The organism is Aeromonas sp. PI_26 (assembly GCF_027854445.1).
Classification (GTDB): Bacteria; Pseudomonadota; Gammaproteobacteria; order Enterobacterales; family Aeromonadaceae; genus Aeromonas; species Aeromonas veronii.
This window is the reverse complement of the sequence record NZ_JAJNOE010000019.1, coordinates 1-84,494: the sequence shown is the minus strand read 5'-3', so window position 1 is coordinate 84,494 and position 84,494 is coordinate 1. Positions and strand designations below refer to the sequence as shown.

Annotated in this window: 76 protein-coding genes and 1 tRNA gene; 44 read left to right on the top strand and 33 right to left on the bottom strand. The window is 58.2% G+C overall.

From position 1 onward, the window contains the following. From LRL22_RS17860 to LRL22_RS17850, 3 genes are all read right to left on the bottom strand, one after another. Nucleotides 1–2,004, bottom strand: a 2,004-nt coding sequence (locus LRL22_RS17860) for an inverse autotransporter beta domain-containing protein (protein ID WP_270906000.1), incomplete at its 3' end; no start/stop codon positions are given. A gap of 599 nt (nt 2,005–2,603) precedes the next feature. After that, the gene (locus LRL22_RS17855) at nt 2,604–3,563 is read right to left on the bottom strand and encodes an adhesion domain-containing protein (RefSeq protein WP_270905999.1); all 960 of its coding nucleotides are present in this window, start codon (nt 3,561–3,563) and stop codon (nt 2,604–2,606) included. A 173-nt stretch (nt 3,564–3,736) separates the two neighbouring features. Continuing rightward, nucleotides 3,737–4,819 (bottom strand): hypothetical protein, encoded by a 1,083-nt coding sequence (locus LRL22_RS17850; RefSeq protein WP_270905998.1) that lies wholly within the window; start codon nt 4,817–4,819, stop codon nt 3,737–3,739. 583 nt (nt 4,820–5,402) lie between these two features. Between LRL22_RS17850 and LRL22_RS17845 the strand changes: the two genes are divergently transcribed. Continuing rightward, nucleotides 5,403–5,702 (top strand): CHASE3 domain-containing protein, encoded by a 300-nt coding sequence (locus tag LRL22_RS17845; RefSeq protein ID WP_270905997.1) that lies wholly within the window; start codon nt 5,403–5,405, stop codon nt 5,700–5,702. A gap of 136 nt (nt 5,703–5,838) precedes the next feature. Here the strand turns inward: LRL22_RS17845 and LRL22_RS17840 are convergent, their stop codons facing one another. Continuing rightward, nucleotides 5,839–6,582, bottom strand: coding sequence for a hypothetical protein (locus tag LRL22_RS17840; protein WP_270905996.1), 744 nt, complete (start codon nt 6,580–6,582; stop codon nt 5,839–5,841). A gap of 361 nt (nt 6,583–6,943) precedes the next feature. Here LRL22_RS17840 and LRL22_RS17835 point away from each other — a divergent pair, with 361 nt between their 5' ends. From LRL22_RS17835 to gdhA, 4 genes are all read left to right on the top strand, one after another. Next, on the top strand, nt 6,944–7,636 hold the full coding sequence (locus LRL22_RS17835; protein ID WP_270905995.1) for an outer membrane protein: 693 nt from the start codon (nt 6,944–6,946) through the stop codon (nt 7,634–7,636). Between the two features lie 68 nt (nt 7,637–7,704). After that, nucleotides 7,705–8,148 carry a hydroxyisourate hydrolase gene (uraH, locus tag LRL22_RS17830; protein ID WP_270905994.1) on the top strand — a complete coding sequence of 148 codons (444 nt, stop codon included), beginning with the start codon at nt 7,705–7,707 and terminating at the stop codon, nt 8,146–8,148. A gap of 2 nt (nt 8,149–8,150) precedes the next feature. Further along, nucleotides 8,151–8,885, top strand: a complete 735-nt coding sequence (locus LRL22_RS17825; RefSeq protein WP_270905993.1) for an ankyrin repeat domain-containing protein — start codon at nt 8,151–8,153, stop codon at nt 8,883–8,885. A 230-nt stretch (nt 8,886–9,115) separates the two neighbouring features. Further along, entirely contained in the window at nt 9,116–10,447 is a 1,332-nt protein-coding gene (gdhA, locus tag LRL22_RS17820; protein WP_270905992.1) for an NADP-specific glutamate dehydrogenase, read from the top strand. Nucleotides 10,448–10,599: 152 nt separating this feature from the next. Here gdhA and LRL22_RS17815 read toward each other — a convergent pair whose 3' ends face one another. Next, complete coding sequence (locus LRL22_RS17815) at nt 10,600–12,615, bottom strand: reprolysin-like metallopeptidase (RefSeq protein ID WP_270905991.1); 2,016 nt, start codon at nt 12,613–12,615, stop codon at nt 10,600–10,602. A 386-nt stretch (nt 12,616–13,001) separates the two neighbouring features. Between LRL22_RS17815 and LRL22_RS17810 the strand changes: the two genes are divergently transcribed. Further along, on the top strand, nt 13,002–13,919 hold the full coding sequence (locus LRL22_RS17810) for an IS5 family transposase (RefSeq protein WP_270905990.1): 918 nt from the start codon (nt 13,002–13,004) through the stop codon (nt 13,917–13,919). A 313-nt stretch (nt 13,920–14,232) separates the two neighbouring features. On the opposite strand, the gene ltaE is transcribed toward LRL22_RS17810, so the two are convergent. The 3 genes from ltaE to LRL22_RS17795 all read right to left on the bottom strand — a co-directional run bounded on the left by ltaE (nt 14,233) and on the right by LRL22_RS17795 (nt 16,561). After that, the gene (gene ltaE, locus LRL22_RS17805) at nt 14,233–15,252 is read right to left on the bottom strand and encodes a low-specificity L-threonine aldolase (protein ID WP_270905989.1); all 1,020 of its coding nucleotides are present in this window, start codon (nt 15,250–15,252) and stop codon (nt 14,233–14,235) included. A 112-nt stretch (nt 15,253–15,364) separates the two neighbouring features. After that, nucleotides 15,365–16,066, bottom strand: coding sequence for a short-chain dehydrogenase (locus tag LRL22_RS17800; RefSeq protein WP_270905988.1), 702 nt, complete (start codon nt 16,064–16,066; stop codon nt 15,365–15,367). An 87-nt stretch (nt 16,067–16,153) separates the two neighbouring features. Then, nucleotides 16,154–16,561 (bottom strand): helix-turn-helix domain-containing protein, encoded by a 408-nt coding sequence (locus LRL22_RS17795; protein ID WP_005351138.1) that lies wholly within the window; start codon nt 16,559–16,561, stop codon nt 16,154–16,156. A 147-nt stretch (nt 16,562–16,708) separates the two neighbouring features. Here LRL22_RS17795 and LRL22_RS17790 point away from each other — a divergent pair, with 147 nt between their 5' ends. After that, nucleotides 16,709–17,608, top strand: a complete 900-nt coding sequence (locus LRL22_RS17790) for an aldo/keto reductase (RefSeq protein ID WP_270905987.1) — start codon at nt 16,709–16,711, stop codon at nt 17,606–17,608. A gap of 71 nt (nt 17,609–17,679) precedes the next feature. Here the strand turns inward: LRL22_RS17790 and LRL22_RS17785 are convergent, their stop codons facing one another. Together LRL22_RS17785 and LRL22_RS17780 are read right to left on the bottom strand one after the other, a co-directional pair. Beyond that, nucleotides 17,680–17,961 carry an RNA recognition motif domain-containing protein gene (locus LRL22_RS17785; protein ID WP_005337180.1) on the bottom strand — a complete coding sequence of 94 codons (282 nt, stop codon included), beginning with the start codon at nt 17,959–17,961 and terminating at the stop codon, nt 17,680–17,682. 216 nt (nt 17,962–18,177) lie between these two features. Beyond that, nucleotides 18,178–18,720: a hypothetical protein gene (locus LRL22_RS17780; RefSeq protein ID WP_270905986.1), complete on the bottom strand. Its 543-nt coding sequence runs from the start codon at nt 18,718–18,720 to the stop codon at nt 18,178–18,180. 106 nt (nt 18,721–18,826) lie between these two features. On the opposite strand from LRL22_RS17780, the gene LRL22_RS17775 reads away from it, so the two are divergent. From LRL22_RS17775 to LRL22_RS17615, 33 genes are all read left to right on the top strand, one after another. Then, complete coding sequence (locus tag LRL22_RS17775) at nt 18,827–19,597, top strand: amino acid ABC transporter ATP-binding protein (protein ID WP_270905985.1); 771 nt, start codon at nt 18,827–18,829, stop codon at nt 19,595–19,597. Further along, a complete protein-coding gene (locus LRL22_RS17770) occupies nt 19,590–20,387 on the top strand; it encodes an amino acid ABC transporter permease (RefSeq protein ID WP_270905984.1) in 798 nt (265 codons plus the stop codon). The genes LRL22_RS17775 and LRL22_RS17770 overlap by 8 nt, the downstream gene beginning before the upstream one ends. Before the next feature lie 2 nt (nt 20,388–20,389). After that, entirely contained in the window at nt 20,390–21,211 is an 822-nt protein-coding gene (locus LRL22_RS17765) for a transporter substrate-binding domain-containing protein (protein ID WP_270905983.1), read from the top strand. Then, entirely contained in the window at nt 21,211–22,116 is a 906-nt protein-coding gene (locus tag LRL22_RS17760; RefSeq protein WP_100646116.1) for an amino acid ABC transporter permease, read from the top strand. The genes LRL22_RS17765 and LRL22_RS17760 overlap by 1 nt, the downstream gene beginning before the upstream one ends. Next, on the top strand, nt 22,110–22,847 hold the full coding sequence (gene mepA / locus LRL22_RS17755) for a penicillin-insensitive murein endopeptidase (RefSeq protein ID WP_005359850.1): 738 nt from the start codon (nt 22,110–22,112) through the stop codon (nt 22,845–22,847). The genes LRL22_RS17760 and mepA overlap by 7 nt, the downstream gene beginning before the upstream one ends. Before the next feature lie 85 nt (nt 22,848–22,932). After that, complete coding sequence (locus LRL22_RS17750; protein WP_005346564.1) at nt 22,933–23,523, top strand: LemA family protein; 591 nt, start codon at nt 22,933–22,935, stop codon at nt 23,521–23,523. Then, a complete protein-coding gene (locus tag LRL22_RS17745; RefSeq protein WP_005346567.1) occupies nt 23,520–24,245 on the top strand; it encodes a TPM domain-containing protein in 726 nt (241 codons plus the stop codon). The genes LRL22_RS17750 and LRL22_RS17745 overlap by 4 nt, the downstream gene beginning before the upstream one ends. 20 nt (nt 24,246–24,265) lie before the next feature. Next, a complete protein-coding gene (locus LRL22_RS17740; RefSeq protein WP_005337196.1) occupies nt 24,266–24,883 on the top strand; it encodes a TPM domain-containing protein in 618 nt (205 codons plus the stop codon). 145 nt (nt 24,884–25,028) lie between these two features. After that, a tRNA-Ser gene (locus LRL22_RS17735) sits at nt 25,029–25,116 on the top strand. A 382-nt stretch (nt 25,117–25,498) separates the two neighbouring features. Continuing rightward, a complete protein-coding gene (locus LRL22_RS17730; protein WP_005351127.1) occupies nt 25,499–26,257 on the top strand; it encodes a flagellar motor protein in 759 nt (252 codons plus the stop codon). Next, nucleotides 26,235–27,110, top strand: coding sequence for a flagellar motor protein MotB (locus tag LRL22_RS17725; RefSeq protein WP_270905982.1), 876 nt, complete (start codon nt 26,235–26,237; stop codon nt 27,108–27,110). The genes LRL22_RS17730 and LRL22_RS17725 overlap by 23 nt, the downstream gene beginning before the upstream one ends. A 163-nt stretch (nt 27,111–27,273) precedes the next feature. Then, a complete protein-coding gene (locus LRL22_RS17720) occupies nt 27,274–29,412 on the top strand; it encodes a TonB-dependent hemoglobin/transferrin/lactoferrin family receptor (protein ID WP_270905981.1) in 2,139 nt (712 codons plus the stop codon). Beyond that, a complete protein-coding gene (locus LRL22_RS17715; protein WP_270905980.1) occupies nt 29,412–31,418 on the top strand; it encodes a prolyl oligopeptidase family serine peptidase in 2,007 nt (668 codons plus the stop codon). The genes LRL22_RS17720 and LRL22_RS17715 overlap by 1 nt, the downstream gene beginning before the upstream one ends. Beyond that, the gene (locus LRL22_RS17710) at nt 31,415–33,862 is read left to right on the top strand and encodes a proprotein convertase P-domain-containing protein (protein ID WP_270905979.1); all 2,448 of its coding nucleotides are present in this window, start codon (nt 31,415–31,417) and stop codon (nt 33,860–33,862) included. The genes LRL22_RS17715 and LRL22_RS17710 overlap by 4 nt, the downstream gene beginning before the upstream one ends. A 59-nt stretch (nt 33,863–33,921) precedes the next feature. Then, on the top strand, nt 33,922–35,361 hold the full coding sequence (locus LRL22_RS17705) for an Lcl C-terminal domain-containing protein (RefSeq protein WP_270905978.1): 1,440 nt from the start codon (nt 33,922–33,924) through the stop codon (nt 35,359–35,361). Between the two features lie 13 nt (nt 35,362–35,374). After that, the gene (locus LRL22_RS17700) at nt 35,375–35,944 is read left to right on the top strand and encodes an Lcl C-terminal domain-containing protein (RefSeq protein WP_005351118.1); all 570 of its coding nucleotides are present in this window, start codon (nt 35,375–35,377) and stop codon (nt 35,942–35,944) included. Nucleotides 35,945–35,985: 41 nt separating this feature from the next. Further along, on the top strand, nt 35,986–36,222 hold the full coding sequence (locus LRL22_RS17695; protein ID WP_139401886.1) for a hypothetical protein: 237 nt from the start codon (nt 35,986–35,988) through the stop codon (nt 36,220–36,222). A 100-nt stretch (nt 36,223–36,322) separates the two neighbouring features. Next, nucleotides 36,323–36,727, top strand: a complete 405-nt coding sequence (locus LRL22_RS17690; protein ID WP_005344919.1) for an NADH-quinone oxidoreductase subunit A — start codon at nt 36,323–36,325, stop codon at nt 36,725–36,727. Between the two features lie 29 nt (nt 36,728–36,756). Further along, a complete protein-coding gene (locus tag LRL22_RS17685) occupies nt 36,757–37,431 on the top strand; it encodes a NuoB/complex I 20 kDa subunit family protein (protein ID WP_005344917.1) in 675 nt (224 codons plus the stop codon). A gap of 2 nt (nt 37,432–37,433) precedes the next feature. Further along, complete coding sequence (nuoC, locus tag LRL22_RS17680; protein WP_201941804.1) at nt 37,434–39,239, top strand: NADH-quinone oxidoreductase subunit C/D; 1,806 nt, start codon at nt 37,434–37,436, stop codon at nt 39,237–39,239. Nucleotides 39,240–39,319: 80 nt separating this feature from the next. Continuing rightward, a complete protein-coding gene (nuoE, locus tag LRL22_RS17675) occupies nt 39,320–39,862 on the top strand; it encodes an NADH-quinone oxidoreductase subunit NuoE (RefSeq protein WP_005344912.1) in 543 nt (180 codons plus the stop codon). After that, nucleotides 39,859–41,244 carry an NADH-quinone oxidoreductase subunit NuoF gene (gene nuoF, locus LRL22_RS17670; RefSeq protein ID WP_270905977.1) on the top strand — a complete coding sequence of 462 codons (1,386 nt, stop codon included), beginning with the start codon at nt 39,859–39,861 and terminating at the stop codon, nt 41,242–41,244. The genes nuoE and nuoF overlap by 4 nt, the downstream gene beginning before the upstream one ends. A gap of 41 nt (nt 41,245–41,285) precedes the next feature. Further along, nucleotides 41,286–44,042, top strand: a complete 2,757-nt coding sequence (nuoG, locus tag LRL22_RS17665; RefSeq protein WP_270905976.1) for an NADH-quinone oxidoreductase subunit NuoG — start codon at nt 41,286–41,288, stop codon at nt 44,040–44,042. Beyond that, entirely contained in the window at nt 44,039–45,007 is a 969-nt protein-coding gene (gene nuoH / locus LRL22_RS17660; RefSeq protein ID WP_005337244.1) for an NADH-quinone oxidoreductase subunit NuoH, read from the top strand. Before nuoG ends, nuoH begins: the two co-directional genes overlap by 4 nt. A 10-nt stretch (nt 45,008–45,017) precedes the next feature. Next, the gene (nuoI, locus tag LRL22_RS17655; RefSeq protein WP_005337245.1) at nt 45,018–45,560 is read left to right on the top strand and encodes an NADH-quinone oxidoreductase subunit NuoI; all 543 of its coding nucleotides are present in this window, start codon (nt 45,018–45,020) and stop codon (nt 45,558–45,560) included. Nucleotides 45,561–45,570: 10 nt separating this feature from the next. Further along, complete coding sequence (gene nuoJ / locus LRL22_RS17650; protein WP_005359828.1) at nt 45,571–46,122, top strand: NADH-quinone oxidoreductase subunit J; 552 nt, start codon at nt 45,571–45,573, stop codon at nt 46,120–46,122. Next, complete coding sequence (gene nuoK / locus LRL22_RS17645; protein WP_005337247.1) at nt 46,119–46,427, top strand: NADH-quinone oxidoreductase subunit NuoK; 309 nt, start codon at nt 46,119–46,121, stop codon at nt 46,425–46,427. The genes nuoJ and nuoK overlap by 4 nt, the downstream gene beginning before the upstream one ends. Further along, nucleotides 46,424–48,271 carry an NADH-quinone oxidoreductase subunit L gene (gene nuoL / locus LRL22_RS17640; RefSeq protein WP_270905975.1) on the top strand — a complete coding sequence of 616 codons (1,848 nt, stop codon included), beginning with the start codon at nt 46,424–46,426 and terminating at the stop codon, nt 48,269–48,271. Before nuoK ends, nuoL begins: the two co-directional genes overlap by 4 nt. 98 nt (nt 48,272–48,369) lie before the next feature. Further along, on the top strand, nt 48,370–49,914 hold the full coding sequence (gene nuoM, locus LRL22_RS17635) for an NADH-quinone oxidoreductase subunit M (RefSeq protein WP_201990241.1): 1,545 nt from the start codon (nt 48,370–48,372) through the stop codon (nt 49,912–49,914). Beyond that, entirely contained in the window at nt 49,911–51,374 is a 1,464-nt protein-coding gene (nuoN, locus tag LRL22_RS17630; RefSeq protein WP_257690537.1) for an NADH-quinone oxidoreductase subunit NuoN, read from the top strand. The genes nuoM and nuoN overlap by 4 nt, the downstream gene beginning before the upstream one ends. A gap of 191 nt (nt 51,375–51,565) precedes the next feature. Continuing rightward, nucleotides 51,566–52,696, top strand: coding sequence for an FIST signal transduction protein (locus LRL22_RS17625; protein ID WP_257690536.1), 1,131 nt, complete (start codon nt 51,566–51,568; stop codon nt 52,694–52,696). Next, nucleotides 52,693–54,126, top strand: a complete 1,434-nt coding sequence (locus LRL22_RS17620) for an HD domain-containing phosphohydrolase (protein ID WP_270905974.1) — start codon at nt 52,693–52,695, stop codon at nt 54,124–54,126. Before LRL22_RS17625 ends, LRL22_RS17620 begins: the two co-directional genes overlap by 4 nt. Before the next feature lie 16 nt (nt 54,127–54,142). After that, nucleotides 54,143–55,669, top strand: coding sequence for an HD domain-containing phosphohydrolase (locus tag LRL22_RS17615; protein WP_270905973.1), 1,527 nt, complete (start codon nt 54,143–54,145; stop codon nt 55,667–55,669). 59 nt (nt 55,670–55,728) lie between these two features. Here the strand turns inward: LRL22_RS17615 and purL are convergent, their stop codons facing one another. Next, a complete protein-coding gene (purL, locus tag LRL22_RS17610) occupies nt 55,729–59,652 on the bottom strand; it encodes a phosphoribosylformylglycinamidine synthase (RefSeq protein WP_270905972.1) in 3,924 nt (1,307 codons plus the stop codon). A 149-nt stretch (nt 59,653–59,801) separates the two neighbouring features. On the opposite strand from purL, the gene mltF reads away from it, so the two are divergent. Continuing rightward, nucleotides 59,802–61,286 (top strand): membrane-bound lytic murein transglycosylase MltF, encoded by a 1,485-nt coding sequence (gene mltF / locus LRL22_RS17605; protein WP_270905971.1) that lies wholly within the window; start codon nt 59,802–59,804, stop codon nt 61,284–61,286. Nucleotides 61,287–61,659: 373 nt separating this feature from the next. Here the strand turns inward: mltF and LRL22_RS17600 are convergent, their stop codons facing one another. The 20 genes from LRL22_RS17600 to trmJ all read right to left on the bottom strand — a co-directional run bounded on the left by LRL22_RS17600 (nt 61,660) and on the right by trmJ (nt 80,642). Continuing rightward, nucleotides 61,660–61,884: a zinc ribbon domain-containing protein gene (locus LRL22_RS17600; RefSeq protein ID WP_005333789.1), complete on the bottom strand. Its 225-nt coding sequence runs from the start codon at nt 61,882–61,884 to the stop codon at nt 61,660–61,662. Between the two features lie 124 nt (nt 61,885–62,008). Next, entirely contained in the window at nt 62,009–63,505 is a 1,497-nt protein-coding gene (gene der, locus LRL22_RS17595; RefSeq protein ID WP_005333794.1) for a ribosome biogenesis GTPase Der, read from the bottom strand. Between the two features lie 74 nt (nt 63,506–63,579). Further along, nucleotides 63,580–64,764 (bottom strand): outer membrane protein assembly factor BamB, encoded by a 1,185-nt coding sequence (gene bamB / locus LRL22_RS17590; protein WP_005333796.1) that lies wholly within the window; start codon nt 64,762–64,764, stop codon nt 63,580–63,582. Then, nucleotides 64,757–65,407: a YfgM family protein gene (locus LRL22_RS17585; RefSeq protein WP_270905970.1), complete on the bottom strand. Its 651-nt coding sequence runs from the start codon at nt 65,405–65,407 to the stop codon at nt 64,757–64,759. The genes bamB and LRL22_RS17585 overlap by 8 nt, the downstream gene beginning before the upstream one ends. A gap of 3 nt (nt 65,408–65,410) precedes the next feature. Beyond that, entirely contained in the window at nt 65,411–66,688 is a 1,278-nt protein-coding gene (hisS, locus tag LRL22_RS17580; protein WP_005351051.1) for a histidine--tRNA ligase, read from the bottom strand. A 138-nt stretch (nt 66,689–66,826) separates the two neighbouring features. After that, nucleotides 66,827–67,942: a flavodoxin-dependent (E)-4-hydroxy-3-methylbut-2-enyl-diphosphate synthase gene (gene ispG, locus LRL22_RS17575; protein WP_270905969.1), complete on the bottom strand. Its 1,116-nt coding sequence runs from the start codon at nt 67,940–67,942 to the stop codon at nt 66,827–66,829. A 10-nt stretch (nt 67,943–67,952) separates the two neighbouring features. Beyond that, nucleotides 67,953–68,921, bottom strand: a complete 969-nt coding sequence (gene rodZ, locus LRL22_RS17570; RefSeq protein ID WP_270905968.1) for a cytoskeleton protein RodZ — start codon at nt 68,919–68,921, stop codon at nt 67,953–67,955. After that, nucleotides 68,911–69,702, bottom strand: a complete 792-nt coding sequence (gene tapF, locus LRL22_RS17565) for a PilW family type IVa pilus biogenesis/stability lipoprotein TapF (RefSeq protein ID WP_270905967.1) — start codon at nt 69,700–69,702, stop codon at nt 68,911–68,913. The genes rodZ and tapF overlap by 11 nt, the downstream gene beginning before the upstream one ends. 11 nt (nt 69,703–69,713) lie before the next feature. Further along, entirely contained in the window at nt 69,714–70,817 is a 1,104-nt protein-coding gene (locus LRL22_RS17560; RefSeq protein WP_005344856.1) for a bifunctional tRNA (adenosine(37)-C2)-methyltransferase TrmG/ribosomal RNA large subunit methyltransferase RlmN, read from the bottom strand. Between the two features lie 167 nt (nt 70,818–70,984). Then, complete coding sequence (gene ndk / locus LRL22_RS17555) at nt 70,985–71,413, bottom strand: nucleoside-diphosphate kinase (RefSeq protein ID WP_005333805.1); 429 nt, start codon at nt 71,411–71,413, stop codon at nt 70,985–70,987. A 267-nt stretch (nt 71,414–71,680) separates the two neighbouring features. Continuing rightward, a complete protein-coding gene (gene pepB, locus LRL22_RS17550) occupies nt 71,681–72,964 on the bottom strand; it encodes an aminopeptidase PepB (RefSeq protein WP_270905966.1) in 1,284 nt (427 codons plus the stop codon). Continuing rightward, nucleotides 72,961–74,265: an aminopeptidase PepB gene (gene pepB / locus LRL22_RS17545; protein ID WP_270905965.1), complete on the bottom strand. Its 1,305-nt coding sequence runs from the start codon at nt 74,263–74,265 to the stop codon at nt 72,961–72,963. The genes pepB (LRL22_RS17550) and pepB (LRL22_RS17545) overlap by 4 nt, the downstream gene beginning before the upstream one ends. 173 nt (nt 74,266–74,438) lie before the next feature. Continuing rightward, entirely contained in the window at nt 74,439–74,777 is a 339-nt protein-coding gene (gene fdx / locus LRL22_RS17540; RefSeq protein WP_005333808.1) for an ISC system 2Fe-2S type ferredoxin, read from the bottom strand. 1 nt (nt 74,778) lies between these two features. After that, a complete protein-coding gene (hscA, locus tag LRL22_RS17535) occupies nt 74,779–76,626 on the bottom strand; it encodes a Fe-S protein assembly chaperone HscA (RefSeq protein ID WP_270905964.1) in 1,848 nt (615 codons plus the stop codon). Nucleotides 76,627–76,654: 28 nt separating this feature from the next. After that, nucleotides 76,655–77,173 carry a co-chaperone HscB gene (hscB, locus tag LRL22_RS17530; RefSeq protein ID WP_270905963.1) on the bottom strand — a complete coding sequence of 173 codons (519 nt, stop codon included), beginning with the start codon at nt 77,171–77,173 and terminating at the stop codon, nt 76,655–76,657. Between the two features lie 118 nt (nt 77,174–77,291). Continuing rightward, nucleotides 77,292–77,615, bottom strand: a complete 324-nt coding sequence (iscA, locus tag LRL22_RS17525) for an iron-sulfur cluster assembly protein IscA (RefSeq protein WP_005333812.1) — start codon at nt 77,613–77,615, stop codon at nt 77,292–77,294. A gap of 15 nt (nt 77,616–77,630) precedes the next feature. Then, nucleotides 77,631–78,014 (bottom strand): Fe-S cluster assembly scaffold IscU, encoded by a 384-nt coding sequence (gene iscU, locus LRL22_RS17520; RefSeq protein WP_005333813.1) that lies wholly within the window; start codon nt 78,012–78,014, stop codon nt 77,631–77,633. A 41-nt stretch (nt 78,015–78,055) separates the two neighbouring features. Further along, nucleotides 78,056–79,270 carry an IscS subfamily cysteine desulfurase gene (locus LRL22_RS17515; protein ID WP_270905962.1) on the bottom strand — a complete coding sequence of 405 codons (1,215 nt, stop codon included), beginning with the start codon at nt 79,268–79,270 and terminating at the stop codon, nt 78,056–78,058. A 53-nt stretch (nt 79,271–79,323) separates the two neighbouring features. Then, a complete protein-coding gene (gene iscR, locus LRL22_RS17510) occupies nt 79,324–79,827 on the bottom strand; it encodes a Fe-S cluster assembly transcriptional regulator IscR (RefSeq protein ID WP_026035025.1) in 504 nt (167 codons plus the stop codon). 92 nt (nt 79,828–79,919) lie between these two features. Further along, a complete protein-coding gene (trmJ, locus tag LRL22_RS17505) occupies nt 79,920–80,642 on the bottom strand; it encodes a tRNA (cytosine(32)/uridine(32)-2'-O)-methyltransferase TrmJ (protein ID WP_270905961.1) in 723 nt (240 codons plus the stop codon). A 187-nt stretch (nt 80,643–80,829) separates the two neighbouring features. Here trmJ and LRL22_RS17500 point away from each other — a divergent pair, with 187 nt between their 5' ends. Beyond that, on the top strand, nt 80,830–81,246 hold the full coding sequence (locus LRL22_RS17500) for a hypothetical protein (protein ID WP_193859431.1): 417 nt from the start codon (nt 80,830–80,832) through the stop codon (nt 81,244–81,246). On the opposite strand, the gene ubiT is transcribed toward LRL22_RS17500, so the two are convergent. After that, on the bottom strand, nt 81,199–81,732 hold the full coding sequence (gene ubiT, locus LRL22_RS17495; protein WP_042080117.1) for a ubiquinone anaerobic biosynthesis accessory factor UbiT: 534 nt from the start codon (nt 81,730–81,732) through the stop codon (nt 81,199–81,201). The genes LRL22_RS17500 and ubiT overlap by 48 nt on opposite strands. 189 nt (nt 81,733–81,921) lie before the next feature. Here ubiT and ubiU point away from each other — a divergent pair, with 189 nt between their 5' ends. Both ubiU and LRL22_RS17485 read left to right on the top strand, forming a co-directional pair. After that, nucleotides 81,922–82,917, top strand: a complete 996-nt coding sequence (ubiU, locus tag LRL22_RS17490; protein WP_042080116.1) for a ubiquinone anaerobic biosynthesis protein UbiU — start codon at nt 81,922–81,924, stop codon at nt 82,915–82,917. An 11-nt stretch (nt 82,918–82,928) separates the two neighbouring features. Then, nucleotides 82,929–83,801 (top strand): U32 family peptidase, encoded by an 873-nt coding sequence (locus tag LRL22_RS17485; protein WP_270905960.1) that lies wholly within the window; start codon nt 82,929–82,931, stop codon nt 83,799–83,801. Between the two features lie 62 nt (nt 83,802–83,863). Here LRL22_RS17485 and LRL22_RS17480 read toward each other — a convergent pair. Continuing rightward, nucleotides 83,864–84,494: IS3 family transposase (locus LRL22_RS17480; RefSeq protein ID WP_270905959.1), on the bottom strand; the 631-nt coding region annotated here is incomplete at its 5' end.

The window sequence follows — 84,494 nt, the reverse complement described above, 5'->3', positions numbered from 1 at the left end:
ACCATTGCTCAGGCCGTCACCATCGCGGTCCCCGTTCGGATCAGCCACCGGGTCGTTCGGGTCAAGCGGGTTAGAGCCGTTGTCTACTTCGGTCTTGTCGTCAATGCCGTCACCGTCGGTGTCTTTGTTGTCCGGATCGGTACCGAGCTGGTTCTCCTGGCCGTTGGTCAGGCCGTCGCCATCGCGGTCCCCGTTCGGATCAGCCACCGGGTCGTTCGGGTCAAGCGGATTGCTGCCGTTGTCCACTTCGGTCTTGTCGTCAATGCCGTCACCGTCGGTATCTTTGTTGTCCGGATCGGTACCAAGCTGGTTCTCCTGGCCGTTGGTCAGGCCGTCACCATCGCGGTCCGCGTTCGGATCATCAACCTCAGGTCTGGTACGGCTTTGCAGTACCTCGAGGGTGCTGTAAGCGCTGACCTCGTTCCCCTTGATGTCACGTACAATGACTGTGATGCCGTAGATATTGCTGCCTTCTGCTTCAAATGCGGGCAGCTCGGGCAAGCGCAGAGTAGTCAGATTTGCACCGCTCAACTGCGCAGCCGGGATAGCAAGCTTGTCAAACAAGGGGCTCTGCCAAACAATCTCGGCAATAGGATGTTTGCTACGCACTTCCTGCAGTGAAATATCAAACGGGCTGTTTTCGAACGCACTGAGCAACTGTGGTAAACCAACAGACATCAGTTGTGCCTTGGTGTATTCGAGAACAATCTGGTTGTTGCGTTCGACCAGGTCATAGCGCATGCCCTGCATGGACTTGTTGACCTTGCTGCCATCCAACATGTTGTGGAGTGACTCGCCCAGACGCCATTCAAGATTTAACCCAACCTGGCTGTTGCTCTGGCCACCGGATGCTTCAGTGTGCTTGGCATCAAATTTGACCAACGGAACCGGCTGATAACCGACACCCAAGGTAATGGCATGGGGATCTTTCTCCAGCTTCTGGGAGCCCAGAATGTCCACGTTGTCACCAAAATATTTCTCTGCGGTAACAGAGCCAGACAGTGCCGGATGCGACGGCAGATAGGCCTGAATGTTGACATCAATACCGCTGGCCGCACGGGACAGGTGATCTTCGATCTTGTCGCTATCTTTCCAGGAACTCAGCGGTATATAACCGTTGGCAGACATTTTGAGATTGTCACGCCATGCTTCTGCACCAATACCGGCGCGGGAAGCACTCTCGGTGAAATCCTGGTCATAAAAGGCGTTGTAACCGAGCATCCAATCTTTGGTGAAATGGCGCTGGCCGATACCAATGTTGGCGGTGACATTGTCATTGCTGGATTTTCTGACCCCACCTTGCACAAATGGCATGCGCGACTCGCTCTCTGCGAATGGCATCAGCACATCAAGTGATGACTCGGCAATATTCATGTCATCGTCGAGAGCAATTTTGGCTCTGGCGGTCCCCTTGCCTACCAATTCCTGAGCATACTGGTTAGCTTCGGCCTCAAAACCTGAGACAGCTTGACGCTTCCAGTACTGTGCTTCTTCTTTGGCGCCATAGGATGAACCTGCAACAACAGATGCATTGTCAGCATTGCCATAAGTCTGGCGTGCAACTTTGGCTGCCAAGGTCTCGTCAACTTCGACCCCGTCATTGGTTGCAAACTGAGTAGCAATACGCGCAGCATTCTCCGCGGCGTAATCACCTACGGATTTGGCTTTTTCATTGCTTGCCGTCAGATTCAGCGGATTGTTGCCGCCCAGTTCAGGGAGAACTCCTGCTGCTGGAACCACAATTTTCTGGCCAACTTCGAGGGGATGAGTCGCCAGTCGACTCTCATTCATGGCAAGCAAAATATGAACAGGTACACCATGAGCTTTGGCGATGCCGCTCAGGCTGTCACCCACTTTAACGGTGTAGATATTCTCTGAAGGTTTTTGTTGACGCTTTTGGGTTTCAGTTACCGAGCCAGCCGCGTATGCAACGGGCAACACGGCATTGTGGCCGATAAAGAGGTAAGTCCATACCAGCTGATATACGCGACTTTTTTTAAACATATTGAAAAGCTCACTTCGGTTATTACAAGTTATGACTGGTTTTGCGCGTAAAGCACAAGGACCAGCCAACTCCGCATATAATATCTAACTGGCACGACCTGTTATGTAGGACACTCCGGCATGACTCGTAGGAATCGACCTACCCTTACATGTAAGTAAATTGCAAAAATCATTTTCAATCAGGGTGTTAATAGCAAGGAAAACCTTTTCCATGACAATATTCAGATAAAAAAAAAGGAAATGCGCAAATTCCTACGGGAATTCTTTTACAACCTATGTGATCATCCCCCCGTGCAACCACGACCCGTACTTCGAAAACTGGTTACACATTGCATAGAGTCAGACTTCCGACTTTAACAAGCCTGAACGTTTTGCCGCCAGTAGGCGGCTTTTTTATACATAGCATCTTGATTATTATTTATATGAGCTGCTAGTATTCACCGGTCTGCTCTGTTGAAACAGCATAAACCCATCTTTTAATTTATTGCCAGACACAAGCACTCAAGTAGCATTTCGCTACTCATTTTTATGCTGCTATCAAATAGTGTGGACAAATAAAAAAGACCGCTTCAAGCGGTCTTTTTTTATTCATATCGTCATTAACTAACACAGAGATAATATTCATTGTTTACCGAGTAGGTTCCATTGGAATTTCCATTATCCAATCTGAAAGCCCAGTGTATGCTACCTGCGGTGTGAACGTCTGATGTCCAAAATGCATAGATATTTGTTGGCCAGCCGATCACGGAAGAAATTTTGTTGGCTGGGTAGGCATTATAGAGAAGCTGATACTCAGCCCTTGTCGGCAATCTCATGCTAAGCTGCTGGCACTTTGTTGTAGCACCACTCTGGGAAGCCAGTTCGCCCGATACTGCAGAACGGTAAAAAGTAAGCGCCCCCACTTTCACTTTTAGATGGGCAACTTTCCATACTGCTGATACCCTCTTTTTCCCCAGATTTGCCAACCCACTCTGAGCCATCGGCTCAACCTCTACGGCCAGCTCTTTATTGAGATCGGTCTCTTTCACCATGTACTCACGTGCCGTTTCACCGGCGATAGCAACGCCGTTGACGTACCATTGATATCGACTGGCTCCCTCAAGGTCCCCATCCAGATCTTCATATTGGTAACTTGCTGAGACCGCCGTTCCTGGCCCGGCCAACTGGCCACGGTTGACCTGGATATTGGTGACTTTCGGTATACGACCAGTAGCCTGTTCCGTCCAGTCACTACTCCCCTGAGTGGCTTGCGGGTAGCCCCGCGGAGTAAGCGCGCGAGCAGCTATGTAATAGCCTGTTGACTCTGACATCAATTGCGCATCGATGTATGAACAAGATCCCTGACCAGACGGTTCAGAACACCAGCGCGTCTGGTAAGTGATCTCGTCTCCATCCGGATCAATGGAGCTGTCAACCCGCTCCACTCTCAGGTACTGATCTTGTGTCATGGTTTTGAATGTCATGGTGGGTGCCGTCGGAGCCCCACGCCCGAAAATAGCGGTTGTTGGATCACTCACTTTGGCAATTGCTGAGTGACCAGCTAGCAGAAGCAATGCCATGCCCCCCATCTTTGACAAACACAGGGCCTGGTGTAAACGCAATGGTAAAATCATGGTTCTTCCCTTGATTAAAACGTCGCAATATGAATTTATTGCCACCTCGTTTGTGGACAAAAAAAAAGAGGCCCGGTATAGACCGGGCCTCCTTGCCACTCTTGGGATATGTCGTACTATTACTTGCCGTTGGCATCCACACGGAACTTGTAACCCTGATCCGCCCCCGTGGTGGTGTAGGTGGCACTGGTTGCGCCAGCAACATCAACCCAATCTTCCGTACCATCCAGCGCACGTTGCCATTGGTAGGTGGCATCAGCACGGTCAAGCTTCTCGCCCGCACCATCATCCAGCGTCACAGCGGAGTGCAGAGTGGTTCCGACTACCGGATTGCCTGCAATTGCAACACCTGCTTCATCGACTACCTTGACGTCAGTTGCGGCTTCAACCACGTTGTCAACTGTGATGGTGATAGTGATGGTGTCTTGTGCCCCGGTCGCCGGGTCAGTGACCGTTACCTCAACCACATAGGTGCCATTGCCATCGCTATCAAGCGGGTTTTCTGCATCTTGCGGTTTCAAGGTCAGCACACCGTTGTCGTCAATGGTGAACTGGCTACTGTCATCACCACCCAGGCTCCACTCCAGATCACCACCACTGTTGTTGTTGGTAACGGATGAACCGATATCTACCTTGATCTCCTGGTTTTCTGGGCCACTGCCGTTGCCATCCCCGTCAAGGCCAATTGAGCCCGGGATGCCAGGATTCTCAACAATGGGGCCTTCACCACCGATCTCCAGTTCACCGGCAGCAATAGTGATCTCATTCGAGAGACTGTCTGCTGAGTAACGGGTTGCCATCGGGAAGCTTCGCTCGTCGGCAACGGCACGCAGCTTAAGGGTCAGCTTTTTGCCAGCATCAGCAGGTTGCGGGGTATAGGCGGGAATGGCATCGATGCTACCTGCTAGCTGCTCGGCACCGACATCAACACCATCCAGTTGCCAAACGTAGTACCAGTCGGTCAGTGCGTCACCATCTGCATCGGCAGTACCCGGTACCGTTGGTAGAGTGACCGGCACACCAACCACCCCCAGCCCTGTGATTTCCGGTACGGCAACGACGGTGATTTGACGGCCATGAATGGGGCCTGCGTTGTTGGTTGAGACTAAAGCACTTGCGCCGTTACTGACAAGCGTTGCCAGCAAAACGGCAGCCAAGGTGGTACGACGAATATGATGAGAAGGGGTTGCAAACTTTTTCATGAATAGAGACCTTGTCGGTTACATACGCAGCCCAATAAGCAACTGCACGTTGTTAACAATCGCGAGGAGACTATCCCTGGTTCACTGCCCCGAAGGTGGGCTTGATACCGCTTGCACTTTTAAGCCTATCGGATGAGGCAAAGGACAAACAACTCTGTATCCGGCTGGGCAACATTTCATATTGACCAACGCATTAAGACCGGCAACTCGATTTTGGATTTTTATCTTTTCAACGAGCCCGCTGAATCGATGAGCAAATATTAGCCACCAACACACTTCGACTCAGTAGGACATTTCAACTTGAAATGTAGGAAAATACCCATTCCTCAGAGAGCACTCAGATGCTCACATTAATTCTATTCTTATAAATTTATGTCGGTTAATTAACACGGCCATCCGTACTGAGAAAGAAATATCTTAGGAAAACCTTTACAGCACAATCTTAAATATATTATTGCGGCCACAATAATTTCCACGTTATTTAAACTCAATAGCGTTACTGCTCATTGAAGAGATTTTGCGCGCACTCGATTAACATTACATCGATTTATCATACTGTTGATCCAAAAAATCATGATTCGATATGAACAATACACACAACAACCTGTGGGGATATATGAATATAAGAGGTGTTATGCTGACAAAAATGACAATTGGACAAAAGCTATTAGTTGCGTTTTCTGCTCTTACATTAGTGATGCTGAGTTTTGCATGGTTTGCCACCGCACAACTTTCCAACCTTTATCACACCACCAGCAAGATCACCAATGAGATAATTCCCTCCATCCGGGCATCTAGCCAGATGCATGTTACCTTGTTGGATGCGGGTCGCGCGGAGCTAAACATGATCATCGATAAGATGGGGAATGTAGTGTTCAACTAAATCCGGACACTTGGTTAGGCCAAACCTCGGCTTTTGCTGGCGGTATCCCGTAATTGTGTTGATGTGGACGCCGGTAATTGTGTTGTTCTATCAAGTAACATTCGATCAAATATGGATGAGTCACTACTGCTGGCCCCTAAAAAAACAGCTGCTGCCGACTATCAGCAATCGGCATAGCAGTGACAACCAATACTGAAGTTCCGCTGTTGGGTATGGCTGCAGATGCAGAAACAGGAGTCACTTCAAGGACAAGGTATTTGCCTATATCATCCAGGGTGGGAATGTAGTTGATACCTCCGGCAATTAGCACTTTGTTGAAACTCCCAGCCTGATCATCAGCCCGATACCACAAGTAATAGTGTTCACCTGCAGGATCTCCGTCAACATCTTCATAGATAAAATGGCCCGTCAACATCTGACCCACAATGCCATTACCAATAATCTGCACATCCCTTGCAACAGGAGGTGTTCCAATCATATGTGCGACAACCTCTTGACTCCATGTGCTCTGTCCCTGCTTGTCTTGTGGATATCCACTAGGTGTGATCGCTCTGGCGACGACGTATCTGTTACCCGGTGTAGTGAACATTTGTTTTTGCCCTTCTACACAGGTTCCCTCCCCCCCAGGCTGAGTGCACCATCGAAACTGGTATTGAATAGGATCACCGTCGGGATCACTGGAGTGGGCATTGGCAGTCAATAATTGCCCCAATCGAAAGCTTGGGACAGAAAGCACAGGTTGCACAGGTCCCCCCTTACCGTGAACCGGCAACGTATGCTCACTCTCCATCGCAATCACAGGAAATATACCAATCATCAGCCATCGTACAAGACAAGCTATTCGAAATATTAACAACGTCATCATTTCAATCCATTTCATGATAATCATCTCCACTCTGCTACTTATGCATCACATTAAACTTGCAGTTAATATCCGTTTTTATCTCTGAGCTCAACAGCCCAGCTGGGGCTCGTGCGAGCCTCACAAAGATACAGATTAACGGAGCAATTTAAAGTCAGAAAATGCTGACTTTCGATACAGCTTAGGTCTGGTCAATCACACCAACGCACGCCATTCGGAAATATCTTACGCACAGAACAAAAATCATTCATCTTCGGTTCACTTGCGAACCGGAGATAATATATTTAGTTTTTTGTCGATTAAATAACTCGCACAGTTCCCGCTGTTCAAATAAAACAGCATTATCATTCATGGCAAGTATTACCATAAGGAAGATACAATGAAGAAGTTGCATGGGCTTTATATTTTAGTGACTGCGGCGTTGTTTCAACAAACAGCGCAAGCTGAAGGATATTATATTTCAGGAAAGTTTATAGAGAGTACTCAGTACGCCAGTAGTATGGATACCACACTTCGTGTTGGTATTGACCCTCGTAACGCGAGTTACACTGAAGTTGTGAGCAAAGATGATGATAATCGTGGCTCAGTGGCATTAGGCTATCAGTTTGATAAATATTGGCAAATAGAGTTGGAATATAATCCAAAGACTGATTCACATTATATCACAAGTATTGACGGTGGTTCTTTTAGCGGTTCCAGAAATAATTATCAAATAAGCACTGAACGACTGATGATCAATGCATACCATGAAGTACCTTTTTACGATTCATTGTCTGTATATGGTCAAGCAGGTCTAGGCTTGTCAAAGATAGATGTAACGGGTTGGCAAGGTAATGAAAGCAGACGTTTTGATAGCAATGAACAGAGCAACCTTGCCTATTCTATTGGTGCTGGCTTGCGTGCAAACATTAATTCATCATTTATCTCTGATCTTGGATACCGCTATATCGGTCTAGGAAAGGTTGAAAGCGGATTTAACCGTTTTGATAATGCTCGCCATCAGAGTGATGAGCAATTAAAAGCTGAACTATCATTACAAGAAATTTACCTTGGCCTAACCTATCTATTCTGATTAACCCACTTCAAAAACAGCAGGTTGACATCAACCTGCTCCTTAACAACATCAATGAGCAATAGATTATGATTAAAAAAATTGCGCTTAGTGTTTTATTACCATTGTCAATATCGCCTCCTGCATACTCTGCTACAAGTCCAGTCACGACCGACATCAATGCGGAAAATGGTTATCTTAGTACCCATGTTCTGGACACCTCCCTTGGCAAAGGAGCTGATGGAGTAGAAGTAAAACTGTTTAGATATGGCAGCAAGCAGTGGCAGCTAATCGACACCCAGCGTACAGATGAAAATGGCAGGATCAAACGATTTACCAATGTTGAGTTAGGGAGCAACGATGCTTTTGGTAAGTACAAGCTTGAGTTTTCAACAGAAAAATACTACCAATTGCAGAAAAAAAAGAGCTTCTATCCCATAGTGAATATTGAGTTTTATGTGGATGATAACACAAATTATCATGTCCCAATTACATTGACCCAATATGGTTACGCCACATATAGAGGAAGTTAATTATGTACATCCGTAGAGCAAAAAAAATCTTTATCACCACCATATTCACATTAGCATTGTCAGGTTCCGTATTAGCAGCCAGTGACTTCCAACCAGTAAAACCCACATCACTATCTGACTATCGGTTAAGTTACGAAGAGATGCATTCCATCGCCAATAGTCACGTATTACCACATCGAATATTTTATTATCCATCCGTGGGTCCACACGCCAAGTGGTTTGATGCCATAAAAAAAGGGAACTTGGCTCAAGTGAAAGAAATGGTAGAGTCAGGACAACCACTTGAAGCTAAAGATAATTTAAGCGGTCGCGGGCAGACAGCCCTTGGATGGGCGGCCTTTATCGGCTACGAAGATATAGTCAACTATCTTATCGATAAAGGTGCAGACTTATACGCGACAGATGATGCTGACGTTAAAAATGTGCTCAAATCAGCAGCACTAGGGAAAAGCGCTGATGTCGCGAAGACAATATATAGCAAACTGAAAGGGAAAGTAGATATCAACGATCAGAGTGCAGATAAAGAAGCAGAAAGCTTGTTGATGATAGCCGCCAGCAACAATAGAATTGAGATGGTTAACTATCTGCTATCCATTGGTGCCAAAGTAGATCTTGTCAGCGAACCATTGCAGCAAAACGCACTTACTTATGCATGCTCACGTGGTCATCAAGATATAGTTGACATCTTGATTAAACATGGTGCAGTGAATTTCAAGACAGGAAAGAAAGCATGCTAATATAATTTTATAAAGGTTGCATTATTTGCAACCTTTATATTTTTATCTATATACTAATAACTTCATGATATAGTTTCACAGCACCGCTTCTATGTGCTTCAGCAACTATACGCCTTCAAATATGCAACATATCAGAATTTTCTCTCTTGTGATCAATAGTAAACCACGTAATATTTTAACCTCATATAAAACAAACTGTGGCTAGAGTTTTTTAATACAAGGATGTACTAATGAGTTATGATCATTTTTTTGACCATTTTTGCCAACGTTATACACATCAGCCCGAGTATTTGCAAGCTGTCAGTGAATTGCTTCATTCCATTTGGCCCTTTTACTCATCTCATCCAAAATACCAACAGCAGAGTTTACTTGAGCGGATATTGGAACCAGAGCGCCTAATCCGCTTTCGCGTTTGTTGGGTAGATGATAAGGGGATGGTACAAGTCAATAGAGCATTTCGCATTCAACACAGCTCAGCTATCGGTCCTTATAAGGGAGGTATGAGATTTCATCCAAGTGTCAACGCCTCTATTTTGAAGTTTCTAGCCTTTGAGCAGACTTTCAAGAATGCACTGACCTCTTTGCCAATGGGGGGAGGCAAAGGCGGCTCTGATTTCGATCCAAAGGGAAAAAGTGAAGGAGAAATCATGCGCTTTTGTCAAGCGTTGATGCTCGAGCTTTATCGCCATGTAGGCCCTGATACCGATGTGCCTGCTGGCGACATTGGTGTAGGAGCTCGGGAAGTCGCCTATATGGCAGGAATGATGAAAAAGCTGACCAATAGAAATGACTGTGTGTTTACAGGAAAAAGTGTCTCCTTTGGGGGCAGCCAGCTTCGGCCTGAAGCAACCGGATATGGTTTGCTATATTTTGTGTCTGCCATGCTAGCCCAGTCAAATCAACACATTGCAGGTAAGCACATTTCTATATCTGGCTCAGGCAATGTTGCTCAGTTTGCGATAGAGAAAGCAATAGCACTAGGGGGCAAGGTGATCACCGCATCCGATTCCTCTGGTTGCATTTACGATCCCTTAGGCTTTACAGCAGAAAAACTCCAATCGCTGCAAGCAATCAAAACCAATGGTGGACAAATTAAAGAATATGCAGATAGGGTTGGTGTCCAATTCCATGAAAAGCGCTCCCCTTGGTTTGTACCTACTGACATAGCTCTCCCCTGCGCGACGCAAAATGAATTGAGAAGCGGAGATGCAAAACTGCTCATCACGAATGGCGTCCAACTTGTTGCAGAGGGAGCTAACATGCCTTGTACTGCGGAGGCAATTTCGCTTTTTCATGAGACAGGTGTCTCGTTTGCACCTGGTAAAGCCGCGAATGCCGGAGGTGTAGCTACTTCAGGTTTAGAAATGAGTCAAAATGCTCAGCGATTATCTTGGTCTAGAGAAATAGTTGATGAACATTTGCAGCAGATCATGATATCTATACACTCCCTCTGTATCGAGTACGGCCGTGATAACAAGGGATGGATAAACTATGAAAGAGGCGCCAATATTGCAAGTTTTGTCCGAATAGCTGACGCAATTTTGGAACAAGGTATCTTGTAATTCAAAAACAAGGATGCGAAGAAGACCTCTTCGCATCCTACATGCTGGGGAATCTCGTAAAAAACAAACTCAAAAGGCATTGGTAACGTTTGAGAGTATTACTTTCCCCTATAACACAATCATATATACAATCAAAATTATATTCCCATTTATTACTCCATCAGTCTGCGAAGCAACACCCCCGCTAATATTGAAATTAAAGCTATCCAGTCTAGTGAACCACCGCCTCCCCCGTTACTTTTATCCTCATTAGCATTAACAATGGAGCTTTCATTATTATCTGTGGTTATTTGTGCAGTCTTGCTTACGGTCAACGCTGAACTCATGGCAAAAAATATATTATCAGCACAAGAAATTTTTATTCTTGCAGCTTCACCTATATCGACAGGAATAAATATACTTGCGGCCCCATTATTGGGTTGCTTCGGCGCTATTGACCTCCAACTGCCCCCCTCATCTGAACTCAGGGAGATATTAACCATACTGCAACTAATAGGAGGTCGGTCTGTGCTACCCACCTCCCAGTTAACTATATTTTTTTGTCCAGCTGTGATGTGATTGCCTGGCATCGGATAGATTGAGAAACGGGCATCACTCAGGATTTTGACTTTCATATCGTCGCTGGCTACGCCACCTCTGTTATCTCGTGCCGTAAGACGAAAATTCAACTCTCGCGTCAACTCAGGCCACGCTTCCCCCTTCGCCAGTACACCTGTAACCAGGGATTTCATGGAAGGGAAAGTGCGTTCTGGACTCTTGATTGGCTGCATAAAACGGAACAGGGGTCGAAAGCCATCATCAACCATTGAAGCCGCATTCATAGAGGGCTCACCAAGATCAATCTGCTCCCATGAGTAACTCAATTCATCGCCATCGGGATCACTACCTGCGCCGGTCAACGTGAATGGGGTCATAGCGGGTATCACAATGTCATTTCCGGCATTAACAACTGGTTCCTCATTCATCGACTCAATAACAGTGCCAATATCAGAATGCAAAGACAAGTGTGCTTTTATCTGTTCAATTGATTTGCTGTGAAAATAGGGATCACTGTGTGATTGAATACTCTCTTCACCACATAAGCCAGCATACGCCATTATAGAACTGCCACTTCCTGGTTCCCAAGCTTGCTTAGGATTACGGTTGCCACCTCCACAACTACCACTTGTTCCATTAAAAGTATGATCCGCACCAAATTGATGGCCGAGCTCGTGGGCGACGTAATCAACAAAGAATCCGTCCCCAGTAGGATTCCATGAGCCCGTCATACCCATTGATCGACTCGCGGTGCCAAGGGATCTCAGAACGGCAACACCGCCTCCACTAGTCGTCAACACATGGCCTACGTCGAAATTTCCAACAAGGTTATTATTCTTGGCTAATGATTGAACCGATGCATTGGTTTTCATATCCAATGTGCTATTAGTGAATGGATCTGTCTGTGGGTCCGTAAATATCAAATTGTCGTTACCACTTGCTAATTTAAGCTCAACACCAAGATCTCTGCGATAAATCTGATTGAGTCGATTGAGCAATGTCATCACTGCATTAAGTGCTTTTTCTTTTGTCCCCCCATGAAACCTAGTGTATTCACCGGTAGTCGAAATGGCGATTGTATACGCTTTGACGATGCTTTTTCCCTTATGATCAGGCTCTTCTATATCTTGCTCAGAATGTCTGCCCACAATAGGATTAAGAAAAATCTGCTCGTCTTTCTTCTCTAAATTACTACGAGAATCATTTTGATAGTAAGAGGCATAGCGACCATCTCCCAAAGTATCCAGATACACAGAACGACCGTTATATACGAATACACCATAAAATCCATTAGGCCCTATATCAAATCGCCCCTGTGCTGTCGGGTTATCTACTTGGTGACCTTGAAAAGTTAATAATTGAGGGTATTGGCGTGCCAAGTCATCAGGTAGAAGCGAGTAAGGCGTAAGCACATACATGATGGTTCCCCCCTCAGGCAGAGGCAATTCGATCTGCGACATTCCGGCATACAGCTGTTGAAGATAGCCTTCATCAGCACTTAGCAGATGATATGCCTTGGCTCGAACTTCTCCTTTTGCTTGGTCAGACCCCTTTTCCGCCAGTGTAACCCATGGGGCCGCATTCAATACGCCGCTTACGAACAGACCTGCTACTAAACATACCCCTTTCATAATACATGTCATCTTAGATAGCCTCACTTGTGACTGATGGCTACTTTATCGATATGGTAGGAATAAACTTTACATACAGTAGGAATGATCCTACTGAGATAATCATTTTGTTATTAGCGGAAGTCTAAAAATTGCCCCTGCAACTATTGACGTACCCTGGTTACATTGACAGGGGCATTGTTGCCTAAATCGATGCAGTTTGAAGGGAACTTACTGAGGACTCGGAGATCTGATCACCACCATCCTCTTCAAGTTTGCATCATGGGCACGTCGCTTCACCCCATCACCAACTGGCCTAGGCGTTGTTTCCCAAATCGATGCCGCTTGAATGGAACTAACTGAGGACTTGGTGATCTGATCACCACTATCCTCTTCAAGTCTGCATCATGGGCATATCGCTTCATCCCATCACCAACTGGCCTCAATACAACAAGTCTTTGATTAACCGTGGTTCACTCACCTTCTGGGTTGATACCGAGGCCATGAACAACTGGTTTCACCACGACCATCACGGACGGCGGGGCCGCAGCCAGCTCTACACCGACCAGACCATTTGTACCTTCCTGATGCTCAAGGGGATTTTCAACCTCACTCTGCGAGCCACTCAGGGACTACTCGATTCTCTGTTCGAGTTGATGAATATGCCGTTGTGCGCACCTGACTACAGTTGTGTCAGCAAGCGCGCTCGCACAGTGAAAGTGGCCTATCGACAACCCGCCAAGGGGCGTATCACCGACCTGGTTATCGACTCGACCGGCCTGAAGGTATTTGGTGAAGGCGAGTGGAAGGTCAGAAAACACGGCGCCGAGAAACGGCGAGTGTGGCGCAAGTTGCATCTGGCGGTAGACCCGGTGACCCACGATATCGTGGCGGCGGAAGTCTCACTGGAAAATGTCCATGATGCCGAGGTGTTGCCCACCTCGCTCAACCCTCTGCGGCGTAAGCTGGGACATGTTTATGCGGATGGTGCCTATGACAGCAAAGCCAGCCATCAGCTTATCTCGCGCAAAGGGGCGACAGCCTGTATCCCGCCTCGTAAGAGCGCGGGGTTATGGAAAAAGGGGCATCCAAGAGATGAGGCCGTGCTGGTGATGCGCAAGAAAGGGCTGGCGCACTGGAAGAAGATATCGGGGTATCACCGTCGCTCGCTGGCAGAGACGGCGATGTATCGGTTCAAGCAGTTGATGACGGGCAAAATCAGTCTGCGGACCTACAACGGTCAGGTAGGAAAAGTGATGGCGTATGTTGGTGCAATCAACAAACTGAACACCCTTGGTCTGCCTGTCAGAAAGCCCCGAGTGTAACGGTCACTTGGGGCTGTGGCGGTTGTGACCTGATGGCTGATTTGGGAAACAACGCCTCCTGTGACTGGTCATCTGATTTTTCACTGACACATTAACGCGTCCTAACGTGTACACAGATATGTACCAAACTGGTCTGAAACGGACTGAATCAAGATCGGACAAAGTGAGACAATCTGAGATAACACTCCATATAACGACTTGTTTTTCAAGCATATAGACACAATTCAGAACCACGAAATGAACCAGCAGACAAATCCTACCTTCTATTTCCGTATAAACAGGTCTCGGTATAACCTCTACCTGACCAGCCGTCTCAACGCGCTCCGAGATACTCGGTGAAGGCGTCGATCACCTCTTCAATATCGTCATCGTTGATTTGCAGATGGGTCACCAGCCGCAGCTCGCCGTAACCGGAGAAGAGGATCCCCCGCTCCTTCATAAAAGCGAGCAGAGGGGCCGATTCCCCCTCACGCAGCCGCAGGAACACCATGTTGCTCTGCACCAGCGAGAGGTCGAGCTCGATGCCCGGCAGTGCAGCCAACCCTTCGGCCAGCCGTTTGGCACGGCGGTGATCATCGGCCAGACGGGTCACATGCTGCTCGAGGGCAAACAGACCGGCTTGCGCCAGAATCCCCGCCTGACGCATGCCACCTCCCAGCATCTTGCGCAGGCGGCGCGCACGGGCGATGAAATCGTGGCTGCCTACCAGCAGCGAGCCCACCGGTGCGCCCAACCCCTTGGAGAGACAAATCGAGATACTGTCAAACGGTGCAGCGATCACCGCGGCCGCTGTCTCGCTGGCCACGGCGGCGTTAAAAAGCCGGGCGCCATCGAGATGGAGCTTCAAGCCACGTTCAGCAACAAATGCCCCCATCTCCTGCAGATAGGAGAGCGGCAGCACCTTGCCGTTGTGGGTGTTCTCAAGGCAGATCAGGCGAGTCTGGACGAAGTGGGCATCATCAGGGGCCAGCGCGGCCTTGATATCATCGAATGCCATTGTGCCATCGCGCTGCATCGGCAAGGGTTGCAGGGCCACGGAGCCCAGCACGGCACTCCCCTGCGCTTCATAGCGATAGATGTGAGCGGCGTTGCCGAGGATGGCCCCCTCACCGCGCTGACAGTGGCTCATCACCGCCAACAGATTGGACATAGTGCCGGACGGCACAAACAGCGCCGCCTGTTTGCCCAGCAATCTGGCCCCAAAGGCCTCCAGCGCGTTGACGCCCGGATCTTCACCATAGACATCGTCACCGACTTCGGCGTGGAGCATGGCTTGACGCATGGCGTCAGTAGGCTGGGTGACGGTGTCACTTCGTAAATCGATATAGCGCATGAGATCCCTCCTGAAACAGGAGAGTGACGTTAGCCATGCGCCCCTCGCTTGGCAAGGGGCGCATGAGCAGAATGTGAAGCTAATAGACGTCCATAGAACCCGCAGGCGGGTTTTACCAAGGCATCGGCTGACCGTTGAGATCCAGTAGCTGACCCGATTGGGTCAACGATAACCCCTTGATGAGATTGAGCAGTTTCACCGCCACCTCGGCAGGCTCCTGCAATTGCTCCGCAGGCAACTCGCTCAGAAAGGGGGTGTTCATCGGGGAGTCCATCAAGCCGGGCGCCACCGCCACCACCCCTGCTTGCGGGAAACGCTGCGCCCACTCAAGGGCCAGAGTTTTCACCCCCATGTCGAGGGCAGCCTTGCTCATCCGGTAGCTGTAACGTCCCCCCTCCAGATTGGAGGTGATGGAGCCCGCCAGATCGGAGATGGCACAGAGCCACAGCGGATGGTCACTGCCCATCAACCGACTGAAACGGGCAGCCAGCGCCAGTGTTGGCCAGGCATTGGCCAGCAGGCTGTCGCACAGCCACTTGGGGTGCACCTCTTCGACCCGTCGCTCCGGCATAAAGCTGACATCGTGCAACAGGCCGATGGTGTTGATCACCACAGTGGGGAGCGGATCGGTGTCGTAGAGGGTAAACAGGGCGTCGAACGAGATGGCATCCACCTCTTGCAGCGGGAAGAAGGCCCCCATCTCGATCCCTTTTGGATAGGTGCGCCCGGCCAGAAGGAAGGATTCCCCCCTTGCCATCAGCTCTCTTGCCAGCGCCGAGCCCAGCGCACCGCTTCCGAGGATCAAGTAGCTCATCGCCCATTCCATGGAGAGTTATCTTGCTTAGAGCGTATCAGAATAATCAACCGGCCGTGACACGACCAAAGGGTAATATGCCCCTCATCACGCTTCCCCCAGATGGCGACCAAACTCCCGCGCCAGCGCCAAGTCGAGAAAACCGTCTGCTTTCTTGTGGGTGCGTAAAAACTGGTAATAGGCGAGCAGGGTGACCAGTGCCTCCTCATCGGGCAGCCCCACCCCGGGTTGCTGCTCGCCCAGCAGTAGCTGCGCCGCTGCCAGCGCCTCCCTGTCTACCACTTCCGCCTGACGGTAGAGATAACCGCAGCCGGTTGCCAGCCACTCCAGTGAGCAGTTGGCCCCCATGGCGATCTGGTTGGCCCGCGCCAGGCCAGGCTCGGCTCCCTTCAAATATTTGCGGATCAGCGCTTCACTGAGCCCCACCTTGCGGGCAAAAGCGCTCACGCTCATCTCCCCGATCAGGCTCTGCAAGCGCTCGGCAAATCCTTCCATCCAACTCTCTCCCCTACTCTGCGGTCAGAACCAAAGTTCGAATCATGCCACTGCCCATTATTGCTTTGCCAGCCACATGAGGCCAAGATGCCCGCAGTCATCTATGTTGCACATCGTTTTCGCATCGTGTTTTTCAAGGAGTCAACCATGTCTGTATCCCGTGTCGCCCTGCATCCGCAAGGCCCCACCTTCTCTCGCTTCATCATGGGTTACTGGCGCCTGATGGAGTGGCAGCTCTCTCCGGCCGCTCTGCTCGATCTGATGAAATATCATCTGGATCTGGGGGTCACCACCATCGATCACGCCGATATCTATGGTGGCTACCAGTGCGAAGAGGCCTTTGGTCATGCCCTACGCCTCGAGCCTTCCCTGCGCAGCCGGATGGAGATTGTCAGCAAGTGCGGCATCGCCCTCACCGCCAAACCGGAGCATGCCCTCAACCACTACAACACCGGCAAGGACCATATCATCGCCAGCGCCGAGGCCTCGCTGCGCAAGCTCGGCACCGACCATCTGGACCTGCTTCTGATCCACCGCCCGGATCCCCTGATGAACGCAGATGAAGTGGCCGACGCCTTTATCACCCTGAAACAGGCGGGCAAGATCAAGCACGCCGGGGTATCCAACTTCACCGCCCGTCAGTTCGAGCTACTGCAATCGCGCCTCCCCTTCCCGCTGGTCACCAACCAGCTGGAGATCTCGCCGCTTCATCAGGAAGGGACCCTCGATGGTACCCTGGATCAGTGCCAGCAGCTTGGCATCAAGCCGATGGCCTGGTCATGTCTCGGCGGCGGCCGACTGTTCAGCGATGACGCCTATGCCCCGCTGCGTGCCGAACTGGAGCAGATCCGTCAGGAAGTGGGCGCCCAGACTATCGAGCAGGTGGTCTACGCCTGGGTAATGATGCTGCCAAGCCAGCCGCTGCCATTGATTGGCTCCGGCAAGCGGGAGCGGATTGCTGCCGCCGTAGCCGCCGAATCTGTCGAGCTGAACCGCCAGCAGTGGTTCCGCATCCGCAAGGCGGCGCTCGGTTACGACGTCCCCTGATAACAGCAAAACGTCCAGAAACAAAAACGGCATGGGGGAAACCCATGCCGTTTTTTTATTGCCGAGGCACCTTAGCGGTGGCGCTGTTGCGGGCGACCACGGGGAGCATCTGTCTTCGGTTTGGCCTGGTTGACGGTGATGGTACGGCCACCGACTTCTGTGCCATGCAGACCAGCGATGGCCTTTTCGGCATCACCATTGACCGGCATTTCAATAAAACCAAACCCCTTTGACTGGCCGGTATCGCGGTCGATGATGATATCAACCTTGTCGACCTGTCCAAACTGGCTGAACAGGGTTTTCAGTTCGTCGGCCGTCATCCGGTACGACAGATTTCCTACGTAAATCTTCATGCCATCCACTCTCGATTCAAGGTGCCTTCTCTATGCAATTCCCAGCATAACGGTAAGGGCACAACCCCTATGCCGGACCTGCCATGGCTTCATGCCGTGGCCTTCTCCACACTGTCGTCAAGTGATTGATCTCTTGGGTTAACAGTGCAGACAAGATCAATTCGAGTCACTGGCAGTATCTGAGCTTTGCCGGGAATTGTCGAGAAAATAGTCGACTCAGGCCGATTGCAGATCTGACAACCGTTGCGCCAGCATCCGGCGACCGTGCCAGGCCCGTTTAAAGCCGAAGCGATAGACAGACGGGCTCACCAGATGCAGCTCCCCCGCCTTGAGATCCAGCAAGGCCATGGCCGCCGCCAGCTCCTCTTCACTCAGTTGCAGATCGAGGCTGAAGTCGAGCCACTGGCCGTCGTGGCCCACTCGCCGCTCCCGTTCAAGCGCCACCAGCTGGTTGCGGGGCAGCGCCAGCGCCTCATCCTTGTTGCCATTGAGCAGATAGATATGCTGTTCGTCCCACCCCAGCTCCGCCAGGCGCCAAGGCTGCCAGCTGCGGGGCAGCGACACCATGATCCCGGTGATGCCACCAAAGACCACGCCCACCCAGTTGAGCAGCGCCATGGCGCCCCAACCATCCCACAAGGAGGCCGCCACCACGCTCCAACTCACCAGCAACAGCAGAAAAATGACGCAGCGATAGCGCACCGCTGGCGGCATCAACAGCTGCACCTGCGAACCGGCAAGCAAGGATGTAATACGCATGAAAAGCTCCTGTCATCACGAAATGGCGCCATTGTGAATAGCCATCAGGATGCTGACAAGGGGGTTTTCTTTGTCATCCCCCTATAAAATCAATACCATGGCGTAAATGATTCTCAGTGGAACCCGCTTCTTGACCAGCTCGCAACCCTGTGTGCGCTTTTGTGGCGTCGACAAATTCTATGGCGACTTTCAGGCTCTTCATCACATCGATCTCACCATTGAACGGGGAGAGAAGTGGGTTATCTGTGGCCCGTCAGGCTCGGGAAAATCGACCCTGATCCGCACCATCAACGGGCTGGAGGGGATCGACGACGGCCAGCTGTTCCTGTTTGGCGAGCCGGTGACCCCTTCCTACCTGCGCCGCCTGCAAGGTCGGGTTGGCATGGTGTTTCAGCAGTTCAACCTCTTCCCCCATATGACGGTGCTGGAAAACCTGATGGTGGCACCGGTGCATACCCTGGGGTTGCGCCCTCAGGAGGCCAAAGCCCGGGCGCTCGGGCTGCTCGAGCGGGTGCGCATTCAGGCACAGGCCGACAAGTACCCTCACCAGCTCTCCGGCGGCCAGCAGCAGCGGGTCGCCATCGCCCGCTCCCTCTGCATGCAACCCGAGCTGATGCTGTTTGACGAGCCCACCTCCGCCCTCGACCCCGAGATGATCCGCGAAGTGCTCGATGTGATCCGCGAGCTGGCTGACGAGGGGATGACCCTGATCTGCGTCACCCACGAGATGGGCTTTGCCCGTCAGGTGGCGGATCGGGCGCTCTTTATGGACGAGGGGAAAATCATAGAGTCGGCCCCGCCCGCCCAGCTGTTCAACGCCCCTCGTCACCCGCGTACCCGGGCCTTCCTCGAACAGGTGCTCAGCTATCATGGCTAGGCTCAATCGCCCCCGCCTGCTCGGCTGGCTGTCAGGCACTGTGATGCTCTCTGCGCTACTGGGCTGGGCGCTCTATAGCGGCGCTCGCCAGATGGGCTATGAGTGGCAGTGGCCGCGGGTGTTGCCCTTTCTCGGCGAGTGGGACGAGGGAACCTTTTATGCCGGCCCCTTGCTAAACGGCCTGCTGGTCACTTTGCAGGTGGCACTGCTCAGTCTGTTGGGCACGATGGCGGTCGGTGTGTGCGTGGTTAGCCTGCGGCTGCTCCCCTCCCGGCTCGGCCCCTGGCTCGCCATCGCCTATCTGGCGCTGGTGCGCACCACGCCCCAGCTGGTGCAGCTCTATATTCTCTATTTCTTGCTGGGCCCCATGCTGGGATTGGCCCCTCTTGCCTGCGCCGTGTTGAGTCTCTCCCTCTATCAGGGGGCCTTCACCGCCGAAGTACTGCGTGCAGGTGTACAGGCCATTCCCAAAGGACAATGGGAGGCGGCCCACTCTCTTGGCTTGTCACGGTCCATCACCCTGCGCAAGGTGATCCTGCCCCAGCTGGTGCGCATCACCTTGCCGCCGCTGACCAACGAGCTGGTCTCCCTTATCAAACATTCGGCGCTGGTGAGTGTGATCGCTATCTTCGATCTGACCAACGAAGGGCGTACTCTGGTTGCCGATACGTTTCTGACCTTTGAGGTGTGGTTTACCGTAGCTGCCCTCTATTTGCTGTTAACCCTGACGCTGTCAGCCTGTTCGCGGGCGCTGGCCCGTCACCTGAATCCGGATCAACAAGGACGCTAACCATGAATCTGTCATTCAAGACCACCCTGTCGGGCGCAACCCTGCTACTGACAAGCCTGCTCATTCCGGCACTGGCACAAACTGCCCCCTCCGACACCCAGGCGCAGATCGATCAGAGCGGTACCCTGCGGGTCGGCATGTCCACCTTCGCCCCCTGGGCGATGCGCGACAAGCAGGGGGCCCTGATCGGTTTCGAGATTGACGTGGCCCGTCGCCTCGCCACAGATAACGGCTGGCAGGTAGAGTTCGTGCCTACCGCCTGGGATGGCATCATCCCCTCCCTGTTGGCGAAAAAATATGACGTCATCATCGGCGGCCTCACCATCACCCCCGAGCGGGAGAAGAGCGTGCGCTTCACCCAGGCCTACTCCCATTCGGGGGTGCAGCTGGCCGCCTCCAGCACCATGGCCAAAGAGAAGAAAACCGTGGCGGACTTCAACCAGCGCGGGGTGATCCTGGCGGTACGTCGTGGCGCCTCACCGGTACAGGTGGCAAAAGAACACTTCCCCAAGGCCACACTGCGCCAGTTTGATGACGAGTCACAGGTATTTCAGGAGGTGCTGAACGGTCGTGCCCACGGAGCCCTATCCTCTTCCCCGAAACCCGAGCAAGAGGCGCTGCGCCACCCGGATGCCCTATTTATGCCGTTTGCCGAGCCGTTGGCACAAGGCGATGAAGGGTTTGCCCTGCGCAAGGGGGATGATGCCCTGGCTGAGCAGTTCAACGAGTGGATCGCCGCCCGTCAGGCCGATGGCTGGCTCAAGGCGCGCCATGACTACTGGTTCAAGTCGCTGGCGTGGGAAGCACAGGTCGCTAACCCCTGATGCTGATTGCTCTAAAAGAGACCATCCGGCGCATCATCCGTGGGCCATGTCGGAACATCAACTGGCTGGATGGGGCGATCGCCCTGATCCTGCTGCTGGCTGGCCTCTGGCTGGCCAGCCGCCTGCACATAGGGGTGGCCTATCAGTGGCGCTGGCATGAAGCCTTCGACCTGCTGTTCACCCCCGGCCCTCACGGCGAGTTGCCCTACTTTTTCAGCGGTCTGCTCACCACCTTGCGCATCGCCCTGCTCGGCATGGTGCTGGCGCTGCTGCTCGGCACTGCGCTGGGGGTAGCCGCCTTCAGCCGCCGCCCCTGGCTGGTGATGCCCGCGACCCTTTTTATCCAGCTGATCCGCAATCTGCCGCCGCTGGTCTTTATCTTCATCTTCTACTTCTTTATCGCCAACCAGCTGCTGCCTTCGAGCGGCCTCTCCCGCTGGCTCGGCACCGTATCACTCTCCCCGTGGCAAGAGGCGCTGTTTGGCCCACCAGCCCGCTGGGAGAACCTCATCTCAGGCACCCTCTGCGTTGGCATGATCAGCGCAGCCTTCGTCGCCGAGATCGTCCGCGCCGGGCTGGCCGCCATCCCCCGTGGTCAGTGGGAGGCGGCGCAGAGCCTCGGGCTCTCTCCCTGGGTGCGGCTGCGCCATGTGATCCTGCCGCAGGCCATGCTGCTGATGCTGCCCCCACTCACCGGCCAGCTCATCGCGCTGGTGAAGGATACCGCCATCGTTTCCCTTATCTCGGTGCAGGAGCTCACCTTCGTCGGTACCGAGATGGCCAACTCCAGCGGACTGGTCTACGAGATCTGGCTGCTGGTAGCCGCAGCCTATTTATTTATATGTTTGAGTCTGTTCGTATTGCTGAGCCGACTCGAAGCAAGACAAGGAGCACGCACATGCTGACGTCCCTGTTGCTGGCGACCGTATTGCAAGCGGAAGCCATTGGCGGTTATGCCGCCGGTTGCCTGAAAAACGGCGTATCCCTGCCCCTCGAAGGGCCGGGTTATCAGGTGATCCGCACCAAGCGGCTACGCTACTACGGCCACCCCGACCTCATCCACTATCTGCAAGCGCTGGCCAACCAGACCCGCATGGCCGGGCTGCCGGATCTCTATATCGCCGATCTGGCGATGGCCCGTGGCGGCCCCTTTACCTCCGGCCATCGCAGCCATCAGACCGGACTTGATGCCGATATCTGGTTTCGCATGGCCAACCGCCCCATCAGCAAATGGGAGCAGGATGCCCCCAAGGAGTGGGCGCTGATCGACGAACCCAGCTACAAGATGTTACCGGGCCGCTTTGGCCCCCAGCAGCTCACCCTGCTGCGGCTTGCGGCCAGCAAACCCGAGGTGGCCCGCATCTTCGTCAATCCGGTGATCAAATCCGCGGTCTGCCAACAGGCTGGTAACGAACCCTGGGTCGCCAAGCTACGCCCCTGGGTGGGCCACTTCAGCCACTTCCACGTGCGGCTGCGCTGCCCGGTGGGCAGCCCCGATTGTGAACCCCAGGCTCCCATTCCGCCCGGCAATGGCTGTGGGGAAGAGCTGGCCTCCTGGCTAAAAGACAAGCCCCAGTTGCCCAAGGTCTCCGGCATCAACAAGCGACCTGAGCTACCTGCGCGTTGTGGCAACTGACCCCAAGCTGGTATGGTGATGCACTCTTGGTAGTACACCATCCATGGCGCACTATCGACTCGAAATATCAAAGGAGAACAACAAGATGGCCACATCACTCTGGCGCAGAACCACGCAGAGCCTGTTGACCCTGACCCTGCTGCTCGGCCTGACCGGCTGCGGCATGAACAACATTCCGACCCTGGATGAGCAGGTCAAGGCGAGCTGGGGGCAGGTGGAAAACCAGTATCAGCGCCGCGCCGATCTCATTCCCAATCTGGTGGCAACCGTCAAGGGCTACGCCAGCCATGAGCAGGAGACCCTAAAGGCGGTCACCGATGCCCGTGCCCGGGTCGGCAGCGTACAAGTGAGCGATCCTGCCCAGCTCAAGGAGTTTGAAGCGGCGCAGAACCAGCTCTCCAGCGCCCTCTCCCGCCTGATGGTGGTGGTAGAGCGCTACCCCGAGCTGAAAGCGGATCAGCAGTTCCTTGCCCTGCAGGCCCAACTGGAAGGAACCGAGAACCGCATCTCGGTGGCTCGCCGCGACTATATCGAGGCGGTGCGCCAGTTCAATACCGAGATCCGCACCTTCCCCGGCGTTATCTGGTCCAAGCTGCTCTACTCGGATCTGGAGGCCAAACCCAGTTTCAGTGCCAAACCCGGTGCCGATGAGGCGCCCAAGGTCAGCTTCCAATGAAGATGATGCTGCGCTGGTTTCTTCCCTGTCTGCTGCTCTGGGCCAGTGCCCTGCAGGCGGCACCGGACTTCCCGACGCTGAGCGGACGGGTGGTGGATGAAGCCAGTCTGATGTCCCGCAAACAGGCCCATCAACTGACCCAGCAACTGGCGGCCTTTGAAAAACGCAGCGGCATCCAGCTGGTGGTGGTCTCTGTCGACAGCCTCGATGGGGAGACTATCGAGGAGTACGGCTACCAGCTCGGTCGCCACTGGGGGATCGGCCAGAAAGGCAAGAACAATGGCGTGCTGTTGCTGATCGCCCAGGATGAGCGCAAGGTCCGGATCGAGGTAGGCTATGGATTGGAAGGCGCCCTGCCCGACGCCATCGCCGCCAACATCATCCATGGCCGCATCCTGCCCGCCTTCAAGCGCGGCGATATGGTGGCCGGGATCATGGCGGGCAGCCAGAGCATCATGAAGGCACTCGCCGGAGAATATCAGCCGGTCGAGCAGCCAAAGAGTGACAACGGTGGCGGCCCCTGGCTGTTTATTCTGGTGGTGATTGCGATGATCGTGCTCCACAACCTGCGCGGCGGTGGTGGCGGTGGGCCAGGAGGACGACGTCGGTCGGCCTATATGGCTGGTGGATTGGGTGCCGGCTCCTTTGGTGGTCGCTCCGGCGGCGGATTCAGCGGTGGCGGCGGCAGTTTTGGCGGCGGCGGAGCCTCCGGTGGCTGGTAACAGGAGTAAAGAGACAAATCATGATTTCTAAACAGTTCTTCCACACGCTTCAGGCCAAGGTGCGCGAAGCGGAGCTAGAGACTGATGCTGAACTGGTCACCGTGCTGGCCCCGGCCAGCGATGGCTATCGCTACATTCCCACCCTCTGGGCGGCGCTGCTGGCGATGCTCACCCCGCTGCTGGTGTTCCAGCTCGGCTTCTGGCTCGGCTGGTACGAAATCCTGCTGGTACAGTGGTCAGTCTGGCTACTGCTGAGCCTGCTGTTCCACTGGACCCCCATCAAGATGCGGCTCATCCCGAAGAAGGTTCGCCAGCACCGGGCGGCCCTGATGGCACGCCTGCAATTTGTCGAGCAAGGGCTGCACCGCACCCGCGACCGACTCGGGGTGCTGATCTTCGTCTCGGCCGCCGAGCACTATGTAGAAATACTGGTGGATGACGGCATCGCCCAGCATATCGACAACGGCCAGTGGCAGGAGATCATCGACGACTTCGTGGCGCGAGTGCGCAACAAGGAGATCGAACAGGGTTTTCTGGAGTGCGTGGAGCGCGTCAGCGCCATTCTGACCGATGCCTTCCCGGCCACCCGGGATCAAAACGAGCTGCCGGACAGTCTGATCATCCTCGACAAGCCCTGATCCGGTTTAAAAAACCGGCATTCTGCACAAGGGTTAGGCATTCGGAAAAGATTATGAAAAATAAGGGGAAAAGAGGTTGACCCACACAGCCCTTTCCCCTAAATTACGCCCCGTTCCAGCGCAACAGCGCAGCGAACGAAAAATTGGTGAGGTGTCCGAGTGGCTGAAGGAGCACGCCTGGAAAGTGTGTATACGGCAACGTATCGAGGGTTCGAATCCCTCCCTCACCGCCAAATTTAAAAAAACCGACCTCAGGGTCGGTTTTTTGCTTTCCGGCAAACACCTATGTCGACAAGTGAGCCAGAGCCACGCAGTGGCAGATCATCCACGCACTCATCCCCCGGTTTGCAAAGCACTGATGGAACATCACTGCTTTTCGTATTGCCAGCTCCCGCCTCCTACCTTGCTTTTGTGATTGCCCCACCCGACAAGCGTTCCTGCCTGTCACAACAGGAGCAACAAGATGATTGCAATGCCATCTTATGGCCGCAACACGCCTTCTTTTATGGACGTTACCCAGCGCCCATTAATTGCTCAGCGATTGGATTTCATTTTGAAAAACTGATACTTAAGTAGCTACACTAGCCATTATCAACATGCAGGGACGTGTAAAAGATGAGCTTGATTGGCTTGGTACTGGCGTTGATCGCCATCCTTGGCGGCAACATGATCGAGGGTGGTCATCCCAGTGCACTGCTCGATCTGCCCGCATTTCTGATTGTGATAGGTGGCACCATAGGTGCTGCGCTGACCCAGTTCCCTTTCTCCGTCGTCGGCAGCACCATGAGGCGTTTCAAATGGCTGCTCTCTCCCCTCAAACTCGACCTGCTGGAACAGGCCCAGTTGCTGGAGACCCTGGCAGGCAACGCCCGCCGCAGCGGTATGCTGGCGCTGGAAGGGATGATCGAGGAGATCAAGGATCCCTTCCTGAAGAAAGGGGTGCAGATGATGGTCGATGGCTACGAGAAGGCCAAAATCCACGAGGTGCTGGAGAACGAGATCGAGTTCGAGCAGGAAGATCTCGAACAGACGGTCAAATTCTATGAAGCCATGGGCGGCTACTGCCCGACCATGGGGATCGTCGGGGCGGTATTTGGCCTGATCCACGCCATGGGTCTGCTTGATGCCCCCGACAAACTGGGTGGCGCCATCGCGGTGGCCTTTATCGCCACCATCTACGGGGTATCCGCCGCCAACCTGATCTTCTTGCCGTTCGGCAACCGCTACAAAGGGTTTGCCCACCAGATCCGCCACTACAAGGAGATGACCCTGACCGGCATTCTCTGCATCGTGGATGGCGAATCCCAAGCGCGCCTGCAAGTTACCCTCGAACCTTATCTGGGAGGTCACGGTGGCCAAAAAGAAAAAGGCTGAAGCACCGGAGAACCACGAACGCTGGCTGGTCTCCTATGCCGACTTCATGACCCTGCTGTTCGCCCTGTTTGTGGTGCTCTACTCCTTTGCCATGGCAAAGCAGTCCGAAACCCGGGTGCTTATCCAGGGCTTTATCGAGTCGCTGGGTAAAATCGGCCTCATCTCCCCGCCTGCCGGCTCACCTTTGATGCAGGGGGGCACAGGGATTCTCGAGCCAGAATCAAAAACTACGCCGAGCAGCCCGAAAGAAGATACTGTGCTGGAGAAAGATGCCCCCATGGCGGCATCGGACCCCTTCAACGAGACCATAGGTGCCTCGGAAAAACCGAGCGCCACCGAAGCCTGGCCCCACAAGACCCAGGAGCAGGAGTGGGTGCAGGTGACCAAGCAGAAGCTGGAACAGCAGCTAAAGGCCCAGATTGAATCGAAGGATCTGGAGGTCGAGCAGCTTGGCAGTCAGCTGGTGATCCGCATCGGCGAGAAGGCGCTGTTTCCCGCCGATTCGGCGTTCCTGCAGCCCCAGTTCATCCCGCTGGTCAACAAGATCGCCGGCATTTTGGCCAACATCCCGGGGCAGGTAGTGGTCACCGGTCATACCGACAACTCCCAAGCGCCGGTGGAGCTCTATCGCAACAACTGGGAGCTCTCGGTGCTGCGGGCCTCCTCCATCGTGCAGACCATGCTGACCAACCCCCAGCTGGATGCCAGACGAGTCATCGCTCAGGGTGTTGCCGACACCCAACCCCGCTTTGCCAATGACACCCCCGAACATCGCCAGGCGAACCGCCGGGTCGATATCACCCTCTCCCAAGGCAAGGCCGCAGAAGAGTCGCTGCAACTGCTCAAGCCCTGATCCCCCCGCTCCCGCCTCGCGCGGGAGTCTCTTTTTTAAAAACAAATAACTCAATAATATCAACACCATAAGATCTTAATGATAATGATTGCCATTTATTGTCAAGTGGTCAGGCCTCTGCAATAATGCCGCCCTTCAGGCTTAAATAAAAACAATTATCATTATGAACAAACTGCTTCAGGCATGGCCGGCACTCCTGTGTGCCTCCGCTGGCGCGGCCGATCTTCCCCCTGTGGAGAAGGCTCGCAGCGACGACACCATCATTGTCACCGGGCAACGGGTACAACAGAAACTCTCCGATGTTTCCGGCTCCATCACCGTCATCACCCAGGAAGAGCTGGACCGTCAGGTCGCCAGCGAGCTGACTCATGTGTTTCGCAAGATCCCCGGTGTCTCGGTCACCGGCTCTGCCGGGCGACCGCAAAACATCAGCGTGCGCGGCATCGGTGGCAACCGTATCCTGCTGATCAAGGATGGGGTGCGCGTCAGCGATGGTTTTGGCGCCGACAACATCAATGACAAGGTGGGTCGCTTCAACTTCGATCTCGATGACATCAAGCAGATTGAGGTGGCCAAGGGAGCCGGCTCCTCCCTGCATGGCTCCGATGCCATCGGCGGCACCGTGGTGATGAATACCAAGCAGCCGGAAGATTATCTGCAACAGCAAGATAGCTATCTGGCGGCCAAAACCCTCTACGGTGGCGACAGCAACAAGAAGAAGCTCAGCATGACCGGTGCGGTACGGGCACTGGAGAGCGAACACCTGTTACGCCTCTCCGGCTGGCGTGGCAACGAAACCGCCAACTTTGAGGAGAACCGCATTCCGGCTGATTTGGATGGCATGAGTGCCTCCACCAGCAGCCGCCTCCCCCTCAATGCCCATCACGCTCTGCGGCTGGAGCTGGACTACTACGAGGATCACGCCAAACGCCAGATGGGGCCCAAAGCGGTGCCCCAACCCGATGGCAGCTGGGACGTGGTCGGTTTTCAGGAAGATGGCGATCAGCGCACCCAGGGCGGCAAGTTCAGTTGGGAAGCCAACGATCTGGGCATGGTCGATACCCTCAACTGGAGCCTGTTTGGCAACCAGTCACGCAACGAAGCCAACCAGCGCCAGCTGCTGCGCAACGATGCCCTGAGCGGCTATCCCAGATATCGCAGCCAGCGCACCCTCTCCACGTTCGAGGAGCTTCGCCTTGGCAGCGAGCTGGAGTTGCAGAGCAAGCTGAGCACCGGCTCGCTGGATCACACCTTCAGCTACGGTGTGGAGCTGGAGCAGGCCAACCACGAGCGGCCGGTCAGCAATCTGACCCTGGAAGATGGCATCACCACCCAGGGACAGAAAGCCCCCTTCAGCAAGGCAGAGACCCGCCGCGATGGCATCTGGCTGAGCGATGTGATCGATCTGGGCAGCTGGCAGTTTACCCCGACCCTGCGCTTTGACCGCCAGCGCCTGCGCGCACCGGACAGCAATCTGGCCGAGAACCACAGCGACCACATCTCCCCCAGTGTGGCGGCCAGTTACCGCTTCAACGAAACATGGCGCAGCTGGCTCAGCTATGCCAACGGCTTCCGCGCCCCCGCTTACGATCAGGTTTACGGCAACATTCCTCACTACTTTGCCATGCCGCCGTTCGAGATCATTGCCAACCCCAACCTCAAGGAGGAGACCAGCCACAGTCTGGAGTGGGGAGTGAATGGCCAAAGCGACAACTGGAGCGTCAAACCGGCCGTTTTCTACAACCGCTACTACAACTTCATCGACTGGCGCCAGACCGGTTTTCGCCTCGATGACGGTGTCTTCCTGCGCCAATATCGCAACGTTGCCAAAGCAGAAACCTGGGGCGCCGAGCTGGCCGCCAGCCTCTGGCTGAGCGACGAGTGGGAGCTTTCGACCAATCTGGCCTGGATGGATGGCAAGGATCACCGCGGTGAGCCGCTGCGCACCCAGACACCGCTGGAAGGCAACACCACCCTGCGCTGGCAACAGCTCGACTGGGGGGTTGAGCTCAGTGGCAACTATGCCGCCGCCATGACCAAGGTGCCCCAGTGCGCCAATGCGCAGACTGGCTACAACGGTGCCTGCCAGAGCAGCGCAGGCTGGTTCAGCCTGGATCTCACCGGCGACTGGCAGATCACCGAGGCACTCAAGGTCAATGCCACCATTGGCAACCTGCTCGATACCCGCTACGTCCGCTATCAGGATGTGGCCGGACTCCCGGCTGGCAGCGACACCTCCCTCTACAGCCAGAGCGGCCGCTACCTGTCAGCCAGCCTCAGCTACCGTTTCGTGGGGATGTGATGAAGCATCATGCAATCATGGCGGCCCTGTTGGCCGCCCCGTTGGCGTGGGCGCAAGAGGCCCTGCCACCGCCGATCCCGTCCCAATCGCACCTGATTTCAGGCAATCCCGTACGCCAGGATCCCTACTTCTGGTTGCGGGACGAGAGCCGTAGCAACCCGGCCATTCTCGCCCTGCTCAAGCAACAAAATCGCTGGAGCGAGCAGCAGCTCGCCGCGCAGCAGCCGCTGGAAGCAACCTTGCGCGCCGAGTTTACCCGCCATCCGGCGGGGGAATCTGTGCCAGACAACTGGCTTGTGCGCGGCGATCAGGCATGGCAGCTGCGCCCGGATGGCTCACTCTGGCAACGCCACGGGGGCAAGGTGCAGCAACGGCTTCCCGCCAGAGCGGGTGAGGGCTATTACGAAGCGGGCGGCTGGGCCCTGAGCCCGGATAACCGCACACTGGCCATCGCCGAAGACAGGCGCGGCGATCTCGACTATCAGGTCACCCTGCTCAATCTCCAAAGCGGCAAGGCGCTGGCCAGTTTGGCACAGCGCAGCGCTGATCTCGCCTGGTCACAAGATGGTCGCACCCTCTACACCATCGCCAACGAGCGCCACACCCTGCGCCCCTGGCAGCTGCGCGGCTGGCAGGATGGCCAGGAGCAGACTCTCTATGAGGAGCAGGATCCCGCCTGGCTGCTCAGCCTCTATCGCACCACGGATGGCCAGCATCTGGTGTTGCAGGGCAACAACCACGATAGCTCGGAGCAATACCTGCTCGACTCGGGCAAGCCGCAGCGGGTCAAACCCCGCCAGCGCGGGGTGGAATACTATCTGGACAGCCAATCCGGCTGGGTGATCAAGAGCAACCAGGAGGGAGCGTTTGCCCTCTATTCAGCCAGCACGCCGCTCGGTGAGTGGCAGCGCCTGTGGCCCGCCAAAGAGGAGGATCTCGGCGATCCCGAGAAGTGGCGACTGTTTGATCGCCATCTGGTGGTGCAGTTTCGCCAGCAGGGGGAGGATTGGCTCGCCCTGCTCGATCGCAACGGCTATGAACGCCAGCGCCTGCCGCTGGCCAGTGGCGCAGGAACCGGCTGGCTGCAAGGAGAACATGACCCGGCCAGCGACCGCATTCTGGTGCGCAGTCAGGGCTTGAGCCAGCCCCCCGGCCAGCGCTGGCTGGATTTGACCAGCGGCCAGTGGATCAACGACCAGCACACCGCAGGCAATAAAGCATGGCCCTATCAGAGCGAGCGGCGCTGGATCACCTCTGCCGATGGCACCCGGGTGCCTGTCTCGCTGGTGTGGCGCAAGGATCTGGCCCCCCGCGCCGTGCTGCTCTACGGCTATGGCGCCTATGGCACGCCGATGCGCCCCTACTACCAGAAAGAGCTGTTGAGCCTGCTGGATCGGGGTTTTGTCTACGCCATCGCCCATGTGCGCGGCGGCGGCATGCTGGGGGAGCAGTGGACCCGCGACGGGCGGGGCATCCACAAGCAGAACGGCATCAGCGACTTTATCGCAGCCGGTCACGCCCTGCGCCACTGGTCGCCCGACTCTGCTCCCCTGCCCCTGTTTGCCATGGGGGGCAGCGCGGGGGGCACGCTGGTTGCTGCGGCCCTCAACCAGCAACCGACACTCTTTAGCGGCGCCGTGTTGCAGGTTCCCTTCGTCGATATGCTCGGCACCATGAGTGATCCCGCCCTCCCCTTGACCCGTCAGGAGTATCAGGAGTGGGGCAACCCGGCCAAGCCCGCAGAGTATCAGGCGATGCGCCGCATCAGCCCCTACGACAACCTGCAGCGCGCCCCCTACCCGCCCCTGCTGGTCACTACCGCCCTGCACGACAGCCAGGTGCCCTACTGGGAGCCGGTCAAGTGGCTGGCCCGCCTGCGGGAGCACAGCACGGGCTCCGGCCCCTACCTGCTGCTGACCGAACTGGAGGGAGGCCACCGCGCCGGTGGCGGCGATCGGGCTCGTGAATTTGCCTTCTTGTTGAATCTGGCGGGGATCAACCAATGACCCTGCCGCTGATTGGGAGTACCACTATGAAACCCCTGTTGCCCGCCCTCTTGCTGGGGCTGGCTGGCTTTTCCACTCAGGCCACCGAACTGCGTTTTGTCGAACAGGACGCCCCAGCCGATCCCCGCCTCTGGCTCGAACAGCAGCTCGGCGTCACCCTGAGTGATGCCCCGGCCTATCAGCGCCAAGGCAAGCTGGGCCACTATCTGCATTATCGCCAGCAGCTCAATGGCGCACCGATCGCCGGCCTGATGGCCGCCGTCAGTCTCGATGAGCAGGGTCGCCCGTGGCGCCTTTATCACAATACCCGGCTGATGCAGGCACAGGCGACGCCATGTGATGAAGCAAGCCGCGCCGGGGTGGATGCCTATACCGCCACGCTGGATAGTACGGTGTGGCAATTCGCTGGCAGTGACGAAGCCCAGCCCTGGTACTGGCAGGATGGCGACACCCTGACTGCGGCCTGGCGTCTGCTGGCGGTGGAAAGCCAGCCGGGCAACAGCAAGAGCAGCCACTGGCAACTGTTTGTCACCTGCGATGGCAGCGCCCTGCTGGGGCGCACGCTGCAAGAGGCCAACACCCGTGCCGAAGCGGCACCGCTGGCAGGGGAAGCGGCCACGGTGCAGGCCCGCATCTTTGCCCTCGACCCACGCACCCAGCTGCAAGATGGCAATTTGCTGTGGCGCCACGATCTGGTGCTGGACAACGGGGCCTATCGCACCGTCCCGCTCACGGTACAAAAGGTGGATGATACCTACCAGCTGAGTGGCCCACGCGCCCGGGTCGTGGATGGCACGGCGCCGGAAACTGCCCCCTTTAGCAGCCCTGATGCCGATGGCTTCCAGCTGGATCACCAGCAGCCCGCCTTCCTCGATATCAATGGCTACTACCATCTGGATCTGGCCCAGCGCCATGTGGAATCCCTTGGCTACCCAACGCTGATGGGCGGCCCCCTGGCCATCGATACCGATGCCGGGGAGCAGGACAACTCTCTCTATGACCCCTTCCTGCGCCGGTTGGAAATTGGCCGGATAGGGGTACCCGATGCGGAAGATCCCATGGTGATCTGGCACGAGTTTGGCCATGCGGTGCAGCACCATATCCTGCCCGACATGGGAGAAGAGGGTGACTGGGGCGCCATCGGCGAGGGCTTTAGCGACTATCTGGCCGCCAGCTGGCGCCAGCGTAGTCCAGAGGCTCGCCAGTTCGAGCCTTTCATGGTCTTCAACTGGGATGCCAGGATCAGCGGCCGGACGCCCCGTCAGCTCGATGATCTGCGGGCGCGCTATCATCCGGGCTTCCTCTATCCGGCGCACCTCACCATCAACGGCAGCAACGGCGATCAGCTGTGGGGCACCCCGCTCTTCACCGCGCTGCGCCAGGCCGTTGAACAATATGGCGAGGTAGCCCGTGACGAGTTCGATACCCTGCTGATTGAATCCCACTTCGGCCTCGGCCCGCAGGTGCGGATGCCCCAGCTGGCGCGGGTCACCGTGGATACCGCCAACCGCCTCTATCCGGACCGCAGCTATGGCAAGCTGCTGGAGCAGGCCTTCCGCCACCACGCCCTGCTGCCCACTCCCATCGCGGCCCGCCTTGCCGATGACAGCTACCTGTTGCCCGGGGAGAAAAAGAGCCTCGCCATTGAACTAACCAACCAGAGCGGCCGGCCCCTGACCGTGGCCGACGCCAGCCAGCTCCCGACCAAGGGGCTCATGGGTGACGGTCACTGGCAGGGAGAGCTCAACGCCGATGGCACCGCCCGCTGGACCCTGCCGCTGGAAGCGGCGAGCAACCTGACCTGTGGCGAGGCAGTCACCTTGCCGCTGCAATTCCAGCTCACCCTGCCCAGCCCCACCGAGCGCCAGACCCACCTTGACCTGCAGCTGCCGATCGGTGAACCGCTCTGGCAGCGGGCCATCGGCCAGGGTGGCCAGATCAAGGATGCGGTGAGCGGTGAGCGGCACGGCCTGTCCCGCTTCACTCTCACCCTGCCCGAGAGCAAGGCCCGCATCGACAGCGGATTCGTGGTTGCCCTCGATCTGGAGCACAGCAAGCTGGAGCAGCTGGAGATCTGGCTCACCTCCCCTTACGGTACCCGGATCAGCCTGTGGAACAAGGGTTACGCCAGCCATACCCGGCTCAAGGGGGAGTTCCCCCGTGAACTGGTACCGTTCGAATCACTCGATAAGCTGCACGGCGAACCGCTCGCTGGCCGCTGGCTGCTGGAGATCAACGACACCAGCGCCGGTGACACCGGTCAGTTGCGCAACTGGCGGGTAGCCCAGCAAGTCGGCGCCCGCTGCGACAAGGATGAAGCCCTGCCCAACACCGGCATCATTCCCCTTGAGCAGGATGAAGGGGGTGGCGGCACGGCTTCCCCCCTGCTGCTGTTGCTGGCCCTCTGGCCCCGCATCTGGCGCCGGAGCACCCCGCGCCGTTGAATCCTGTACCACGGAGGTTACCGCCCCCGTGAACCTGTGACCGAATCAAGGAATGTGAAGTGAAACCATCCGTACTGGTTATTGCAACCCTCTCAGCCCTGCTCAGCGCCTGTGGCGGCGGGGAAGATAACGCACCACTGGCGATCCCGGACTACCGGGTCGATGTCGCCCTGCCAACCGCCGGTACCCTGTGCGCCGATCTGGATCAGAACTGGCAATGTGATCCTGCCGACCCTGCCGTCAGCGGCGAAGGAGTTGTGGCCCTGGTCAGCCGTTCGGCCAACATCGTCAACTCGCCCCTGCTGTTCGTACCGAGGAGCGGAGGCCTGCTGCTGGCACATCCGGCCGCCAAAGGGGATCCACAACGGCTACAACCGACCCTGCTCAGCACCCTGTGGCAGAGCCGCATTGCCGAAGGGGTGGCCGCCGATCGCGCACTGACGCAGCTGCTGGCCGATCTCGCGCCGCTGCAACCGGGCAGCGACCGCGCGGCCCTCGCAGGTCTAGGCCAGTTTGATCAGGCGCTACAGCAGGTGGCGATCAGCTTGCAGCAACAGGCCCGCACACGCCTTGCCACCGCCAAGGAGACCCAGTTGCTCACCACCAGCTATCGCGCCATCAGCCTGATGCTGGCGCAATTGGCTCAGGAGTGGCAGCGCAACGGCCAGTTTGCTGAAGAGACCCAAAGCGAGCTGCTGACCCTGCTGGTGCAGCAGCAGCCACGCAACCTGCTGACCGTCACCGGCGTCACCACCTTCAGCGATGGCAACGACCCGCTGCTGGAACAGGAACCCGATGACTATCCGGGACAAGATGCCAGCTGGAATCGCACTCGTCCCCAGCTTGCCTATCGCAAACTCGATGATCGCGGTCAGGTGCTCCCCGACAACGCGCCGAGCTGGCAGTGCGTCAAGGATCTCAATACCGGTCTGGTGTGGGAGGTCAAATCGGACGATCCCTTGAGTCCGGCCTGGAAAAGCAGACCCTTTGCCTATGAGGATGAGCAGTTCAAGGCGACCGCAGGCGAGCAGCAAGCGGCCTACCAGCATATTCATAACAGGATCGAACAGCTCACCGCCGAAGGAGATCTGGCGGCCCTCGCCCGGGCACAGGCGCTGACCACCATGCTGACCACCCGCGCGTATCAGCAGTGGCTCAATGGCGAGCAGCGTTGCGGCATCAGCCAGTGGCGGCTGCCCACCATGGGTGAGCTGATGTCACTGATGCACTACGGTAGCCTGGCCAAGGACCCGCTGGGTCAGCGCATCATCGTAGATACCCGCTACTTCCCGGATATCGCCTCCTCGGAAGATGACACCTACCATGGCTACTACTGGAGCGCCACCAGCAACACCGCCCAGCGCTTTTCCGGTGGCCCCATCAGCAAACGCACAGTCCTGCTCCTGGGAGAAGATGCGGGCACCACCTATCCCGCGCTGGTGCAGCAAGATACCTATATCGAGCTGATGCAGGTACGACTGGTCGCCACTCCCCAATAATCCGAGGAATATCATGAGCCTTTATCGCTTTTCGTTCGCCATGCTGGCACTGCTGGCCCCCCTGGCCCACGGTGCTGCCATTTGTGATGACACCATGGATCGCACCGCCCCCTCTGCCCGTTTTCTTGACCATGGCAACGGCACCGTCACGGATCAACACACCGGCCTCACCTGGATGCGCTGCAAACTGGGGCAGACATGGAGTGGCAGCAGTTGCCTGGGTGAACCGACCGTTTACTACTGGCAGCAGGGGCTGCAAGTGGCGGAGCGGATCCGCAGTGACAGCAGCCATGCTCTCTATCACTTCGGCGGTATCAGCCAGTGGCGCCTGCCCGACATCAAGGAGCTGGCGACCCTGGTCGAGCACGCCTGCTACAAGCCCTCTCTCAATGAAGCCATTTTCCCGCGCGCCATGGCGGGGGGCGGTAAAGAGGTCAATGAGGGCTATGTCTATCTGATGAGCAGCACGGTAACCTCCGCCAATGGTCAGCGGGCGTATCTGGATATCACCTCGGGAGATATCGGTCTTCGCTCCATTGGCGCCTACCCGGATCAGGTCTTGCTGGTCGCCAATAAACCCTGACCGCCCCACGCTCGAAACCGGAACGCGATGACAGGAGAGGCTTGAAAGCCTCTCTTTTTATTGCTCTTGCCACCCCCTATCTCACCCGCCATCACGCTCTTCTCCCGCCAGTGCCCCCTGCCCGCGATACCGACCTGATCCGGCTTCGCCCGCGGCATTTACCCCTTTCAGGTGATGACGAGGAGCAGCTCTCTGCGCTTTACAGGCCTTTCTCGCCCGCTATAACCAACAAAAAAGTGCGCTTCTTAACAAAATTTAATTACCGGTTAACCGATTAATAATTAACCCGTAAAAATGACATGTAAATCAGTGCGAAAGTGTCATAATGCGTAACATTATTGTTAAGTCACTTGATTAATTTGGTTAGGAAAAACCTCTATGTTTGCTGATATTTCTGCTCAACATTGGGCTTTTGCCATTTATGTCATCGGTGCCATCACCATCTGTCTGGTGATGATAGGCCTCGCCGCCCTGCTGGGGGGGCGTGCCTACGGCCGCACCAAGAACAAGCCATTTGAATCTGGTGTCGACTCGGTCGGCAGTGCCCGCCTGCGTTTTTCCGCCAAGTTCTATCTGGTCGCCATGTTCTTCGTCATCTTCGACGTCGAGGCGCTCTACCTGTTTGCCTGGTCTGTCTCCGTGCGGGAGAGCGGCTGGGTCGGCTTTATTGAAGCCACCATTTTCATCGGACTGCTGCTTATCGGCCTGATCTACCTCTGGCGCATCGGCGCACTGGACTGGTCACCGCGCAAACCGCAGCTGAACAACAAAAACAGTGATTGAACCACAGACCCTTTCCTTGAGGTTGCACCATGAAGTACACCCTGACCCGGATTGACCCGGATGCACCCGTTGAGCGCTACCCCCAGGAGCAGCGCCAGACCGTCGATGACCCACTGGCGCAAGAAGCGACGCGCGGCATCATGATGGGCCGTCTCGAGGAGGTGCTGCAAGACACAGTCAACTGGGGCCGCAAAAACTCCCTCTGGCCTTACAACTTCGGCATCTCCTGCTGCTACGTGGAGATGTGTACCGCCTTCACCTCCCCCCACGATGTGGCCCGCTTCGGCGCCGAAGTTATCCGTGCCTCGCCCCGTCAGGCCGACTTCATGGTGATTGCAGGGACCCCCTTCATCAAGATGGCACCGGTGATTCAACGCCTGTATGAACAGCTGCTCGAACCCAAGTGGGTGATCTCCATGGGCGCCTGTGCCAACTCAGGCGGCATGTATGACATCTATTCCGTGGTGCAGGGGGTGGACAAGTTCCTGCCGGTCGACGTCTACATTCCGGGTTGCCCGCCCCGTCCCGAAGCCTTTTTACAAGCCCTGATGCTGCTGCAGGACTCCATCGGCAAAGAACGCCGCCCCCTCTCCTGGGTGGTGGGCGATCAGGGGATCTACCGTCCCCAGATGCAGGCCGAAAAAGAGCGCAAGCGCGGCGAACGGATCAATGTGACCAACCTGCGCACGCCGGATGAGATCTGACCATGAAACTGACTCGTGATTTTCCCAGCAATTACGCCATGGCCCAGTGGCAGCCCAGCGACCACAAGGATGCCAAAGTGATTGGCGAACTGTTTGCCCACTTCGGGGCCGAGCACTTCACCGTGCAGACTACCCGTACCGGCGTACCGGTGGTCTGGATTCCCCGAGAACTGCTGCAGGATGTGATGGGCTTTTTGCGCAAGGTGCCCTCCCCGTTTGTGATGCTGTTTGATCTCAGCGCCACCGACGAGCGGCTGCGCAGCCATCGCGACGGTCTGCCCCAGAGCGACTTCACCGTTTTCTATCACCTCATCTCCATCGACCGTAACGCCGATGTGATGTTGAAAGTAGCGCTGGCCGAGAGTGACCTGCATCTGCCCTCCATCACCAACCACTTCCCCAATGCCAACTGGTACGAGCGGGAAGTGTGGGATCTGATGGGCATCACCTTCGATGGCCATCCCCATCTGACCCGGATCATGATGCCCAAGAGCTGGCAGGGTCACCCGCTGCGCAAGGATTACCCGGCGCGCGCCACCGAATTCGATCCCTTCATGCTCGATGCCGCCAAACAGGACATGGAGCAGGAGAACCTGCTGTTCAAACCGGAAGAGTGGGGCCTGGCCCGCGGCAACGAGAACGAGGACTACATGTTCCTCAACCTCGGCCCCAACCACCCCTCTGCTCACGGCGCCTTCCGCTTGGTGTTGCAGCTCGATGGCGAGGAGATCCGCAACTGCGTGCCCGACATCGGCTACCACCATCGTGGTGCCGAGAAGATGGGCGAGCGCCAGTCCTGGCACAGTTACATCCCCTATACCGACCGGGTCGAGTATCTGGGCGGGGTGATGAACAACCTCCCCTATGTGCTGGCGGTCGAGAAGCTGGCCGGCATCAAGGTGCCGCAGCGGGTCGACATGATCCGGGTGATGATGGCGGAGCTGTTCCGCATCCAGAGCCACCTGTTGTTCCTCGGTACCTATATTCAGGACGTGGGGGCCATGACCCCGGTCTTCTTCACCTTCACCGATCGGCAGAAGATCTACACCATCATCGAAGCAATCACCGGTGCCCGCATGCACCCGGCTTGGTTCCGCATCGGCGGTGTGGCCCACGACCTGCCGAAGGGATGGCAACGGCTGGTGCAGGACAACCTGCTGAGCTGGCTGCCCAAGCGGCTGATGGATTACGAAAAAGCGGCGATGCGCAACAGCATTCTGCGCGGTCGAACCATAGGCGTCTCTGCCTACACCACCGAGCAGGCGTTGTCCTGGGGCACCACGGGGGCCGGATTGCGCGCCACCGGCCTCAACTTCGACGTGCGCAAGTGGCGTCCCTACTCCGGTTACGATCAGTTCGACTTTGAAGTGCCGGTCGGCAGCAATGGCGATGCCTACGACAGAGCCACCGTGCGGATCGAGGAGATCCGCCAGAGCATGTCGATCATCGAGCAGTGCATGAAGAACATGCCGGAGGGCCCCTTCAAGGCGGATCACCCCCTCACCACACCGCCGCCCAAAGAGCGCACCCTGCAGCACATCGAGACCCTGATCAACCACTTCCTGCAAGTGTCGTGGGGCCCGGTGATGCCCGCTGCCGAGTCGTTCCAGATGATTGAGGCGACCAAGGGCGTCAACAGTTACTACCTGACCAGTGACGGCTCCACCATGAGCTACCGGACCCGGATCCGCACCCCGAGCTTTGCTCATCTGCAGCAGATCCCCTCGGTGATCAAGGGCAGCATGGTGTCGGACCTCATCGTCTATCTGGGCAGTATCGATTTCGTTATGTCGGATGTGGACCGTTAAGTGATCCCGCCTCCCGGCCATGGCCGGGAATTGGGATCGCCGGACGAGCAGTAAAAGGACAAGCCACCAAAGGTCAAGTCATGAGCCAGCAATGTCAGTGTCACAATAATCAGACCCCACAGGGGCAAGGGGCATGCAGCAGCAAACAGGACGACTTCGTTCTGAGCCAGGCTGAACGCGATGCCATCGAACACGAGAAACACCACTACGAAGATCCCCGCGCCGCCAGCATCGAAGCGCTCAAGATCGTGCAGCAGGCCAGAGGCTGGGTACCCGACGGCGCCATTCACGCCATCGCGGCCGAGCTCGGCATTCCCGCCAGCGACGTGGAGGGGGTCGCCACCTTCTATAGCCAGATCTTCCGCCAGCCGGTGGGGCGTCACATCATCCGCGTCTGCGACAGCATGGTCTGCTACATCAATGGCCATGAAGAGCTGATGGCCGGTCTCAAGGAGGTGATGAACCTCGGCCCCGGTCAAACTACCCCGGATGGCCGCTTCACCCTGCTGCCGGTCTGCTGTCTTGGCAACTGCGACAAGGGGCCAGCCATCATGATCGATGACGACACCTATGGCGGCCTCGATCCGGTGACCTTGCTGAAAACCCTGGAGGCTTACCCATGAGCCTGCCGCAAAACAAGATCCTCGCCTCTCTTGGCACCGCCAATCGCACCCCGCGAGCCCCCGAGACCCACCCGCTCACCTGGCGGCTGCGGGATGACGGCCAGCCGGTGTGGCTGGAGGAGTATCAGGCCAAACAGGGCTATGAAGCGGTGCGCAAGGCGCTCGGCCAGATGAGCCCGGACGAGATCGTCAGCACCGTCAAGGATGCCGGTCTCAAGGGGCGTGGCGGCGCTGGCTTCCCCACTGGCGTGAAGTGGGGGCTGATGCCCAAAGACGAGAGCATGAACATCCGCTACCTGCTCTGCAACGCCGATGAGATGGAGCCCAACACCTGGAAAGATCGCCTGCTGATGGAACAACTGCCCCACCTGCTGATCGAGGGGATGATCATCAGTGCCCGGGCGCTCAAGGCCTATCGCGGCTACATCTTCCTGCGCGGCGAATATGTGGATGCTGCCATCCACCTGCGCCGGGCGGTGGAAGAGGCAAAAGCCGCAGGTTTGCTTGGCAAGAACATTCTGGGATCCGGTTTTGACTTCGAGCTGTTCGTCCACACCGGCGCCGGTCGCTACATCTGTGGCGAAGAGACGGCCCTTATCAACTCGCTGGAAGGGCGACGCGCCAACCCGCGCGCCAAACCTCCCTTCCCCGCCGTCTCCGGCGTCTGGGGCAAACCCACCTGCGTCAACAACGTCGAAACCCTCTGTAACGTCCCCGCCATCATCGGCAACGGAGTCGCCTGGTATCACGGGCTGGCGCTGCCGGGCTCGGAAGATCACGGCACCAAGCTGATGGGCTTCTCCGGCAAGGTGAACAACCCCGGGGTCTGGGAGCTGCCGTTTGGCATCACCGCCCGCGAGCTGTTTGAAAATTACGCCGGTGGGATGAAGAGCGGCTATCGCCTGAAAGCCTGGCAACCGGGCGGCGCGGGCACCGGCTTCCTGCTGCCGGAGCACCTCGATGCCCAGATGTATACCGCCGGTATCGGCAAGGTCGGTACCCGGATGGGGACTGGCCTCGCCATGGCGGTGGATGACTCCATCAGCATGGTCTCCCTGCTGCGCAACATGGAGGAGTTCTTCGCCCGCGAGTCGTGTGGCTGGTGCACGCCCTGTCGCGATGGCCTGCCCTGGAGCGTCAAACTGCTGCGGGCACTGGAGCGTGGCGAAGGGCAATCCGGCGATCTGGCGACCCTGGAGCAACTCTGCAGTTTCCTTGGCCCGGGCAAGACCTTCTGCGCCCACGCGCCGGGCGCCGTCGAGCCGCTGGCCAGCGCCATCAAATATTTCCGCTCCGAATTCGAGGCCGGGCTCAAAGGCAGCGGCGACAACCGCAAGCCGGTCAAAGGGATCCAGCCCAACCTGCTGGGCGAGCGCTGGTAACGACACCACAGATTTCACAAAACAGGTTTCAGGGAAGTTGTATGGCAACCATTCATGTAGACGGCAAAGAGTACGAGGTAGACGGGGCAGATAACCTGCTGCAAGCCTGTCTGTCGCTGGGTCTGGACGTCCCCTATTTCTGCTGGCATCCGGCGCTGGGTAGCGTTGGCGCCTGCCGCCAGTGTGCGGTCAAACAGTATCAGAATGCCGATGACAAACGCGGTCGTCTGGTCATGTCCTGCATGACCCCGGCCACCGATGGCAGCTACATCGCCATCGAGGACGAAGAGGCTAAAGAATTTCGCAAGAGCGTGGTGGAGTGGCTGATGACCAACCACCCCCACGACTGCCCGGTGTGTGAAGAGGGCGGCGCCTGCCACCTGCAGGACATGACGGTGATGACAGGCCACAACAGCCGTCGCTACCGCTTCACTAAACGCACCCACCAGAATCAGGCGCTGGGCCCCTTCATCGGTCACGAGATGAACCGCTGCATCGCCTGCTACCGCTGCGTCCGTTACTACAAGGATTATGCCGGTGGCGAGGATCTCGGGGTCTATGGTGCCCACGACAACGTCTATTTCGGGCGGGTCGAGGATGGCACCCTGGAGAGTGAATTTTCCGGCAACCTGGTGGAGGTCTGCCCCACCGGCGTCTTCACCGACAAGACCCACTCCGAGCGCTACAACCGCAAGTGGGACATGCAATTTGCCCCCAGCATCTGCCAGCAATGCTCCGTGGGCTGCAACATCAGTCCGGGCGAGCGTTATGGCGAGCTGCGCCGCATCGAAAACCGCTTCCACGGCAGCGTCAACCACTACTTCCTCTGTGACCGTGGCCGCTTTGGCTATGGCTACGTCAATCTGGCGGACCGCCCGCGCCAACCGCTGCTCAAAGATGGCAACGACCAGCTGACCATCACAGTCGATGGCGCCCTCAACCGAGCCGCCGATGCCCTGCGCACGGCCCGTGGCCTCATCGGCATCGGCTCGCCCCGCGCCTCGCTGGAGAGCAACTTTGCCCTGCGCGAGCTGGTGGGTGAAGCCAACTTCTACGCTGGCGTCGAGCAGGCCGAGTGGGCCTGTCAGCTGAAGATGCTGCAGATCCTGCAACAGGGCGGCGTGCCGACTCCGAGCCTGCGGGACATGGAAGAGGCTGACGCCATTCTGCTGCTCGGCGAAGATGTCACCATGAGCGCCGCCCGTATCGCGTTGGCGCTGCGTCAAGCCGTCAAGGGCAAGGCTCGCGAGCTGGCCCGCAAGATGAAGGTGGATCTGTGGCAAGTCGCCGCCGTACAGACCCTGGGTCAGAACGAACGCTACCCGCTGCTCATCACCAGCCTCGACACCACCCGTCTTGACGATGTGGCGGCCGACAAGCTGCACGCCCCCTATGCCGATCAGGCGCGCCTTGGCTTTGCCATCGCCAACCTGCTCGACCCGAGTGCACCGGCCGTGGCCGATCTCGGCCCCGAGCTGCAAGCACAAGCGACTCGCTGGGCCGAGCTGCTCGGCAACGCCAGGAAGCCGCTCATCATTGCAGGCTCCAGTGCCCGCGATGTGGCGCTGCTTGAGGCGGCCAGCAACATTGCCCGCGCCCTGAAAGGTCGAGCTCAGGAGGTAAGCATCGCGCTGGTTGGCCAGGAGGCCAACTCGCTGGGTCTGGCCATGCTGGGCGCTCAAACCTTGTCAGACAAGCCGCTCGAAGCCGCCCTTGCGCGTATCGAGGCCGAAGAGGGGCTGGCGCTGGTCACCCTGGAGAACGATCTTTACCGCCGCGCGCCGCGCAACCGGGTGGATGCTGCGCTGGCACGGCTGCAGCACCTGCTGGTCATCGACCATCAGGCGACCCCGACCGCCAACAAGGCAGATCTGGTGCTGCCAGCGGCCAGTTTTGCCGAGGCCGATGGCACCCTGGTGAACATGGAAGGGCGCGCCCAGCGCTTCTTCCAGGTCTATGCGCCCGCCTTCTACAACGCCGATATTCAGGTGCGTGAAGGGTGGCGCTGGCTGGCAGCGCTGCAAGGGGCGATAGAACGCAAGCCGCTGCGCTGGCAGAACTTCGACCAGGTCAATCATGACTGTGCCACCAGCAATCCGCTGCTGGCTACCATGCTGGAAGCGGCGCCCAACGCAGGCTTGCGGATCCGTGGCATGCGACTGGCCCGTGAGCCGCATCGTTACAGCGGTCGCACCTCCATGCTGGCGGATCAGAACGTCAGCGAGCCACGGGTAGCGCAAGATCCCGACTCCCCCTTCAACTTCTCCATGGAAGGGTATGCCGGAGCCCGTCAGCCGCTGCCGCAAGTACCGTTCGCCTGGGCGCCGGGCTGGAACTCTCCCTCCGCCTGGAACAAGTTCCAGGATGAAGTGGGTGGCAAACTGCGTGCTGGCGATCCGGGTCGCCGTCTGCTGGAAGCAACAGACCCGCAGGCAGAAGGCAAGGAGCTGCTCGGCTGGTTCACCACCATCCCCGCCCCCTTCAAGGCCGCAGAGGCGCTGCAAGTGGTCAATTATGCCCAGCTGTTTGGCGGCGAGGAGCTCTCCGCTCGCAGCCCGGTCATTCAGGCCCGGATGAACGAACCCGAGCTGGTGCTCAATCCCCTTGATGCGCTGCGTCTGGCCCTCCACGGGGGCAGTCAGGTCTCCTTCTCCTGGGGCGGTAGCCACTGGCAACTGCGTCTGCGGCTTAGCGAGCAGCTGAGCGCCGGTCTGGTGGGGCTCCCCCTTGGGGTGAACGGCCTGCCGACGGCCCTGCAACAAGCCTCAATCACTAACCTGCAGGAGGTGATCGCATGAGCGAGTCGCTGATCGATCTGTTGCTGGAGGTGGGCAAGGCACTGATCGTGCTGGTGGGGATCGTGGGGGCCGGCGCCTTCATGAGCTTCATCGAGCGCCGTCTGCTGGCCCTGTGGCAGGATCGCTACGGCCCCAACCGGGTGGGGCCGTTTGGTCTGCTCCAGCTGGCCGCCGACATGATCAAGATGTTCTTCAAGGAGGACTGGATCCCGCCGTTTGCCGATCGGCGGATCTTTATCCTGGCCCCCATCATCGCCTTCACTGCCTTTATTCTGGCGTTTGCGGTGGTGCCCATCACCCCCACCTGGGGCGTGGCGGATCTCAATGTGGGGCTGCTCTACATCCTGGCCATCGCAGGGCTGGCGGTCTATGCGGTGCTGTTCGCCGGCTGGTCGAGCAACAACAAATACTCATTGCTCGGCAGCTTGCGCGCCTCGGCCCAGACCCTCTCCTACGAGGTGTTTCTCGGGCTATCCCTGATGGGGATCGTGATCCAGACCGGCAGTTTCAACCTGCGGGATATCGTCGAGGCACAGGCAGACTTGTGGAACGTGGTGCCCCAGATCCTGGGCTTTGTCACCTTCCTGTTTGCCGGTGTCGCCGTCACCCACCGTCACCCGTTCGATCAGCCAGAAGCCGAGCAGGAGCTCGCCGACGGCTATCACATCGAGTATGCGGGGATGAAGTGGGGTCTCTTCTTCGTGGGCGAATATATCGGCATCGTGCTGATCTCCTCGCTCATCGTGACCCTCTTCTTCGGTGGCTGGCACGGCCCCTGGCTGCCCCCCTTCATCTGGTTTGCCCTGAAGACCGCCTGTTTCATGGTGTTCTTCATCCTGCTGCGGGCCTCCCTGCCTCGCCCGCGCTTTGACCAGGTGATGTCGTTTGGCTGGAAAGTCTGCTTGCCGCTGACCCTGATCAATATGCTGGTCACCGCGGCAGTTGTACTGATAAGTACGCAGTGAGGCACTCAATATGAAAATTGTTAGCATTATTCAGGGTGTCGGCACCCAGTTACGCAGTCTGGCCATGGTCTTCTCCCATGCCTGGCGGCCCCGTGAAACCCTCAACTATCCGGAACAGGCTGTCTATGCGGCCCCCCGCTACCGCGGTCGCATCGTGCTGACCCGTGACCCCGACGGGGACGAGCGCTGCGTAGCCTGCAACCTCTGCGCGGTCGCCTGCCCGGTCGGCTGCATCTCGCTGCAAAAATCTGAGCGGGAAGATGGTCGCTGGTATCCGGAGTTCTTTCGCATCAACTTCTCTCGCTGCATCTTCTGCGGCCTGTGTGAAGAGGCTTGCCCCACCACCGCCATCCAGCTGACGCCGGATTTCGAGATGGGTGAGTATCGCCGCCAGGATCTGGTGTACGAGAAGGAAGATCTGCTGATCAGCGGGCCCGGCAAATACCCGGACTACAACTTCTATCGCATGAGCGGGATGGCCATCGACGGCAAGCCGAAAGGGGATGCCGAAAACGAAGCCAAGCCCATCGATGTCAAGAGCCTGCTGCCCTGAGGAGTCAATCATGGAACTGGCATTTTATGCCTCGGCCCTGGTGGCCATTTACAGCACGCTGCGGGTGATCAGCACCAGCAATCCCATGCATGCGCTGCTCAATCTCATCATCTCCCTCATCGCCGTGGCCATGATCTTCTTCTGCCTGGGTGCCGCCTTTGCGGGCGCCCTGCAGGTGATCGTCTACGCCGGCGCCATCATGGTGCTGTTCGTGTTCGTGGTGATGATGCTGAACCTGGGGAGTGCCCAGGCACAGGAGAAAAAGTGGCTCACCCCCATGACCTGGGGGGGCCCAGCCCTGCTCTCGCTGATCCTGCTGGGCTTTCTGGCCCACGGCATTCTCGGGGTGACCGGGGGCCTGATCGGAGTGACCGAGGTGACCGCCAAACAGGTGGGTGTCGAGCTCTTTGGCCCCTATGTACTGGCGGTGGAGCTCGCCTCCATCCTGCTGCTGGCGGGTCTGGTAACCGCCTATCACCTGGGTCGGGAAGAGAAGAGCGGTGAAGTGCTCTCCGTCCCCCGCACAGCATCCCGCTCTGCACAAGAAGGAGGTCAGCAATGAATGGAATCCCCATGGAGCACGGGCTTTTGCTGGCCGCGGTGCTCTTCTGCATCGGCTTGTGCGGTCTGCTGATCCGCCGCAACCTGCTCTACATCCTGATGAGTATCGAGATCATGATGAATGCCTCGGCACTGGCGTTTGTGGTGGCGGGTAGCCGCTGGGCCCAGGCCGATGGCCAGATCATGTATATCCTGGTGATTTCTCTGGCGGCAGCGGAGGCCAGTATCGGCCTTGCCCTATTACTGCTGCTCTATCGTCGTTACCACACCCTGAACGTGGACACTGTGAGCGAGATGCGCGGATGAGCCTCTTATATCTGACTTTTCTATTTCCGCTGCTGGGATGGCTGGTGCTGGCCTTCTCCCTCGGCCGGTTTGGCGAGCGTACCTCGGCGCTGATCGGGGTGGGTTCCATTGGTCTCTCGGCGCTTACCACACTCTGGGTCGGCATCGACTTTCTGGGCAACCCGCCAGAGGGGGGCGTCTATGTCCAGCGCCTGTGGCAATGGATGGCGGTGGGCAACTTTACCCCGAGCTTCTCGCTGGCACTGGATGGCCTGTCGCTGACCATGCTGGGGGTGGTGACCGGGGTGGGTTTCTTCATCCACCTGTTCGCCTCCTGGTATATGCGTGGGGAAGAGGGTTACTCCCGCTTCTTCACCTACACCAACCTCTTTATCGCCAGCATGCTGTTTCTGGTACTGGCCGATGACCTGCTGTTTGTCTACCTCGGCTGGGAAGGGGTGGGGCTGTGCAGCTATCTGCTGATCGGCTTCTACTACAAGGATCGCAAGAACGGCGCGGCGGCCCTCAAGGCATTTGTCGTGACCCGGGTGGGTGATGTCTTCCTCGCCATCGGCTTGTTTATCCTTTATCGCGAACTGGGCACTCTCAATATTCACGAGCTGCTGGTGCGCGCACCGACCCTGTTTGCCGAGGGCTCCCCTGCCCTGTCGCTGGCCTGCCTGATGCTCCTGGGCGGCGCGGTCGGCAAATCGGCACAGCTGCCGCTGCAAACCTGGCTGGCGGATGCGATGGCAGGCCCGACCCCGGTCTCCGCGCTGATCCACGCCGCCACCATGGTGACCGCCGGTGTCTACCTGATTGCACGTACCCACGGCCTGTTCCTGCTGGCGCCAGAGATCCTCCATCTGGTCGGGCTGGTTGGCGCCATCACCCTGGTGCTGGCAGGCTTTGCCGCGCTGGTTCAGACCGATATCAAGCGTATCCTCGCCTACTCCACCATGAGCCAGATTGGCTACATGTTCCTTGCTCTCGGTGTCGGCGCATGGGAAGGTGCCATCTTCCACCTGATGACCCACGCATTCTTCAAGGCGCTGCTGTTCCTCTCCGCCGGTGCCGTTATCGTCGCGACCCATCACGAGCAGAACATCTTCAAGATGGGTGGCCTGCGCAAGAGTCTGCCGCTGATCTATGCCTGCTTCCTGGTAGGTGGTTCGGCGCTGGCCGCGCTGCCGCTGGTCACCTCGGGTTTCTACAGTAAGGACGCCATCCTGTGGCAAGTAGAAGCCTCTGGCCAAAGCGCTCTGCTGTGGGCCGGTCTGGTAGGGGCATTCCTCACCTCCCTCTACACCTTCCGACTGATCTTTATCGCCTTCCATGGCAAAGAGCAGACCAAAGCCCACGCCGGTCACGGTCTGGCTCACCATCTGCCGCTCTTGGTTCTGCTGGTGCTCTCCACCGGGATTGGGGCTCTTATCACCCCGCCACTGGCAGGTGTACTACCCGCAGGCCCGGGGGACCATATCGAAGAGGGTCGCCATGCGCTGGAGATCACCTCCGGCATCATTGCCATTGCTGGCATTGTGCTGGCCGCGTTTCTGTTCCTTGGTGAGCGCCGTCTGGCCACCTCCATTGCCAACAGCGCGCCGGGCCGCCTGCTCAGCACCCTCTGGTTCAACGCCTGGGGCTTTGACTGGCTCTATGACCAGCTGTGGGTCAAGCCCTATCTGCTGGCGACCCGTCTGGTCGGGCAGGATCCACTGGACTGGATGATGGGCCTGCCCGCCTGGCTTGCCCTGCGTGGCAACCAGCTGCTGGCCTGGACCGTGACCGGCAAGTTGCGCTGGTATGCCGCCTCCATGGGGATAGGCGCCGTGCTGGTGCTGGCGCTGTTGCTGCTGGGGTAACGCGATGAACAACCGGACAATCATACAGCCAGGCTGTTTGCTCTCCCTGATGGAACAGGGAGCGCAATCTCATATGAACTTGAACGAGAGCTGATACCGTGACCTTACTCTGGATCTTGCTAATTCCTTTTATCGGCGGCTTGCTCTGCTGGCAGATGGAGCGTCTCGGCGGGCAGTTTGTCCGCTGGGTTGCCCTCCTCTCCATGAGCGCCAGCCTGCTGCTCTCCTGTGCCATCTGGCTAAGTGGTGATTTCTCTCTTGCCACCACCGGCCTCGACAGCGCGGGCGTCTCTGGTGCTGCCTCCGCCTGGGCCGCCGAGTGGCGCCTGCCGTGGATCCCCCGCTTCGGCATCTCTTTGCATCTGGCGGTGGATGGCCTGTCGCTCTTGATGGTGATCCTCACCTGCTTTATCGGAGTACTGGCCATTCTCTGTTCGTGGAAAGAGATCGTGCAGCGCATCGGCTTCTTCCACCTCAACCTGCTCTGGATCCTGGGCGGCGTGCTCGGGGTCTTTATGGCGCTGGACCTGTTCCTCTTCTTCTTCTTCTGGGAGATGATGCTGGTCCCCATGTACTTCCTGATTGCGCTCTGGGGCCACTCGGTCACTGACGGCAAATCACGGATCAACGCCGCAACCAAGTTCTTCATCTACACCCAGGTGAGCGGCCTGATCATGCTGGTGGCCATCATCGGGCTGGTGCTGACCCACCAGCATGCCACCGGAGTCTTCACCTTCAACTATCTGGATCTGCTCAACACCCCGATGAGCAAGGGCGTTCAGTGGCTACTGATGCTGGGCTTCTTTATCGCCTTCGCGGTCAAGATGCCGCTGGTACCGCTGCACGGCTGGCTGCCGGATGCCCACAGTCAGGCGCCGACCGCAGGTTCGGTGGATCTCGCCGGTATTTTGCTCAAAACCGCCGCCTACGGCCTGCTGCGCTTTGCCCTGCCCCTCTTTCCGGAGGCATCCGCCGAATTTGCCCCCTACGCCATGGTGCTGGGCCTGATCGGCATCGTCTATGGCGCCATCGTGGCCTTTGCCCAGACCGACATCAAACGGCTGGTAGCCTACACCAGCATCTCCCACATGGGCTTTGTGATGATCGCCATCTACTCGGGTAGCGAGCTGGCCCTGCAAGGCGCCGTGGTGCAGATGATCGCCCACGGCCTGTCGGCTGCCGGCCTCTTTATCCTCTGCGGTCAGCTCTACGAGAGGTTGCACACCCGGGATCTGCGCCAGATGGGCGGCCTGTGGGGACGCCTGCGCTATCTGCCCGGCGTGATGCTCTTCTTCTCGGTGGCGTCGCTCGGCATGCCGGGCACCGGCAACTTCGTCGGCGAGTTCCTGATCCTGGTCGGCAGCTTCCAGGTTGCCCCGGTTATCACGGCAGTCGCCACCTTCGGTCTGGTGCTGGCCTCGGTCTACTCCCTCATCATGTTGCAGCGCGCCTGCTTTGGCCCCACCAAGGATGAGAGCATGCTCAAGGGGCTGGATCGCCGCGAGCTGACCATGATGATGGTGATCGCGGGCCTGCTGGTTCTGCTTGGCCTCTATCCCCAACCCGTGATTGATACCGCCAGCAGCAGCCTTATCAACGTGCTGCACTGGTATCTGCTGCCGACTGCTGGAGCCCTGCAATGACTTTCTCCGCTTCCCAACTGCTGGCACTGCTTCCCCTGCTGTTGACCACCGGGGCCATGGCGGCCCTGATGCTGGCCATCGCGTGGCGCCGCTGTGTCACCACCGCCTTTACCGTGACCATTGTTGGCCTCAATCTGGCACTGTTCTCGCTGCCCATCGTGATGGCGCAAGGGGATCAGGGGGTCACCCCGCTGCTGCAAGTTGACAGTTACGCCGTCTTCTACATGGGACTGGTGCTCATCGGCGCCCTGGCCACCTGCACCTTCGGTCAATCGTGGCTGAAAGCCTACCCGGATAACCGGGAAGAGTTCTTCCTGCTGCTGCTGATCGCCACGGCCGGTGGTCTGGTGCTGGCTTGCTCCCGCCACCTCGCCTCCCTCTTTATCGGGATCGAGATGCTGACCCTGCCGATGTTCGGTCTGGTCGGGTACGCCTACCGCGAGCGCCACTCGCTGGAAGCCGCGGTGAAGTACATGGTGCTCTCTGCCGCCGCCACCGCCTTCTTGCTGTTTGGCATGGCGCTGCTCTATGCCCAGGCTGGCAGCCTGAGCTTTGATGCCCTCGGGGTGACCATGGCCCAAAGCCCGGCTCACCATCCGCTGCTGATGGGTGGCCTCGGTCTGATGCTGGTCGGTTTTGCCTTCAAGCTCTCGCTGGCCCCCTTCCACCTCTGGACACCGGATGTCTACGAAGGTGCACCGGCACCGGTCGCCACCTTCCTTGCAACCGTCAGCAAGGTCGCCGTGTTTGCCGTACTGCTGCGCTTCTATCTGGCCGTACCGGCTGCTGCCGATCCCATGATCCACTGGTTGCTGGCCGCCATGGCGTTCATCTCCATCCTCATCGGCAACCTGCTGGCACTGGTACAAAGCAACATCAAGCGGATGCTGGGCTACTCCTCCATCTCCCACTTTGGTTATCTGCTGGCGGTGATCGTGGCGAGCCGTATCGGCCAGATGCCGGTGGAAGCGGCCGGGGTCTACCTGCTGATGTATCTGTTCACCAGCCTCGGCGCCTTTGGCGTCGTCAGCATGATGTCGAGCCCCTATCGCGGCAAGGATGCGGACTCTCTGCACAGCTATCGCGGCCTGTTCTGGAAGCGTCCCTACCTGACCGCCGTACTGACCGTGATGATGCTCTCTCTGGCCGGTATCCCGATGACGCTCGGCTTCATCGGCAAGTTCTACCTCATCGGTGTGACTGTCGAGGCCCAGCTCTGGTGGCTCTCCGCTGCCATAATCCTGGGCAGTGCGTTGGGTCTCTACTACTACCTCCGAGTGATGGTTACCCTCTATCTGCGTGAGCCGGGCATGCAGCAACGCGATGCCAGCGCCAACTGGGCGCTCTCCTCCGGTGGCGTGGTTGTGCTGCTCTCGGCCGCTCTGGTGGTATTGCTCGGCCTCTACCCACAACCGGTCATCTCGCTGGTACAGGGTTTCCAGAACGTCGTACTGCAGTAACTCAAACTGCGGCTCAATCAAAACCGGCTCCTGTGGCCGGTTTTTTATTGCCACCTAACCGGATACATCCTGCCACGACTCAAATTTGTCAGTCTTTAGAAAGGCTTATACCGACACATTAAATATTGATGGGTATTCACCCAGCCCCCTTGCTGATATATTGATGACTGGCAGGAATGGAGTTCCGAGCGATGATGCAGCCTACTTTTCATCAATTTGATGCGCATCCACTGACCGACACACTGCTTCCCTACCGAGGGGGACGACTCGATGTGTTGCTGGCCGAGCGGGATGCCGCACGTGTTGCCGAACTGCAGCAGCAGTGCCAACGCCTCGATATTCAGCTTTGCGGGGCCATCTTTCCAAGCCTGGTCAGCCAGCATGGTTTCCACGAACAAGGGGCCTGGCTATTGCCCCGCCCGGCATCTCACAACCCTCTGCTGATCCCACTCTCCTATACCGCCAGCGCCGATGAGCTGGCCGCCATCATCTGCGAGCAGCTGGCCCCTCGGCTCTCAGAATGGCCAGCTCCACAGAAAGTCCCCACCCTCTTTCTTACTTTCGACGCCATGATCCCCAATATTGCCTCCATTCTCGAAGGGCTCTATCTGCGGCTGGCGGACAGGGTCAACTATGCCGGCGTCAATGCTGGCAGCGGCCAGTTCACGTCCATGCCCTGCCTCTTCGACAACCAGACATTGCTGGAACACGGAGTCAGTTGCGCACTGCTTCCCTACCAAAGTTACTCACTGCTCGAGCACGGCTACCAACTCACTGCCCAACCCATGCTTGCCACCAGCAGCGAGGGCAACAAAATCTCCTTTATCGACTGGGAACCAGCCTTCAGCCGTTATCAGTCTCTGATCCGGCAGCAATTCCAGCAGAGCCTCACGCCGGAGCAATTCTACAAGTACGGCGTCCACCTGCCGCTCGGGTTACTCAGAGCCAATGGCGACGTGATCGTACGCATCCCGGTCGCCGTCACCGAAGAGGGTGCCCTGCTCTGCGTCGGAGAGGTACCTGACCACAGTATCCTCACTCTGCTCAAGGCGCCGCAAAGTCCGACCGCCCATGCCATCGAGCTGGCCGGGAAACTCAGCCAGCACGGTGTGCCTGAACGCATCGAGCTCTACTACTGTGCTGGGCGTCAACAACACTTCGGTGAGCAGAGTGCGCTTGAGCTGGAGACCCTCTTCACCCACAGCGGAGCCCACGAGCTGGTCGGCGCCCTCTCACTTGGTGAAATAGGCAGCCTGCGACCGGGGGACTATCCGCTGTTTCACAACGGAGCCATTCTCTGCAACGGGGAGGGACGGCGATGAACAACGATCACGCCATGGCCATTGTTTGCGACCTTTCTCTCTGTATCGGGCGTGAGGTCACCCTCGACGCCTTGCTGACCAAGGTGCTGCAACGCTTCCTGTTTCACTGTGCCTGCCCGGTCGGGGTGGTACTGCAGCAGTTGCCGCAAGGGGAGCAGAGGATCGTCAAGGCGGTCGGGGACGAGCAGTTGCTCCAGCATCAAGGGCAATCCGTGAGCCTCCCTTCCTGGGTCATCGAAGGCGATCAGTGCATCCTGCGCGCCCCGCTCCCCCTGCCCGGCTCTCGCACCTATCCCTTTGCTTATCGCCTCAAAGTCGAGGGGGGGTATCTGATGCTGCTGCTCTCCCCCAATCCGGAGCATCAGGGTGAACAGATCTGCCAACTGTTCAGCCCGATCCTTGGCAACCTGGCCCGCGCCATCCAGTTGTGCCGGGACAGCGAGCAGCTGGCAATGCGCCAGCAGGCGGAACTGGTCGATATGCAGCGCTTCAACGAATCCCTGTTAAGGGCCATCCCCATCCCGGTGTTCTGTAAGGATGTCGAGGGACATTTCATCAGCTGCAACCCGACCTTCACCCAAATCACCGGCATCAGCAAGGCCGAGCTGCTGGGCAAGCGAGTGGATGAAATCTTGCCCCCTGAGCTGGCCGAAGAGTACATCCAGCGCGATCTGGAGGTATTGCGCAGCAGGCAACCGCAATATTTCGAGCACCCTCTGCTGGATCGCTGTGGCAGGCGCTATCAGGTGCTCAACTTCAAGGATCTCTTCTATGACCATCAGGGCGAGGTGGCCGGCATCATAGGGGCGCTGGTCGATATCACCCGCATCAAGGAGAGTGAGCAGCAGCAACGCACCCTGCTGTTCCAGACCATAGCTGCCCTCTCCTCCGCCATTGCCCACAAGGATCCCAGCACAGCAGGCCATGAACGGCGAGTACATGATTTGGCGCTGGCCATCGGCCAGCATCTGCAACTCTCTCAGGAGCAGCTGGATGGACTTGGTCTCGCTGCCATGGTGCACAACATCGGCCTGCTGCAGATCCCGGCGGAGATCCTCACCCGTCCCCGTGAACTGAGGCCCGTTGAGTTCGAACTTATCAAGCAGCATCCGCAGGCCGGTTGCGAGATCCTGCAACAGATAGACTTCCCCTGGCCCATCACCACCATAGTGCTGCAGCACCATGAAAACATGGATGGCAGCGGCTATCCGCAGGGATTGCAGGGGGATGCCATCTGCCTGGAGGCGCGCATCATCCGGGTGGCCGACTCCCTGGCGGCCATGACCGCCCACCGTCCGTTTCGGCGGGCCCTCTCCTTCACCGATGCCTTCGCCGAGCTGACCCGCTATGCCGGTGTCCACTACGACGAACAGGTGGTCAGCGCCTGCTTCGCCGTCTGGCAGGCGGGCTACCGCTTCTCCCCCCTTTGACCGAGGCTGGATGACGATGAGTTCAAGACCCGCACCGCCCTTTACCCCGCAGCCCACGGCCGCCCTGCTTGGCCAGGTGATGGATCAGCTGCCCTACCGGGTGCTGCTCAAGGATACCCGCTCCCTCTTCATCGCCTGCAACCGGCTGCTGGCAGACGATCTCGCCCTCACCCCGGCCGAGCTGGTCGGCAAGTGCGATGCAGACTTCTTCCCGGCCGAGCTGGCCCAGCGCTATCGGGACGACGATCTCAGGGTCATGACCAGCGGCACCACCCAGCGCCACGAGGAGCCTTATCTCAAGGGAGGTGAGGCCCGCTGGCTCAGCACCACCAAGTTTCCCCTGTTTGACGAGCTGGGTCAGGTGGTCGGCGTCGGGGTCTTCTTCGATGACATCACCGAGAAGAAGCAGCAGCAGGAGCGGTTGCAACAGTACACCTGGACCCTGGAGGCCATCGGTCGCGCCCACCATGCGATGCTGGAGCAGGACGATGAGAAGAAACTGCTGCAGGAGATCTGCGACGCCATCACCTTTGATGGCCGCTTCCCCCTCGTTACCGTATTGCAGGAGGTAGCTGGCCAGAGCGTACTACAGGTGCTGGCACAGGCGGGCAATGCGGTCTGGTTCTCCAACGATGAGTGGCTCACCCGGGATCGGACTCTGCACCACGCCATCCGCGAGGGATCCGTGTGCAACGAGGCACTGGCCAGCGAGTTTGTTCACCATACCGCGACCCTGCGCGCTCGCCTGCTGCTGCCGCTGCAGTGGCACGACAGTTTGCGGAGCGGCCTGCTCATTCATAGCGAACAAGCACGCGCCTTCACCGATGAGGAGATGCATCTCTTCAGCCGGCTGGCTGACTACCTTGCCTACGGTCTGCAGGCCCGTAGCACCCAGCAGGCCTATCTCGCCGCCCAACGCGACAAAGTGTTGCATGCACGTCAGCTGGAGCTGGCACTGGAAGATGCCCTCGGAGCCATTGCCGCCGTGCTGGAGCAGCGAGATCCCTACACCGCTGGCCACCAGAAGCATGTCGCGACCCTGGCGCTGGCCATCGGCCGCGAGCTGCAGCTCGATGAGAAGCGGCTTAGGGGGCTGTATCTGGGAGCCATGGTGCACGATATCGGCAAGATCCAGGTACCGGTCGACATCCTCACCAAACCGGGCAGGCTGACAGCTCAGGAGTTTAATCTGGTCAAGGAACACCCGATCGCCGGCTATCAGGTGCTCAAGGATGTCGCTCTGCCCTGGCCCATCGCCCAGATGATCCACCAGCACCACGAGTATCTCGACGGCTCCGGTTATCCATCAGGGTTAAAGGGCGAGCAGATCCTGCTGGAAGCGCGCATTCTTACGGTGGCAGACATAGTGGAGTCCATGTCCTCCGATCGTCCCTACCGCGCCGCCCTTGGCATTCCTCAGGCCAGAGCCCACATCATCGAACTACGCGGCACCAAGCTGGATGAAGCAGTAGTGGACGCCTGCCTGCGCATTCTCGACCGCGGGGACTTTACCCCCCATGAGCTGGGCCACGGTCAAACCTGAGGTCGCACATGCCATAAAAAAACCGGCCACAGGGGCCGGTTTTTGTTTGCGTTGCAGGCTTAACCCAGACGGACTCGGGCGTTGCGGAACATCCGCATCCAGGCGCCATCCTCGCCCCAGTTGTCAGGGTGCCAGGAGTTGGCCACGGTGCGGAACACCCGCTCCGGGTGCGGCATCATGATGGTGGCGCGACCGTCGGTGGTAGTCACTGCGGTGATGCCGTCCGGCGAGCCGTTCGGGTTGGCCGGGTACTGCTCGGTCACGCTGCCGCGGTTGTCGACAAAGCGCAGCCCCACCAGCCCGCTGGTTTGCAGTGCGTTCAGGTGAGCGGCATCGCGCACCTCGACACGCCCTTCCCCGTGGGAAACGGCAATCGGCATCACCGAGCCTGCCATGCCGGCGAAGAAGGCCGACGGGGACTCCTGCACTTCCACCAGGCTGAAGCGCGCCTCGAAGCGCTCGGAGCGGTTGCGCACAAAGCGCGGCCACAGATCGGCGCCCGGGATGAGATCCCGCAGGTTGGACATCATCTGGCAACCGTTGCAGACACCCAGAGAGAGGGTATCGCCACGCTCGAAGAAGCGCTGGAACTGCTCGCGGGCGTTGTCATTAAACAGGATGGACTTGGCCCAGCCTTCACCGGCCCCCAACACGTCACCGTAGGAGAAGCCGCCACAGGCCACCAGGGTCTGGAACTCCTCCAGCTTGATGCGACCGGAGAGAATGTCGCTCATGTGCACGTCCACTGCCGCGAAACCGGCACGATCGAACGCCGCCGCCATCTCCACATGGGAGTTGACTCCCTGCTCGCGCAGCACCGCCAGACGGGGGGATACCCCACGGGCGATATAGGGAGCAGCCACATCCTCGGACGGGTTGTAAGTCAGCTTGGCATGCAGACCCGGATCGGTGGCGTCCTGACGGGCCGCGTGCTCACTGTCGGCGCACGCCGGGTTGTCGCGCAGGCGCTGCATCTGCCAGCTGGTCTCGCCCCAGATGGTGCGAAGAGCGGTACGGCTGGCACGATAGACCTCCTGACCGCCCCGCTGCAAGGTGATGAGATCCCCTTCGCGCACGGTACCGAGCACATGGGAGCAGGCTGCCAGACCGTGACCGGCCAGCAGAGTCATCACCGCCTCTTTATCTTCACGACGCACCTGAATGACGGCGCCCAGCTCTTCGTTGAACAGCGCCGGCAGCAGCTCGCCGCCGATGCGATCGAGCTGGATGTCGAGGCCGCAGTGGCCGGCAAACGCCATTTCGGTCAGGGTGACGAACAGGCCACCGTCGGAGCGGTCGTGGTAGGCGATCAGTTTGCGATCGGCCACCAGCGCCTGAATGGCGTTGAAGAAGCCCTTGAGCTGGACCGGATTGTCGAGATCCGGCGCCTTGTCACCCAGCTGGCGATAGACCTGCGCCAGCGCCGAGGCGCCGAGGCGCTGCTTGCCATTGCCAAGGTCGATGAGGATAAGGTCGGTTTCACCGAGATCGGTACGCAGTTGCGGAGTAACCGTGTTGCGCACATCCTCGACCCGGGCAAAAGCGGAGATGAGCAGGGAGAGCGGCGAGGTGACGCTGTGCTCCTTGCCATCCTGCTGCCAGCGGGTCTTCATGGACATGGAGTCCTTGCCCACCGGAATGGTGATGCCAAGGGCCGGGCAGAGCTCCTCACCTACCGCTTTGACCGCCTCATAGAGACCGGCATCTTCACCCGGGTGACCGGCAGCGGCCATCCAGTTGGCGGAGAGCTTGACCCGCTTGAGGGAACCGATGTGGGCCGGTGCCAGGTTGGTGAGCGCTTCCGCTACCGCCATGCGAGCGGAGGCGGCGTGGGAGAGCAGCGCCACCGGGGTACGCTCGCCCATGGACATGGCTTCGCCGTGATAGCTGTCGTAGGTGGCAGCGGTGACGGCGCAATCGGCCACCGGGATCTGCCAGGGGCCAACCATCTGGTCGCGATTGACCAGACCGGTCACGCTGCGATCGCCGATGGTGATAAGGAAGGACTTCTCCGCCACGGTCGGCAGACGCAGAACCCGCTCGGCCGCGTCACTCAAAGTGATGCCATCTAGCTGGAGCGCTTTGCCCTGTGCTGGGAGGCTCACCACGTCACGGTGCATCTTGGGCGCCTTGCCCAGCAGCACGTCCAGCGGCAGATCGATGGGCTGATTGTCAAAGTGGCTGTCAGAGAGGGTCAGATGCTTCTCTTCGGTCGCGGTGCCGATCACGGCATAAGGGGCGCGCTCGCGCTCGCACAGGGCCTTGAACAGCGGCAGCTTGTCCTGCGCTACCGCCAGCACGTAACGCTCCTGGGATTCGTTGCACCAGATCTCCAGCGGGCTCATGCCCGGCTCGTCGCTCTGAATGGCGCGCAAATCGAAACGACCACCCCGCTCACCGTCGTTGACCAGCTCCGGCATGGCGTTGGAGAGACCGCCCGCCCCCACATCATGGATAAAGACGATAGGGTTGTCGTCACCCAGCTGCCAGCAGCGATCGATCACCTCCTGGCAACGGCGCTCCATCTCGGGGTTGTCACGCTGCACCGAGGCAAAGTCGAGATCTTCGGCTGACTGGCCGGAGGCCATGGAGGATGCAGCACCACCGCCCAGACCGATGTTCATCGCCGGGCCACCCAGCACAATCAGTGCCGCGCCGACCGGGATCTCCCCTTTCTGGACATGTTCGGTGCGGATGTTGCCGATGCCGCCTGCCAGCATGATGGGCTTGTGGTAGCCACGCACCTCGACGCCGTTGTGGCTCGGCACCTCCTCTTCGAAGGTACGGAAGTAGCCGAGAATGGCCGGACGGCCGAACTCGTTGTTAAACGCGGCGCCGCCGAGCGGCCCCTCCTGCATGATGTCGAAGGCACTGACGATACGGCTCGGCTTGCCGAAATCCTGCTCCCAGGGCTGCTCGAAGCCTGGAATGCGCAGGTTGGAGACGGAGAAACCGACCAGACCCGCCTTGGGCTTGGCACCGCGACCGGTGGCTCCCTCGTCGCGGATTTCGCCGCCGGAGCCGGTGGCTGCGCCCGGGAACGGGGAGATGGCGGTCGGGTGGTTGTGGGTCTCCACCTTCATCAGGATGTCGACCTGTTCCTGGTGATACTGGTATTCGCCGTTGGCCGGGCTCGGGAAGAAGCGGCCCCCCTGGCTCCCTTCCATCACGGCGGCGTTGTCTTTATAGGCAGAGAGGACATGATCCGGCGTCTGTTCGAAGGTGTTTTTGATCATCTTGAACAGCGACTTGGGCTGCTGCTCGCCATCGATGGTCCAGTCGGCATTGAAGATCTTGTGACGGCAGTGTTCGGAGTTCGCCTGGGCGAACATGTAGAGCTCGATGTCGTTGGGGTTGCGACCCAACTTGGTGAAGTTCTCCACCAGATAGTCGATTTCGTCGTCGGCCAGCGCCAGACCGAGCGCCACGTTGGCTTCGGCCAGGGCTGCGCGACCACCGCCCAGCACATCCACCTGGGTGAAGGGGCGCGGCTCGTGGTGAGCAAACAGGGCGGCAGCTTCGCTCATCTCGGCAAACACCACTTCCATCATCCGATCATGGAGCACGGCGGCAATGGCGCTGCGCTGGGCGGCACTCAGCTCACCCTGCCCCTTGATGGTCAGGTAATAGGCAATACCCCGCTCCAGCCGCTTGACCTGTTTCAGGCCGCAGTTGTGGGCGATGTCGGTTGCTTTGGAAGACCAGGGGGAGATAGTGCCGGGGCGGGGGGTAACAAGAAACAGCTGACCGCTGGGGGTGTGTTCGGGGATAGTCGGGCCGTAGCGCAAGAGCTGGCCCAAGGTCGCTCGCTCGGGGGGAGAGAGGGGGCTTGTCAGCTCGGCAAAGTGCACATACTCGGCATAGACATCCTCTATCTCTACTCCGCTCTCTACTCCACTCTCGTTTCTCATCTGTGCGAAGCGTTGCAGCAGTTTTTGGACACGAAAATCAGACAGTGCTGGGGCACCACGCAAGATATCCATATGACCTTTCTCACCAAGTTTTAAAGTGGGGGGGAATTGAGACGCGCGTATTATAGGGATCTGGCTCACAGCGGACAAACGTTTTTCTCACTTCGTGCAGTGTGACTCTGCGCACACTCTCTGGTATAAAGGTGCCTCTTTTTTGACAAATGCCGATTTTTTCAACAAAGGTACTCACCTACTTGCGCTGCATTTTTCGACTGTTTATCGGGCTGTTGTTGACGCTGACACTGGTTGGCTGCGACTTCTATAGCCCCTCCAGCCAGCTGGAGCAGATCCGCCAGCGAGGCGAGATCCGGGTTGGCACCATCTATGGTCCCACCTCCTATTACCAGCGTGACGACCTCGCCCAGGGATTCGATTACGAGCTGGCGCAAAATTATGCCGACTGGTTGGGGGTGAAACTCACCATCATCCCGGTCGACACCACTGACCAACTGGTCACCCTGCTGAAAAAGGGCAAACTCGATCTGGCGGCTGCCGCCATCATGGTCACCCCCGAGCGACGCGAGCTGTTTCGCTTCGGCCCGGGCTTCTATCAGGTCTCTCCCAAACTGGTCTACCGCAACGGCAAACCCAAGCCGGCTTCGTTGAACGATATCAAGGGCAAGCTGGTGGTGGCCGCCGGCTCCACCGGTGAAGATCTGCTCAAAGAGATGAGCAAAGAAAATCCGAAACTAGCCTGGAGCACCAGCGACAACGCCGATGTGGAGGAGCTGCTCAAGCAGGTGGTGGATGGCAAGATTGACTACACGGTGGTGCAGGATACCGTGCTGGCCCGTACCCAGCGCTACTACCCGGAGCTCACCGAGGGGCTGACCCTGGCCCAGAAGCAGACCGTTGCCTGGGCCATGAGCAAGCTGCCCGATGACAGCCTCTATGCCAGCGTGATCGACTTCTTCGGTCAGCGCTTTATGGATGGTGCCATCGCCAAGCTGGACGAGAAGTACTTCGGCCACGTGCAGAACTTCGACTTTGTCGATACCCGCACCTTCCTCAAGCGCGCCAAGAGCCTGCTGCCCAAGTACCAGCCGCTGTTCCAGACTCACGCCAAGAATATCGACTGGCGTCTGCTCGCCGCCATCAGCTATCAGGAGTCCCACTGGGACCCGCAGGCCCGCTCCTACACCGGCGTGCGCGGCATGATGATGCTGACCGAGCCCACTGCAAAAGCGATGGGGGTCAACGACCGGCTTCATCCGGAAGAGAGCATCAAAGGTGGCACCCTCTATCTGCAACAGATGATGGAGAAGGTGCCGGATTCGGTGCCCGATGACGAGAAGGTGTGGTTTGCCCTCACCGCCTACAACATCGGTTACGGCCACATGATGGATGCCCGCCGCCTGACCAAAGAGCTCGGCAAGAATCCCGACGCCTGGAGCGACGTGAAAGAGGTGCTGCCGCTGCTGCAACAGGCGCGCTGGCACCGCAAGGTACGTTACGGCTATGCCCGTGGCAGCGAGGCGCGCAACTATGTCAACAACGTGCGCCAGTATTACCAGAGTCTGCTCTGGCTCGACAACGAGCAACAGAAGGCACATCAGCGGGAGAGTCTCGACAACGACAGCGAGCCCGAGCTGGCCGAGCGCCCCACCGCCATCGCCGAAGTGGTCAATCAGATCACCATGCGCTAACCAGCCATTATTCGGCTGTTTTCACACAAACTTCTCTGTTACCATCGATTCACATCGGAGCCTATCCGAAATCGCATTGTTTTCATTATGTTGAGAGATTAAATAACAGCAATTTCGGATGGGCTCCATCAATGACCCAAGGCCGGGATGGCCACCTGAGTTGGGAGGAGACCAAGATGCAAAAACGTAGAAAAATCAGTCTGGTCAGAAAAGCGAAGTGCAGCTGGAGCCCCAGACGCAAACTCAAGCTTAATGACATCAAGCGCAATCTGTGGCGCAGAAATCGATCCTATACCCTGCTTATTGCAGAGCACACAGCATAAACCCGGCATTCGCCGGGTTTTTTTATCTTCTTTCTCACCTGAATACTGTCTTACACCAGCGCCGCCTTGAACTGTACCGATCGCTTGGAGATCAGCGAGTTGCAGTGGTTGCAGAAGTAATCCACTGCGCCGCACGCCTTGAGACGCTCCAGCTCCTGTTGGCAGGTGGGGCAGATAGCCGTGACGCGAACAGGGGCCTGGCACTGGCCACAGGTTTGCTCCTTGCTGCGGGTGTCCAGTTCAGCCTGGCATGATGGACAAAGCAGGGCTTCCATAATCAACTCCTCGAAAAGTGGATCTGCCATGGTCTTGTTCCATGGCAGATCCCCCTCCCCTTATTCCTCACCTTAACATGGCGAGGATAACAAAGCGGCTGCCGGTGAGGGCAGCCGCAAGGGCTTATTTCTTCTTCATCTTCAGCAGGCGTTTGCGCTGACGTTCCTGACTCAGGGTCATGGTGTTTTTCTTGCCTTCAAACGGGTTGACCGACTCCTGGAACTCGACCCGGATCGGCGAGCCCATGATCTTGAGGGACTTGCGGAAGTAGTTGATCAGATACCGCTTGTAGGAGTCCGGCAAGTCGTTCAGCTGGTTGCCGTGGATCACGATGCGCGGCGGGTTGTAGCCACCGGCGTGAGCATACTTGAGCTTGACGCGGCGACCGTTGACCATCGGCGGCTGATGATCTTCCTGCGCCATCTGCATGATGCGGGTCAGCATGGCCGTGCTGGTACGACGGGTGGCGGACTGGTAAGCCTCCTGAATGGATTCAAACAGATGGCCGACACCGCTGCCGTGCAGGGCGGAGATGAAGTGAACGCGGGCGAAGTCGATGAAGCCCAAGCGACGATCCAGCTCGTTCTTCACATCCTCTTTCACCTTCTGATCCAGACCATCCCACTTGTTCACCACCAGCACCACGGAGCGACCGGCGTGGAGCACATAGCCAAGGATGCTCAAGTCCTGATCGGTGATGGTCTCCTGGGCGTCGATCACCAGCAGGCAGACGTTGGCATCTTCGATGGCCTTGAGGGTCTTGATAACGGAGAACTTCTCCACCGTCTCGTGCACCTTGCCACGACGACGCACACCGGCGGTGTCGATGACCACATACTTCTGCTCGTCACGCTCCATCGGAATGTAAACGGAGTCACGGGTGGTGCCGGGCATGTCATAGACGATGACCCGATCTTCACCCAGCATACGGTTGGTCAGGGTAGATTTACCGACGTTGGGACGACCAACGATGGCGAACTTGATAGGCAGGTCGGCGAACGGGGTCTCCTTGGTGTCCTCTTTGGTATCGAGTTCACCGGCAGCCACCATGCGCAGTAGGGCTTCTTCGTCGAAGTCCTCCTCTTCCTCATCCTGCGCATCTTCATCGGTAGCGGAGTCGACCAGGGTCTCCAGATGGGGAGCCAGGGCCAGTTCCAGCAGGCTCAGCACGCCACGACCGTGGGCGGCCGCGATCTGGTAAACCTCGCCCAGCGCCAGACCGTAGAACTCGGAGACCGCGGAATCACCGTCGATACCATCGGTCTTGTTGGCCACCAGAAATACCTTCTTGTGGGCCTTGCGCAGGTGCTCGGCGATGGCTTGATCCGCCGCGGTCAGGCCGGCACGGGCATCCACCATGAACAGCACGACGTCCGCTTCTTCGATGGCCAGCAGGGATTGCTCGGCCATCTTCAGTTCGATTCCCTCTTCGGTGCCATCGATACCGCCGGTATCGACCACGATAAATTCCAGCTCGCCCAACTTCGCCTGACCGTATTTACGGTCCCGGGTCAGACCGGGAAAATCGGCAACCAGGGCATCCCGAGTACGAGTCAGACGGTTAAACAGGGTGGATTTCCCCACGTTGGGGCGGCCCACCAGGGCTACTACAGGAGTCATAAAAGCCTCATTCTCAAGACGACAAAGGCTCCGGGTCCGAAGACCAGGAGCCGGATATTCACATTATCGGACGATCAAGGACGCTTGAGGGCGTACAACTTGCCGTCACGGCTCTGCACATACAGGGTCTCGCCATCCACCAGCGGGGCGGCGTAGAGACCACTGCTATCGAGCTGCTGCATCGCCTTGATGGTACCGTCGGTACGATCAAGCCAATACAGGTATCCTTCCACATCACCCACCACCACATAGTCACCGAAGATGACAGGTGCAGTGACGGTACGATTTTCCAGCTGGGTGTTGGACCACAGCTCCAGACCGTTGCGACGGTCGATGGCAAACAGGTGGCTGCGACTGTCGGTCAGCACGATGGCATTGCCAGTCATCGCCAGATCGCGATAGCCGGAATACTTGCGCTTCCACACTTCATCGCCGGTCATCAGTTTGCGCGCCATCAACTGACCGTTGTAGGCGATGGCGTAGAGCTCATCACCGGCAATCAGCGGGCTGGCATCGACGTCCACCATGCGGTCCAGCTCGGTGGCACCGCGCGGATCAGCCACCTTGGACTGGCGCACCGGCTGGCCGTTGCTCAGCAGGGCGATGCCCACCTTGCCATCGGCACGACCGTAAATCACGGCGCCGTTGGTGATCACCGGTGCACCGGCACTGCGCAGGGTCAGCGGCGGCTGCTCTTCGGAGAGCGACCACTGCATCTTGCCTTCATCAGTGTCGAGGGCGATCAGGCGACCGGAGGTGGTCAACACCACCACGCGGCCATCTTCCACCGCGGGGCTTGCCACAACTTCGCCGGGCACATTGGTCTGCCACAGCACTTCGCCATTCTCTTCGTTCAGGGCGTAGACCACCCCGTTCTCGGAGCCGAGGAACAGCTTGCCGTAACGGGAGACCAGGCCGCCGGAGAGACGAGCGCTACGCTTGTCGGCGTTGACCGGCAGGTCGGCCAGATCGACGGTCCAGAGGCGATCGCCACTGGCACGGTCAAAGGCGCTGACATCGCCGTCGCGGGCCGCCGCGTAGATACGATCCTCTTCCACCACCGGCTTGAGCTGGGAGTAGAAGTCACCGATACCATCACCCACAGTAGATGACCATGCGGTGTCGGCAGTGAAGGCAGATTCAACCTTGGGCAGCGGCGCCATCGGGTTGAGATCCTCTTCGGAACTGAACAGGGAGCAACCCTGCAGAGCGAAGGAGACCGCAGCCCCCAGCGCCACCATCTTGAATAGATTACGCATCCGGTGCCTCACCAGTCGCAACGGCCGGCAGGGCCAGATCGTCCATTTTCAGCTTGAGCTCGGCGCTACCCTGCAGGCCGCCGGCATCCGCCGCCGCCTGATAGGCATCACGAGCCTCTTCGGTCTTGCCCTGCTTTTGCAGCACATCACCACGGGCTTCGGCTACCTGCGCCTTGAAGGCCTCATTCTGGATGGTTGCCAGCTTGGCCAGCGCTTCATCTGCCTTGCCCTGATCATTCAGCACACGGGCCAGACGCAGCGCCGCGATGGGACGAATGCTCTCGTCTCCCGTGGCCGCCACCAGCTCCAGCTGCTCGGCAGCCAGATCCAGCTTGCCCGCCTTGACGGCAGCGGCAGCCAGTTGCAACGCGGCCAGTTCACCGTAGGAGTCACCCTTGTTGGCGGTAACAAACTGCTGTGCCTGCTCGAAACCGGCGGCATCGCCCTTGGCCAGCTGCTCAATCACCTGGTTGTAAGAGTGGGAGGAGGCCTCCATGGTCTCTTGCTGGTGCTGGTTGTAATAGCGCCAGCCGAACAGACCGACCAGACCGATCACGGTCCCGGCAATCACCGAGGTTCCGTTCTCTTTCCACCACTCCTTGATAACCTCAACCTGTTGTTCTTCGGTGGTATAGACTTCCACAGCTTACTCTCCTTTGGCTGCCAGCAGGGCAATGGCGGCGTCAACCTTGACGGTCTGTTGCTCGGCCTGACCACGCAGATATTTGATAGTGATCTCCCCGTTTTGCACCTCGGTCTCACCAAGGATCAGGGCGATTGCCGCGCCGCTCTTGTCGGCACGTTTGAGTTGTTTCTTGAAGTTGCCACCACCGCAGTGGCTCATGAGGCGCAGGTCCGGCAGGGCATCGCGCAGACGCTCGGCCAGCTGGAAGCCAGCCTGTTCGGTCCCCTCGCCCACCATCGCCAGATAGACATCCACCGCCGGGCGGATATCGGCGTTGAGCTCGAGAGTTTCCAGCATCAGCACCAGACGCTCCATGCCCATGGCAAAGCCCACGGCCGGGGTCGGTTGACCGCCCAGCTGCTCTACCAGACCATCATAGCGGCCACCGGCACAGACGGTGCCCTGGGCACCCAGACTGCTGGTGACCCACTCGAACACGGTCAGGTTGTAGTAGTCAAGACCACGCACCAGACGCTCGTTCACTTCGTATTTGATACCGGCAGACTCGAGCAGGCGCTTGAGCCCCTCGAAGTGGGCCAGGCTCTCTTCGCCCAGATGGTCGAACAGACGCGGGGCACCCGCCAGAATGGCCTGCACCTTTTCATCCTTGGAGTCGAGCACCCGCAGCGGGTTGCTGTACATGCGGCGCTGGCTCTCTTCGTCCAGCTGCTCCTTGTACTGCTCCAGATAGGCCACCAGCGCATCGCGGTAAGCGGCACGCTCGGCGCTCTGACCCAGGGTGTTGAGCTGCAGGGTGACATGCTCGCTGATGCCAAACAGACGCCACAGACGGTGGGTCAGCATGATCAGCTCAGCGTCGATGTCTGGCCCGTTGATGCCAAACAGCTCGACACCGAATTGGTGGAACTGGCGATAACGGCCCTTCTGGGGACGCTCGTGACGGAACATGGGGCCCATGTACCACATCCGGCGTTCCTGGTTGTAGAGCAGACCGTGTTCGATACCGGCACGGACGCAGCTGGCGGTCCCTTCCGGACGCAGGCTCAGGCTGTCGCCGTTACGGTCTTCAAAGGTGTACATCTCTTTTTCGACCACGTCGGTCACTTCACCGATGGCGCGCTTGAACAGATGAGTCTGCTCGACAATCGGCATGCGCACTTCGCTGTAGCCATAGCTGGCAACGACCTGGCGCAGGATCTGTTCAACCTTCTGCCATACCGGGCTCTGCTCCGGCAGGCAATCATTCATACCGCGAATAGCTTGGATCTGTTTTGCCACGTTGATACTCGAGAAAAAGAGGTAAAATTTGGCCGCATTATAGGGATTTTCCCCCCCAAGGTAAAATCAGGGAATCCGGATGCGGGATTTAAAATCAGTCACCTGGAAACAGGGCCACCCAATGTGGCCCTGTTTCGCTCACTCCTTGTCCATCGGGATCCGGTTAGCGGGATCCAGCATGGCGGCGCGGGCGCGAATGCGGCGCTCCAGAGTTGGAATGAGATCCTTGTTGTCGAGCCGATCGACCCGCTGGCCCCCTTCATAGAAGGCACTCTTGTTGGCGGCACCCGCCAGACCAAGATCGGAGACCAGTGCTTCGCCCGGGCCATTCACCACGCAACCGATGATGGAGACATCCATCGGGGTGATGATATCTTCGAGCCGCTCTTCCAGTGCGTTGACGGTAGCGATCACATCGAACTCCTGCCGTGAGCAGGATGGGCAAGCGATAAAGTTGATGCCACGGGAGCGAATACGGAGGGATTTGAGGATATCGAAACCGACCTTCACCTCCTCCACCGGATCCGCCGCCAGCGAGATACGCAGGGTATCGCCGATGCCGTCGGTAAGCAGCATGCCCAGACCGATGGCAGACTTCACCGCGCCGGCACGGAAACCGCCCGCTTCGGTGATGCCAAGGTGCAGCGGCTGCTCGATCTGCTTGGCCAGCAGGCGATAGGCACCGACTGCCAGGAACACATCGGAGGCCTTGACGCTCACCTTGAAGTCCTGGAAATCGAGACGATCGAGATAGTCCACGTGACGCATGGCGGACTCCACCAGCGCCTCTGGGGTCGGCTCGCCGTACTTCTCCTGGATATCTTTCTCCAGCGACCCGCCATTGACCCCGATACGGATCGGGATATTGAGGTCGCGCGCGCAATCGACCACAGATCGCACCCGCTGCTCGTTGCCGATGTTGCCCGGGTTGATACGCAGGCAGTCGGCACCGTACTCGGCCACTTTCAGGGCGATGCGATAGTCGAAGTGGATATCGGCAACGATGGGGATGCGGGTCTGATGTTTGATGAGCCGGAAAGCTTCCGCCGCTTCCATGGTGGGCACGGAGACACGGACGATATCGGCACCGACCCGCTCGATCCGCTGGATCTGCTCGATGGTGGCGGCGACATCTGTGGTCTTGGTGTTGGTCATGGTCTGCACGGTAATGGGGGCATCGCCCCCAACCGGTACATTACCAACCATGATCTGTCTGGATTTACGACGAATGATGGGTGATTCGTGAGAAGACATGGGAAACAGATTACTCCTGCGGCAGTGAGAAGCGGGCTGTACGACCGTTGTTGTAACGGCTCATATCAAACGACTGACCCTTGTAGTCAAGCTTGACGGCCATGGGCGCGCCAATGATGAACCTCAGGGGCTCGGCACCTTCCAGCACCAGCTCGTCGTTGGCCTTCTTCAGACCACTGAACAGGGTCTTGCCGTTGGCATCCTTCACATCCAGCCAGCAATCGGCGGTGAAGCTCATCTTCAGTTGCGGCGCAGTCGCCGGATCAACGACAACCTCTTCAGATTCAGTGCCATTGGCGCCGGATACCGCTGCATCGGTCGCAGTGCCGACAGCCGCGCTGACATCGCTCGGGGCAACAGCCGCAGAAACAGGCGCCAGGGTAGCAGTCGCATCGGAGACCACCGCAGGGGCAATCACGTCCGTAGCTGCCGGTGCGTTGGCTGCGCCTTCCACCGGGGCGGTGTTGATCGCATCGGGCGGCGTGATAGCAGGTTCAGCCGGAGTCGAACCGGTTGCACTCATCTCGGTGGCTGCCAGCGCTTCATCACCGGCGGAGCGACGGGAAGTACTCTGCCACCACCAGGCGACCGAGAGCGCAATCAACACCAGGATCACCAGCCAGGTCACCACCTTGAGCCGACTGTCGTTGGCTTGCTGGCGGGAGCGACGGGAGAAGCTCTGCATGTCGATATTGTCGGGAGGAGTCAGACCCAGCTTGTCGTAAGCGGCCAGAATGGTCTCGTCGGGGATCCCGACCAGCTTGGCATAGGTACGCAGATAGCCCCGAATAAAGGTATGGGAGGTGTGCTTGTCGTAGGTATCCGATTCGATAGCGGCGATCAGGGTCAGACGAAGGTGAATGCGGGACGCAACTTGTTCTCGTGTCCAGCCAAGCTGTTCACGGGCGTTGCGCAGCAATTGGCCTGGGCCTACTGCCTGGGAGTCGTCTTGGAAATCGTGTTGCTGTTCAATAGTCATTGGCTAAATAACGCTTGGCTTGTTGCGAAGTGGGATATTGCCTTACCAGCTCAGTCCCGAATTGGTGAAGTAATGCCGGCTTGTCCATCGCCTGTGCCAGCCGAAGTCTCAACCAGAGACTCTCCTCGTTCTCGTCTGACACATTGGCAAAACGGGCGAGGTAGGATTGCACATCAGGCAGCTTGCCATCTTTCATGGAAAGCTCGGCCAAGTCCAGCAATAACCCTGGATTGCGGGGATTATACCCCAAGGCCAGGCGATAGTACTCGCCTGCTTTATCATTTCTGCGATTTTGCAGCGCACAAAGTGCCGCATTTTCATAGGTATCGGCAATTTTTACGTAGCCTGGCTGAATAACAGCCTGGTTGAACGCCTGATCTGCCTCGGCATACCTGCCGCGATCACAGAGGAAGGCACCATAGTTGTTCATTGCGTCAGCATTGGACGGATCCATGGCAAGGGCGTTCTTGTAATGGATCTCGGCTGCCTTGAAATCCCCTACCTTCTGGTAAAAGTAGGCAAAACCGATCTGGATCTGGGGGTTGGAGGGGTCATACTGGAGGGCGCGGTCAAGATTGAACTTGGCCTGCTCGGCATTGCCCTGACGCAGGTACTGGATACCCAGATCGAGGCGGGTTTGGGCAGCCGCCTTGAGGTCAGGACCCACTTCACGCTGGGTCGAGTTCTGGCCAGCGTAAGTGGTCTCGGTCACACAGCCTGGCAGCGCACAGAGCGCTGCCACTACGATCAATGTACGTGTATCCATTCCCTGTCTATACAATGGCTTAGCATTTAAACCATTTTGACGGAAATCCCATCCTGTTGCATCCGATTTTTGATAGTTCGCTTGGTACGGTCAATCACGTCACCCACCAGCTGACCACAGGCGGCATCGATGTCATCACCACGGGTCTTACGGACAATCACGGTGAAACCGTACTCCATCAGCACCTTGGAGAAGCGATCGATACGGCTGTTGCTCGGCTTGCCGTAAGGGTTGCCCGGGAAGGGGTTGAACGGGATCAGGTTGATCTTGCTCGGAGTGTCCTTGAGCACCTTGGCCAGCTCGTGCGCATGCTGCATATCGTCATTGATATGATCGAGCAGCACATACTCGACGGTTACCCGACCACCGTTGGCATTGGATTTGGCCAGGTAGCGACGGACACCGGCGAGGAACTCCTCGATGTTGTATTTGTCGTTGATCGGCATGATCTCTGAACGCAGCTTGTCGTTCGGGGCGTGCAGGGAGATAGCCAGCGCCACGTCGATCTGGTCGCCCAGCTTGTCCAGCGCAGGTACCACGCCAGAGGTGGAGATGGTCACCCGGCGCTTGGAGATGCCAAAGCCGTAGTCATCCATCATCAGACGCATGGCGGGCACCACGTTGGCGAGGTTGAGCAGCGGCTCGCCCATCCCCATCATCACCACGTTGGTGATGGGACGCTTGCCACCGACCACACGGGCAGCACGCCACACCTGACCGATGATCTCGGAGACTTTCAGATTGCGGTTGAAGCCTTGTTGAGCCGTGGAGCAGAACTTGCACTCCAGCGCACAGCCAACTTGAGAGGAGACGCAGAGGGTCGCGCGGTCATCTTCCGGGATGTAGACGGTCTCGACCTCCTGATCGCCCACCTGCAAGGCCCACTTGATGGTGCCATCGGCAGAGCGCTGCTCGCGGCTGATCTCGGGCGCCTTGATCTCGGCGATCGCCTTGAGGCGCTCTTTGAGCACCTTGTTGACGTTGGTCATCTGATCGAAATCATCACACCCAAAGTGATAGATCCACTTCATGACCTGATCTGCCCGGAATGGCTTCTCGCCCAGTTCGACGAAAAAGGCACGCATGGCATCCCGATCAAGATCCAGCAGGTTGATTTTTGTTTCGCTCATCAATGGCCTCAGTTCAAACACTTCATCAATTATTGGCTGACGACGTCAGGGGGCGGCATTGTACAAATAATGGGTCTGGCTTTCCACCTGGAGAATAGAGGGATATTGCGTAAACGGCGAAAACAACAAAGGGAGCCGAGGCTCCCTTGGGTCATCATCCACAAAAATCAGCCGCGCGGGCAGATCTCGTTGTCAGAGAAGAAGTAGGCAATTTCGCGGGCAGCGGATGCCGGTGCATCGGAGCCATGTACTGCGTTGCGATCGATGCTCTCGGCATAACAGGCACGCAAGGTACCAGCCAGCGCCTCTTTCGGGTTGGTAGCACCCATGATCTCGCGATTGCGACGGATGGCGTCTTCCCCTTCCAGCACCTGTACCATGACAGGGCCAGAGGTCATGAAGCTGACCAGATTGTCATAAAAAGGCTTGCCCTGATGCTCGGCATAGAAACCGGCAGCCTGTTCACTGCTCATGTGCAGCATTTTGGATGCCACCACTTTCAAGCCTGCGCTTTCGAAACGGCTATAGATGGCACCGATCAGGTTCTTGCTGACAGCATCCGGTTTAACGATAGAGAAGGTACGTTCGATGGCCATTGATATCTTTCCTTAACTACAGAGTTTTATTGTTAGAATCCATGTTCGCTGGCGATTATACGTAAACAAAAACCGGAAAAACACACAAACAAGCAACTTTTTATTAAACATCACTCCCTTGCAATCAACATCCACACTCATCTTGACCGAGCAGAGCCGGAAAATATGTGCGCTTGCGCACGATAGTTACCTTAAGCCGCCAAAACCCCATCTTTTGTTCACAATTCGAACAGCATGAAAAAGGCACCCGAAGGTGCCTTGTCTCGCCTATTTGGCTTCCGCCAGCAAGGCCCGCGCTATGGTGCGCATCCCCAGAGTATTAGCTCCCGGCGCCCAGAGGGCATCGCCGTTGTCACTGAAGCAGGCGGCCAGATCGATATGCAGCCAGCCCATCCCTTCGTTGGCAACGAAACGGGAGAGGAAACCCGCCGCGTTGGAGGCGCCACCCGGCCCGCCCCCCTTCACCGGACGGCTGTTGGCCGTGTCGGCGTAATGGGAAGGGCACTGCTGGCGGTGCCAGGGCTCCAGCGGCAACGGCCAGGCTGGCTCATGCTCGGCATCGGCATAGGTCATGGCCCGACTTACCAACCCTTTGTCGAGGCCGAACAGAGCATTGTAGCGCCCACCCAGCGCCATCACAGCAGCGCCGGTCAGGGTCGCGGCATCGATGATCAGCGGTGCGCCGGACTCGCTCGCCAGTTGCAAGCCATCGGCCAGCACCAGCCGCCCTTCGGCATCGGTATTCACAATCTCGACTGTGGTACCGTTCTTGTAGGTGAGGATGTCGCCCAGCTTGTAGGCGTGGCCGGAGACCAGGTTCTCGGCGCAGCAGAGGATCAGCTTCACCCGCTTGTCGAGCCCGCGCAGCATGGCCAGCGCCAGCGCACCGGTGACAATCGCCGCGCCCCCCATGTCGCACTTCATGGTGAGCATCCCCTCGGAGCTCTTCATGGAGTAGCCGCCGGAGTCAAAGGTGATCCCCTTGCCCACCAGCGCTGCTGCCACCGGCGCCTTGGGGTCACGCCCCGGGTTGAAGTCGAGCTCCAGCAATACCGGTTCGCGCGCACTGCCGCGGCCCACCTGATAGAGGCCGACCCAGCCCGCCTGTTGCAGCGCTTCGCCTTTCAAAATGCGATGACTCACCTTGTCCGGCGCCAGCTCGGTAATAAAAGAGGCAGCTTCCACCGCCAGCTCCAGCGGGCCCAACTGCTCCGGGGTGGCATTGGTCATCTCGCGCACCCAGCGGCCGCAGAGCCAACGCGCTTCCAGCTCCTCTCTGTCCTCTTCCGAGGACATGGCCCACTGCAGTTGCACCTCCGCCTTGGGGGTTTGCAGCCCTTGGGCAAAAGCCCACTGCTGTTCACGCTCCCAATGACCAGCCAGGGTCACTTTCTGGATCCCCTGCTGGCAGAGGCGACGGGCCGCTTGCTGGATATCGAGCAGCGGATTGGCCGTCACCAGATGGATCACCATGCCGTCGGCACGGTGAGAGAGCAGCGCCCCCTCCCCCCACCCGGCCGGTGCAAATTCACGACTCAGCCAGACATTCATGCGGTCACCTCCTGCAGCCAGCGTGCGATGGTACGCAGACCGTGCCCCTTGGCGCCGGTCGCCCAGAGATCATTGCCCGATTTCTGATAGGAGGCTGCCAGATCCAGGTGCACCCAGCCTTTGCCCTCATCGCGCACGAAGCGGGAAAGGAACGCTGCAGCCGTGGTGGCACCGGCCGTGCCTTCGGCTGAGGCGACGTTGCCCAGATCGGCAAAGGCCGAGGTGAGCTGGCTGGCATGCCAGGGTTCCAGCGGCAGCGCCCACGCCTGTTCGTTTTCCACCTTGGCGGCGGCCAGCGCACGCAGCTGTTCGGTCTCATCGAGGGCAAACACCGCATTGTAGTCGCGGCCCAGCGCCATCTTGGCGGCGCCGGTCAGGGTGGCTGCGTCAAGGATATAAGCTGCACCGCTGTCGGAGGCCGCCATCAGGCCATCGGCTAGCACCAGACGCCCTTCCGCATCGGTGTTCTGGATCTCGACCGAAATGCCGTTTTTGTAGGTAAGGATGTCGCCCAGCTTGAAGGCGTGGCCGGAGACCAGGTTCTCGGCGCAGCAGAGAATGAGCTTCACCCGCTGGTTCAGACCGCGGCTGATAGCCAGCGCCAGCGCACCGGTCACCATGGCTGCGCCCCCCATGTCGGACTTCATCGGCAGCATGTTGTCAGAGGACTTCATGGAGTAGCCACCGGAATCAAAAGTGATCCCCTTGCCCACCAGCGCCGCCACCACGGGCGCATTGCGATCACCGGTCGGGTTGTAGTCGAGCTCCAGCAGCACAGGCTCGCGCTCGCTGCCACGGCCAACCGACCAGATCCCGATATGGCCGGACTCGCGCAGCGCTTCACCGGCGGTGATGCGGGCAGTAACCTGATCCCCGGCCAGACCACGAATGAGCAACAGGGCCGATTCCGCCAGACTCATGGGGTAGATCTCTTCCGGACAGCCATTGGTGATGTCACGTACCCAGCGAGCCGCCTTGAGCAGTGCATCCAGTTCACGGGCGTCCGCATCGCTCTGCTGGCCAAAATCCAGTTCACGCGCTCCCTTGGCGGCGTAGAACCCCTGGGCGAACGCGTAGCGACGCTCCAGATCCCAGCCTTCACCGACCAGCGTCACCCGCTTGATCCCGCTCGATTCGAGGCGACGGGCGGCGCGCTGAACGGTGCGCAGAACATCCTTCTCCTGACCGGCGGCACCAAGATGGATCAGTGCCTCGTCGCCATTGAAACTGAGCTGGGCGCCCTCGCCCCAATAGGCGGCCGCAGCCTGGGTGGATAACGCTACCTTCATCATGTCAGCCATCGTGTTTGCTTCCTTTTTACTGGCACTATGTATAAGCACTCTTTATGGGAAAGAGCTTATTGGCAAAGAGAGAATAACGAATACAAAAAAGGCCGTGCCCCCGAGGGTCACGGCCTTCCACCATATCACTGAAGCACCACAGGATGCTGCACGTGCAATTCACTCATGTGTAATTAATGGCGTTCAGAGGCAAGGTTCAGGGTGTACTTGGGCAGTTCCACCACCAGATCCTCGTCCGCCAATTTTGCCTGGCAACTGAGACGGGATTCCGGCTCCAGCCCCCACGCCTTGTCCAGCATGTCGTCTTCCAGCTCGTCACTTGGCTCGAGCGAGTCAAAGCCCTCGCGCACCACGCAGTGGCAGGTAGTGCAGGCACAGGATTTCTCGCAGGCATGCTCGATTTCGATACCGTTGCGCAGCGCCACATCCAGAATGGTCTCGCCGCTTTGCCCCTCGAGGGCGGCGCCATCCGGACAGAGTACGGGATGAGGAAGAATGATCAGTTTTGGCATATTACACCTTGTTGACGTTTTGTCCGGTCAGCACCTTGCGGATGGAGGCGTCCATCCGGCGGGCTGCAAACTCGCCACTGACAGCATCGGCTGCCTCAATGGCTTCTTTGATTTGATGGGTTGCGCCGCTGTTGCGCATGGTCAGCAGATGGGCGATGGCGGCATCAATCTCGGCACGCTCGGCAGCATTGAGCAGGGCATCGCCATCAGCGGCCAGCGCGGCATTGAGACTCTCGACCACCCGGTCGGCTTCAACCTGCTGCTCGGCCAGCATGCGGGCATCCATATCCTGCTGGGCGTTCTCGATGGAGGCGCTCAGCATGTTGAGGATATCCTGCTCCGCCAGCCCGTAAGAGGGCTTGACCTGGATCTCGGCCTGCACGCCGGAAGATTTCTCCATGGCGCTGACCGAGAGCAGACCATCCGCATCCACCTGGAAGGTGACGCGAATATGGGCGGCGCCGGCGGCCATCGGCGGAATGCCGGTCAGGGTAAAGCGGGCCAGGGAGCGGCAATCGGCCACCAGTTCGCGTTCACCCTGTACCACGTGAATGGCCATGGCGGTCTGACCATCCTTGAAGGTGGTGAACTCCTGGGCACGGGCCACCGGAATGGTGGTGTTGCGCGGGATCACTTTCTCGGCGAGGCCACCCATGGTCTCCAGACCCAGCGACAAGGGGATAACGTCCAGCAGCAGCATCTCGGCATCAGGCTTGTTGCCCACCAGAATATCGGCCTGGATGGCGGCGCCGATGGCGACCACTTTATCCGGATCGATGCTGGTCAGCGGCGTACGCTGGAAGAACTCGCCCACCAGTTCACGCACCAACGGCACCCGGGTGGAGCCACCGACCATCACCACTTCCAGCACTTCCACCTGCTCAAGGCCCGCATCGCGCAGGGCGCGGCGACAGGCCAGCAAGGTCCGTTTCACCAGCGGGGTGATGAGTTCATCAAACTGGCTGCGGCTCACTGAACCCTGCCAGCCGGCAAAGGTGCAGGGAACGCTGTCGGTATCGGTGAGGCCGTGCTTGACGGCCGCGGCCACATCCAGCAATTCGCGCTGCAGATGGGCATCCAGCTCACCGGAGAGGCCCGCCTGCTCCTTGATCCAGTCTGCCAGCAGGTGATCGAAGTCATCGCCGCCGAGAGCGGAATCGCCGCCGGTCGCCATCACTTCAAATACACCGCGGTGCAGACGCAGGATGGAGATATCGAAGGTGCCGCCCCCCAGATCGTAAACCGCGATCACCCCTTCCTGACCGGAGTCGAGGCCATAGGCAATCGCGGCCGCAGTCGGCTCGTTGAGCAGACGCAGTACGTGCAGACCGGCCAGACGGGCCGCATCCTTGGTGCCCTGACGCTGGGCATCATCGAAATAGGCGGGCACGGTAATGACCACGCCATCGAGATCGCCCCCGAGTGTCTGGGCGCCACGCTCGGCCAGCTTTTTGAGAATCTCGGCCGATACCTGCACCGGATTGACCAGCCCCTGACGGGTTTGCAGTTGCGGCATGCCATTGTCGGCGGCAACAAACTGGTAAGGCTGCTGGCGGGTGTCGATATCGGCCAACGCCTTGCCCATCATCCGTTTGACCGAGACGATAGTGTTGTGAGGATCGAGTGCCGCTTCGCGCTTGGCATCAATTCCGACTCGAATGGCGTCGCTTTGATAATGCACCACTGACGGGAGCAGGTCGCGCCCTTGCTCATCGCAAAGGGTATCAGCGTGACCACTGCGAACCGCAGCGACGAGAGAATTGGTGGTGCCGAGATCGATGCCGACGGCACGTTTGTGCTGATGGGGAACAGCGCTCTGGCCGGGTTCGGCGATTTGCAGTAATGCCATGGGTAATGAAACTTCCAGCGTTAAAGGATCAAGACTCGAGAAGCGAGTCTTCGAATCGTTCCAGCTCTTCGAGGAGCTTGTCGACAAACTTGAGTTTGCGAACGCAATCAGCGGCAACGAGATCTCTGCCGGCGGCAAGAGACTCGGTCAGCTGCTGCATCAACATCTGGTGATCATGCCTGATCTCGCTGCGAAAATCCTTGATGGCGCGCTCAGGGTCGGCGTTATCTTTCAGATCGGCCAGACGCTCGCGCCACTCCAGCTGCTGCATCAGAAACGCGGTATCTTGCAGAGTCTGCTGTTCACCACGGATATCAGTGCCACGCAGGGAGAGCAGATATTCGGCACGGCGCAGCGGCGCCTTGAGGGTGGTGAATGCTTCGTTGATCTGGGCGGCACGTTGCACGGCAGCCAGCTGCTCCCGTTCGGGGGCAGTGGCAAAACGATCAGGATGGAATTGGGTTTGCAGCTGGCGGTAGGTATCAGCCAACTGACGGGTATCGAGCTCGAAGCCTTCAACCAGCCCAAACAGCTCGAAATGATTCATGCAAACCTCTTGGAAACGTTCGCCACAACCTCACTCGCCCCTGGCAAATGAGATGTGGTTGAACGGGTCATCGGCGACCCGCTCAACCACAGACGAAGGATCATTGACGTCAAACATCTCAGACACTGAAGCTTTCGCCGCAACCACACTCGCCTTTGGCATTGGGATTGTTGAACTGGAAGCCCTCGTTGAGGCCCTCCTTGACGAAATCCAGCTCGGTGCCATCCAGATGGATCAGGCTCTTGGCATCAACAATAATCTTGACGCCCTGCTGCTCGAACACCTGATCCTCATCGGTCAGTTCATCAACGAACTCAAGCACGTAGGCCAGACCGGAGCAGCCGGTGGTTTTGACGCCGAGGCGCAGGCCAATGCCCTTGCCCCGGTTAGCCAGAAAAGAGGAAACCCGTGCCGCGGCGGCATCTGTCATGGTAATAGCCATACTGCTCTCCGGCGCTTAGAGACCTTTCTTCTGCTTGTAATCGGCGATGGCGGCCTTGATGGCGTCCTCAGCCAGAATGGAGCAGTGGATCTTCACCGGTGGCAGGGCCAACTCTTCAGCGATATCGGTGTTCTTGATGCCAGCCGCTTCGTCCAGGGTCTTGCCCTTGACCCATTCGGTCACCAGGGAGCTGGAGGCGATGGCGGAACCGCAGCCGTAGGTCTTGAACTTGGCATCTTCGATGATGCCTTCGTCGCTGATCTTCAGTTGCAGCTTCATCACGTCGCCACAGGCGGGCGCACCGACCATGCCGGTTGCAACGCTGGGATCATTCTTGTCGAAACCACCGACGTTGCGAGGATTCTCGTAGTGGTCGATTACTTTTTCACTGTAAGCCATATCTCACTCCTGCTAATTCTGTTGCTCACTGACCCGGTGGATCAGTGATGAGCCCATTCGACCGTGTTCAGATCGACGCCGTCTTTGTACATCTCCCACAGGGGGGACATCTCGCGCAGACGACCGATGGAGTCACGAATAAGCTTGACCGCGTAGTCAATCTCTTCCTCGGTGGTGAAGCGACCCATGCTGAAACGGATGGAGCTGTGTGCCAGCTCGTCGTTCAGACCCAGTGCGCGCAGCACATAGGAAGGTTCCAGGCTGGCGGAGGTACAGGCCGAACCGGAAGAGACTGCCAAATCTTTCAGCGCCATGATGAGGGATTCCCCTTCCACATAGGCAAAGCTGACGTTGAGGTTACCCGGAACACGTTGCTCCAGATCGCCATTGATGTAGACGGCTTCAATGTCCTTGATGCCATTCCACAGACGCTGGCGCAGAGCCAAGATGCGCTCGCCTTCGCTCACCATCTCTTCTTTGGCGATGCGGAAAGCTTCGCCCATCCCGACGATCTGGTGGGTCGGCAGAGTACCGGAACGCATGCCGCGCTCGTGGCCGCCACCGTGCATCTGGGCTTCCAGACGAACGCGGGGTTTACGGCGAACAAACAGTGCACCGATCCCTTTCGGACCATACACCTTGTGCGCAGAGACGGAGAGCAGATCCACTTTCAGTGCTTCCACATCTACCGGGATCTTGCCCACACTCTGAACGGCATCCACGTGCAGCAGGATCTTGCGGGAACGGCACAACTCGCCGATGGCGGAAATGTTCTGAACCACGCCGATTTCGTTGTTCACATGCATGATGCTGACCAAGATGGTGTCATCACGCATGGCATTCTCGATCATCTCGATAGTGAACAGGCCGTTGGGCATCGGCTCAAGATAGGTCACCTCGAACCCTTCACGCTCCAGCTGGCGGCAGGTATCGAGCACCGCCTTGTGTTCGGTCTTGGAGGTGATGATGTGCTTGCCCTTGCTGGCATAGAAGTGGGCAACACCCTTGATGGCCAGGTTATTGGATTCGGTCGCACCGGAAGTGAAGACGATCTCGCGGGGATCGGCACCGATCAGATCTGCCACTTGATTACGGGCCAGATCCACCGCCTCTTCGGCTTGCCAGCCAAAGCGGTGAGAACGAGAGGCCGGATTGCCGAACAGGCCATCCATGGTGAGACACTGCATCATTTTTTCTGCGACACGCGGGTCCACCGGACAGGTTGCCGAATAATCAAGGTAAATAGGCAGTTTCATGTTTTTCTCCGTCACAGTCCGGGTCATACAGAGTCCCGCTGTGGAAAGCACGTTTATAGTTGGACTTTCAAGCTCACATCGCCGTGTTCTGCCCGATCAACCAGGGACAACACGGTCTTCATTTGTTCATCTTGCTTGCCGGCAATGCGGCGCACATCGGCCTGGCGTACCAGCTCGGCCAGAGTGATATCCCCGAGGAAGCTGGAGATCCGCTCACTCAGGTCGCGCCACAGGGAGTGAGTCAGACACTGGGTACCACCGTGGCAGCCGCCCTTGCCGAGGCACTTGGTTGCATCGACCGACTCATCGACCGCGGTGATCACCTGACCAACCGAAATCTCGCCAGGGGCCAACCCGAGGCGATAACCACCGCCCGGGCCACGCACGCTGCTCACCAGACCATGTTTGCGCAGGCGGGCAAAGAGCTGCTCGAGATAGGACAACGAGATGCCCTGGCGCTCGGAAATATCGGCAAGGGGGACGGGCCCCTGCTCTGCATGCAGCGCCACGTCGAGCATGGCGGTTACAGCGTAACGTCCTTTTGAAGTCAGTCTCATGTGCCTTACCGTCTTGCGAAGCAATTTAATGGGGCACATGGTCACATACCCGACCAAATCAGTCAAGTATATGGTTGAGTAAATCAGTCGGATTAATCCGGTACGCGCGCTTTCTGCACCGAGGTCAGAATACCGCGCAGAATGTTGAGCTCAGCTGCTTCCGGCCGAGCCCGATTGAACAGGCGACGCAGCTTGCTCATCACATGACCCGGATGGTCATCGGCAATAAAACCGGTCTTCATCAGGGTTTGTTCCAGGTGCTGATAAAACCCTTCCAGCTGGGCGGCACTCGGATAGGCCATCTCCTCTTCAGGCTCGGCGGCCTGCCCCTGCAGCCAGCGCATCCGCACTTCGTAACAGAGGGTCTGCACCGCCATGGCCAGATTGAGAGAGCTGTAATCAGGATTGGCCGGAATGGCCACGTGGTAGTGGCACTTTTGCAATTCGTCGTTGGTGAGACCGGTGCGTTCACGGCCAAACACCAGCGCGACCGGGTGCTGCATCCCCTCGACTATCGACTTTTCGCCGGCCTCACGGGGATCGAGCATGGGCCAGCTCAGGGTTCGAGAGCGGGCGCTGGTGCCAATCACCAAACCACAATCGGCAATCGCGTCGTCCAGAGTCGGGACGATACGGGCATTGGCAAGCACATCGCTGGCACCAGCAGCCAAGGCGAAGGCATTGTCATCCGGCAAGGCTTGCGGATCAACCAATACCAGCTGGGTCAACCCCATGGTCTTCATGGCGCGTGCCGCAGACCCCATGTTGCCGGTATGGGAGGTGTTTACCAAAACGATACGAATCTGATCCAACATGCCCAGTCAATCTTCAGTCAAAAATGGCGCGCAATTGTAACATAAGAGAACACGATGTTGGCACCGTAAAAGCCGAGCCATTTCAGAACAAAACTACCCGTTTGTATAACAAACCAGCATGAGGGAAGTGAGATGGGGGGGCTAAACTTGATGGATATCCGATAAACGGCACAGGAGACACCACGCCATGCTTCCTCCCTTTATCTATGAGAGATTGCCCAGCCTCTACCTGCTGGCAGCCATTGCCATTATTACGTTGAGTGAACAGCCCCTGCTCTGGTTTGCAGGCGCCTTGCTGTTTATCGCCGGAGCGGTGACCTGGATGATGCGCTCCAGCTACCGACGTACCGATCTGATTATCTTTCCGAGCAAACGCTGGCTACAGCCGGAGTGGCTGTATGAAGCGCAGCCCTTCATCTGGCTGGCTGCGGGGCTGGCCATGTCACAGCTGCCCGCCCCTGCGGCACTCATCGCCTTGGTGCCCTGTCTGTGGGCCTGTCGTTGCCTCTGGGCACGGCACCATTATCGTCGCCATGCCCATGGGGTGATTGTCCACTTAAGACGGGATCCCGCCCGGCGCCGTCTGCACCGGAACCTGCGCTGACTCGGTGCGGGCGCGTTCGATAAACGTCGCCAGATCCATCAGGGGATACTTCATCAGGCTTGGCAAGCCATCGAGATCCAGACTGTCCATCAGGTTTTTCACCTCAAGGCCCAGTTCGGTATCCCCTTCTATCTTCAGCTTGCGCTGGAAAAAGAGCGAATCCGGATCCTCTTTGCGACCAGCGATGAGGATCAGGTCGTTGGCGGTACCGCTGAAGCAGACATCGGCCTTGTCACACTCGCGAGCCACCACCAGCTGGCCATTCTGCTCACTGATAAACCAGCACAGCTCCAGATCAGAGACTTCGACTTTCAGCCACTTGTCTGCCAGAAACTCGAAATCGCCATCTTCGATAGCCTCTTTGAAAACCCGGGCCAGCAAACTCTCCATCAGCTGCTTTTGCAGATTGAAGGGAACCAGCTTGAGGGGATGGCGCAAGAAGCGCGGAGCCTGTTCGACCAGGCGGCGTTGCAGTTGTTGAAACACGATAGACTCCCTTTTTTGCGCATTCAAACACAGGGAGAGTGTCAAGATCCTGTTGGAAATCAAACTTGTGCAGGGTTACCTCAAGAAGGGTAAAGCCACACAAAGCTGCCTCAGGTCAAAAAGCGGGAGTGCATGGCTGCATACAATCAGGGCTCGTTTGCCCTTCATATGCACTCTCGGAGCGTACCAATGGAATTACTCTGTCCGGCAGGCAGTTTGCCGGCACTGAAAACCGCCGTGGATAACGGGGCCGATGCCGTTTATATCGGTTTCAAGGATGACACCAATGCCCGCCACTTTGCCGGTCTCAACTTTACCGACAGCAAACTGGAGAAGGCGGTAGATTATGTGCATCAACATGGTCGCAAGCTGCATATTGCCATCAATACCTTTGCCCATCCCGGGGCCGATACTCGATGGAAACAGGCGGTTGATCGCGGGGTGGCCCTCGGCGCCGATGCGTTAATCATCGCCGATCTCGCCGTGCTGGAATATGCCAGCCGCCACTACCCCGAGATGGAACTCCATGTCTCGGTGCAGGCCAGCGCCACCAATGCCGCCGCCATTCGCTTCTATCAGCAGCAATTCAATGTCACACGGGTGGTGCTGCCCCGGGTGCTCTCCATGCATCAGGTCAAGCAGCTGGCCCGCGAGACCGATGTTGGCCTTGAGGTATTCGCTTTTGGCAGCCTCTGCATCATGGCCGAGGGGCGCTGCTATCTCTCCTCCTACATGACTGGCGAGAGTCCCAACACCGTCGGCGCCTGCTCACCGGCCAAGTTCGTCCGTTGGGAAGAGACCCCGAATGGTCTCGAGTCGCGGCTCAACGAGGTGCTGATCGACCGCTATGGCCCGGGCGAAAATGCTGGCTATCCGACCCTGTGCAAGGGGCGTTTCGACGTGGATGGCCAGACCTACCACGCGCTGGAAGAGCCCACCAGTCTCAATACCCTGGGTCTCCTGCCCGAGCTCTTCAAGACCGGGATCCAGTCGGTCAAGATTGAAGGGCGCCAGCGCAGCCCCGCCTATGTGGAGCAAGTGACCCGGGTCTGGCGTGCAGCCATCGATGCCTATCAGGCCAATCCCGAGGCCTATCAGGTTAAAGCTGAGTGGGATGCCCAGCTCGCCCGCGTCTCCGAAGGTAGCCAGACTACCCTCGGTGCCTACCATCGTCAGTGGCAATAAGGAGTCCACCCATGCAATTTTCTCTCGGGCCTCTGCTCTTCTACTGGCCCAAAGCCGATACCGAAGCTTTTTACCATGCCGCTGCCGACAGTCAGGCCGACATCATCTATCTGGGGGAGACAGTCTGCAGCAAGCGGCGCGAACTCAAAGTCGATGACTGGATTGCACTGGCCCGTCAGGTGGCCAGCTCCGGCAAGCAGGTGGTGCTCTCGACCCTCGCCCTTATCTCCGCCCCTTCCGAGCTCAAGGAGGTGAAGCGACTGGTCGACAATGGCGATCTTATGGTCGAAGCCAACGATCTCGGTACAGTGCAACTCGCCAGGGAGGCAGGGATCCCCTTCGTCTGTGGTCCCGCCATCAACGCCTATAACGCCGATGTGCTGCGCATGTTGCTCAAACAGGGGATGAAACGCTGGGTCATGCCGGTGGAGCTCTCCCGTGACTGGCTGATCCAGCTCAATCAGGATCTGGGCCCCCTGCGCGACCAATTTGAGGTCGAGGTGTTTGCCTACGGCCATCTGCCGCTCGCCTATTCGGCGCGCTGCTTCACCGCCCGATCCCTCGACAAGCCCAAGGACAACTGCGAACTCGCCTGCATCAACTACCCCACCGGACGACTGGCCAACAGCCGCGAGGGGCAGCGGGTGTTCAATCTCAACGGGATCCAGACCCAGTCCGGTTACTGCTATAACCTGGGTAACGAGCTGGCTGGTATGGAAGGTCTGGTAGATGTGGTCAGGCTTTCGCCGCAAGGGATGAATACGTTGGAGATGCTGGCCCGCTTCAAAGCCAACCGGCAGGGCAATCAGCCCCTCGTTCTGCAGCAGGATCGCGATTGCAACGGCTACTGGCGCCAGATCCCCGGCATGAGCCTGGTGGAGTAACCCCGCCATTCGCTGTCTAGTCCTGAAATAGGTTTACACATTTTAAACTAGTATTTCTCTACTCAGAACCCCCTATGTACTGCATCGGGGGTTCTGTATTTCAACGCATGATGCGGCCGCTCCGCGTTGTAAATATCCACTGCTTCACGCACCATTTCCCGCGCTTGCGTTAAATCCTGCGGGCTTTGCAAAAATAACTCTCCTTTCAAAATCCCGTTCACCCGCTCCGCCAACGCATTCTGGTAACAGTCATACCCATCCGTCATCGAGCATTTCACCCCGTACCGTTCATGTAGTGACTGATACAACCCAGAGCAATACTGCACGCCGCGGTCTGAGTGATGGATGAGTTCACCGTCGCCACGCCGTTGCTTCAGTGCTTTCTTGAACGCCATCGCCACCGACTCCGCGTGCATTCCTTCGTGTACGTGGTGGCCTACTATCTTGCGTGAGTAGGCATCCGTCACCAGGCTCAGGTACAGCGGCCCGCTCCTGGCTGGCAGATAGGTGATGTCAGCGACCCAGACCTGCTCCGGGGCCACCGGTGTGACCTGCTCTGGCCCCGCCTTGAGCAAGTTGGGATGACGGTAGAAACGGTGAAAACTGTGGGTGGTCTTGTGATACGCCCGCTTAGGCTGCACCAGCAGGCGGTGCTCGGCCAATATCTGAAACAGCCTGTCACGCCCGACCTTG

What these genes read in the sequence shown, in the direction of transcription:
- LRL22_RS17855 (WP_270905999.1), bottom strand. Translation starts at nt 3,563, where the DNA reads ATGGCATTGCTTCTGCTAGCTGGTCACTCAGCAATTGCCAAAGTGAGT.
- LRL22_RS17850 (WP_270905998.1), bottom strand. Translation starts at nt 4,819, where the DNA reads ATGAAAAAGTTTGCAACCCCTTCTCATCATATTCGTCGTACCACCTTG.
- LRL22_RS17845 (WP_270905997.1), top strand. Translation starts at nt 5,403, where the DNA reads ATGAACAATACACACAACAACCTGTGGGGATATATGAATATAAGAGGT.
- LRL22_RS17840 (WP_270905996.1), bottom strand. Translation starts at nt 6,582, where the DNA reads ATGAAATGGATTGAAATGATGACGTTGTTAATATTTCGAATAGCTTGT.
- LRL22_RS17835 (WP_270905995.1), top strand. Translation starts at nt 6,944, where the DNA reads ATGAAGAAGTTGCATGGGCTTTATATTTTAGTGACTGCGGCGTTGTTT.
- uraH (WP_270905994.1), top strand. Translation starts at nt 7,705, where the DNA reads ATGATTAAAAAAATTGCGCTTAGTGTTTTATTACCATTGTCAATATCG.
- LRL22_RS17825 (WP_270905993.1), top strand. Translation starts at nt 8,151, where the DNA reads ATGTACATCCGTAGAGCAAAAAAAATCTTTATCACCACCATATTCACA.
- gdhA (WP_270905992.1), top strand. Translation starts at nt 9,116, where the DNA reads ATGAGTTATGATCATTTTTTTGACCATTTTTGCCAACGTTATACACAT.
- LRL22_RS17815 (WP_270905991.1), bottom strand. Translation starts at nt 12,615, where the DNA reads ATGAAAGGGGTATGTTTAGTAGCAGGTCTGTTCGTAAGCGGCGTATTG.
- LRL22_RS17810 (WP_270905990.1), top strand. Translation starts at nt 13,002, where the DNA reads ATGGGCATATCGCTTCATCCCATCACCAACTGGCCTCAATACAACAAG.
- ltaE (WP_270905989.1), bottom strand. Translation starts at nt 15,252, where the DNA reads ATGCGCTATATCGATTTACGAAGTGACACCGTCACCCAGCCTACTGAC.
- LRL22_RS17800 (WP_270905988.1), bottom strand. Translation starts at nt 16,066, where the DNA reads ATGAGCTACTTGATCCTCGGAAGCGGTGCGCTGGGCTCGGCGCTGGCA.
- LRL22_RS17795 (WP_005351138.1), bottom strand. Translation starts at nt 16,561, where the DNA reads ATGGAAGGATTTGCCGAGCGCTTGCAGAGCCTGATCGGGGAGATGAGC.
- LRL22_RS17790 (WP_270905987.1), top strand. Translation starts at nt 16,709, where the DNA reads ATGTCTGTATCCCGTGTCGCCCTGCATCCGCAAGGCCCCACCTTCTCT.
- LRL22_RS17785 (WP_005337180.1), bottom strand. Translation starts at nt 17,961, where the DNA reads ATGAAGATTTACGTAGGAAATCTGTCGTACCGGATGACGGCCGACGAA.
- LRL22_RS17780 (WP_270905986.1), bottom strand. Translation starts at nt 18,720, where the DNA reads ATGCGTATTACATCCTTGCTTGCCGGTTCGCAGGTGCAGCTGTTGATG.
- LRL22_RS17775 (WP_270905985.1), top strand. Translation starts at nt 18,827, where the DNA reads ATGATTCTCAGTGGAACCCGCTTCTTGACCAGCTCGCAACCCTGTGTG.
- LRL22_RS17770 (WP_270905984.1), top strand. Translation starts at nt 19,590, where the DNA reads ATGGCTAGGCTCAATCGCCCCCGCCTGCTCGGCTGGCTGTCAGGCACT.
- LRL22_RS17765 (WP_270905983.1), top strand. Translation starts at nt 20,390, where the DNA reads ATGAATCTGTCATTCAAGACCACCCTGTCGGGCGCAACCCTGCTACTG.
- LRL22_RS17760 (WP_100646116.1), top strand. Translation starts at nt 21,211, where the DNA reads ATGCTGATTGCTCTAAAAGAGACCATCCGGCGCATCATCCGTGGGCCA.
- mepA (WP_005359850.1), top strand. Translation starts at nt 22,110, where the DNA reads ATGCTGACGTCCCTGTTGCTGGCGACCGTATTGCAAGCGGAAGCCATT.
- LRL22_RS17750 (WP_005346564.1), top strand. Translation starts at nt 22,933, where the DNA reads ATGGCCACATCACTCTGGCGCAGAACCACGCAGAGCCTGTTGACCCTG.
- LRL22_RS17745 (WP_005346567.1), top strand. Translation starts at nt 23,520, where the DNA reads ATGAAGATGATGCTGCGCTGGTTTCTTCCCTGTCTGCTGCTCTGGGCC.
- LRL22_RS17740 (WP_005337196.1), top strand. Translation starts at nt 24,266, where the DNA reads ATGATTTCTAAACAGTTCTTCCACACGCTTCAGGCCAAGGTGCGCGAA.
- LRL22_RS17730 (WP_005351127.1), top strand. Translation starts at nt 25,499, where the DNA reads ATGAGCTTGATTGGCTTGGTACTGGCGTTGATCGCCATCCTTGGCGGC.
- LRL22_RS17720 (WP_270905981.1), top strand. Translation starts at nt 27,274, where the DNA reads ATGAACAAACTGCTTCAGGCATGGCCGGCACTCCTGTGTGCCTCCGCT.
- LRL22_RS17715 (WP_270905980.1), top strand. Translation starts at nt 29,412, where the DNA reads ATGAAGCATCATGCAATCATGGCGGCCCTGTTGGCCGCCCCGTTGGCG.
- LRL22_RS17710 (WP_270905979.1), top strand. Translation starts at nt 31,415, where the DNA reads ATGACCCTGCCGCTGATTGGGAGTACCACTATGAAACCCCTGTTGCCC.
- LRL22_RS17700 (WP_005351118.1), top strand. Translation starts at nt 35,375, where the DNA reads ATGAGCCTTTATCGCTTTTCGTTCGCCATGCTGGCACTGCTGGCCCCC.
- LRL22_RS17690 (WP_005344919.1), top strand. Translation starts at nt 36,323, where the DNA reads ATGTTTGCTGATATTTCTGCTCAACATTGGGCTTTTGCCATTTATGTC.
- LRL22_RS17685 (WP_005344917.1), top strand. Translation starts at nt 36,757, where the DNA reads ATGAAGTACACCCTGACCCGGATTGACCCGGATGCACCCGTTGAGCGC.
- nuoC (WP_201941804.1), top strand. Translation starts at nt 37,434, where the DNA reads ATGAAACTGACTCGTGATTTTCCCAGCAATTACGCCATGGCCCAGTGG.
- nuoE (WP_005344912.1), top strand. Translation starts at nt 39,320, where the DNA reads ATGAGCCAGCAATGTCAGTGTCACAATAATCAGACCCCACAGGGGCAA.
- nuoF (WP_270905977.1), top strand. Translation starts at nt 39,859, where the DNA reads ATGAGCCTGCCGCAAAACAAGATCCTCGCCTCTCTTGGCACCGCCAAT.
- nuoG (WP_270905976.1), top strand. Translation starts at nt 41,286, where the DNA reads ATGGCAACCATTCATGTAGACGGCAAAGAGTACGAGGTAGACGGGGCA.
- nuoH (WP_005337244.1), top strand. Translation starts at nt 44,039, where the DNA reads ATGAGCGAGTCGCTGATCGATCTGTTGCTGGAGGTGGGCAAGGCACTG.
- nuoI (WP_005337245.1), top strand. Translation starts at nt 45,018, where the DNA reads ATGAAAATTGTTAGCATTATTCAGGGTGTCGGCACCCAGTTACGCAGT.
- nuoJ (WP_005359828.1), top strand. Translation starts at nt 45,571, where the DNA reads ATGGAACTGGCATTTTATGCCTCGGCCCTGGTGGCCATTTACAGCACG.
- nuoK (WP_005337247.1), top strand. Translation starts at nt 46,119, where the DNA reads ATGAATGGAATCCCCATGGAGCACGGGCTTTTGCTGGCCGCGGTGCTC.
- nuoL (WP_270905975.1), top strand. Translation starts at nt 46,424, where the DNA reads ATGAGCCTCTTATATCTGACTTTTCTATTTCCGCTGCTGGGATGGCTG.
- nuoN (WP_257690537.1), top strand. Translation starts at nt 49,911, where the DNA reads ATGACTTTCTCCGCTTCCCAACTGCTGGCACTGCTTCCCCTGCTGTTG.
- LRL22_RS17625 (WP_257690536.1), top strand. Translation starts at nt 51,566, where the DNA reads ATGATGCAGCCTACTTTTCATCAATTTGATGCGCATCCACTGACCGAC.
- LRL22_RS17620 (WP_270905974.1), top strand. Translation starts at nt 52,693, where the DNA reads ATGAACAACGATCACGCCATGGCCATTGTTTGCGACCTTTCTCTCTGT.
- LRL22_RS17615 (WP_270905973.1), top strand. Translation starts at nt 54,143, where the DNA reads ATGAGTTCAAGACCCGCACCGCCCTTTACCCCGCAGCCCACGGCCGCC.
- purL (WP_270905972.1), bottom strand. Translation starts at nt 59,652, where the DNA reads ATGGATATCTTGCGTGGTGCCCCAGCACTGTCTGATTTTCGTGTCCAA.
- mltF (WP_270905971.1), top strand. Translation starts at nt 59,802, where the DNA reads ATGCCGATTTTTTCAACAAAGGTACTCACCTACTTGCGCTGCATTTTT.
- LRL22_RS17600 (WP_005333789.1), bottom strand. Translation starts at nt 61,884, where the DNA reads ATGGAAGCCCTGCTTTGTCCATCATGCCAGGCTGAACTGGACACCCGC.
- der (WP_005333794.1), bottom strand. Translation starts at nt 63,505, where the DNA reads ATGACTCCTGTAGTAGCCCTGGTGGGCCGCCCCAACGTGGGGAAATCC.
- bamB (WP_005333796.1), bottom strand. Translation starts at nt 64,764, where the DNA reads ATGCGTAATCTATTCAAGATGGTGGCGCTGGGGGCTGCGGTCTCCTTC.
- ispG (WP_270905969.1), bottom strand. Translation starts at nt 67,942, where the DNA reads ATGTCTTCTCACGAATCACCCATCATTCGTCGTAAATCCAGACAGATC.
- rodZ (WP_270905968.1), bottom strand. Translation starts at nt 68,921, where the DNA reads ATGACTATTGAACAGCAACACGATTTCCAAGACGACTCCCAGGCAGTA.
- LRL22_RS17560 (WP_005344856.1), bottom strand. Translation starts at nt 70,817, where the DNA reads ATGAGCGAAACAAAAATCAACCTGCTGGATCTTGATCGGGATGCCATG.
- ndk (WP_005333805.1), bottom strand. Translation starts at nt 71,413, where the DNA reads ATGGCCATCGAACGTACCTTCTCTATCGTTAAACCGGATGCTGTCAGC.
- pepB (WP_270905966.1), bottom strand. Translation starts at nt 72,964, where the DNA reads ATGAATGTCTGGCTGAGTCGTGAATTTGCACCGGCCGGGTGGGGGGAG.
- pepB (WP_270905965.1), bottom strand. Translation starts at nt 74,265, where the DNA reads ATGGCTGACATGATGAAGGTAGCGTTATCCACCCAGGCTGCGGCCGCC.
- fdx (WP_005333808.1), bottom strand. Translation starts at nt 74,777, where the DNA reads ATGCCAAAACTGATCATTCTTCCTCATCCCGTACTCTGTCCGGATGGC.
- hscA (WP_270905964.1), bottom strand. Translation starts at nt 76,626, where the DNA reads ATGGCATTACTGCAAATCGCCGAACCCGGCCAGAGCGCTGTTCCCCAT.
- hscB (WP_270905963.1), bottom strand. Translation starts at nt 77,173, where the DNA reads ATGAATCATTTCGAGCTGTTTGGGCTGGTTGAAGGCTTCGAGCTCGAT.
- iscA (WP_005333812.1), bottom strand. Translation starts at nt 77,615, where the DNA reads ATGGCTATTACCATGACAGATGCCGCCGCGGCACGGGTTTCCTCTTTT.
- iscU (WP_005333813.1), bottom strand. Translation starts at nt 78,014, where the DNA reads ATGGCTTACAGTGAAAAAGTAATCGACCACTACGAGAATCCTCGCAAC.
- LRL22_RS17515 (WP_270905962.1), bottom strand. Translation starts at nt 79,270, where the DNA reads ATGAAACTGCCTATTTACCTTGATTATTCGGCAACCTGTCCGGTGGAC.
- iscR (WP_026035025.1), bottom strand. Translation starts at nt 79,827, where the DNA reads ATGAGACTGACTTCAAAAGGACGTTACGCTGTAACCGCCATGCTCGAC.
- trmJ (WP_270905961.1), bottom strand. Translation starts at nt 80,642, where the DNA reads ATGTTGGATCAGATTCGTATCGTTTTGGTAAACACCTCCCATACCGGC.
- LRL22_RS17500 (WP_193859431.1), top strand. Translation starts at nt 80,830, where the DNA reads ATGCTTCCTCCCTTTATCTATGAGAGATTGCCCAGCCTCTACCTGCTG.
- ubiU (WP_042080116.1), top strand. Translation starts at nt 81,922, where the DNA reads ATGGAATTACTCTGTCCGGCAGGCAGTTTGCCGGCACTGAAAACCGCC.
- LRL22_RS17485 (WP_270905960.1), top strand. Translation starts at nt 82,929, where the DNA reads ATGCAATTTTCTCTCGGGCCTCTGCTCTTCTACTGGCCCAAAGCCGAT.